107 protein-coding genes, 16 tRNA genes, 4 rRNA genes and 1 other RNA gene (2 of these 128 only partly in view) are annotated in these 115,016 nt (G+C 45.6%); 66 read left to right on the top strand and 62 right to left on the bottom strand.

What is annotated here, in order from left to right:
• The 3 genes in view from kdsC to AC6I7V_RS12080 are tightly spaced (at most 42 nt apart) and all read right to left on the bottom strand, a layout consistent with a single transcriptional unit that may run on beyond the window.
• A protein-coding gene (kdsC, locus tag AC6I7V_RS12090; RefSeq protein WP_255229833.1) for a 3-deoxy-manno-octulosonate-8-phosphatase KdsC crosses the window boundary here: on the bottom strand, positions 1-459 show its 5' portion. 99 nt of this gene lie to the left of the window's left edge; the window shows 459 of its 558 coding nt (coding positions 1-459); the start codon lies at positions 457-459; the stop codon falls past the left edge of the window.
• On the bottom strand, positions 459-1,430 hold the full coding sequence (gene kdsD / locus AC6I7V_RS12085) for an arabinose-5-phosphate isomerase KdsD (RefSeq protein ID WP_255229834.1): 972 nt from the start codon (positions 1,428-1,430) through the stop codon (positions 459-461). Before kdsD ends, kdsC begins: the two co-directional genes overlap by 1 nt.
• 42 nt (positions 1,431-1,472) lie before the next feature.
• Entirely contained in the window at positions 1,473-2,438 is a 966-nt protein-coding gene (locus AC6I7V_RS12080; RefSeq protein ID WP_255229835.1) for a calcium/sodium antiporter, read from the bottom strand.
• Between the two features lie 264 nt (positions 2,439-2,702).
• Between AC6I7V_RS12080 and mlaF the strand changes: the two genes are divergently transcribed.
• The 8 genes from mlaF to AC6I7V_RS12040 all read left to right on the top strand — a co-directional run bounded on the left by mlaF (position 2,703) and on the right by AC6I7V_RS12040 (position 8,140).
• Positions 2,703-3,497: a phospholipid ABC transporter ATP-binding protein MlaF gene (gene mlaF / locus AC6I7V_RS12075; protein ID WP_498010946.1), complete on the top strand. Its 795-nt coding sequence runs from the start codon at positions 2,703-2,705 to the stop codon at positions 3,495-3,497.
• Positions 3,498-4,277: a lipid asymmetry maintenance ABC transporter permease subunit MlaE gene (gene mlaE / locus AC6I7V_RS12070; RefSeq protein ID WP_498010945.1), complete on the top strand. Its 780-nt coding sequence runs from the start codon at positions 3,498-3,500 to the stop codon at positions 4,275-4,277. It abuts the gene before it with no gap.
• Positions 4,278-4,279: 2 nt separating this feature from the next.
• On the top strand, positions 4,280-4,771 hold the full coding sequence (gene mlaD, locus AC6I7V_RS12065) for an outer membrane lipid asymmetry maintenance protein MlaD (protein WP_498010944.1): 492 nt from the start codon (positions 4,280-4,282) through the stop codon (positions 4,769-4,771).
• Positions 4,772-4,793: 22 nt separating this feature from the next.
• Positions 4,794-5,420: an ABC transporter substrate-binding protein gene (locus AC6I7V_RS12060; protein ID WP_420833805.1), complete on the top strand. Its 627-nt coding sequence runs from the start codon at positions 4,794-4,796 to the stop codon at positions 5,418-5,420.
• Positions 5,417-5,725: an STAS domain-containing protein gene (locus AC6I7V_RS12055; protein WP_255229840.1), complete on the top strand. Its 309-nt coding sequence runs from the start codon at positions 5,417-5,419 to the stop codon at positions 5,723-5,725. Before AC6I7V_RS12060 ends, AC6I7V_RS12055 begins: the two co-directional genes overlap by 4 nt.
• Before the next feature lie 13 nt (positions 5,726-5,738).
• Complete coding sequence (ibaG, locus tag AC6I7V_RS12050) at positions 5,739-5,993, top strand: BolA family iron metabolism protein IbaG (protein WP_032553259.1); 255 nt, start codon at positions 5,739-5,741, stop codon at positions 5,991-5,993.
• Positions 5,994-6,001: 8 nt separating this feature from the next.
• Positions 6,002-7,267 (top strand): UDP-N-acetylglucosamine 1-carboxyvinyltransferase, encoded by a 1,266-nt coding sequence (murA, locus tag AC6I7V_RS12045; protein WP_498010943.1) that lies wholly within the window; start codon positions 6,002-6,004, stop codon positions 7,265-7,267.
• Between the two features lie 147 nt (positions 7,268-7,414).
• Positions 7,415-8,140, top strand: a complete 726-nt coding sequence (locus tag AC6I7V_RS12040) for a 1-acylglycerol-3-phosphate O-acyltransferase (protein WP_255229844.1) — start codon at positions 7,415-7,417, stop codon at positions 8,138-8,140.
• A 75-nt stretch (positions 8,141-8,215) separates the two neighbouring features.
• On the opposite strand, the gene AC6I7V_RS12035 is transcribed toward AC6I7V_RS12040, so the two are convergent.
• The 5 genes from AC6I7V_RS12035 to arcA form a co-directional block, all read right to left on the bottom strand.
• A complete protein-coding gene (locus AC6I7V_RS12035; RefSeq protein ID WP_285353316.1) occupies positions 8,216-8,605 on the bottom strand; it encodes a RidA family protein in 390 nt (129 codons plus the stop codon).
• Between the two features lie 136 nt (positions 8,606-8,741).
• Positions 8,742-9,203 (bottom strand): aspartate carbamoyltransferase regulatory subunit, encoded by a 462-nt coding sequence (gene pyrI / locus AC6I7V_RS12030; RefSeq protein WP_032553254.1) that lies wholly within the window; start codon positions 9,201-9,203, stop codon positions 8,742-8,744.
• 13 nt (positions 9,204-9,216) lie between these two features.
• Positions 9,217-10,146, bottom strand: coding sequence for an aspartate carbamoyltransferase (gene pyrB / locus AC6I7V_RS12025; RefSeq protein WP_498010942.1), 930 nt, complete (start codon positions 10,144-10,146; stop codon positions 9,217-9,219).
• A 247-nt stretch (positions 10,147-10,393) separates the two neighbouring features.
• Positions 10,394-11,395 (bottom strand): ornithine carbamoyltransferase, encoded by a 1,002-nt coding sequence (locus AC6I7V_RS12020; protein ID WP_498010941.1) that lies wholly within the window; start codon positions 11,393-11,395, stop codon positions 10,394-10,396.
• Between the two features lie 146 nt (positions 11,396-11,541).
• Positions 11,542-12,762, bottom strand: coding sequence for an arginine deiminase (gene arcA / locus AC6I7V_RS12015; protein WP_032553249.1), 1,221 nt, complete (start codon positions 12,760-12,762; stop codon positions 11,542-11,544).
• A 574-nt stretch (positions 12,763-13,336) separates the two neighbouring features.
• On the opposite strand from arcA, the gene rraB reads away from it, so the two are divergent.
• On the top strand, positions 13,337-13,750 hold the full coding sequence (rraB, locus tag AC6I7V_RS12010) for a ribonuclease E inhibitor RraB (protein WP_032553248.1): 414 nt from the start codon (positions 13,337-13,339) through the stop codon (positions 13,748-13,750).
• 128 nt (positions 13,751-13,878) lie between these two features.
• Entirely contained in the window at positions 13,879-14,673 is a 795-nt protein-coding gene (locus AC6I7V_RS12005) for a glycosyl hydrolase 2 galactose-binding domain-containing protein (protein ID WP_498010940.1), read from the top strand.
• Between the two features lie 33 nt (positions 14,674-14,706).
• Here the strand turns inward: AC6I7V_RS12005 and AC6I7V_RS12000 are convergent, their stop codons facing one another.
• The 5 genes from AC6I7V_RS12000 to pepA form a co-directional block, all read right to left on the bottom strand.
• Positions 14,707-15,612, bottom strand: coding sequence for a bifunctional helix-turn-helix transcriptional regulator/GNAT family N-acetyltransferase (locus tag AC6I7V_RS12000; protein WP_498010939.1), 906 nt, complete (start codon positions 15,610-15,612; stop codon positions 14,707-14,709).
• Between the two features lie 123 nt (positions 15,613-15,735).
• Positions 15,736-16,134 (bottom strand): DUF2061 domain-containing protein, encoded by a 399-nt coding sequence (locus AC6I7V_RS11995; RefSeq protein ID WP_255229848.1) that lies wholly within the window; start codon positions 16,132-16,134, stop codon positions 15,736-15,738.
• Positions 16,135-16,367: 233 nt separating this feature from the next.
• Positions 16,368-19,256 (bottom strand): valine--tRNA ligase, encoded by a 2,889-nt coding sequence (locus tag AC6I7V_RS11990; protein WP_498010938.1) that lies wholly within the window; start codon positions 19,254-19,256, stop codon positions 16,368-16,370.
• 102 nt (positions 19,257-19,358) lie between these two features.
• The gene (locus AC6I7V_RS11985; protein ID WP_152469331.1) at positions 19,359-19,808 is read right to left on the bottom strand and encodes a DNA polymerase III subunit chi; all 450 of its coding nucleotides are present in this window, start codon (positions 19,806-19,808) and stop codon (positions 19,359-19,361) included.
• A 93-nt stretch (positions 19,809-19,901) separates the two neighbouring features.
• Complete coding sequence (gene pepA, locus AC6I7V_RS11980; RefSeq protein ID WP_032553239.1) at positions 19,902-21,410, bottom strand: leucyl aminopeptidase; 1,509 nt, start codon at positions 21,408-21,410, stop codon at positions 19,902-19,904.
• A gap of 191 nt (positions 21,411-21,601) precedes the next feature.
• On the opposite strand from pepA, the gene lptF reads away from it, so the two are divergent.
• Positions 21,602-22,702 carry an LPS export ABC transporter permease LptF gene (lptF, locus tag AC6I7V_RS11975; RefSeq protein ID WP_498010937.1) on the top strand — a complete coding sequence of 367 codons (1,101 nt, stop codon included), beginning with the start codon at positions 21,602-21,604 and terminating at the stop codon, positions 22,700-22,702.
• 3 nt (positions 22,703-22,705) lie between these two features.
• Entirely contained in the window at positions 22,706-23,776 is a 1,071-nt protein-coding gene (gene lptG / locus AC6I7V_RS11970; protein ID WP_261882125.1) for an LPS export ABC transporter permease LptG, read from the top strand.
• 69 nt (positions 23,777-23,845) lie between these two features.
• Here the strand turns inward: lptG and AC6I7V_RS11965 are convergent, their stop codons facing one another.
• Both AC6I7V_RS11965 and AC6I7V_RS11960 read right to left on the bottom strand, forming a co-directional pair.
• A complete protein-coding gene (locus tag AC6I7V_RS11965) occupies positions 23,846-24,322 on the bottom strand; it encodes an RDD family protein (protein ID WP_498010936.1) in 477 nt (158 codons plus the stop codon).
• A gap of 234 nt (positions 24,323-24,556) precedes the next feature.
• Positions 24,557-25,846 carry a methyl-accepting chemotaxis protein gene (locus AC6I7V_RS11960; protein ID WP_498010935.1) on the bottom strand — a complete coding sequence of 430 codons (1,290 nt, stop codon included), beginning with the start codon at positions 25,844-25,846 and terminating at the stop codon, positions 24,557-24,559.
• A 468-nt stretch (positions 25,847-26,314) separates the two neighbouring features.
• Between AC6I7V_RS11960 and AC6I7V_RS11955 the strand changes: the two genes are divergently transcribed.
• From AC6I7V_RS11955 to AC6I7V_RS11895, 13 genes are all read left to right on the top strand, one after another.
• Positions 26,315-26,399, top strand: a tRNA-Leu gene (locus tag AC6I7V_RS11955).
• A gap of 226 nt (positions 26,400-26,625) precedes the next feature.
• Positions 26,626-28,063, top strand: a protein-coding gene (locus AC6I7V_RS11950) for an IS1182 family transposase (protein WP_498010782.1) whose coding sequence is annotated in 2 segments (ribosomal slippage) — positions 26,626-26,844 and positions 26,846-28,063 — 1,437 coding nt in all. Because the reading frame shifts where the segments join, the coding sequence is not laid out codon by codon here.
• Between the two features lie 508 nt (positions 28,064-28,571).
• Positions 28,572-29,549 (top strand): response regulator, encoded by a 978-nt coding sequence (locus AC6I7V_RS11945; protein WP_255229856.1) that lies wholly within the window; start codon positions 28,572-28,574, stop codon positions 29,547-29,549.
• Positions 29,549-30,526, top strand: coding sequence for a GGDEF domain-containing protein (locus AC6I7V_RS11940; RefSeq protein ID WP_261882123.1), 978 nt, complete (start codon positions 29,549-29,551; stop codon positions 30,524-30,526). The genes AC6I7V_RS11945 and AC6I7V_RS11940 overlap by 1 nt, the downstream gene beginning before the upstream one ends.
• Positions 30,527-30,614: 88 nt before the next feature.
• A complete protein-coding gene (locus AC6I7V_RS11935; RefSeq protein WP_498010934.1) occupies positions 30,615-31,022 on the top strand; it encodes a VOC family protein in 408 nt (135 codons plus the stop codon).
• A gap of 82 nt (positions 31,023-31,104) precedes the next feature.
• Complete coding sequence (locus AC6I7V_RS11930) at positions 31,105-32,358, top strand: cyclic di-GMP phosphodiesterase (RefSeq protein WP_255229859.1); 1,254 nt, start codon at positions 31,105-31,107, stop codon at positions 32,356-32,358.
• 591 nt (positions 32,359-32,949) lie between these two features.
• Positions 32,950-34,519 (top strand): 16S ribosomal RNA (locus AC6I7V_RS11925).
• A gap of 68 nt (positions 34,520-34,587) precedes the next feature.
• Positions 34,588-34,663: transfer RNA gene (locus AC6I7V_RS11920), tRNA-Glu, on the top strand.
• Between the two features lie 353 nt (positions 34,664-35,016).
• Positions 35,017-37,908: ribosomal RNA gene (locus AC6I7V_RS11915) — 23S ribosomal RNA — on the top strand.
• 161 nt (positions 37,909-38,069) lie between these two features.
• Positions 38,070-38,185: ribosomal RNA gene (gene rrf, locus AC6I7V_RS11910) — 5S ribosomal RNA — on the top strand.
• A gap of 12 nt (positions 38,186-38,197) precedes the next feature.
• Positions 38,198-38,273: transfer RNA gene (locus AC6I7V_RS11905), tRNA-Thr, on the top strand.
• A gap of 43 nt (positions 38,274-38,316) precedes the next feature.
• Positions 38,317-38,432, top strand: a 5S ribosomal RNA gene (gene rrf, locus AC6I7V_RS11900).
• The 16S, 23S and 5S rRNA genes sit together here with 3 tRNA genes alongside, the layout of an rRNA operon.
• Positions 38,433-38,462: 30 nt before the next feature.
• Positions 38,463-38,539: transfer RNA gene (locus tag AC6I7V_RS11895), tRNA-Asp, on the top strand.
• Positions 38,540-38,659: 120 nt separating this feature from the next.
• Here AC6I7V_RS11895 and AC6I7V_RS11890 read toward each other — a convergent pair.
• The 18 genes from AC6I7V_RS11890 to mutY all read right to left on the bottom strand — a co-directional run bounded on the left by AC6I7V_RS11890 (position 38,660) and on the right by mutY (position 47,827).
• Positions 38,660-39,853, bottom strand: coding sequence for an ISL3 family transposase (locus tag AC6I7V_RS11890; protein WP_498010837.1), 1,194 nt, complete (start codon positions 39,851-39,853; stop codon positions 38,660-38,662).
• Between the two features lie 95 nt (positions 39,854-39,948).
• Positions 39,949-41,199 (bottom strand): DUF1835 domain-containing protein, encoded by a 1,251-nt coding sequence (locus tag AC6I7V_RS11885; protein ID WP_498010933.1) that lies wholly within the window; start codon positions 41,197-41,199, stop codon positions 39,949-39,951.
• A gap of 316 nt (positions 41,200-41,515) precedes the next feature.
• Positions 41,516-41,591, bottom strand: a tRNA-Asn gene (locus AC6I7V_RS11880).
• 36 nt (positions 41,592-41,627) lie between these two features.
• Positions 41,628-41,703: transfer RNA gene (locus tag AC6I7V_RS11875), tRNA-Thr, on the bottom strand.
• Positions 41,704-41,774: 71 nt separating this feature from the next.
• Positions 41,775-41,850, bottom strand: a tRNA-Asn gene (locus tag AC6I7V_RS11870).
• Between the two features lie 24 nt (positions 41,851-41,874).
• Positions 41,875-41,950 (bottom strand) — tRNA-Thr (locus AC6I7V_RS11865).
• A gap of 58 nt (positions 41,951-42,008) precedes the next feature.
• Positions 42,009-42,084, bottom strand: a tRNA-Phe gene (locus AC6I7V_RS11860).
• A gap of 236 nt (positions 42,085-42,320) precedes the next feature.
• Complete coding sequence (locus tag AC6I7V_RS11855) at positions 42,321-43,946, bottom strand: methyl-accepting chemotaxis protein (RefSeq protein WP_498010932.1); 1,626 nt, start codon at positions 43,944-43,946, stop codon at positions 42,321-42,323.
• 410 nt (positions 43,947-44,356) lie between these two features.
• A tRNA-Asn gene (locus AC6I7V_RS11850) sits at positions 44,357-44,432 on the bottom strand.
• Positions 44,433-44,487: 55 nt separating this feature from the next.
• A tRNA-Phe gene (locus AC6I7V_RS11845) sits at positions 44,488-44,563 on the bottom strand.
• 7 nt (positions 44,564-44,570) lie between these two features.
• Positions 44,571-44,646: transfer RNA gene (locus AC6I7V_RS11840), tRNA-Thr, on the bottom strand.
• Between the two features lie 71 nt (positions 44,647-44,717).
• Positions 44,718-44,793 (bottom strand) — tRNA-Asn (locus AC6I7V_RS11835).
• A gap of 55 nt (positions 44,794-44,848) precedes the next feature.
• Positions 44,849-44,924: transfer RNA gene (locus AC6I7V_RS11830), tRNA-Phe, on the bottom strand.
• Positions 44,925-44,931: 7 nt separating this feature from the next.
• Positions 44,932-45,007 (bottom strand) — tRNA-Thr (locus AC6I7V_RS11825).
• Between the two features lie 75 nt (positions 45,008-45,082).
• Positions 45,083-45,158 (bottom strand) — tRNA-Phe (locus AC6I7V_RS11820).
• A 103-nt stretch (positions 45,159-45,261) separates the two neighbouring features.
• The gene (gene mltC, locus AC6I7V_RS11815; RefSeq protein WP_255229862.1) at positions 45,262-46,395 is read right to left on the bottom strand and encodes a membrane-bound lytic murein transglycosylase MltC; all 1,134 of its coding nucleotides are present in this window, start codon (positions 46,393-46,395) and stop codon (positions 45,262-45,264) included.
• Positions 46,396-46,464: 69 nt separating this feature from the next.
• On the bottom strand, positions 46,465-46,737 hold the full coding sequence (locus tag AC6I7V_RS11810; RefSeq protein ID WP_255229863.1) for an oxidative damage protection protein: 273 nt from the start codon (positions 46,735-46,737) through the stop codon (positions 46,465-46,467).
• A gap of 28 nt (positions 46,738-46,765) precedes the next feature.
• The gene (gene mutY, locus AC6I7V_RS11805) at positions 46,766-47,827 is read right to left on the bottom strand and encodes an A/G-specific adenine glycosylase (protein WP_255229864.1); all 1,062 of its coding nucleotides are present in this window, start codon (positions 47,825-47,827) and stop codon (positions 46,766-46,768) included.
• Positions 47,828-47,992: 165 nt separating this feature from the next.
• On the opposite strand from mutY, the gene trmB reads away from it, so the two are divergent.
• Together trmB and glsB are read left to right on the top strand one after the other, a co-directional pair.
• A complete protein-coding gene (gene trmB, locus AC6I7V_RS11800; RefSeq protein ID WP_255229865.1) occupies positions 47,993-48,712 on the top strand; it encodes a tRNA (guanosine(46)-N7)-methyltransferase TrmB in 720 nt (239 codons plus the stop codon).
• Between the two features lie 169 nt (positions 48,713-48,881).
• Positions 48,882-49,802 (top strand): glutaminase B, encoded by a 921-nt coding sequence (gene glsB, locus AC6I7V_RS11795; RefSeq protein ID WP_261882116.1) that lies wholly within the window; start codon positions 48,882-48,884, stop codon positions 49,800-49,802.
• Positions 49,803-49,912: 110 nt separating this feature from the next.
• Here glsB and hemW read toward each other — a convergent pair whose 3' ends face one another.
• The 7 genes from hemW to AC6I7V_RS11760 all read right to left on the bottom strand — a co-directional run bounded on the left by hemW (position 49,913) and on the right by AC6I7V_RS11760 (position 54,841).
• Positions 49,913-51,100 carry a radical SAM family heme chaperone HemW gene (gene hemW, locus AC6I7V_RS11790; protein ID WP_498010931.1) on the bottom strand — a complete coding sequence of 396 codons (1,188 nt, stop codon included), beginning with the start codon at positions 51,098-51,100 and terminating at the stop codon, positions 49,913-49,915.
• On the bottom strand, positions 51,100-51,699 hold the full coding sequence (locus AC6I7V_RS11785; protein WP_239841281.1) for an XTP/dITP diphosphatase: 600 nt from the start codon (positions 51,697-51,699) through the stop codon (positions 51,100-51,102). The genes hemW and AC6I7V_RS11785 overlap by 1 nt, the downstream gene beginning before the upstream one ends.
• Before the next feature lie 199 nt (positions 51,700-51,898).
• A complete protein-coding gene (locus AC6I7V_RS11780; RefSeq protein WP_255229869.1) occupies positions 51,899-52,330 on the bottom strand; it encodes a DUF4426 domain-containing protein in 432 nt (143 codons plus the stop codon).
• Positions 52,331-52,358: 28 nt separating this feature from the next.
• Entirely contained in the window at positions 52,359-52,649 is a 291-nt protein-coding gene (gene yggU, locus AC6I7V_RS11775; protein WP_255229870.1) for a DUF167 family protein YggU, read from the bottom strand.
• Entirely contained in the window at positions 52,649-53,206 is a 558-nt protein-coding gene (locus AC6I7V_RS11770) for a YggT family protein (RefSeq protein WP_498010930.1), read from the bottom strand. Before AC6I7V_RS11770 ends, yggU begins: the two co-directional genes overlap by 1 nt.
• A 54-nt stretch (positions 53,207-53,260) precedes the next feature.
• Positions 53,261-54,079, bottom strand: a complete 819-nt coding sequence (gene proC, locus AC6I7V_RS11765) for a pyrroline-5-carboxylate reductase (RefSeq protein WP_255229872.1) — start codon at positions 54,077-54,079, stop codon at positions 53,261-53,263.
• Between the two features lie 57 nt (positions 54,080-54,136).
• Positions 54,137-54,841, bottom strand: coding sequence for a YggS family pyridoxal phosphate-dependent enzyme (locus AC6I7V_RS11760; RefSeq protein ID WP_255229873.1), 705 nt, complete (start codon positions 54,839-54,841; stop codon positions 54,137-54,139).
• A gap of 26 nt (positions 54,842-54,867) precedes the next feature.
• On the opposite strand from AC6I7V_RS11760, the gene AC6I7V_RS11755 reads away from it, so the two are divergent.
• Together AC6I7V_RS11755 and AC6I7V_RS11750 are read left to right on the top strand one after the other, a co-directional pair.
• Positions 54,868-55,905, top strand: coding sequence for a type IV pilus twitching motility protein PilT (locus AC6I7V_RS11755; RefSeq protein WP_255229874.1), 1,038 nt, complete (start codon positions 54,868-54,870; stop codon positions 55,903-55,905).
• 15 nt (positions 55,906-55,920) lie between these two features.
• The gene (locus tag AC6I7V_RS11750; RefSeq protein WP_498010929.1) at positions 55,921-57,030 is read left to right on the top strand and encodes a PilT/PilU family type 4a pilus ATPase; all 1,110 of its coding nucleotides are present in this window, start codon (positions 55,921-55,923) and stop codon (positions 57,028-57,030) included.
• Between the two features lie 55 nt (positions 57,031-57,085).
• Here AC6I7V_RS11750 and AC6I7V_RS11745 read toward each other — a convergent pair whose 3' ends face one another.
• The 9 genes from AC6I7V_RS11745 to metK form a co-directional block, all read right to left on the bottom strand.
• Positions 57,086-57,244: a hypothetical protein gene (locus AC6I7V_RS11745; protein ID WP_261882111.1), complete on the bottom strand. Its 159-nt coding sequence runs from the start codon at positions 57,242-57,244 to the stop codon at positions 57,086-57,088.
• Positions 57,245-57,339: 95 nt separating this feature from the next.
• Complete coding sequence (gene ruvX, locus AC6I7V_RS11740) at positions 57,340-57,762, bottom strand: Holliday junction resolvase RuvX (protein WP_032549845.1); 423 nt, start codon at positions 57,760-57,762, stop codon at positions 57,340-57,342.
• 31 nt (positions 57,763-57,793) lie between these two features.
• Positions 57,794-58,357 (bottom strand): YqgE/AlgH family protein, encoded by a 564-nt coding sequence (locus AC6I7V_RS11735; RefSeq protein ID WP_032549843.1) that lies wholly within the window; start codon positions 58,355-58,357, stop codon positions 57,794-57,796.
• Between the two features lie 93 nt (positions 58,358-58,450).
• On the bottom strand, positions 58,451-59,401 hold the full coding sequence (gene gshB, locus AC6I7V_RS11730; RefSeq protein ID WP_255229878.1) for a glutathione synthase: 951 nt from the start codon (positions 59,399-59,401) through the stop codon (positions 58,451-58,453).
• A 13-nt stretch (positions 59,402-59,414) separates the two neighbouring features.
• On the bottom strand, positions 59,415-60,146 hold the full coding sequence (gene rsmE / locus AC6I7V_RS11725; RefSeq protein WP_150869304.1) for a 16S rRNA (uracil(1498)-N(3))-methyltransferase: 732 nt from the start codon (positions 60,144-60,146) through the stop codon (positions 59,415-59,417).
• Positions 60,147-60,294: 148 nt separating this feature from the next.
• Positions 60,295-61,026, bottom strand: a complete 732-nt coding sequence (locus AC6I7V_RS11720; protein ID WP_498010928.1) for an endonuclease — start codon at positions 61,024-61,026, stop codon at positions 60,295-60,297.
• Positions 61,027-61,116: 90 nt separating this feature from the next.
• Complete coding sequence (locus AC6I7V_RS11715) at positions 61,117-61,620, bottom strand: SprT family zinc-dependent metalloprotease (RefSeq protein ID WP_255229881.1); 504 nt, start codon at positions 61,618-61,620, stop codon at positions 61,117-61,119.
• Positions 61,621-61,697: 77 nt separating this feature from the next.
• Complete coding sequence (locus tag AC6I7V_RS11710; protein ID WP_498010927.1) at positions 61,698-62,495, bottom strand: DUF2189 domain-containing protein; 798 nt, start codon at positions 62,493-62,495, stop codon at positions 61,698-61,700.
• A 355-nt stretch (positions 62,496-62,850) separates the two neighbouring features.
• The gene (gene metK, locus AC6I7V_RS11705) at positions 62,851-64,005 is read right to left on the bottom strand and encodes a methionine adenosyltransferase (protein WP_239841265.1); all 1,155 of its coding nucleotides are present in this window, start codon (positions 64,003-64,005) and stop codon (positions 62,851-62,853) included.
• Positions 64,006-64,353: 348 nt separating this feature from the next.
• Between metK and tkt the strand changes: the two genes are divergently transcribed.
• The 5 genes from tkt to mscS all read left to right on the top strand — a co-directional run bounded on the left by tkt (position 64,354) and on the right by mscS (position 71,358).
• A complete protein-coding gene (gene tkt, locus AC6I7V_RS11700) occupies positions 64,354-66,348 on the top strand; it encodes a transketolase (RefSeq protein ID WP_150869298.1) in 1,995 nt (664 codons plus the stop codon).
• 181 nt (positions 66,349-66,529) lie between these two features.
• A complete protein-coding gene (gene epd, locus AC6I7V_RS11695) occupies positions 66,530-67,564 on the top strand; it encodes an erythrose-4-phosphate dehydrogenase (protein ID WP_255229883.1) in 1,035 nt (344 codons plus the stop codon).
• A 151-nt stretch (positions 67,565-67,715) separates the two neighbouring features.
• Positions 67,716-68,879, top strand: a complete 1,164-nt coding sequence (locus tag AC6I7V_RS11690; protein WP_255229884.1) for a phosphoglycerate kinase — start codon at positions 67,716-67,718, stop codon at positions 68,877-68,879.
• Between the two features lie 152 nt (positions 68,880-69,031).
• Positions 69,032-70,108, top strand: coding sequence for a class II fructose-bisphosphate aldolase (gene fbaA / locus AC6I7V_RS11685; protein ID WP_255229885.1), 1,077 nt, complete (start codon positions 69,032-69,034; stop codon positions 70,106-70,108).
• A gap of 383 nt (positions 70,109-70,491) precedes the next feature.
• Positions 70,492-71,358: a small-conductance mechanosensitive channel MscS gene (mscS, locus tag AC6I7V_RS11680; RefSeq protein WP_255229886.1), complete on the top strand. Its 867-nt coding sequence runs from the start codon at positions 70,492-70,494 to the stop codon at positions 71,356-71,358.
• Positions 71,359-71,461: 103 nt separating this feature from the next.
• Here mscS and AC6I7V_RS11675 read toward each other — a convergent pair whose 3' ends face one another.
• On the bottom strand, positions 71,462-71,707 hold the full coding sequence (locus AC6I7V_RS11675; RefSeq protein ID WP_498010926.1) for a hypothetical protein: 246 nt from the start codon (positions 71,705-71,707) through the stop codon (positions 71,462-71,464).
• A 115-nt stretch (positions 71,708-71,822) separates the two neighbouring features.
• On the opposite strand from AC6I7V_RS11675, the gene AC6I7V_RS11670 reads away from it, so the two are divergent.
• Positions 71,823-72,344, top strand: coding sequence for a TetR/AcrR family transcriptional regulator (locus AC6I7V_RS11670; protein WP_255229887.1), 522 nt, complete (start codon positions 71,823-71,825; stop codon positions 72,342-72,344).
• 66 nt (positions 72,345-72,410) lie between these two features.
• Here AC6I7V_RS11670 and AC6I7V_RS11665 read toward each other — a convergent pair whose 3' ends face one another.
• Positions 72,411-73,040, bottom strand: coding sequence for a LysE/ArgO family amino acid transporter (locus tag AC6I7V_RS11665; RefSeq protein WP_255229888.1), 630 nt, complete (start codon positions 73,038-73,040; stop codon positions 72,411-72,413).
• 142 nt (positions 73,041-73,182) lie between these two features.
• Between AC6I7V_RS11665 and AC6I7V_RS11660 the strand changes: the two genes are divergently transcribed.
• A complete protein-coding gene (locus AC6I7V_RS11660) occupies positions 73,183-74,079 on the top strand; it encodes a LysR family transcriptional regulator ArgP (protein ID WP_372068070.1) in 897 nt (298 codons plus the stop codon).
• A 110-nt stretch (positions 74,080-74,189) separates the two neighbouring features.
• The gene (locus AC6I7V_RS11655; protein ID WP_255229890.1) at positions 74,190-74,903 is read left to right on the top strand and encodes an oxidative stress defense protein; all 714 of its coding nucleotides are present in this window, start codon (positions 74,190-74,192) and stop codon (positions 74,901-74,903) included.
• A gap of 734 nt (positions 74,904-75,637) precedes the next feature.
• On the opposite strand, the gene serA is transcribed toward AC6I7V_RS11655, so the two are convergent.
• From serA to zapA, 5 genes are all read right to left on the bottom strand, one after another.
• On the bottom strand, positions 75,638-76,867 hold the full coding sequence (gene serA, locus AC6I7V_RS11650; protein ID WP_032549826.1) for a phosphoglycerate dehydrogenase: 1,230 nt from the start codon (positions 76,865-76,867) through the stop codon (positions 75,638-75,640).
• A gap of 263 nt (positions 76,868-77,130) precedes the next feature.
• Positions 77,131-77,787 carry a ribose-5-phosphate isomerase RpiA gene (gene rpiA, locus AC6I7V_RS11645; RefSeq protein WP_032549825.1) on the bottom strand — a complete coding sequence of 219 codons (657 nt, stop codon included), beginning with the start codon at positions 77,785-77,787 and terminating at the stop codon, positions 77,131-77,133.
• A gap of 85 nt (positions 77,788-77,872) precedes the next feature.
• A complete protein-coding gene (locus AC6I7V_RS11640; RefSeq protein ID WP_498010925.1) occupies positions 77,873-78,472 on the bottom strand; it encodes a 5-formyltetrahydrofolate cyclo-ligase in 600 nt (199 codons plus the stop codon).
• Positions 78,473-78,478: 6 nt separating this feature from the next.
• Positions 78,479-78,663, bottom strand: a non-coding RNA gene (gene ssrS, locus AC6I7V_RS11635) — 6S RNA.
• A 10-nt stretch (positions 78,664-78,673) separates the two neighbouring features.
• Positions 78,674-78,982: a cell division protein ZapA gene (zapA, locus tag AC6I7V_RS11630; protein ID WP_032549823.1), complete on the bottom strand. Its 309-nt coding sequence runs from the start codon at positions 78,980-78,982 to the stop codon at positions 78,674-78,676.
• 306 nt (positions 78,983-79,288) lie between these two features.
• Here zapA and AC6I7V_RS11625 point away from each other — a divergent pair, with 306 nt between their 5' ends.
• From AC6I7V_RS11625 to AC6I7V_RS11615, 3 genes are read left to right on the top strand one after another with little or no spacing between them, the layout of a single operon-like run.
• Entirely contained in the window at positions 79,289-79,864 is a 576-nt protein-coding gene (locus tag AC6I7V_RS11625; RefSeq protein WP_032549822.1) for a YecA/YgfB family protein, read from the top strand.
• Positions 79,865-79,887: 23 nt separating this feature from the next.
• Complete coding sequence (gene ubiH, locus AC6I7V_RS11620) at positions 79,888-81,066, top strand: 2-octaprenyl-6-methoxyphenyl hydroxylase (RefSeq protein WP_498010924.1); 1,179 nt, start codon at positions 79,888-79,890, stop codon at positions 81,064-81,066.
• Positions 81,067-81,077: 11 nt separating this feature from the next.
• Complete coding sequence (locus AC6I7V_RS11615; protein WP_498010923.1) at positions 81,078-82,301, top strand: FAD-dependent 2-octaprenylphenol hydroxylase; 1,224 nt, start codon at positions 81,078-81,080, stop codon at positions 82,299-82,301.
• Between the two features lie 75 nt (positions 82,302-82,376).
• On the opposite strand, the gene AC6I7V_RS11610 is transcribed toward AC6I7V_RS11615, so the two are convergent.
• From AC6I7V_RS11610 to ygfZ, 3 genes are all read right to left on the bottom strand, one after another.
• Positions 82,377-82,583 (bottom strand): DUF1107 domain-containing protein, encoded by a 207-nt coding sequence (locus tag AC6I7V_RS11610; protein WP_032549819.1) that lies wholly within the window; start codon positions 82,581-82,583, stop codon positions 82,377-82,379.
• A 584-nt stretch (positions 82,584-83,167) separates the two neighbouring features.
• Complete coding sequence (locus AC6I7V_RS11605; RefSeq protein WP_498010922.1) at positions 83,168-83,629, bottom strand: aminoacyl-tRNA deacylase; 462 nt, start codon at positions 83,627-83,629, stop codon at positions 83,168-83,170.
• 6 nt (positions 83,630-83,635) lie between these two features.
• Positions 83,636-84,607, bottom strand: a complete 972-nt coding sequence (gene ygfZ / locus AC6I7V_RS11600) for a tRNA-modifying protein YgfZ (protein WP_261882094.1) — start codon at positions 84,605-84,607, stop codon at positions 83,636-83,638.
• A gap of 168 nt (positions 84,608-84,775) precedes the next feature.
• Between ygfZ and AC6I7V_RS11595 the strand changes: the two genes are divergently transcribed.
• The gene (locus tag AC6I7V_RS11595; protein WP_032549815.1) at positions 84,776-85,036 is read left to right on the top strand and encodes an FAD assembly factor SdhE; all 261 of its coding nucleotides are present in this window, start codon (positions 84,776-84,778) and stop codon (positions 85,034-85,036) included.
• Positions 85,005-85,421: a protein YgfX gene (locus tag AC6I7V_RS11590; protein ID WP_498010921.1), complete on the top strand. Its 417-nt coding sequence runs from the start codon at positions 85,005-85,007 to the stop codon at positions 85,419-85,421. The genes AC6I7V_RS11595 and AC6I7V_RS11590 overlap by 32 nt, the downstream gene beginning before the upstream one ends.
• A 37-nt stretch (positions 85,422-85,458) precedes the next feature.
• On the opposite strand, the gene nadB is transcribed toward AC6I7V_RS11590, so the two are convergent.
• Complete coding sequence (gene nadB / locus AC6I7V_RS11585) at positions 85,459-87,069, bottom strand: L-aspartate oxidase (protein WP_255229897.1); 1,611 nt, start codon at positions 87,067-87,069, stop codon at positions 85,459-85,461.
• A gap of 389 nt (positions 87,070-87,458) precedes the next feature.
• Here nadB and rpoE point away from each other — a divergent pair, with 389 nt between their 5' ends.
• The 11 genes from rpoE to acpS all read left to right on the top strand — a co-directional run bounded on the left by rpoE (position 87,459) and on the right by acpS (position 96,685).
• A complete protein-coding gene (gene rpoE / locus AC6I7V_RS11580; RefSeq protein WP_032549813.1) occupies positions 87,459-88,037 on the top strand; it encodes an RNA polymerase sigma factor RpoE in 579 nt (192 codons plus the stop codon).
• Between the two features lie 26 nt (positions 88,038-88,063).
• On the top strand, positions 88,064-88,705 hold the full coding sequence (locus tag AC6I7V_RS11575) for an RseA family anti-sigma factor (RefSeq protein ID WP_498010920.1): 642 nt from the start codon (positions 88,064-88,066) through the stop codon (positions 88,703-88,705).
• The gene (gene rseB, locus AC6I7V_RS11570; protein WP_255229898.1) at positions 88,702-89,667 is read left to right on the top strand and encodes a sigma-E factor regulatory protein RseB; all 966 of its coding nucleotides are present in this window, start codon (positions 88,702-88,704) and stop codon (positions 89,665-89,667) included. The genes AC6I7V_RS11575 and rseB overlap by 4 nt, the downstream gene beginning before the upstream one ends.
• Positions 89,664-90,134 carry a SoxR reducing system RseC family protein gene (locus tag AC6I7V_RS11565; RefSeq protein WP_032549809.1) on the top strand — a complete coding sequence of 157 codons (471 nt, stop codon included), beginning with the start codon at positions 89,664-89,666 and terminating at the stop codon, positions 90,132-90,134. The genes rseB and AC6I7V_RS11565 overlap by 4 nt, the downstream gene beginning before the upstream one ends.
• Before the next feature lie 134 nt (positions 90,135-90,268).
• Positions 90,269-92,062 (top strand): translation elongation factor 4, encoded by a 1,794-nt coding sequence (gene lepA, locus AC6I7V_RS11560; protein WP_255231793.1) that lies wholly within the window; start codon positions 90,269-90,271, stop codon positions 92,060-92,062.
• A 97-nt stretch (positions 92,063-92,159) separates the two neighbouring features.
• On the top strand, positions 92,160-93,056 hold the full coding sequence (lepB, locus tag AC6I7V_RS11555) for a signal peptidase I (protein ID WP_032549806.1): 897 nt from the start codon (positions 92,160-92,162) through the stop codon (positions 93,054-93,056).
• A gap of 26 nt (positions 93,057-93,082) precedes the next feature.
• Positions 93,083-93,760 (top strand): ribonuclease III, encoded by a 678-nt coding sequence (gene rnc / locus AC6I7V_RS11550; protein ID WP_032549805.1) that lies wholly within the window; start codon positions 93,083-93,085, stop codon positions 93,758-93,760.
• Entirely contained in the window at positions 93,753-94,724 is a 972-nt protein-coding gene (era, locus tag AC6I7V_RS11545; protein ID WP_498010919.1) for a GTPase Era, read from the top strand. The genes rnc and era overlap by 8 nt, the downstream gene beginning before the upstream one ends.
• Positions 94,725-94,810: 86 nt before the next feature.
• A complete protein-coding gene (gene recO, locus AC6I7V_RS11540) occupies positions 94,811-95,542 on the top strand; it encodes a DNA repair protein RecO (RefSeq protein WP_255229900.1) in 732 nt (243 codons plus the stop codon).
• On the top strand, positions 95,539-96,276 hold the full coding sequence (pdxJ, locus tag AC6I7V_RS11535) for a pyridoxine 5'-phosphate synthase (RefSeq protein WP_239841240.1): 738 nt from the start codon (positions 95,539-95,541) through the stop codon (positions 96,274-96,276). Before recO ends, pdxJ begins: the two co-directional genes overlap by 4 nt.
• 28 nt (positions 96,277-96,304) lie before the next feature.
• Positions 96,305-96,685, top strand: a complete 381-nt coding sequence (gene acpS, locus AC6I7V_RS11530) for a holo-ACP synthase (protein ID WP_255229901.1) — start codon at positions 96,305-96,307, stop codon at positions 96,683-96,685.
• A gap of 85 nt (positions 96,686-96,770) precedes the next feature.
• Here the strand turns inward: acpS and barA are convergent, their stop codons facing one another.
• A complete protein-coding gene (barA, locus tag AC6I7V_RS11525) occupies positions 96,771-99,584 on the bottom strand; it encodes a two-component sensor histidine kinase BarA (protein WP_255229902.1) in 2,814 nt (937 codons plus the stop codon).
• Between the two features lie 165 nt (positions 99,585-99,749).
• Here barA and rlmD point away from each other — a divergent pair, with 165 nt between their 5' ends.
• The 13 genes from rlmD (at position 99,750) to rpoS (ending at position 114,081) form a co-directional block, all read left to right on the top strand.
• On the top strand, positions 99,750-101,075 hold the full coding sequence (gene rlmD / locus AC6I7V_RS11520) for a 23S rRNA (uracil(1939)-C(5))-methyltransferase RlmD (RefSeq protein WP_498010918.1): 1,326 nt from the start codon (positions 99,750-99,752) through the stop codon (positions 101,073-101,075).
• 108 nt (positions 101,076-101,183) lie between these two features.
• A complete protein-coding gene (gene relA / locus AC6I7V_RS11515) occupies positions 101,184-103,406 on the top strand; it encodes a GTP diphosphokinase (RefSeq protein WP_255231794.1) in 2,223 nt (740 codons plus the stop codon).
• A 208-nt stretch (positions 103,407-103,614) separates the two neighbouring features.
• Complete coding sequence (mazG, locus tag AC6I7V_RS11510; RefSeq protein ID WP_255229904.1) at positions 103,615-104,412, top strand: nucleoside triphosphate pyrophosphohydrolase; 798 nt, start codon at positions 103,615-103,617, stop codon at positions 104,410-104,412.
• 151 nt (positions 104,413-104,563) lie between these two features.
• Positions 104,564-106,204 (top strand): CTP synthase, encoded by a 1,641-nt coding sequence (gene pyrG, locus AC6I7V_RS11505; RefSeq protein WP_255229905.1) that lies wholly within the window; start codon positions 104,564-104,566, stop codon positions 106,202-106,204.
• A 76-nt stretch (positions 106,205-106,280) separates the two neighbouring features.
• A complete protein-coding gene (gene eno, locus AC6I7V_RS11500) occupies positions 106,281-107,579 on the top strand; it encodes a phosphopyruvate hydratase (protein ID WP_255229906.1) in 1,299 nt (432 codons plus the stop codon).
• Between the two features lie 498 nt (positions 107,580-108,077).
• Positions 108,078-108,359 (top strand): cell division protein FtsB, encoded by a 282-nt coding sequence (ftsB, locus tag AC6I7V_RS11495; protein WP_255229907.1) that lies wholly within the window; start codon positions 108,078-108,080, stop codon positions 108,357-108,359.
• On the top strand, positions 108,359-109,060 hold the full coding sequence (gene ispD / locus AC6I7V_RS11490) for a 2-C-methyl-D-erythritol 4-phosphate cytidylyltransferase (RefSeq protein WP_498010917.1): 702 nt from the start codon (positions 108,359-108,361) through the stop codon (positions 109,058-109,060). Before ftsB ends, ispD begins: the two co-directional genes overlap by 1 nt.
• 2 nt (positions 109,061-109,062) lie before the next feature.
• Positions 109,063-109,542: a 2-C-methyl-D-erythritol 2,4-cyclodiphosphate synthase gene (gene ispF, locus AC6I7V_RS11485; protein WP_032549792.1), complete on the top strand. Its 480-nt coding sequence runs from the start codon at positions 109,063-109,065 to the stop codon at positions 109,540-109,542.
• Between the two features lie 22 nt (positions 109,543-109,564).
• Positions 109,565-110,614: a tRNA pseudouridine(13) synthase TruD gene (truD, locus tag AC6I7V_RS11480; protein ID WP_498010916.1), complete on the top strand. Its 1,050-nt coding sequence runs from the start codon at positions 109,565-109,567 to the stop codon at positions 110,612-110,614.
• Positions 110,615-110,652: 38 nt separating this feature from the next.
• Complete coding sequence (gene surE, locus AC6I7V_RS11475; protein ID WP_498010915.1) at positions 110,653-111,399, top strand: 5'/3'-nucleotidase SurE; 747 nt, start codon at positions 110,653-110,655, stop codon at positions 111,397-111,399.
• On the top strand, positions 111,396-112,022 hold the full coding sequence (locus AC6I7V_RS11470; RefSeq protein ID WP_255229911.1) for a protein-L-isoaspartate(D-aspartate) O-methyltransferase: 627 nt from the start codon (positions 111,396-111,398) through the stop codon (positions 112,020-112,022). The genes surE and AC6I7V_RS11470 overlap by 4 nt, the downstream gene beginning before the upstream one ends.
• Before the next feature lie 32 nt (positions 112,023-112,054).
• A complete protein-coding gene (locus AC6I7V_RS11465) occupies positions 112,055-113,005 on the top strand; it encodes a peptidoglycan DD-metalloendopeptidase family protein (protein WP_498010914.1) in 951 nt (316 codons plus the stop codon).
• A gap of 95 nt (positions 113,006-113,100) precedes the next feature.
• Positions 113,101-114,081, top strand: coding sequence for an RNA polymerase sigma factor RpoS (rpoS, locus tag AC6I7V_RS11460; RefSeq protein ID WP_255229913.1), 981 nt, complete (start codon positions 113,101-113,103; stop codon positions 114,079-114,081).
• Positions 114,082-114,165: 84 nt separating this feature from the next.
• On the opposite strand, the gene mutS is transcribed toward rpoS, so the two are convergent.
• Positions 114,166-115,016, bottom strand: partial view of a DNA mismatch repair protein MutS gene (mutS, locus tag AC6I7V_RS11455; protein WP_498010912.1) — the 3' portion only. It continues 1,711 nt past the right edge of the window; only the last 851 of its 2,562 coding nucleotides appear in the window; the start codon falls outside the window, past its right edge; it ends in the stop codon at positions 114,166-114,168.

The following is a 115,016-nucleotide window of genomic DNA, read 5'->3' as shown; positions in this document are numbered from 1 at the left end:
TACGTAGTTTGCTCGTTGCACGAGTAGCGGGTGACCATCCGCGACACACACTTTCAATGCCACTTTTTCCATCACTGGCCAGTCAATCAGGTCATCACCAATGTAGCCAGTATGCTCTGGAGCGATATTCAGTTTATCGCAGATATCTTGATAAGCTTTAACCTTGTCGTCTTGACCTTGATAGATCAGCTTAATACCGAGAGCTGTCATGCGGTTTTCGACGATTTGTGATTGACGCCCGGTAATGATGGCGATTTCAATCCCTGCATTCATTAAAGACTTAATGCCGTAGCCATCGCGGGTATGAAAGGTCTTAAGCTCTTCACCTTGGTTACCCATGTAAACAAGACCATCAGAAAACACGCCGTCTACATCACAGATTAGCAGCTTTATCTCTTTCGCGATCTGAAAAACGTCAGCATCGACAGAACCGTAAAGTGTGGCAACAGTTTGAGTCATTACATTACTCCTGCTTTCAGTAGGTCGTGCATGTTAAGCGCGCCAACCAGCATTCCATTTTGGCAAAGCATCAAACCGTTGATGCTCTTCTCTTGCATCAAGTTAAGACCTTCGACTGCCAACATGTTTGGATCGGCCACGGTTGGGTTTTGCGTCATCACATCACCAATTTGAGTCGTATGTATATCGATGCGTTTGTCTAAGATTCTGCGTAAATCCCCATCGGTAAATATACCGAGCATTTTATCTTGTTCATCGACAACTGCGGTCATACCTAAACCTTTCTGGGAGATCTCAAGTAGAGCATCACGAACAAGTGCATTGGGAGCTACTTTAGGCAGTTCATCACCGGTATGCATAATATCTTCCAGCTTCAATAACAGCTGGCGACCGAGTGCTCCACCTGGATGCGACAGCGCAAAGTCTTCCGCTGTAAAGCCACGCGCTTGCAGTAGTGCGACAGCCAGAGCATCACCCATTACTAGTGTAGCGGTTGTACTGCTGGTTGGTGCCAAACCAAGCGGGCATGCCTCTTCAGGTACAGTTATTTGAAGATGGATATCTGACAGGGTCGCCATGTTCGACTTTGGTTTGCCTGTCATACTGATGATTTTGATGTTTAAGCGTTTTAGCACTGGAAATAGGCTAAGAATCTCATCTGATTCGCCAGAGTTGGAGATCGCTATTACGATATCGCCCGATTCGACCATGCCCAAATCACCATGTGCGGCTTCACCTGGATGAACAAAAAACGCGGAGGTGCCAGTGCTCGCCAGTGTCGCAGCAATCTTATTGCCGATGTGTCCTGATTTACCCATTCCCATTACAACCACTTTGCCCTGGTTGTTGAGGATGAGATCACAAGCGCGACAAAAGTCGTCATTAAAGTACTGGTCAAGTTGATTGAGGCCAGCAACTTCAATCTCTAATACTTGTTTAGCAACACTACGGTAATCGAATGATTGAGACATCAGATACTCCAGAGTCTTATAAAAGGAATGCTTGGTTTGTGATTACGCTGACATGTTCATCAGCAGGTAGCCTTGGTATGCCAAGAAGCAAACCACAAGTGCGCCACCTTCAATGCGGTTGACACTGCGTGATTTGCCAAGCGCCATAACAACCAACAGCAGAGAAACACCGAGCATGACCCAGAAGTCACGACCCATTGCTAACTCGCTTAGAATAGAAGGGTTTAGGATGCCAGGGATACCCATAACCGCAAGGATGTTAAATACGTTAGAACCGATAATGTTACCGACAGCCATGTCATCTTCGCCCTTCATTACGCCTGCAAGTGAAGCTGCTAATTCAGGAAGGCTAGTGCCGACAGCGATAATGGTTAGACCGATAACAAGGTCACTCATGCCGAAGTATTTCGCAATAATAACCGCGTTGTTAACCAACATATCTGCAGAAATAGGCAAAACAATCAGACCAACAATCACCCACATAACGGCTTTGATGTTACTAACACCTTGAGGAATTTCAGACTCTTGTTCTTCGATAAAGGCATCGCCGTTGCTTTTTTCGCGGCGGCTGATCTGCAACATTGCAAATAAGAATGCTGCAAACAGTACGAACAGCAGAATACCTTCGTAGAAGCCCAGGTAGCTATCCCACAGAAGCGCACCGGCCAGCAATGTGACACCAATCATCAAAGGCAGTTCACGGCGGATTACTGCAGAGCTAATAGAGAGCGGCTTAATCAGTGCTGTAATGCCCAGAATTAGCGCGATGTTGGCGATGTTTGAACCAAGCACGTTACCTACGGCAGTGTCCGTTTTTCCGTCAAGTGCTGCGGTTGCAGAAACCATCATTTCAGGGGCAGAAGAGCCCATTGCAAGAATCGTCATACCGATAACTAGGGGAGAGATTCCGAAGTTGCGAGCCAATGCCGCAGCACCGTAAACCAGTTTATCTGCACTCCACACCAAAAAACCTAGGCCGATAATAAGAAACGCAATCGCTTCAAGCATGATGATTCCTAAAAATTAATAAAAAATGGACAATTAACCGCTAATTTTGACGTGTTGCTAGATAAAAGGGAAGTCACGGATACAATTAATTCTGACTAAGTTGTAAAGAAAGTGCATTTGTAGGGATATTTCTCAATAGTTTCAATTCTCTGCTTAATGTTTTGATTTACTATAATTAATTGAACAGTGCTTTTAATTCTCATTCAGACTACTTATCATGAGCACAATTATTGGCGTTTTTTAGAGCAAGGACATAACAAAAGCATGCTAAAGAATGAGCTTGTGAAAGTTAAGAACCTCAGCTTTTCTCGAGGGGAGCGAGTGATTTTCGATAATATCGATCTCGAAGTTCCTCAAGGAAAAGTAACGGCCATCATGGGACCATCGGGCATCGGTAAAACGACGTTGTTGCGCTTAATTGGTGGGCAGCTCTCTCCAGATCAAGGTGAAATTTGGTTTGATGGTGACAACATTCCGAGTTTATCGCGACGTAAGCTTTACCAAGCTCGTAAAAAAATGAGCATGTTGTTCCAGTCAGGGGCACTTTTTACTGATCTTAATGTCTTCGATAACGTTGCTTTTCCGCTGCGTGAACACACTGAATTGGATGAGTCTCTGATTCGCACCATTGTGCTGCTTAAACTTGAGGCTGTTGGACTGCGTGGTGCAGCGCAGTTAATGCCGAGTGAGTTGTCTGGCGGTATGGCAAGGCGTGCGGCGCTAGCAAGAGCAATCGCTCTCGATCCCGACCTCATTATGTACGATGAACCCTTTGTTGGTCAGGACCCTATCACTATGGGTGTATTGGTTGAGCTTATTCGTAATCTTAATCAAGCGTTAGGTCTCACCTCAATTGTGGTATCGCACGATGTGCCAGAGGTGATGAGCATTGCTGATTGGGTTTACCTACTCGCCGATGGCAAAATTATTGCGAAAGGGACACCTGAAGAGCTGCGACAAAATGCCGATCCACGAGTACAGCAATTCTTGAATGGTGAAGCGGATGGCCCAGTTCCGTTTCGTTTCCCAGCCCAAAGTTTAGAGAAGGATCTATTCTAGATGTTTGTAAATTATATCGCTGGAGTCGGTCGCCGAGCATTAGCGATGTGCGAAGCATTTGGTCGCGCAAGTTTGATGTTGTCGGGTGCTTTTTTCGGTATTCCGCGCTTAAAAAACTTCCCGCTATTGGTGAAGCAGTTATATAGCGTAGGAGTTCAGTCACTGGCGATCATCGTCGTCTCTGGACTGTTTATCGGTATGGTACTCAGCTTACAAGGCTACGTGGTACTGATTGATTATGGTGCAGAAGGTAACCTCGGCCAGATGGTCGCTTTGTCACTGCTGCGTGAATTGGGTCCGGTAGTGACAGCGCTGCTTTTTGCAGGGCGAGCAGGTTCTGCTTTAACGGCTGAGATTGGCTTAATGAAGGCAACCGAGCAGATCTCTAGCCTCGAAATGATGGCAGTAGACCCACTAAAGCGCGTGATCGCACCGCGGCTTTGGGCTGGCCTTATTTCAATGCCACTGTTGGCTATGATTTTTATGGCGGTTGGTATCTGGGGCGGTCAACTGGTTGGTGTGGATTGGAAAGGCATTGATCACGGTAGCTTCTGGTCAGCGATGCAGTCTTCAGTTGAGCTAGGACGAGATATTGGCAACAGCATGATCAAATGCATGGTGTTCGCAATTACCGTCACTTGGATTGCTCTGTTTAATGGCTATGACGCAATACCAACCTCGGAAGGTATTAGCCGTGCAACCACTCGTACCGTGGTGCACTCTTCTCTAGCAGTATTAGGGCTAGATTTTGTTCTTACAGCATTGATGTTCGGGAATTAATCATGCAACAAACTCGAAAATTAGAATTATGGGTCGGTAGCTTTGTTATCGCGGGAATTTGCGCAATCTTAATCATGATCTTTCAAGTCGCTGACGTGAAAGGGCTAGGTTCCAACCATACTTACACACTAAAAGCGACGTTCGATAATATCGGTAGCTTGAAAGTTCGCTCTCCGGTGAAGGTTGGTGGCGTTGTTGTTGGCCGCGTGAACAGCATTCAGCTAGATACAGAAAGTTATCTACCTGTCGTCGAGCTATCGATTGATGCGAAATATGACCAGTTTTCAGAAACGTCAAGTGCACAGATTTTGACATCAGGTTTGATTGGTGAGCAGTACATCAGCCTAGTGCCCGGCTTTGTCTTTGGAGATGAAGAGATGTTGGTTGACGGTGATGTTATCGAAGACACCAAATCTGCATTAGTATTAGAAGATCTAATTGGCCAAGTGCTTTACAGCGTTGGCGGCTCTGACGAAGCGACAACTGAGGAATAGATTCATGTTAAAAAGAGTGTTTATGATGGTCGTGGCTGTGATCTTTGCGACTAATGTTGTAGCCAAAGAGAATATTGACCAAACACAGCCTTATCAAATGATGACCCAGGTTTCTGAGGTGGCATTTAACCGTCTCAAGGTAGAGCAAGAGAGCATCAAACAAGACCCAGAGTTGTTGAAGGTGATTGTTGAAGAAGAGCTGATGCCTTATGTCAACGCACAGTACGCAGCACTAAAACTATTGGGACCAAATCTGAAAGGTGCCAAGAAAGATGACGTACTCGTCTTCATTGACGCGTTCCGTGAATACCTTGTTTCTTCTTACGCTCAAGTGCTGACACAATACACGGACCAAACTATTCAGTTTGGCCCAGAGCCAAATATCAAACCTGATAGCCGTATTACCAGCATCAAAGTCGACATCATTGATTCGCCAAGACCGAACATCAAACTTGAGTTTAAGCTGCGTAAAGATAAGAAAACCGGTGAGTGGAAAGCCTTTGATATGGTGGCTGAAGGGATCAGTCTACTCTCGAGTAAGCAATCAGAGTGGAACACTAAGATTCGCCAACAAGGGATTCTTTCCGTGGCTAAAGAATTAGAGCAGCTAGCGGCACAACCTATCCGTTTTGAGAGCTCAAAAAAATGAGTCAAACGCAATGGAGCGAGCTTAGCTCGGTCGAATTTCAGCTAAGTGGTGATTTAGACCGCGACAGTGTGCCTGCAATTTGGCGCACATTAAAGGCATGGAAAACGACAGAATCTCGCGTGCAAGTGAACCTCAACACGGTTGAGCGTATCGATTCATCAGGAATGGTGATGCTAATTCACTTAATAGAGCATGCAAAAAATCAAAACTGTCATATAATGCTCAGTTTCGTGCCAGAACAATTACGAACGTTGTTCCAATTGAGCAATATCCAGCCAATGATGGCAGAACACTTAAAAGATTAGGCAGGAGCTATTTGTGGACAGCACAAAAGTACAAGAATTATTAGCAGAGGCACTTAACCTTCAAGAGATTATCGTGAAGGGCGAAGGTAGCCATTACGAAGTTGTTGCAGTGGATGCATGTTTTGACGGCATGAACCGCGTTAAGAAGCAGCAACTGATCTACGGCCCACTAATGGAGTACATTCAACGCAATGACATCCATGCTCTTTCTATCAAGGCATACACGCCAGAAGAGTGGGAACGTGATAAGAAACTGATGTCACTTTAAGGTTTATGATGGAAAAGTTTCGAGTTATTGGATCGGATCAGCCGTTAAACGGTGAAGTGACGATCTCTGGTGCAAAAAATGCTGCACTACCTATTTTGTTTGCTTCAATTTTGGCAGAAGAGCCAGTTGAAGTAAGTAATGTTCCTCACCTACGTGATATCGACACCACGATGGAGCTACTTAAGCGCCTAGGTGCAAAAGTGTCTCGTAACGGGAGCGTACATGTCGATGGTAGCGAAATTAACGAATTTTGCGCACCGTATGATCTAGTAAAAACAATGCGTGCTTCGATTTGGGCTTTAGGGCCACTAGTGGCGCGTTTTGGTCAAGGCCAAGTATCACTGCCTGGTGGTTGTGCGATTGGTGCTCGTCCGGTGGATCTCCATATTCACGGTTTGGAGCAGCTAGGTGCCGAGATCACTCTAGAAGACGGCTATGTAAAAGCGAATGTTGATGGTCGTCTAAAGGGCGCGCACATCGTAATGGATAAGGTGAGCGTTGGTGCGACCATTACCATTATGTGTGCAGCAACATTGGCAGAAGGCACCACTGTACTTGATAACTCAGCGCGTGAGCCTGAGATTGTCGATACTGCGGAATTCCTAAACAAGCTAGGTGCGAAGATTTCTGGCGCAGGTACAGATACCATCACAATCGAAGGTGTTGAACGCCTTGGCGGTGGTAAGCATGCTGTAGTTGCCGACCGTATCGAGACGGGCACTTTCCTAGTAGCAGCGGCTGTGTCGGGCGGTAAAGTGGTTTGTCGCAATACTAGCGCGCATCTACTTGAAGCGGCTCTTGCTAAGCTTGAAGAAGCGGGTGCTAAGATTGAAACCGGCGAAGATTGGATCAGCCTTGATATGACTGACCGTGAGCTGAAAGCAGTTAAGATTGTAACGGCTCCGCACCCGGGCTTCCCAACTGATATGCAGGCTCAGTTTACGCTGCTAAACATGATGGCGAAGGGCAGTGGCGTGATTACTGAAACGATTTTCGAAAACCGTTTCATGCACATCCCTGAACTACAGCGTATGGGCGCAAAAGCTGAGATTGAAGGTAATACTGCGATTTGCTGTGAGACTGAAAAACTGAGCGGTGCTCAAGTGATGGCAACTGACCTGCGTGCATCAGCAAGCTTAGTGATTGCTGGCTGTATCGCGCAAGGGGAAACCATTGTTGACCGTATTTATCACATCGATCGTGGCTACGATAAGATTGAAGATAAGTTATCGGCCCTTGGTGCTAACATCACGCGTTTTCGTGAATCGAGCTAAGCCTCGATATCACGACGTATGACGAGATAATAAAAAAGAAAGTCGAAACTTTGGTTTCGGCTTTTTTATTGTATTTTGCCGCTTACGACTCTGTTACCATCATGCGTAATAAAAACAGACCTAGTTAAGCGGTTGTTGAGGAACAAAATGATAGCAATATTACGTATTTTCGCTGTAGCAATATTTGCGATTTTGATGTTTGTGTTTGGTTGTGGTTACTGCTTGTTAAGCCCACGCAATCCAAAGCACGTATTTACTTTCGGCCGTTACTTTGGCCGTATGTCGAAGATTTTCGGTATCACTCTGGACTTACGTATTCCAGAAGACGCGTACTCTCGTGGTCAACATGTCTATATTGCCAATCACCAAAACAACTGGGATCTATTCACAGTTTCTTCTGCCGTTACACCTAAAGTGGTTACGGTTGGTAAGAAGAGCTTAGCTTGGATGCCACTGTTTGGTCAGCTCTACTGGCTAACGGGTAACATCCTAATTGACCGTGCCAACCGTAGCAAAGCCGTTGGTACTATCGATCAAGTTGTAAATAACCTTAAAGGTAGCGATGTATCGGTGTGGATGTTCCCTGAAGGAACTCGCTCTCGTGGTCGTGGCCTATTACCATTTAAAACCGGTGCGTTCCACGCCGCAATTGGTGCTGGCTTACCAATTATCCCAATCGTATGTAGCTCTACAGGCGGAATCAAACTGAACCGTTGGAATAATGGTCACGTTATCGTAGAGATGCTGCCACCAGTCAGCATCGAAGGTTTTGATAAGTCGAATGTGCGTGAGCTAGCAAATGAGTGCCGCGAGCAGATGAAAGCAAAACTGGCAGAGCTTGATGAAGAAGTGAAAGCTCTCAACAGCAAGTAATACCAATCTCTTTAGCGTTTTTCAGATATTAAAAAAGGTTGCCACGACGGCAACCTTTTTTGTATCTGGTCGAAACTATTTGCGAACGGCGATAGCTTCGATTTCGATACCAACATCTTTAGGAAGACGTGCTACTTCAACACATGAACGTGCAGGGTAGTTTGCAACGCCGTGCTCGTCGAAGAACTTACCGTAAACTTCGTTTACTGTGCCGAAGTCGTTAAGATCTTTAACGAATACCGTTAGCTTAACAATGTCTTTTACTGTTAGGCCAGACGCTTCAACAACGGCTTTAACGTTTTCTAGAGATTGACGAGCTTGTTCTGCGATGTCAGAAGACACTTCACCAGTAGCTGGGTTTACTGGGATTTGACCTGAAGTCAGTACCATGTTGCCTAGGTCAACGCCTTGTACGTATGGGCCGATTGCTGCTGGAGCTGATTCTGTGTGAAGTACTTTAGTCATTATAGGTTCCATCATTTTATTAGATAAAAATCGAAATTCAGTGTGCCTTCAAAGCGGCATGAGGTAAAGAATAAAATACCCCGCTCAGGCGAGGTATTTCATAGTTTTCATATTCTTTACGTGCTACAAGGAGGTGTTATCTCTCTGTAACGATCTCGCGAGAGAAGACCTTTTCACAGTATTTGCACTTTAAGCGAATATCGTCATTTTTTTCAAAGATCTTAAAGCTGCTCTCAACCGGCTCATTATGAGTAATGCAGTTGGTATTTGGGCATTCAAATACATCGTTGATCTGGTCTGGCAGCTCTAGAGCCAGCTTCTTTACTACTTCGTATTCTTCAATCTGGTTCACGGTTGCGTGCGGCGCGTAAAGTGCTAGCTTGTTCGCTTGCTCTTCTGTCACGAACACATTCTCAATTTTCAGTAGGTCTTTGCCACCTAGAGCAGAAGAAGGAAGGTTAAGGCCGATAGTCACGCGCTGGTGAGAGTTATGCAGATCAAACAGCTTTAATACCTTGATACCCACGTTTGCTGGAATATGGTCGATTACCGTGCCGTTTTTGATCGCTTCAACTTTTAACTGAGTTCCTTTAGACATGATATCTCTCCTATTACAGCGTTTCGTTAAGAACAAGGGCGAGCAGTGCTTCACGTGCGTAAACACCATTCTCAGCTTGCTGGAAGTAGTAAGCGTGTGGCGTTTTATCGACGTCGATAGTGATTTCATCGACGCGTGGTAGCGGGTGAAGGACCTTAAGGTTTTCTCTTGCCCCTTCAAGTAGCGCAGCCGTTAGGATGTAAGCCGACTTAATATGTGCGTACTCAGACTCATCGAAACGCTCTTTCTGCACTCGTGTCATGTAGAGAACATCCAGTTCTGGGATCACCGAGTCCATATCAGTCAGAAGTTGGTACTCAATGTCAGCCTCGTCTAACTCTTCACAGATGTAGTCTGGCATGGCTAGAGCTTCAGGAGCGATGAAGTAGAAACGGATGTTATTGAACTTAGCCAAAGCTTGAGTCAGTGAGTGAACGGTACGGCCGTACTTTAGGTCGCCGACGAACGCGACGTTAAGGTTATCAAGACGGCCTTGTGTTTCGGCGATAGAGAATAGGTCTAAAAGCGTTTGCGTTGGATGTTGGTTAGCACCGTCACCTGCGTTAATTACCGGCACGCCGTTAGAGAACTCAGAAGCCAGTCGTGCTGCACCTTCTTGAGGATGGCGCATCACATAAGCGTCTACATATGAAGAGATAACTTGTACAGAGTCAGCTAGGGTTTCACCTTTCTTCGCTAGAGAGGTGTTACCGCCGCTATCAAAACCGATCACGTCGCCCCCGATACGTTGGATCGCCGTTTCGAAAGAGAGACGAGTTCGTGTTGAAGGTTCAAAGAAACAACTCGCGACAACTTTGTTTTTTATCAGCTCAGGATTCGGCTCCGCTTTTAGCTGACCAGCTGTTTGAACAATCAATTCTAGCTCTTCACGAGAAAGCTCTGGAATTGAGATGATGTGCTTTTTATAGAGCGAGTTCGCCATGATCTTCTTCCCCACAATAATGTAATGACCATAAAAAAGCCCCCCATAATGGGAGGCTTTAAAAAGAGGTTTCTGAGCAGAATAGACGACCTTGTAAGCCAGCCAGCTTACGTGCAATATTCAACGATGTCATAATATTGATAGGTGTCATTTTCACTACTCTCAGACAAATTGCCGAGAATTATACGCTTTCAATTTGTGAGCGCAAGCGATTACATCAACCTTTTATTGTTATGATATTAATGGCCTATCCAAGCGTAGCAACCATCACCGCTTTGATGGTGTGCATGCGGTTCTCTGCTTCATCAAAGACAATCGAGTAATCTGACTCAAAGACTTCATCGGTCACTTCCAATCCATTCATACCGTACTTATCAGCGACTTGCTGACCAATTACAGTTTCGTTGTTGTGGAATGCAGGTAAGCAGTGCATAAACTTCACTTGTGGGTTTCCAGTAAGCTTAATCACATCCATATTAACTTGGTAAGGTTTCATCACCGCAACACGCTCATCCCAAGCTTCCGGTGATTCACCCATAGAGACCCATACATCAGTGTATAAGTAGTCACAACCTTTTACACCTTCAGGTACGTCTTCCGTTAAGGTGATTTTCGCGCCTGTTGTTTGTGCGATAGCTTGGCACTCTTCAACCAACTGTTCTTCTGGCCAGAAGGCTTTCGGCGCAACGAGGCGAATGTCCATACCCATCTTTGCTGCGCCAACTAGTAGCGAGTTACCCATGTTGTTACGTGCATCGCCTAGGTAAGCAAAGCTGATTTGGTGCAGTTGTTTTCCGCGACCATGTTCTAGCATAGTCAGGAAGTCCGCCAAGATCTGAGTTGGGTGGAATTCGTCAGTAAGGCCATTCCAAACGGGAACACCCGCGTAGGCACCTAGGTCTTCAACAATACTCTGACCAAAGCCACGATATTCAATGCCGTCGTACATACGACCCAGTACTCGAGCCGTATCTTTCATTGATTCCTTTTGACCGATCTGGGAACCAGATGGCCCGATGTAAGAGACTTGAGCTCCTTGATCAAACGCGGCAACTTCAAAGGCACATCGAGTACGAGTAGAGGCTTTTTCAAAGATCAGTGCGATGTTTTTACCGAGCAGTTTTTTCTGTTCAGTACCTGCATACTTAGCTTTCTTTAGATCTGCTGACAGATCCAGTAAGAATTGAATCTCTTTTGGAGTAAAGTCGAGCAATTTTAGAAAGTTACGATTGCGAAGATTAAAAGCCATATCTCGCTCCTTGAGCAAATAGAATCAATGAAGGCTTTAGTTAAACATAAAAATGCTATATTTGTGAATATTTATTTTGTTAATTTGATAAAAAAGGCCAGCACATATTGGCAGACCTTTTAAGAAGGGAAGGGAGGAGGTTGAAATTAGATGCCGTCGCGCTCGATTGGGCAACTCATACAACGAGCCCCACCACGTCCACGACCTAATTCATTACCAGGAATTGTCAGAACCTCGATACCGGCTTTGTCATACTTCTCATTAGTATAAACGTTGCGTTCGTAACCAATCACTGTGCCTGGTTTTACTGTTAGAACGTTGTTCGCGTCGTTCCACTGCTCACGCTCCGCTTCATAGTTGTCACCACCTGTCGTGATGATCTTCAGTTGATCTAGACCTAGCGCGCCTTCGATTGCTGACAAGTAGTTATCCGCTTTCTCAACACGCATCTCACCATTCTCTTTTGGCGTGAGGCGCCATGTATCAAGATCTTTGCGCACGATCTCTGGGTATACAGAGAAGGTATCAATATCCATGTGTGTCATTACGGTATCTAAGTGCATGCACGAACGGTGTTTAGGCAGATCGATCGCGATAACTTCTTTTGCTTGGCCTGACTTGAATAGGCTCGCAGCAAGGTTTTCTACACCTTGTGGCTTAGTTCGCTCGGAGATACCGATAAGAACCGCGCCTTTACCAATCACTAATACGTCACCGCCTTCAATATTGGCATTGTCGTAGTGAAGGTCTTCGTCGCCAAAGTACTTAATGAAATCTTGGCCCGCGAACACTGGGTGCCAGCGGTAGATAGCACGCAGGTGGTTAGTTTCACGCTGACGCGCTGGTTTCATCATTGGGTTAAGTGACACACCACCATATACCCAGCAAGAGGTGTCACGGGTAAATAGGTGGTTTGGTAACGGCTCAATCACAAAATCTAACGGGCGATGCATCTTTGGCAGCATCGACGATGAAGCAATTGGCAGTTCTGAATAAGCCAAACCGCCAAGCAAGATAGTGGCGAGGTGTTCGTTATCCATTTGTGCTAAGTAGTTTCTTAGGTCGCGCGCAAAGGTTGGGCCGTAGCGGAAATCTGAAATTTGGGTATTGAGTAGCCACTCACGAGCTTCAGAAACATCCAGTGTTTCGACCAATAGGTCGTGCAGCAATAACACCTCGACACCTTGGTTGCGAAGTGTTGATGCGAAGGCATCGTGTTCTTCACCCGCAGCTTCAACCGCTAGTACATCATCAAAAAGAAGTTCGTGACAGTTTGAAGGGGTGAGGTGGGTGAGTGCTCTTTCTGGTCGATTTAATAGAACTCGTCTTAATTGACCGACTTCGGAGCCAACGTACAGCTTACTCATTTTGCATCCTTACTTTTAATCCAGCGTCTATTTATGACAAGCTTGATCGCATTATGCAAGCTCAGTGAAAGATAGAAAAAATAGGTTATTTGGTTATATTTGGATGAAAATTCTGCTATTTATCTGCATTTGTTGTTTTTTGGCTATTTTCCACGCTGAGAGGCAAATCATCGATTTCTGCGTTTCTATGCTGCTATTGAACTAGGGAATAGAAATTAAAATCAGTGTATAGTGACTTTTTATTCATTAATATGCACTTTAATTGAATAGAGCGAAATCTTATGCAAGTCACGGAAATTGTATGTATGCATTCACAGTGATTAATCAGGCATTTCGAATCAAGTACAACTTGAATTGCCGATAAAATGAAATGCTAAAAGCGCTTTTGGTTAATAATATGTTGAATATTTGTTTCTGTGATTGCGATTTTACTTTTGGCTCTGTTTGAGTGTCTTTAATAAGGGATAAAGTTTGCTGTTGCCCGATGATCTAGGTGGCTTTTCTGCGCGATCCATGCCATATTTCGTGGCAATCAAATTTGATCCTTTCATAGTCAACACTCTGGAGCAGAAACATGTCTCACGAAGATGAATATCTATCAGTAGAAGAATTAATTGAGATTCAAAAGGAAGAGACTCGCGATATCATTGCAGCATTGATCGAAGACGGTAGCGATCCTGATGCACTTTACGAAATTGAGCACCACCTATTTGCTGAAGATTTCGATGTACTTGAGAAAGCGGTTGTTGAAGCGTTCAAGATGGGCTTTGAAGTATTAGAGGCAGAAGAGACAGAAGACGAAGATGGCAACAAGCTGCTTTGCTGCGATGCGACTATGCAGTCGGCTCTTAATGCAGAAGCGATTGACGAGCAAGTTGAGAAGCTGGTTAATCTAGCGGAAAAATTTGACATCATTTACGACGGTTGGGGCACTTACTACGAAGGCGAAGATGCTATCTACCCACAAGATGATGAAGACGAAGAGTAATCTCGTTACTGAATTGAAAAATACCAGCATATAATTGCTGGTATTTTTTTGTCCGTATAAAAATCAATGTCTTTATGTGCGTGTATTCATTATAATGCGGTCAAAATTGATCTAGCTCAAGGAATGATATGCGGTTGCTACTTGATGGTCTTTGGCAAATATCGCCACTTACCGATCTCTCTATTCCCCAAGACGACATTACTTTCCCAGCACCGCTGAGCGCAAGACTGCCAGATACGCTGAGTGAAGAAGAGATTGCGGCTCAAGAGTGGCATTTGATGCACGACATCGAAGTCGATGACGCAATGTTGGCGTGTCCTTTGGTTGAGCTAGTGATGGCTGGCGTCGACTACTTTGCCGAGGTTCGCCTTAATGGTGTGGCCGTGTTCGATTGTGACGGCAGTCAGGAAGAATACCGCAAAGATATCCGCCCATATATGCAATCAGGCCGTAATCGCTTTGAGATCTTATTCCTTGAGGAAGAAGAAGGGTTATTGTTGGAAGAGGACATGGAAGAGGCCGCGCTAACAACGCCTGTTGTTAAATCTGATTCACGTATTGGGATTTGGCAGGCTCCTTACTTGCAGTTTGTTCGCCATACCAAACTAGAACAGGTGGTTACAGAGCAGATCTGGCACCATGGTGGTGGCTGTGAGTTCAAGGTCGATGTGATTTATCAGACACTCAAATCTGGGTTAGTGTCAGCATCGATCAAATTCAATGGGATGACATTAGTGATGCCGATTGATGTGCGGGCTGAACACACCGGTGTGGTTTTTCAGGTTGAAGCGCCAGTGATATTTGACATCAATAAGCCCAACCCTAAGCACTTGTATGAGTTAGAGGTTGAGCTTGATGGACAAAAAGAGAGCTCTTTTGTTGCTCTTAACCCAGCTTCTTGTGTGAGCAACTTTCTGCGCTAATCTCGATAGGAGGTAACTTGGTTATCTCCTAAATTAAAGCGCTTTGGCCATAACAATTTCGCATGCGTCATGGCCGGTCTCTCCCCAAGCGCCGTCTAAGTGCTCAAAACCTAAAGACTCATACAGCTTAATAGCTGCTCCCAAACACTCCGTTGTCTCTAGATACATCTGCTTGTACCCTTGTTGCTTCGCTAGCTGAAGACTTAGGGCAACAATACGTTTGGCCAGACCTTGACCACGCGTCTGCTCTAAGAAGTACATCTTTTGTAGTTCACACACTTCAGGCTTGCCTGCTAATGGCGCAAAACCGCCACCGCCAACAATCTTACCTTGGTACTCGATGACCCAATACATTGCATTGTCTTGGGCGTAGACAGAATACATATCATCCAGAGTTGGATCTCCAACACCATATCCTTTGTCAGCAGTTAGGCCATGCTCGGCCGACACCTGTCGAATAACCTTAGCGACTTGCGAGTTATCGGCTTGTGTCATCGGGCGGAGCACAAATTCATCCGCTTGGCAGACTTTTGTTAGGCCTTTGAGGTATGCCTCTAAGCCTTGCTTGAGCTGTTGCTGTTCGTTCTCATCGATCACCTTTAACAGGTCATCAAAGAAGCTATCTTGCTGTTGATCGAGTTGAGATAAGGTAGATGCACCCATATCAGTCAGCGTGATATTTTGGCTTCGCTTGTCGCGCGGATTCTCAATACTTACTACGAGGCCAAGCTTGCTTAACCCAGTCACAGTGCGACTTGCATTCGATTTGTCGACATTCAGTCGTTGTGCCAGTTGATTGATGGTTAATGGTTGCAGCTGGATCTCTCCAAGTGCATGTGCCTGTACCGGAGTGAGGGCTATCTCGCCACACTGTTTATCAAGCATCCCCAGCAAACGTACCGCTTGGCGAGAATAATGTCTTAGTTGACGAGCATTCACTATTATTAACCTCTTAAAATAAAGTTGCGCACCGCAATTAAATTAATTGCGGTGCGCAACTTTGTCAAGGGCAGCCATTGATTCACCAGTAGACTCTCTATTTTTTAGAGATAGCTCTCTAGTTTAAGCGTGTTGGTGGTAACAGAATCGAGGAACATTGGCTTCTGATTTGCGCTGCCAAACTTTCTCGTGAAAGTAGTAAGCAACTGTATTCAATGTTGGCTCTAACATCGCCATTACTCCACCCACAAAGGCATCACCTGTTAATAAGTAAACCACGGTAAATGCGACGCTGAAATGAATGGTTGCGAAACTAGCCGTTTTTAATTTGGTCATCCATTGACGAGCTTTTAGCGCTGGAACCTGAGCCCACGCCTTTTCATGAAAATAGAAAGCGACGGTATTCACTGAAGGTTCGATCATGGCAATTAAACTACCAATTAAGATGTCGCCAGTGAGTACGTAAGCGACACTAAATGCGATAGTAAAATGAAGTGCTGCAAAGGTTAGTGTCTTTTTCATGATAATTACTCATCGTTGTGTTGTTTCGATAAAGCTATTATTGATAATTATTATCATTAAATGAAATGGGTATTGGAGATTAATTCGATAGGCAAAAGCTATCAAAAAGAGTGTGGAGTTTGGAAATGCTGAGGTTAGTCGTGACAGAACCTAGCGGTATAAAAAAAGGTTGACCACAAGGCCAACCTTTCTATTTTCAGCGAGAAGTTCAAAGGCTTCTCATTGAGCGAGGGTTAAAGAGCTGCGATAGTCGCTTTCTGCTCTTCAAGCTTAGCTAGTGTCTCTTGGTAGCCAACTAGTTTCTCACGCTCTTTTGCGATAACCGCTTCAGGTGCTTTAGCAACGAAACCTTCGTTACCTAGCTTGCCTTCGATACGCTTGATTTCGCCGTGCGTTTTCTTCACTTCTTTATCAAGACGAGCAAGCTCTGCATCTTTGTCGATCAGACCTGCCATTGGGATCATCAGCTCAGATTGACCCACTAGCTTAGTCGCACATGCTGGCGTCTCAGTGTCGTCTGCAAGTACTGTTAGGCTATCTAGCTTAGCAAGAGAGTTTAGAACGACCTTATTCGCTTCGATACGTGCCGCATCTTTTTCGTTAGCAACCTTGATCATTACCTCTAGACCTTTGCTAGGTGCAATGTCGTACTCTGCACGTAGGTTACGGATAGCAGTGATGAAAGTTTTAACCCATTCGATGTCTTCTACGATCTCAGCGTTGAAGTTCTCTTCGTTAAACTGAGGAAGCGCTTGAGTCATGATCGTTCTTTCTTCAGAATCAGGGCCTTCAACACCGTCAATCAGCGGTATAACGCTCTGCCAGATAGATTCAGTGATGTAAGGAAGTACTGGGTGCGCAAGACGTAGCGTCTTCTCTAGAACCGTGATCAGCATGTAGCGAGTCGCTTGTTGCTGAGCTTCTGTACCTTTCCAAAGAACAGGTTTAGTTAGCTCTAGGTACCAGTCACAGAATTGGTTCCAGATGAATTCGTAAAGCGTGTTCGCAGCCATGTCTAGACGGAAGTTGTCTAGGTGAGCGTTAAACTCTTTCGCTGCTAGTTCAAACTGAGATTCAATCCACTTATCCGCTAGAGAGAATTCCATGTTTGCACGGTCTTCAGTAGATAGTGACATGCCACAATCGTGCTCTTCTGTATTCATCAGTACGTAACGGCTCGCGTTCCATAGCTTGTTACAGAAGTTACGGTAACCTTCAAGACGCTTCATATCCCAGTTGATGTCACGGCCAGTAGAAGCCATAGCAGCAAGAGTGAAACGCAGTGCATCAGTACCGTATGGTTCGATACCGTTTTCGAAAGTCTTACGCGTGTTCTTCTCGATCTTCTTCGCTAGCTGAGGCTGCATCATGTTGCCACAACGCTTCTCTACTAGAGACTCAAGGTCGATACCATCGATCATGTCGATAGGGTCAAGAACGTTACCTTTAGACTTAGACATCTTGTCGCCGTTTTCGTCACGGATTAGACCCGTTACGTAAACTGTCTTGAATGGTACTTGTGACTTACCATTTTCATCTTTGTTGAAGTGCATGGTCATCATGATCATACGTGCAACCCAGAAGAAGATGATGTCGAAGCCTGTTACTAGAACGTCTGAAGGGTGGAACGTCTTAAGGTCTTCAGTTTGCTCAGGCCAGCCTTGAGTACCGAACGTCCATAGTGCAGAAGAGAACCATGTATCTAGTACGTCGTCGTCTTGGCGCAGTACAACGACTGGAGCAAGGTTGTTGTTTGCACGTACTTCTTCTTCAGTACGGCCTACGTATACGTTGCCGTCGTTGTCGTACCATGCCGGGATACGGTGACCCCACCAAAGCTGACGAGAGATACACCAGTCTTGAATGTCACGCATCCAAGAGAAGTACATGTTTTCGTACTGTTTAGGAACGAATTCGATTTCACCATCTTCAACCGCTTTAACAGCAGGCTCTGCAAGAGGTGCAGCGCGTACGTACCATTGGTCAGTTAGCATTGGTTCGATAACTACGCCACCACGGTCGCCGTAAGGTACCGTTAGATCATGATCTTTGATTTCATCAAGAAGACCAAGCTCTTCAAATTCAGCAACGATCGCTTTACGAGCAGCAAAACGCTCCATACCGTGGTATTTAGCTGGTAGCTCAGTTGAGTAAACATCGCTAACTTCACCGTTAGTAGTGAAGACTTCAGCCGCATCACGAATGTCTGCGTTGAAAGTTAGGATGTTGATCATTGGCAGGTTGTTACGCTTACCAACTTCGTAGTCATTGAAATCGTGCGCAGGCGTGATCTTCACACAACCTGTACCTTTTTCCATATCTGCGTGCTCATCGCCTACGATAGGGATCAGACGGTTAACGATAGGAAGCAGGATCTCTTTGCCGATAAGATCTTTGTAACGTGGATCTTCTGGGTTTACAGCAACACCAGTATCACCAAGCATTGTTTCTGGACGAGTTGTCGCAACAACGATATAGTCTTTGCCTTCAGCTGTTTTCACGCCATTTGCTAGCGGGTAGCGGAAGTGCCACATGTGGCCTTTTTTGTCTTTGTTTTCAACTTCAAGATCAGAAATTGCAGTGTGCAGTTTTGGATCCCAGTTTACTAGACGCTTACCACGGTAGATTAAGTCTTCTTCATATAGACGAACAAACACTTCTTGAACAGCGTTAGATAGGCCGTCATCCATTGTGAAACGCTCGCGGTCCCAGTCTACAGAAGCGCCTAGGCGACGAAGCTGCTTAGTGATTGTGCCACCAGATTCGTTTTTCCATTCCCAGATTTTGTCGATGAAAGCGTCACGACCGTAGTCGTGCTTAGTTTTGCCTTCTTCAGCTGCGATCTTACGCTCAACAACCATTTGAGTTGCGATACCAGCGTGGTCCGTACCCACTTGCCAAAGGGTGTTTTTGCCCTTCATACGCTCAGCACGGATCAGAGTATCCATGATAGTGTCTTGGAACGCGTGACCCATGTGTAGGCTACCAGTGACGTTCGGTGGCGGGATCATGATGCTGTAAGCTTCTTTTGATGTGTCACCGTGTGGCTTGAAGTAGCCTTTCTCTTCCCAAGCCTGATACAGGGCTTGTTCGATTGATGTTGGGTTATATGTCTTTTCCATAGTGCTCTTTTACGGATACTGTGAATGGTTAATCTTGGTCAAACTTCATAAGTGAAGCTTCTTGAACCTTAATTCAAAGATAGCTTTAACTATGAGGTTTGACTATGGATGCTGAATCTCAATCGTTTGTAACTGATACCCAGCTTGACGGTAAATTTTATACCTTTCGCGCGCGAGTTGCTTCGCTTTTTCTTCGCAAGGCACGAAGTCTATCACCTGAGCAAAGGCGTTCGCAAAGGTTGTATGATTATCGGCCACATTTATTACCAATTGACGGTTCCAATTGGGCTTAACGCCCTCGTAACCTATTTCAATATTGGTCGCATACTTTGGACCTTCACCAACCAAGTTGTGTGCCATAAACTGCTCGGGTTCGACTTGCCAGAAAATTTCAGCAAGGCTCTCGGCATGCGCTTTGTCGTTGCAGTTCAGGTAGAGTTTTGCGCCTTGCTTAGCAAAGTGATGAGCGAGAAACAGCACGTACTCGGCAAAGCCTTGTGGCTCTGCTTGAGGGCTGTCTGGCGACACAATGTAAAAAGTGGCTGTCTGCATAACGCTACTCAAACTCGATAAAAGCGAGGGATAAGTTTCCCATCATAAGTTACTAAAAAAGGGCCCGTAGGCCCTTTTTATTATATTTGAAGATTACTCTTCAGTCTCATGGCCGCTGCGGTTCAATAAGAATTGGACTAGCATTGAGACTGGACGACCAGTAGAGCCTTTCGCTGCACCAGACTTCCACGCAGTACCTGCGATGTCGATGTGTGCCCAGTTGTATTTCTTAGTGAACTTAGACAAGAAACAACCTGCAGTGATAGTACCACCAGGACGGCCACCAATGTTTGCCATGTCAGCAAACGGGCTGTTTAGTTGTTCGTGGTACTCGTCTGCCATTGGTAGACGCCATGCACGATCACTTGCTTGCTCAGATGCGTTAACTAGCTCGTGAGATAGCGGGTTGTGGTTCGATAGAACGCCACTGATGTGGTGACCTAGAGCAATGACACATGCGCCTGTTAGCGTCGCAACGTCAACCACACAATCTGGTTCGAAACGCTCAACGTAAGTCAGTGCATCACACAGAACTAAACGGCCTTCCGCGTCAGTGTTTAGTACTTCAACAGTTTGACCAGACATCGTTGTTAGGATGTCACCTGGACGGTAAGCGTTGCTGCCTGGCATGTTTTCACAACCAGCAAGAATACCCACAACGTTGATCGGTAGGTTCAGTTTAGCTAGCGCTTTCATCGTACCGAATACAGACGCCGCACCACACATGTCGTACTTCATCTCATCCATGCCTTCGCCCGGCTTCAGTGAGATACCGCCTGAATCGAACGTTAGGCCTTTACCAACCAGTACAATTGGTTTTGCATCAGAGTCTGGTGCGCCCTTGTACTCCATGATAGACATCATAGATTCGTTCTTAGAGCCACGACCTACCGCTAGGTAAGAAGTCATGCCCAGTTTTTCCATCTCTTCTTCACCAATGATCTTAGTCGTCACTGTGTCGAAGTCGTCAGCAAGGCGACGAGCTTGAGATGCAAGGTATGCTGGGTTCGCGATGTTTGGTGGCATGTTGCCAAGATCTTTCGACGCTTTTACACCAGAAGCAATAGCTAGACCGTGAGAGATCGCTTTTTCACCTAGGCTTAGTTCACGACGCGTTGGTACGTTAAATACCAGCTTACGTAGTGGGCGACGAGTCTCAGGCTTGTTGCTCTTGAACTGATCAAATGTGTATAGGCCATCTTTAGTCGCTTCAACCGCTTGGCGAACTTTCCAGTAAGTATCGCGGCCTTTAACGTGCAGTTCAGTTAGGAAACATACTGCTTCCATAGAACCTGTTTCGTTAAGCGTGCTGATGGTTTTTTGGATAATTTCTTTGTATTGGCGCTCACCTAGTTCACGCTCTTTGCCACAGCCTACTAATAGAACTCGTTCTGAAAGTACACCTGGTACTTGATGCAGTAGTAGCATCTGGCCAGGTTTACCTTCTAGGTCACCACGTCGAAGTAGTGAACTGATATAGCCATCACTGATCTTATCTAGCTGTTCGGCTACTGGAGAAAGGCGGCGTGGTTCGAATACACCGACAACGATACATGCGCTGCGTTGTTTTTCTGGACTGCCACTTTTTACACTGAACTCCATGCGTACTCCTACATCCTGAAGACAAATAGAACTAAATGTTAGATAATGCGATCTTACTTGTTGGATCCTACAATGGAACTAACCTTATAGAAGAGCGCTAACACTTAGCTAAAAATTTAAAAAATAAAAGGTTCAACGGGAAATTATAGTGATTCAATCAAAAAAACAAGTTTTGTATAGGTAATTTGAGCGTGATTATTGTTAGATATTTGATCCGCGAGACAATCAAGAGCCAATTTGCGATCTTTTTTGTCCTTTTTCTTGTATTTCTTAGCCAAAAATTTATCAGTGTTTTGGCTGACGCCTCGGACGGTGATATTCCCGCAAGTCTCATTTTGTCGATTGTTGGCCTGAACATGCCAGCGATGGGACTATTGATGTTACCGCTGAGTATTTATATCGGTATTTTGCTGACGTTTGGCCGTTTGTATGCTGAAAGTGAAATCGTGGTGATGAATGCCACCGGTATTGGTAATAAATTTTTGATTCAGGCGGCTCTTTATTTAGCTTTGATTACCGCCAGTGTTGCAGCCTTTAACTCGCTTTGGTTATCACCATGGTCGCAAGACAAGGTTGAACAGTTGTATGAGCAAGTGGCCGCTGAAAATAGTGTCGACTTATTACCTAAAGGTAAATTTGAAAGTACACCTGATGGCTCTTCGGTTGTCTTTATCGATGACATAAAAGGCAATAAACTTGAAAATGTCTTCGTTGCACAGCTCACGCCTCGCGATTCAATCTTACCAAGTGTTATGTTCTCATCATCAGGGGATGTAAAAGAGCTGAGTGACGGACGACAAGTGATCGCGATGTATGACGGTACTCGCTATGAGGGCGTTCCAACTCGTGTTGATTATATGATGACGCACTTCGACGAGTACGAAGGACTAATTGGTCAGCGAGACGTTAAAAAGAAAGGGCGTGACTGGGAAGCAATCCCGACTCTGGATCTAATTAACCACCCAGACAATAATGCCAAGGCAGAGCTGCAATGGCGTATCTCTTTGGTCATCTGTATTCCGCTTCTAACCATGTTGGTTGTTCCATTGTCAGCGGTAAACCCAAGGCAAGGTCGCTTTGCCAAAATGGGACCTGCGATTTTGATCTACCTAACATACTTCTTAGCGATCAGTGCAACGAAGTCGTCAATAGAAGAGGGCAGCATCCCAGCCGCTATTGGTATGTGGCCAATCAATGCCGTGTTGTTGATTGTGGCTGTCTCTGCAAACTTTATGGATAGCGTGCCAGTAAGGCGCATGAAAGAAAAATTCAAGAAGAAAAGGTTGGCCTAAGCCGTGTTTAAGATTCTCGATTTATATATTGGCAGAACCATTATCTCTACCACTGCTTTGGTGCTTGTGACGTTTGTTGGCCTGTCTGGGATCATCAAATATGTTGAGCAGTTAAGAAAGGTTGGTCGCGGTACTTATGATCTGCTTCAGGCTTTATATTTTGTTCTTCTGAGTATTCCTCGTGATATCGAAATGTTCTTCCCGATGGCAGCGCTATTAGGGGCATTGATCGGTTTAGGTATGTTAGCTGCAAGTTCTGAGCTGGTGGTTATGCAAGCGGCAGGGTTCTCTAAGTTAGATATCGGTCTATCGGTACTTAAAACAGCAGTCCCTCTGATGATCATCGTAACCTTGCTTGGTCAATGGGGTGCACCGCAAGCACAGAAGATGGCTCGTGACCTAAGAGCTATCTCTATCTCAGGCGGCAGTATTGTTTCGACCCGAAGTGGTGTTTGGGCTCGTGACGCCAATGACTTTATTTTTATTGCCAAGGTCGATGATGAAAGGCTGTATGGCATAAATATGTGGCGTTTTGACCAAGATAAAAAGCTCCAGTCGACCATCTTCGCTGAGCAGGTTGATTACGATGGTAACAACACTTGGACAATGTCGGACGTGCAGATCACATCATTTGAGGATGATGTTCAAATTACCAAAGAGAGCTTACCGGCTTATTCTTGGGAAACATCTCTGGCTCCCGACAAACTGGCCATCGTAACCGTGAAACCTGAGGAGCTCTCGTTAAGCGGTTTATATGATTATGTCTCTTACCTGCAAGCTTCTGAACAAGATGCGTCTCGTTATGAGCTCGCTTTCTGGCGTAAGGTAACCCAGCCTCTGTCGATTGCTGTGATGATGCTGATGGCACTCTCGTTTATCTTTGGGCCACTAAGAAGTGTGACTATGGGCGCGCGGATCTTGTCGGGGGTGATTGCGGGCTTTACCTTCTATATATCGAGTGAATTCTTTGGGCCAGTCAGCTTGGTGTACCAGATACCTCCCGTATTTGGGGCAGTCGCGCCAAGTATTGTGTTCTTTGGTATCGCTTTGATGCTGCTAAGACGAAAGCTATAAAAGCTATTGATGAGAAAAGGGAAGGCGAGTGCCTTCCCTTTTTTATATTTGAAACCATTTCTTTAGCGACTATTGTGCTTTCGGCAGTACCACCACTTGGGTTTTAGCCCAGATATCATGGAAGCCACGTTTTTTAGGATCAAACGGAACACACAAATTGGCAAATCCAAATCCAGATGTACCTAAACGAATTAGAGCCTGAGTGACGCTAATTGCAGAGCCATCACTGTTTTGTACACGAAGTTTCCAAGCTCGCATACCTAGAGTTTGTCCTGCGCGAGTCCAGAAAAACACAAAGAAGTAACACCAAACTACCACAAGGTAGAAAGTGTAAGCTGGGCTCCAGATAGGGTGATTCGTCAGGAAGTCGCTCACATCTGCGTAACCTGCATGGGTAAACAGTCCCATTGCCATAAGGGCGTGGAGCAGAGCAACAACTACGCCCGCAGCCATCATTTCGATAGCAAGGACAATTAGCGCATCATAGAACAGAGCACCTAAACGGCGAAACATACCAGCGGGTGGTAGTGTATTAGTAGAGGTCATGACAGTACTTCTTTTAAAAATTTGGCGTCAGAATATAGGCTAAGCCCAAAAGTGGAAAGAGACATTGCGCACAGCTTATAACTTAGTGGCAAAATTTTGGATAAACATACCCATCGTCAGGTTTTTGATTTGCTCAATATGTTTATTTACCTTTTTGCCAAGCCATTCGCTCTCACCAAAAACGAAAAACTAACCACAACATGTAATGAGGTTAGTTTATAGCGATAATTATGGTTAGCTCTCAGACAGCCTCATTACTGTACTTGAAACATTTTCAGCCCCTTTGTGGATTTCATCCATCACCGTAGAAACTTCGGTAATTTTGGCATTTCCTTCTTCTGAAATTAATGACATTTCGGTCATTCTAGTCGTGACTTCATTGATTAATCCCTGATTCTCTTCAACAACTTTTACAATCTCGTCAGTGGAATCTGAAGTGCGTGAAGCGAGTTGGCGTACTTCGTCTGCTACAACAGCAAAACCTCTACCATGTTCACCGGCTCTAGCTGCTTCGATGGCTGCGTTCAGTGCCAAAAGGTTAGTTTGATCAGCTATTCCCTGTATGGTTGCTACGATGTTTTGAATGTTTTGCGAACTATCTTTCAGTTGTTGTACTTTTTGCGCCGTTTCTACTGCTTTCTGAGATACATTCAATGACGATTTCACAGAATCTGCCAAAAGCCTCAACCCCTCTTCAGCGATTTGCGCTGTTTCTATTGATGTTGAGTAAGCTATCTCAGACGCTTCGGTGATAGCTCGATTGCGTTCAATACGCTCGGTAATATCACTTGAAAATTTTACTATTTTTACAACATTCCCAGACTCGTCAATGACTGGATTGTATGTCGCTTCGATCCAGACTCTTGAGCCATGAGAGCTACGACGTTGGAAAAGCCCTGATTTAATCTGCCCACTTTGTAACTCTTGCCAGAAGCGCGGGTTTTCATTGTAGAAATCATCAAAACAGAACATGCGATGATGTTGGCCTTCTACTTGATGGGCACTATAGCCCAGTGTATTTAAGAAATTAGAATTTGCCTTAAGAACGGTTCCTTGTGGGTCAAATTCAATAATGGCTTGAGATTTATCTAAAGCTGAAAAAAGCGCTTCGTTTCTCTGTTTTTCATAGTAAAAATCAGTGATATCGGAAGCAATTTTTCCTATACCAGTAACACGGCCTTGGGAGTTCTTAATCGGAAAATATGTTGCTTCAAGAATGACAATTTCACCTTTCTTATTAATCCTTTCAAAGGTTCCCTTTTTAGTCGTTCCATTAGCAAGATCTCTCCAAAAGCTCTTATAAACAGATGAGTTAACATGGATATCTGAACAGAAAATTTTGTGGTGTTTGCCAATAACTTCGTGTAACGAGTATCCAACCACACTCAAAAACAACGGGCTTGCGTCTTGAATGATTCCTTCTAGGTTGAACTCGATCCATGCAATATGATTTTTTAAGGAATCGTATACATTATCCGAATGACTGGACTCTATCACTAGCTCTTTCTTCTTAGAAAAAAACATGAATTGACCTTACTTAATAAGAGGGGGAATGGTTACTGACATTTGTATAATTATGGCGATCAGACAGTTATGACCTTTTAATTTGACTAATCTTTTATTTGCGAAGCATATCACATTGCATTCGATTATCTTCAGGAGTTTCATGAGCTGTAGACCATTGATACCTCTCATGCCGTTGACAGCACTACCTGCCTTGTAGTGAAAGAGAGTGCCCATTTTCTTACATCTAAAATCTATCTCTGAGAGCGTATCACCGTCGTTTCTTCATCATGAATAGATCAGACTTCGTTAAAAATCTCGCGTAAGACGCTGGGTTAACACCAACAGTTGGAAGCGACATTGGGCACAGCTTATGGCCTGCTGGCGAAATTATCGGCAAACACACGTAATTTCAAGTTTTTATACTTGCGACATTCATACGCATACGTATAATGCCAAACATCGAGAGGGCAATAGCCCCCAGATAATGCCGGTATGGTGAAATTGGTATACACGACGGATTCAAAATCCGTTGCCTTCGGGCGTGGCGGTTCAAGTCCGCCTACCGGTACCATATTTTAAGACAGAGCCTCAACGAAAGTTGGGGCTTTGTTGTATCTGGAGCTTGGAAAGCGTTGCCTTCGCGGTGGCGGCAGGAATGCCTGTCCAATCAGTCCGCATAACCTGTACCATATATAGAAAGGTCGCTTTTATAGCGACCTTTCAGACTGCTGACAAAGGTCTAGCTTTCAAGCTAGACCTTTGATCTAATAGGGGTATCGAAATATGGATATCTCACTATGCTTCAAGAGCCTTCACCTCAACAATATGAACTCGAAATGGTCACCATGGAACAGCTCGTTCCTCAGAACCATTTAGTTCGTAAGATAGATAAAGCCATCGACTTCGAGTTTATCCGTAATGAAGTCGCTCACCTCTACTGTAAAGACAACGGTCGCCCACCTGTTGACCCTGTACGCCTGTTTAAAATCATCCTGCTTGGTTACCTCTTCGGAATAAAAAAGCGAGCGACAACTCGTGAAAGAGATTGAAGTCAATGTCGCTTATCGATGGTTCCTGCGTATGTCACTGACAGAGAAAGTTATCCATGCATCGACACTCAGCCAAAACCGTATTCGCCGCTTTAATGGTACCGATGTGTTTGAGCGTATCTTTATCAATATCGTAGAGCAGGCAATGGCGAAAGGTTTGGTCGCAGGCCAAGAACTATTTACTGACAGCACGCACCTAAAAGCCAATGCCAACAAAAATAAGCACACGAACAAAGTGACTAAGGTTCGCGCCAGTGCTTATCTTGATATGCTCGATGAAGATGTCGCGCTAGACCGAGAGAAAGAGGGTAAGAAACCTCTAAAGTCACGTACCGCTGAGCCTAAAACTAAGAGCACCAAAACGAGTACTACCGACCCGGAAAGTGGCTTCATGACTCGAGATAATAAGCCCCAAGGCTTCTTCTATCTCGACCACCGTACAGTGGATGGACAGCATGGCATTATCTTAGATACCCATGTCACAGCAGGTAATATCAATGACTCTCAACCTTATGTGAAGCGTCTGGACTATACCCTAGAGCAATTTAACCTTAATCCAATCGCCGTTGGACTCGACGCGGGCTACTTCACTGCGCCAGTCGCTGAGTCATTAGAGCGTCGAAATATCTTAGGCGTGTTCGGTTATCGCAGACCATCGAGAACAAAGAATGCGTTCAAGAAAAAGCACTTCATCTACAATGGAGAGCGAGACAGTTACCGCTGCCCTAACGGTCAAGAGCTCATCTATAAAACAACGTCTAGAGATGCGTATCGTGAGTATCACTCCGACCCGAAAGAGTGTGCGTTCTGTCCAATGAGAGATGACTGTACGCAAAGTAAAAATATAAAGAAAGTCATTACAAGACATATCTATACGGACGCGATGGATAGAGCCAACCAAATGCGGCTCTCACCTTATGGAAAAAAGACGTATAGGCGAAGAAGTGAGACGGTAGAGCGGAGCTTCGCCGACGCTAAGCAGCACCATGGTCACCGTTATGCCCGCTTCCGCGGGCTCTCGAAAGTGCAAATGCAATGTTGGTTGGCAGCTGCCGCTCAAAACATCAAGAAGATAGCCTTGGTGGTGAGCTATTTACAAAAAATAGGGCTAAATATGTCCCAAATACGTCAAATTATGGCGTCTAGATGCCAATTTAAGTGTTGGGCTCTTCCAAACTTCGCATAATAAAAAAATATCGCGATCGCGGCCTACGGCCGCTCGAAAAAAGAGAACCCCACTTCAAAAAGTGGGGTTCGTCAGCAATCTGAAAGGTCGCTTTTATAGCGACCTTTCGTCGTTTTTGGAGTGTGGGGTACGGTTTTTCAGCGCTAGTAAAAGGTAGCAAGCCTAAGAATTGCTTGCTTAGGTTTTTCATGTGAAGTCGCTTCATCGTCCCTCTATTTTGTTTAATAAATGGAAGTAAGATCTTATTAATTATTGATTGTTTTGTAATTAATAAGGCGAAAAACTAAGAGGTTCGCTTTAGAAGGGGACATCAGAAACTGGTATCATTTCTGCTTTGTATCATAATGATGCTGTCATAACTTCTTTAAATGATGAGCGAAAATCTAGCGTTTGTATAAAGCATAGGTTTTGAAGTCGCATTAGCATTGTCTTGAATAACAGATAGATCCAATCGTGAGTCTTGTTCAGCTGCAAGCTCTCAATTTTACGCGTAAATACGAGTATTGGCATGAACATAGTCATTTGTGACGACTCCTCACTAGCAAGAAAGTCTCTTCAGCGTTGTATCTCTCCAGCAGCTTTCGGCATCGTTACCTTCATGTGTTCAAATGGACGTGAAGCGATCGCAACAGTCATTGAAAATAGTATCGATCTGATGTTTCTTGACCTAACTATGCCAGAGATGGATGGTTATGAGGTGCTTCAGTATTTGCAAGAATACGGGATAAGTACCGATGTAGTAGTGATTTCAGGGGATGTTCAGCAAGCAGCTAAAAGACGGTGCATGGAGCTGGGTGCCTCTTCATTTATCGCCAAGCCATTTAATCAAGACGAAATAACTCGCCTTATTCAAAGTTACGTTTTTAAAAATCCTACCACTGATCAATTGCAACATTCGGTTCAAGAAGAACCTGATATCGATCCGCTCAGTAAGTTCCGAGAGATCACCAACATTGCGCTTGGTCGAGGTGCTGCAGTGATTTCTGATCGTATTGGTAAGTTTATCGATCTACCAGTACCGAATGTCGGGATTGTTGAAGCGAGTGAGCTGAATATGATCATTGCAGATGCTTTACATAGAGACTCGATACATGCGGTGACTCAACGGTTTGTAGGGAATGGTATTCATGGTGAGTCCTTAGTATGTATGCGAGGACTGGACATTGGTGGGTTAGGCCATGCGTTAGGCTTTCCAACGAGTGAATCAAACCATAATGAGATGATTCTCAACATTGCTAACTTATTGGTTTCGACCTATTTGAACTCTTTAGCAAGCCAGCTGGTGGTCGATTTTTCTCTGCGTCAGCCAGTTACTGTCTCTAAGAACGAACGAGATGAGTTCTTGTCGGTCCATCATGTAGAACAGAGTGCATTTACGGTCGAGTTCACCTACCTTGCTGAGAATTTGGATTTTGAATGTGAAGTGCTACTGCTTTTAGATGGTGAGTCGGTTGAGACTTTATACCGTTTAATGGAGGTGTTGTAATGAGTCAGATCACCTTCGAAATGGACGAATTGCATTGGGCTTTACAAGTCATGGATACTATTGACGTTGGGCTGGTGGTTCTAGACCTCGAGCATAATGTGTGTCTATGGAATAGCTTCATGCAGAGCTATAGTGGCATTAATGGTGATAGAATCCTTCATCAAAACTTGTTTGATGTTGTACCTAATCTTCCTCAAGAGTGGCTTAAAGCTCAAATATCTGCCTGTAGTGAACTAAAAAGTCGAATCTTTTCAAATTGGGAAGACAGACCTCACATCTTTGATTTCAAAAATTACTCACCGCTGTCACATCAACGTATTAATATGTATCAAAACATAGTAATGACGCCATTAACGTCATTAAATGGGCGAGTATCTCATGTCTGCTTGATGGTACAAGACGTGTCGGATGTGGCTAGCAGCAAATTGTATTTACGTGACTCAAATGAACGCTTATCAACAATGAGCCGTACGGATGGATTAACCGGGTTGTTTAATCGAGCGTTTTGGGAGTCTTGCCTCGCTCGAGAGTTCGAAAGTGCAAAGTTGCAATCCCAAGCATCTGCGTTAGTGATATTTGATATTGACCATTTTAAGAATGTTAATGATACCTATGGTCATAGTGCAGGAGATGAAGTTATCCGACAAACCGCTCGGTTATTGAAAAAAACCGCAAGAAACTCGGATCTATGCGGTCGTTATGGCGGAGAAGAGTTCACGGTTATCCTCCCAGGAACAACCGCCGATCAGGCACATTACTTTGCTGAACGGCTGCGTAAAAGAGTCGAAAAGTACGCGGTTGATACCTCATCTGGCTCAATTAACTTCACCATTAGTATTGGCGTATGTGAACTTTCCTCTTGTACCGCAAGTCATCTGGAGTGGCTTGAATCTGCAGACAAAGCTCTTTATCAGTCCAAGCAATCTGGGCGTAATCAAACAACCTTGTTCCCATTTAATGAGCTTCTCCTTAAGTAAATACAGATTTATCCTAAATAAATCATAAGATTACCTTTCAATTTGTCTCCTGTTGTCTATGTTTTAAGTAGACAACAAGGAGATATCTATGCTGAAACTGACCCCTTACCTATTTTTTGATGGACGCTGCGACGAAGCTTTAGAGTTTTATAGAAAATGTTTTGGTGGCGTCATCTTATCTAAGCAATATTTTAAAGATGCACCACAAGTGGTAGAAGGGGCTGAACCCGATGGGATTATGCACTCAGAATTTGAAGCCTTTGGCATGAAGTTAATGATGTCGGATGGTGTTCATGCCAAGGAGTTACAAGGCAATAACCTCGCGCTCTCATTAGTTACAGAAGATGTTGCCACCCAGGAGCAGATCTTTGAGAAGCTTGAGCAAGGGGGTAGAGTGATGATGCCATTAGCAGACACCTTTTGGGGAGCGCGGTTTGGCAAAGTCGAAGACAAGTTTGGTATTCGTTGGATGATACATTGCGACTTAATGAAATAGATGCGTAAAGTTGCATAGTGAAATTGCTGCCCTATTTGATTAGAATTATAAATTGAGTTGTATAATCAAAGTTATATATAAAATGGGCAGCATAAAGATTACAGTGGACCGTATTCAGCCGGGTCTGCATATACGATTACCGGTTAAGTGGAATGAACACCCATTTTTATTCAATAGCTTCAAAATCAAAGATGAAGAACAAGTCCGAGTTATCCGTCACCTTGGCATTAAGCACGTCTACATAAACCCCAGTCAGAGTGATACGACCCCACTCCCTGTGGAACAAGTGAGTTTAGGTTCTTCAGATGAAATGTCAGATGCCTCATTAGAAGTTGAGGCTATGTGGAAACACAAACGCGAGAGAATAGAAACTTTGAGTTCTTATCGCCGTAAAGTAAGCCATTGTGAAAAAGAGTTTGAACGCTCTCTCGCTCGCATGCGTGCAATCATGACTAAGATTAGAAATCGCCCTTTAGATGCTGCCGAAGAGGTAAAGTCTTTAGTTGATGATATCGTCGATAAATTTTTGAGTGATGATAATGTGTCACTACACTTAATGACGGGTAATGGTGAATTTGAAGACCTCTATTTTCATTCACTTAATGTCTCGGTTATTGCTTTGATGATTGGCAAAGCCAAAGGGTACAGTAGTGAGCAATTAAAAGAGCTGGCGTTGGGTTCACTTTTCCATGATATCGGAAAGGTAAAAATCCCAGTGGCTATTCTTCGAAAGCAAACCGCTCTAACTGTACCAGAAGCAAACTACTTAAAGCTGCATACCAAATACGGTGTAGATATAGTAGGTGCTATAGAAGGTATGCCTGAAAGCGTTCATAAAGTGATTGCTCAGCATCACGAAATGAATGATGGTTCTGGATACCCTGAAGGGCTCAAAGAAAATGAGATCGATGAGTTTGCCAAAGTCGTAGCTGTGGCGAATGCTTTTGATTCTCTGTGTCATAATAGGATCCCTGCGGAACAAAAAATTCCATACTTAGCGTTGTCTCATCTGTATAAGAGTTGTAAGCATCTATATAGCCACGAAAACTTGAATCACTTGGTTAAGTTAATGGGGGTTTACCCTCCAGGAACGATAGTCCAGTTATCCAATGACTCTATCGGTATTGTTATCTCAGTAAATGCAGACCATATCCTTTACCCTAATGTTTTGATTTATGATCCGAGTGTGCCTAGTACTCAAGCGCCGATCATCGACCTAGCAAGTAAAGATATAAAGATCTCTAGTGCTGTTCATCCGAGTAAATTACCGCAACAAGTACAAGACTACTTAAACCCAAGAGCTAGGATTAGGTACTTTTTTGATAATAACGCCTAACTTATCCACAGAGTGTTGTGGGTATTTTGTATAAAAATGCGTATATTTTTGTACAAATGAGCCTTTGGATGCTATTTGGTCGCTTAGTCTCTATTTTTCTATTTTTCTTCAATAAAAGCTTGCCAATGTAAGGAACATCTCTATAATGCCGCCTCACTGACACGGCAGACGCCACAAGGCTTCAGCGAAGAATGTTAGTTCGGCAACTAGCTTAAAGTGATATTTCGCTTCTACTTTTAGAAAGTAGAAATTAATTTTCAAAAAGTGTTTGACACTGAGAATTAAGTCGCTAGAATGGCCGCCTCTTCCGAAGTGATGCAAGTCACAACGAAGAAAAGCTCTTTAACAATTTAAACCTATCAATCTGTGTGGGCACTCGTTGATGAATATCACTAAGTTTGTTTTCGCTTTTAAAAGCAAAGGCAAACACGAAACTTCGGTTTCAACTTGATTTCAATGAACTGAGTGACCAATTCGAATTGGTACAGCCTTGAGCTGTTTGATTTCACTTTTTAAAGTGAAAGCCAATAAGAGCACAGTCAATTCACTATCGTTAGATAGAATCAGTATTCATTGAGTCGACAAAATCTTAAATTGAAGAGTTTGATCATGGCTCAGATTGAACGCTGGCGGCAGGCCTAACACATGCAAGTCGAGCGGAAACGAGTTATCTGAACCTTCGGGGAACGATAACGGCGTCGAGCGGCGGACGGGTGAGTAATGCCTAGGAAATTGCCTTGATGTGGGGGATAACCATTGGAAACGATGGCTAATACCGCATGATGCCTACGGGCCAAAGAGGGGGACCTTCGGGCCTCTCGCGTCAAGATATGCCTAGGTGGGATTAGCTAGTTGGTGAGGTAATGGCTCACCAAGGCGACGATCCCTAGCTGGTCTGAGAGGATGATCAGCCACACTGGAACTGAGACACGGTCCAGACTCCTACGGGAGGCAGCAGTGGGGAATATTGCACAATGGGCGCAAGCCTGATGCAGCCATGCCGCGTGTATGAAGAAGGCCTTCGGGTTGTAAAGTACTTTCAGCAGTGAGGAAGGTGGTGTCGTTAATAGCGGCATTTCTTGACGTTAGCTGCAGAAGAAGCACCGGCTAACTCCGTGCCAGCAGCCGCGGTAATACGGAGGGTGCGAGCGTTAATCGGAATTACTGGGCGTAAAGCGCATGCAGGTGGTTTGTTAAGTCAGATGTGAAAGCCCGGGGCTCAACCTCGGAACTGCATTTGAAACTGGCAAACTAGAGTACTGTAGAGGGGGGGTAGAATTTCAGGTGTAGCGGTGAAATGCGTAGAGATCTGAAGGAATACCAGTGGCGAAGGCGGCCCCCTGGACAGATACTGACACTCAGATGCGAAAGCGTGGGGAGCAAACAGGATTAGATACCCTGGTAGTCCACGCCGTAAACGATGTCTACTTGGAGGTTGTGGCCTTGAGCCGTGGCTTTCGGAGCTAACGCGTTAAGTAGACCGCCTGGGGAGTACGGTCGCAAGATTAAAACTCAAATGAATTGACGGGGGCCCGCACAAGCGGTGGAGCATGTGGTTTAATTCGATGCAACGCGAAGAACCTTACCTACTCTTGACATCCAGAGAAGCCAGCGGAGACGCAGGTGTGCCTTCGGGAACTCTGAGACAGGTGCTGCATGGCTGTCGTCAGCTCGTGTTGTGAAATGTTGGGTTAAGTCCCGCAACGAGCGCAACCCTTATCCTTGTTTGCCAGCGAGTCATGTCGGGAACTCCAGGGAGACTGCCGGTGATAAACCGGAGGAAGGTGGGGACGACGTCAAGTCATCATGGCCCTTACGAGTAGGGCTACACACGTGCTACAATGGCGCATACAGAGGGCGGCCAACTCGCGAGAGTGAGCGAATCCCAAAAAGTGCGTCGTAGTCCGGATTGGAGTCTGCAACTCGACTCCATGAAGTCGGAATCGCTAGTAATCGTAGATCAGAATGCTACGGTGAATACGTTCCCGGGCCTTGTACACACCGCCCGTCACACCATGGGAGTGGGCTGCACCAGAAGTGGTTAGTTTAACCCCTTTTCTTTCGAGATTAGGGGAGGACGATCACCACGGTGTGGTTCATGACTGGGGTGAAGTCGTAACAAGGTAGCCCTAGGGGAACCTGGGGCTGGATCACCTCCTTATACGAAGATGTTCACGATAAGTGTCCACACAGATTGATACGGTTTAGAAAGTTAAGAGATATCTTAGTGTCCCGTTCGTCTAGAGGCCTAGGACACCGCCCTTTCACGGCGGTAACAGGGGTTCGACTCCCCTACGGGATACCATCTTTAAGTGCATTTTTAATAGTGCTTTTAAAAATGGTTACTTCATTAAGAAGTGATTAGCTCTTTAACAATTTGGAAAGCTGACTGATTTAAATAACAGAGTTATTTAAATCAAATTAAAAGTTCTCAATGTTTATCTGCTCTTATTTATTAAGAACAGTAAACACAACACAAACACATTCAAGTGTCTTGTATTCGATTCAAATCTAATTTGAATCACCATTGAGTCCGGCAAACACGTAATAAGAACTAACCCTTCTTATTACAACCAAAAACCTTGGTTGCTATTTTGTCTTCACTTTTGAAAAGTGAAAGCAAATAAGTCATCAACTCGAAACTTCTTCGGGTTGTATGGTTAAGTGACTAAGCGTACACGGTGGATGCCTTGGCAGTCAGAGGCGATGAAGGACGTATTAACTTGCGATAAGCCCAGATTAGGTAGTAAAAACCTTTTGAGTCTGGGATTTCCGAATGGGGAAACCCACTTACATAAGTAAGTATCTTGTTGTGAATACATAGCAACAAGAGGCAAACCGGGGGAACTGAAACATCTAAGTACCCCGAGGAAGAGAAATCAACCGAGATTCCGAAAGTAGCGGCGAGCGAAATTGGATTAGCCCTTAAGCTTTTAATGATGCAGGTGAAGAGTCTGGAAAGTCTCGCAATAAAGGGTGATAGCCCCGTAACCGACACATCATAATCAGTGAAATCGAGTAGGGCGGGACACGTGATATCCTGTCTGAATATGGGGGGGACCATCCTCCAAGGCTAAATACTACTGACTGACCGATAGTGAACCAGTACCGTGAGGGAAAGGCGAAAAGAACCCCTGTGAGGGGAGTGAAATAGAACCTGAAACCGTGTACGTACAAGCAGTAGGAGCACCTTCGTGGTGTGACTGCGTACCTTTTGTATAATGGGTCAGCGACTTATATTCAGTGGCAAGGTTAACCGTTTAGGGGAGCCGTAGGGAAACCGAGTCTTAACTGGGCGTTCAGTCTCTGGATATAGACCCGAAACCAGGTGATCTAGCCATGGGCAGGTTGAAGGTTGAGTAACATCAACTGGAGGACCGAACCGACTAATGTTGAAAAATTAGCGGATGACTTGTGGCTAGGGGTGAAAGGCCAATCAAACCTGGAGATAGCTGGTTCTCCCCGAAAGCTATTTAGGTAGCGCCTCGGACGAATACTACTGGGGGTAGAGCACTGTTAAGGCTAGGGGGTCATCCCGACTTACCAACCCTTTGCAAACTCCGAATACCAGTAAGTACTATCCGGGAGACACACGGCGGGTGCTAACGTCCGTCGTGGAGAGGGAAACAACCCAGACCGCCAGCTAAGGTCCCAAAGTATAGCTAAGTGGGAAACGATGTGGGAAGGCTCAGACAGCCAGGATGTTGGCTTAGAAGCAGCCATCATTTAAAGAAAGCGTAATAGCTCACTGGTCGAGTCGGCCTGCGCGGAAGATGTAACGGGGCTAAGCTATACACCGAAGCTGCGGCTGCATACTTTAGTATGCGGGGTAGGGGAGCGTTCTGTAAGCCGTTGAAGGTGGTCTGTAAGGGCTGCTGGAGGTATCAGAAGTGCGAATGCTGACATGAGTAACGATAAAGGGAGTGAAAAACTCCCTCGCCGGAAGACCAAGGGTTCCTGTCCAACGTTAATCGGGGCAGGGTAAGTCGACCCCTAAGGCGAGGCCGAAAGGCGTAGTCGATGGGAAACGGGTTAATATTCCCGTACTTCTTACAATTGCGATGGGGGGACGGAGAAGGCTAGGTGGGCCTGGCGACGGTTGTCCAGGTTCAAGTACGTAGGCGGAAAGTTTAGGTAAATCCGGACTTTCTTAACGCTGAGATACGATGTCGAGCCACTACGGTGGTGAAGTCATTGATGCCATGCTTCCAGGAAAAGCCTCTAAGCTTCAGATTGTAAGGAATCGTACCCCAAACCGACACAGGTGGTCGGGTAGAGAATACCAAGGCGCTTGAGAGAACTCGGGTGAAGGAACTAGGCAAAATGGTACCGTAACTTCGGGAGAAGGTACGCTCTTATCGGTGAAGTCCCTTGCGGATGGAGCTGACGAGAGTCGCAGATACCAGGTGGCTGCAACTGTTTATTAAAAACACAGCACTGTGCAAAATCGTAAGATGACGTATACGGTGTGACGCCTGCCCGGTGCCGGAAGGTTAATTGATGGGGTTAGACTTCGGTCGAAGCTCTTGATCGAAGCCCCGGTAAACGGCGGCCGTAACTATAACGGTCCTAAGGTAGCGAAATTCCTTGTCGGGTAAGTTCCGACCTGCACGAATGGCGTAATGATGGCCACGCTGTCTCCACCCGAGACTCAGTGAAATTGAAATCGCTGTGAAGATGCAGTGTACCCGCGGCTAGACGGAAAGACCCCGTGAACCTTTACTACAGCTTGGCACTGAACATTGACCCTACATGTGTAGGATAGGTGGGAGACTTTGAAACCGCGTCGCTAGATGTGGTGGAGTCGTCCTTGAAATACCACCCTTGTAGTGTTGATGTTCTAACGTTGGTCCCTGAATCGGGATTACGGACAGTGCCTGGTGGGTAGTTTGACTGGGGCGGTCTCCTCCCAAAGAGTAACGGAGGAGCACGAAGGTGGGCTAATCACGGTTGGACATCGTGAGGTTAGTGCAATGGCATAAGCCCGCTTGACTGCGAGAATGACAATTCGAGCAGGTGCGAAAGCAGGTCATAGTGATCCGGTGGTTCTGAATGGAAGGGCCATCGCTCAACGGATAAAAGGTACTCCGGGGATAACAGGCTGATACCGCCCAAGAGTTCATATCGACGGCGGTGTTTGGCACCTCGATGTCGGCTCATCACATCCTGGGGCTGAAGTCGGTCCCAAGGGTATGGCTGTTCGCCATTTAAAGTGGTACGCGAGCTGGGTTTAGAACGTCGTGAGACAGTTCGGTCCCTATCTGCCGTGGGCGTTGGAAGATTGAAGGGGGCTGCTCCTAGTACGAGAGGACCGGAGTGGACGAACCTCTGGTGTTCGGGTTGTCATGCCAATGGCATTGCCCGGTAGCTAAGTTCGGAATCGATAACCGCTGAAAGCATCTAAGCGGGAAGCGAGCCCTGAGATGAGTCTTCCCTGGCGCTTTAAGCGTCCTAAAGGGTTGTTCAAGACTAGAACGTTGATAGGCAGGGTGTGTAAGCGCTGTGAGGCGTTGAGCTAACCTGTACTAATTGCCCGTGAGGCTTAACCATACAACACCCAAGGGGTTTTGATGGACTCAAAACTGTTGTTTCCGCTTTAAAAAGCAGAGGCAAACAAGAACACTTGAATGAGTTTACATAAGAACTTTTAATAGCTTTCCGAATTATTTTACCTTTAGCTTTTTAAAAGCTGAAAGTAATAAAAGAATTTGCTTGGCGACCATAGCATTGTGGACCCACCTGATTCCATGCCGAACTCAGAAGTGAAACGCAATAGCGCCGATGGTAGTGTGGGGCTTCCCCATGTGAGAGTAGGACATCGCCAGGCTCCAAATTTTGTGCTGGTATGGCTCAGTTGGTAGAGCGCACCCTTGGTAAGGGTGAGGTCCCCAGTTCAAATCTGGGTACTAGCACCATTTATTTTGTTGATTTGATACTTCAAATTAACCACAGAATTTGTTTGACGACCATAGCATTGTGGACCCACCTGATTCCATGCCGAACTCAGAAGTGAAACGCAATAGCGCCGATGGTAGTGTGGGGTTTCCCCATGTGAGAGTAGGACATCGTCAGGCTCAAATTGCTTTAAGCTGAATAGACACTGCGGAGTGGTAGTTCAGTTGGTTAGAATACCGGCCTGTCACGCCGGGGGTCGCGGGTTCGAGTCCCGTCCACTCCGCCACTTATTAGAAAGCCTAGTCTCATGACTAGGCTTTCGTCGTTTCAGGGGTAGGTATTTTGGTCTTCGACCAACGAGTCCCGGTCGTCTGAGACCCCAGCTATTCTGGCGCTTATTTAAGGTTCATCGCGGCTTTCCGGGGAAAGCCGCTTTTATCTTCAAGAAGAAGTAGTCAGTATCTCGATAACCATATCCCATTCGCTTGATTAGCTTTATCTTGTTGTTTATCCCTTCAAGCGTGCAGGTATTTAACGGATAACTTGCCGATGCGATAACCCCGTGAAGATATGGTCTGAGTTTTCGTGCAAACTCTTTTAATGGCTTAATCCCACTCTCTTGCACTTGTTCCCACCACGCGTCCCAGAGCCCCTTAGCGTGCCCTTCTGATTCACAATACCAAAGTTCTTTGAGTTGTGCTCCGAGTATATAAGTGGTCATTAAGTCCTTATTGATATTCAATATTTCAGTAAGATAGCTTTCTTGGCGTGTATTTAAGTTGCCTCTATTTTTCAGCAGTACCCAGCGTGAGCGCTTCACCCATTGCCTCGCTTTTTTGTCTTGCTTAAGTTTGTTAGCTTGGTCGACTCTAACTCTATCCATCACCTCGCGACCGAACTTAGCGATAACATGGAATAAGTCGTAAACGATTTTTGCGTTCGGACAGTGCGCTTGAACTTCAAGATCGAAAGCCGTATTCATGTCCATCGCGACGGCTTCGATATTTATCCCATGCTCGCCTAATTGCTCGAAGAACGGTCGTATGTCTTTGCGGCTACGACCTAATCCTATCCAAATGACTTGGTGAGTCTTAGCATCAGCGATGACCGTGGCATATCGATGTCCTTTAAAGATGGCGAACTCGTCCATGACGAGTTGCCTTAGGTCTTCCCATTTTATTGACGGTACAACTTGTCTAAGCCGGTGTTTATCTATCTCTTTAATTGTGTGCCAATGAACGCTCGTTAACTGGGAGATATGCTTAATAGGGAGAAGAGGTAATAGTTGTTCTATATAGCTTTTTAGGCGCTTCGTTATGCGAGCATAAGGCTCTAACCAAGATAGAGACTCTGTTTTTATGCCGCAGTCGCGACACTTAATCCTTCGAGTTTGAACGGAAAGTTCAACTGGAACACCGAGTAACATGGCATCCTTTACATGACGCCATTGATACTCATGGATAGCTTCGGCTTCAAGACCACAGAGGCATTTAGCTTCAGAGTTAGGTTTAAGAGTAAGGGTAATAAGTGTTGCTGTCTGGTGAGACTTTACTATTTGAAAGCCTTCCCAGAATGAAGATAGGAAAGTATGATTCGGCATGGAAACGGTAGTTTGTGTATGATTTTTGTTTGGCGACTAAACCATATCACTTACTACCGTTTTTGTTTTAAGTTCCCGCTAATCCGCGATGAACCTTATTTAATCCGATGCGAGAGCGTCGCTAAGTCATGATGATCCCAACTCCAAAAGTTGTTAGGGGTAAGGTGAATGCCGCCAACCCACTTGTCTGCAATCTCACTACGTCTATTGTAGGCAGGGCTAGAGAGGGATATGTGGTTGTTATACCAATCTCTGCTCTCTGACTTTTGGGCTTGCAAGATGGGCTCAGGGCCCTCAGTTAACGGTTTAATGAGAGCCCAAAACATGAGGTCCCCTAAATATACTAAAGGCTCTAGCTTCATATAGCGTTTAAACAGTTCATTGAATTCTAGGCCCTCTTCTTCATTTTTTAAGATATCTATAGTCAGGCGTTCCACTAACCCATGCTTTGAGTCTATGTGGGGGAGTTCCTGTAAGTGCCTAAATATCACATCTCTGATATTAGGGAAAAGAGCTTGGTCTACTTTAAGGTAGTTATCGACTAGCTTTAAAGGGGTCCCTGAACAGAAAGCTTGCCACAGTTCTGTTGCCACCCTTATATGCTCTGCAGAGACTTCTTTTCTACTATCCCAGAGAGTGCGTAGTGCTTCAGGAGGCAGTTGACCTAAACCGATGAACCTTTCTCTACCTGGGAAGGTACTCACCTCGATAATCTCTACCTTGGTAATATTTTGGTATGAAAGTAGATATAAAGATCTAATCAACATTAATTGATCGTAGTTGTCGTGTTCAACCCATAAAACAATACGTTGATAGTCATTATCTAAGAGCTTACTCGTCGCTTGTTTCGCTTCTGACTTTATTTGCTCAAGCGACTTTCCGACCTCTTTCATCTCAGACAGGAGTCGATCAGAGACATATTCTGCTCTGATCGCTGAAAGCATCTTTTCATCCAAAGATAAAGGGCCGATACATAGCGGTTCTATGTATGGGAGAAACTCTCCATTGAATCCTGCTTGTTCTAATGTTGGCTGTATATCATGACCGCAACGTACATGTAGGGTTCTTAAGTCATTGTCTAAAGCAGGTAGAGGAGCGCCATCTGAACTTTTATTCCGGTCCAGGCTATCAATATGAGATAACAACTTACTCCAGCTACTTACCCCTAGCTCTCGTGCTAATGCTAAATGTACGTCTGCCAACTTAACGCTATCAGCAGATAGGAGAGGCTTAGGATGTAGAGCGATTAACCAACGTAAGTCTTCGACAGAGCCCGACCTGATTCGTTTTAGCCTAGATTTTGCGTGTTTTTTTAGGTATGTCAGGTTGAGAGAAAAAGCATTCATATATTCACCGTCTCGTAACTTCTGCACTCGCTGATCAGAAGAGAAGGTAAATCAAATTGTAGTTCCCCAAGAGGGAGAAGTTTGATGGCCTTGAGTTTAACTCTTTCCGCGAGTAGGAAGCGCAGGTAACGCTTAGACCAATATATACGAAGGCAGTAGATAACGAAAGCAACAGGCTGAGTTTGTGAGATATTTAATACTATGGAGAGTGTGACAGGTTAGGCTATTCGGTAACTGAACGGTGGAATTGCTTTGGCACAAAGCAAGAGCATTAGATACGAAAAAGCCTCATCGTGTGATGAGGCTTTCTCTAAAGTGGCTCCCCCTGCGGGACTCGAACCTGCGACATACGGATTAACAGTCCGCCGTTCTACCAACTGAACTAAGGGGGAATTATTTAAGAAGACAAATCTTCTCAATAATATAAATGGTGCCGACTACCGGAATCGAACTGGTGACCTACTGATTACAAGTCAGTTGCTCTACCTACTGAGCTAAGTCGGCACACTATATCTTTTACTGAAGACGTTACTCTTCATTTTATATGAAATGATATCAATCACTTCAATTGTATATGGCTCCCCCTGCGGGACTCGAACCTGCGACATACGGATTAACAGTCCGCCGTTCTACCAACTGAACTAAGGGGGAATTATTCTTAAAGCTTGAAAGAAATGGTGCCGACTACCGGAATCGAACTGGTGACCTACTGATTACAAGTCAGTTGCTCTACCTACTGAGCTAAGTCGGCACTGATAATTTCTTCGTGCTTTACTGCTGTTGTCTTATAGACACCAACAAATAAATTGTGGTGCCCGGAGGCGGAATCGAACCACCGACACGAGGATTTTCAATCCTCTGCTCTACCGACTGAGCTATCCGGGCGACGAGGTGTATTAAACGTGTTTTCCGGTTCTGGGTCAACACTAAATTGCAAAAAAAGTATTGTTTGATGTTTTTCTATACTTAGTGGGGTGTTTTTATCCATTTTGTACGAAAAACCTAGGCCTAGCATGCGCTAAACCAGATGCAGTATGAGTCTAAACTCTCGTAAAAAGTGGTTAAATAAAAAAAAGCACGTATGAAAACGTGCTTTTTTAGTCAGTCAAATGAATGGTGAGTTAGTGTTTTACTTCAAAACGATTAACCCAGGCTTCAAGTTCATTAGAAAGTGAGGCTAGAGTTTGAGTGCTGTTATGACTTTCAGTCACCACGCCACTCAATTGATTGCCACTCTCTTCGATCATATTGATGCGTTTAGATATATCGTCGCTCACTTGAGTCTGCTCGGCTGCAGCTGTCGCAATTTGATGACTCATTGAAGAGATAGACTCAAGTGCAATCACAATCTGTTGTAAGGCTTCTGATGCGTTCTGAGACTCTGTTACTGTGCTTTGACTTGTTTCAGCACAGACTTCCATTGTCTGGATAGCATTGCGAGAGCCTTCTTGAAGATTGTTAATCATCAACTGGATCTCTTTGGTGCTGTCTTGCGTTCGGCCAGCTAGGTTACGAACTTCGTCTGCGACTACGGCAAATCCTCGGCCTTGTTCGCCAGCACGTGCGGCTTCAATCGCAGCATTGAGAGCGAGTAGGTTAGTTTGCTCTGCGATGTCACCAATTACGTCCAGTACTTTAACGATGTTGTTTACATCGTTGTCCAGATTAGCAACCGCTTCGCTAGCTGTATTGAGCTGGCCAGCAAGCCCCTGGATGTTGTCTACCGTGTTATGGATGAGACGTTGGGTATGTTGACTCTGTTTGTCCGCTTCGTCGGTGTTACGCGCTGTATCACCTGCTGAATCAGCGACGTTGTTTGCAGACGACGCCATTTCAGTCATTGCTGTTGCGATCATTTCTGTTGATTGCTGCTGAGTTTCAGTCAGCTGAGCTATCGAGCCTGCACGCTCTTCTACGCGCTGAAGCTCACCACGGAGCGCTAGCATAGAGGCATTCAAGTTTGAAACCAACTCAGCCAGTGACTGACTCATCTGCTGTACCGCGTGATAGATGCTACCGTCTTCAGGCTTGGTATCGAATGATGTTTGGATCTTACCTTGCGCTACGGCTTGTACAGCGGCTCTTACATCTTTAGGTTCACCGCCTAGCAGGGCAAGCATACGTTTGATTGAGAAGACTAAACTGGACAGGATTGCCCCTGCGATAGCCAAGCAGAGCAATAGTTGCCATTGAGCTGTTGACCAGAAACGAGCATTAACCTCGTTGAAACCGATGCCTGTGCCGACAATCCACCCCCAGTGTGGTGTCTTTTCTGCGATAGACAGCTTCTCTTCAATGGTTCCATCGGGCTGTTTTTGAGTCCAAGTGTATTCAACAATCTGTCCGGTGCGATTGCCAATAACTCTTTGGATAAGTTGACCAACGCTATTGCCATCACCATCTTTAAAATCATTAAAGCTGGTTCCATGTAGCTGGGGATCAAGTGGCGTTGCCAAAAAGGTCATGTTCTCGTCTGCAACATACACATATTCGTTGTTTTTATATATGTTGTTGCGTAACAGGCGTGTTGCTAGTTGTTTAGCTTGCTCTTCTTCTAGGGTGCCATCAATCGCCATTTTCTCCACTTCTGTGAGAATGCTGTAGGCACTCTTAAATAGCTCTGTAACACGAGCTTTGTTGTCAATATTACTGGCGACTCTTAGTGTCCAAAGGCCAGTGGCTGTTAGTGCTAACAGGGCAACCAAAATGATTGCAGATAAGATGTAAGCTTGCGTTTTTAATTTCATGTTTCCTCACACAGCATAAAAATAATCGAGCTGTTTCACCGGATAGTAATCTAAGTGGTGTAGGGCAGATATCGGAAAAATATGAAAGTATGATAGAGATTAAATTTACGACGCAAAAAAAGTAATGATGTGTCGTTTTGTATCGTAAATGTAAGCGGCTGATTGTTTTGTGAGCAAGGGTGAAGATTGTCAGTAGTGCTAAAGAACGGTTGTATTGATGTGTTGTATAGGTTTTCGTTTGAAAGGGTGAATCTCTGAGTGGCAAAAAAGATGTGCTTGATAGCTTGTATCAAAAAGAGGGCTATTAAAAAAGCTCAAACTAGGACGATTCGACTGAGACATTGCTTTGGCACAAAGCAGGAGCGTTAGATACGAAAAAGCCTCATCATGTGATGAGGCTTTCTCTAAAATGGCTCCCCCTGCGGGACTCGAACCTGCGACATACGGATTAACAGTCCGCCGTTCTACCAACTGAACTAAGGGGGAATTATTTGTGTCAACATCAGGTCTTAAAGACCACTGTTTGTTAAGCACCAAATAATGGTGCCTCGAGGCGGAATCGAACCACCGACACGAGGATTTTCAATCCTCTGCTCTACCGACTGAGCTATCGAGGCAAAAGAATGGTGCCGACTACCGGAATCGAACTGGTGACCTACTGATTACAAGTCAGTTGCTCTACCTACTGAGCTAAGTCGGCACACTATATCTTTTACTGAAGACGTTACTCTTCATTTTATATGAAATGATATCAATCACTTCAATTGTATATGGCTCCCCCTGCGGGACTCGAACCTGCGACATACGGATTAACAGTCCGCCGTTCTACCAACTGAACTAAGGGGGAATTATTTGTGTCAACATCAGGTCTTAAAGACCATTATTTGTTAAGCACCAAATAATGGTGCCTCGAGGCGGAATCGAACCACCGACACGAGGATTTTCAATCCTCTGCTCTACCGACTGAGCTATCGAGGCAAAAGAATGGTGCCGACTACCGGAATCGAACTGGTGACCTACTGATTACAAGTCAGTTGCTCTACCTACTGAGCTAAGTCGGCACACTAATATTCTTTGTGCTTTTGTCCGTGCTAATGCTTCCTGTTAAAAAGCGTTGACACCAACAAATCAAATTGTGGTGCCCGGAGGCGGAATCGAACCACCGACACGAGGATTTTCAATCCTCTGCTCTACCGACTGAGCTATCCGGGCAACGGAGCGCTATTAAACGGATTTTCTGCATAACCGTCAACACCTTTTTTCAAAATAATTAAAAAAAACGTTCGTTAGTTGTTTTTTTATTCAAAAGTGAGGGTTAGGTTTTGCCTTGGTTAAACTCTTTTTTGAATTTTGTTACTTTTTCTAAGTATCTACGCGACTCTTTGTTGGGATGCTTTTTGGTTAATGCCCAATAAACTTGATTAGGTTGCAGGGAGTTAAGGTCATTCATGGCGCGTTTTCTATCACGACTAAAGGTATTTAACACTCCTCCCGTGCCTCCGTTGTATGCAGAGATCATGCTGTACTCCAAAGTGGTTGGGTGTCGGATGTCTTTTAAGTAGCGATTTTTAAGAATGTAGAAATACGCAGTACCTGCATCAATGTTGTTTTCTGGATTAAATAAATATTCAGGGCTAGGCTCACCCGATTTATTTTTCACCAGTTGAAAGACATCGCGGCCAGCCGTCTTAGGCACGACCTGCATCAAACCATAGGCGTTAGCCCAACTGACGGCGTAGGGATTAAAGCTACTCTCAGTTTTGATGATGGCGTAGATAAGATCTTCTGGGATGTCATAGCGCTTTGATGCGCGTTGAACGATGTCTGCGTATTTATAGCTTCGCATACTCGCGTGATCAGCCACCATCGGGATCTCAACGTAGTAGGCTTTTTTGAAGTCAACGTTCTTGGTTTTTAGGTTGTTTGCTATTAAGTAATCAGCAAATCGATTGGCGCGCCAAGTCCACTGAATAGGCTTTTTGTCTTGATCGACAACTTGGTTATAGAGGAACGGTTGGCCTTCTAGCTTGATGCTTTTGGAGGAGAAGAGATCGACACTTGCTGGATCATCGGGTGTCAGCAAGGTTGTCATGATGGCATCTTTTAGGTGTTTTTTGGGCTCCGTCGATGCAACTGTCTCGACGGTAATTAGACCTTTAGAGAAGTTTACTTCTGAACGGCTCAAGTAATTGTCTATGTATTTCACATAGTTACTTTTACCTGCAATCTTTACTTCACTGCTACCCCAACGTTTTTGAATGTTACCCGAGAAGCTGTTGATGAGGGCATCGAGTGCGCCTGTATCTTTCTCAAATTGACCTGGTAGCTCGGCAAGGTTGCCTGCAAAACGGTTGGTCGGTTCATAGTTGACGTCATAAATGCTCTCAATGAACTCTCGGCTACAACCGGTAAGTAGCATTACCGCTAGGAAGTAACTCAGCTTTTTCATAGACCCTCATACAAAAATGACATCACAGCGCGAGCTATGATGTCATTAAACTTGGTGTAAATAAATGCCTTATTCGCTTGGTGGTGTGTAGCCATCAATCACGACATCTTTACCTTCGAAAAGGAAGTTAACCATTTCTGTCTCAAGCAGTTTTCTATGCTCAGGGTCCATCATGTTTAGCTTCTTCTCATTGATAAGCATGGTCTGTTTGCTTTGCCATTGTGCCCATGCTTCTTTAGAAATATTGTCGAAAATACGCTTACCTAAGTCACCTGGGTAAAGTTGAAAATCTAAGCCTTCAGCATCTTTCTGTAGGCGAGCACAAAATACAGTGCGGCTCATAATGGTTCCTCTTGTCGTATTCGTCTGTTTAAACGTCATCGTTTAATTCAAAGGTTAGGCTTTCCAATAGCTGTTTAACAGGAGCAGCTAAGCCTATCTCTTCAGGTTTTGATAAGTTATACCAGAGACCCTTTGTCCCTTCCATTATCAAATCTGGTTGTTTGTCTAATTTTACTAAGACAGGGGTGATATCTAAGTGGTAATGGCTAAAGGTATGCCTAAACGCAATCAGAGTCTCTTGGTTTTCTATGGAAGCTGAACCAATCGAGCGGATGTCGAGTTGGTGTTCAATCTCCTGATTTTCATGTTGAGGGAAGCAGAATAGCCCTCCCCAGATGCCGGATTGAGGTCGCTGCTCCAGCCAAACTTGATTGTCGTGATAAAGAATCACAAACCAAGTCTCTTTTACAGGTTTCTCTTTCTTGGGCTTCTTACCCGGAAAGTCGAGTTGGCGGTCAAGCTTATTTGCCTCACACATCGACTCGATTGGACATAACGTGCATTTCGGCTTGCTTCGAGTGCATACCATTGCGCCCATATCCATCATGGCTTGATTGTACTTATCGACATCTTGTTTGGGAGTATTTGACTCAGCGTGTTCCCAAAGCTGATTTTCGACCTTTTTCTGTCCTGGCCAACCTTCGACGGCAAAGCTTCTAGCTAGGGTTCGCTTTACGTTGCCGTCTAAAATCGCATGAGGCTGCTTATAGACAGATGACAACACGGCTGCAGCGGTTGAGCGTCCAATGCCGGGTAGGGCGTTCATCTCTTCAATGTCGGTTGGAAACTCTCCACCATACTCAGTGGCAACAATCTTTGCGGCTTTGTGTAGGTTACGCGCTCTTGCGTAGTAACCAAGGCCTGTCCAAAGGTGTAACACTTCATCTTGCTCTGCATTGGCAAGATCGATAACGGTTGGAAAACGCTCCAGAAACCGTTGGTAATATGGGATCACAGTAGCGACTTGCGTCTGCTGGAGCATGATCTCAGAGAGCCAAACGGAGTAGGCAGTTTTGTTTTGTTGCCACGGGAGTTCTTTACGCCCATAGGCGTCATACCACTTTAATATGGCGGATGCGAAAGGAGTCACGACTTGCTCATTGCTTTGCTATTATTAGAAACGAAATTGCACCACACTTGTGGTTGGATGTAAAACAGACAAATTGTGTGGGAATTTATCAGCAGAAAGACTTGCACAGACGGCAATTCTTTGGATAATCCCCGCTTTGATTAATCAATGTGCAGGCAAAAATCAATGAGTGAAGTGACCACTAACGAATATACTGAAGACGGCAAACTGGTTCGTAAGATCCGCAGCTTTGTTCGCCGCGAAGGCCGCTTAACCAAAGGCCAAGAGAACGCGATGAACGAGTGTTGGCCAACTATGGGTATCGACTACAACCCAGAACTTCTAGATTGGAAAGAAGTTTTCGGTAACGATAACCCTGTAGTACTAGAGATCGGCTTTGGTATGGGTGCATCACTGGTTGAAATGGCAAAGAATGCGCCAGAGAAAAACTTTTTAGGTATCGAAGTTCACAGCCCAGGTGTTGGTGCGTGTCTTGGTACTGCACGCGATGCTGGCGTAACTAACCTACGCGTGATGTGTCACGATGCGGTTGAAGTGTTCGAGCACATGATCCCAGATAGCAGCCTTCATACGCTACAGCTATTCTTCCCAGACCCGTGGCACAAAGCTCGTCACCACAAGCGTCGTATTGTTAAAGCTGAGTTTGCTGAGATGGTTCGCTCGAAGCTACACCTTGAAACAGGTATCTTCCACATGGCGACTGACTGGGAAAACTACGCAGAGCACATGATCGAAGTGATGAACGCGGCTCCTGGCTTCGAGAATATCGCAGAAGAGGGTGATTTCATTCCTCGCCCAGATGAGCGCCCACTAACTAAGTTTGAAGCTCGTGGTCACCGTTTAGGTCACGGCGTATGGGATATTAAGTACAAGCGTACTAAGTAATTCAAAGCAAAGTGAGTCGGCTCAGGTACTGAGCGATTGCCCCTACACTTTGTAGTATTGATAAAAGCCAACATTGTTGTAATGTTGGCTTTTTTGTCCTTAGCTGATGAATAAATCAATGGTGTGACACGCCAGCCCTACAAGAATAACAATACAGAAGTACACAAGCATGAAACCGACACAAGCTATTTTGGCGGAGATTCTAGAAGAAGTTCGCCCTTTAATTGGCCAAGGAAAAGTGGCTGATTACATTCCGGCTCTGGCCAAAGTTTCGAATCAAAAGCTTGCTATTGCCGTTTACACCAATGAAGGTGAGGTGATCCAAGCAGGTGACGCAGAAGAAGCGTTCTCTATTCAGTCAATCTCTAAGGCGCTTAGTTTGACACTGGCTATGGTGCTCTATAAGCCAGAAGAGATTTGGCAACGTGTGGGCAAAGAGCCTTCCGGCCAAGCGTTTAACTCGATGATTCAGTTAGAGATGGAACACGGTATTCCACGTAATCCGTTTATCAATGCGGGTGCGATCGTGGTTTCAGATTTATTGCACAGCCGTCTATCTGCACCAAGACAGCGTTTGTTGGAATTTGTTCGTCAGCTCTCTGGTGATACGCATATTGTTTACGACAAGATAGTGGCCGCCTCTGAGATGATGCACAGTGATCGCAATGCGGCGATTGCTTATTTGATGCGCTCATTTGGTAACTTCGACAATGAAGTGATTCCGGTATTGAATAATTACTTCCATGCTTGTGCGCTTAAAATGACTTGTGTCGATTTAGCGAAGACCTTTAGTTACCTAGCGAATAAAGGCACTTCAGTACAGACTAAGAAGCAGGTGATTACTCCAACTCAAACGAAACAGTTAAATGCCTTGCTTGCGACTTGTGGTTTGTATGATGGTGCTGGTGAATTTGCATATCGCGTTGGTATGCCGGGTAAATCTGGTGTCGGCGGTGGCATCATTGCTATCGTACCGGGAGAGATGACGATTGCTGTGTGGTCTCCAGAGCTTGATCCTTCTGGCAACTCATTGGCTGGTACTAAGGCTCTCGAGCTGCTTTCAGAACGCATTGGTCGCTCGATTTTTTAGAAGAAAGATGCGAGCACGGACTTCGTTCAATAGAGCGCTTCGCTTCGAGAAAGGTTCTTACAATAAAAAGGGTTGACCCTAAAGCCAACCCTTTCATCATTTTTCTCGAACTACTCGTCCTCTTCCGCCATAAAGGCTTCTAACAGGTCATTGAGGAACAGCTTTCCTTTTTCGGTGATTTGCCAGTGAGTATCGGTTTCGCTCAAGTAACCTAGCTCTTTTGCCCATTCAATTGTTGGCTGAACCGCTTCAAAGCCCAGCCCTGTCGTATCCAAGAAATCTTGTTTTGGACATGCTTCCATTAAGCGGAAGCGGTTCATAAAGAATTCAAAGGGCCTATCTTCATTGCCCACTTCAAACTCATCCGAAAGATAAGGTTTAGCAAGGTTTTGATACGCAGCGAGATAGCCTCTAGGGTGTTTAACCTTAGTGGTGCGTACGATTCTACCATCGCTAAAGCTCAGCTTACCGTGAGAGCCACAACCGATGCCGAGGTAGTCACCAAAGCGCCAGTAGTTGAGGTTGTGCTGACATTGATAGCCCGGCTTACTGTAGCCTGAGATCTCGTATTGCACATAACCTGCATCGGCCAGTTTTTTATGCCCTAGTTCAAAAATATCCCATAGGTCATCATCGTCCGGCAGCGTAGGTGGCTTGTAGTAGAACATGGTATTAGGCTCAATAGTGAGCTGATACCAAGACAGATGTGGCGGATCGAGTTCGATCGCCTTATCAAGATCCGCCAGAGCTTGTTCAATACTCTGATCCGGCAAACCATGCATAAGATCGAGATTAAAGCTGTTTAGACCGATCTTATGTGCAAGATGAGCCGCGTTGACCGCTTCATCTTGGCCGTGAATGCGTCCTAGCCGTTCTAATTTTTCTTGCTCAAAGCTTTGCACGCCAACCGAGATACGTGTGACTCCTGCCCCCCGATAACCCGCAAAGCGTTCCGCCTCGATGGTGCCAGGGTTTGCCTCCATGGTGATCTCGATATCAGCCTTAAACGGGATACGTTGCTCAATCCCTTTAAGCATTCGCTCGATACCTTGAGGGGAGAATAAGCTCGGTGTTCCACCGCCAATAAAGATCGAGTGTAGAGGTCTCGGTGACTGGTTGAGGTGATATCTTTCAATATCAGTATCAAGATCCTCAAGCAGGGCATCAATATACTCGTTCTCTGGTATGTCGGCTTTTAGAGCATGGGAGTTAAAGTCGCAGTATGGGCATTTCTGGACACACCACGGGATGTGAACATACAGGCTCAGAGCTGGTGGAATCAGTATCGCTTGACTCATTACTGAGCTTGCTCTTTTAGCGTTTTGAACAGCGTAGCCAGTGCTTTACCACGGTGAGATAGCTGCTTTTTACGTGTTGGTTCAAGCTCCGCTGAGGCGCAGTTATCTTCAGGTACGAAGAAGATAGGGTCGTAACCGAAGCCGTTGTCGCCATGCGCTTCAGTTAGGATTCGGCCTTCCCATTTACCATGACAGACGATAGGTGTTGGATCGTTCTCGTGACGCATTAATACTAAAACACAGTGGAAGCGGGCGGTACGCTCGGCTTCTGGCACACCTTCCATCGCCTTTAGAAGCTTTTCTAAGTTCTCTTGATCTGATGCATCTTCGCCAGCGTAGCGTGCTGAGTAGATGCCTGGTGCGCCTTTTAGGTAGTCAACTTCTAGACCAGAGTCATCCGCAATGGCTGCAAGCCCTGTTTCTTTGGCTGCATGACGCGCTTTAATGATCGCATTTTCGATGAAAGTAGTTCCGGTTTCTGCAACCTCAGACACGTTGAATTCACTTTGTGCTAAAACTTCAAAGCCAAAGTCAGACAGAAGATCTGCCATTTCGCGAACTTTGCCTTGATTGCCGGTAGCTAGAACGATCTTATTCATGGGTAACTCTACATTTAAATAGTGGAAGTGAAGAGATTATACCAATCACAGTAAATAGGTGATCAAAAATAGCGCAGGAAAAAGGCTTGAGAACAAGGCAGAATTTTTTGATAAGTAGTTATTCTACAATCAAAAATTCTAACGCAGTTATCGAGCATTTTAACAAGCTAGGGTGAGCAATTATTTACTACGATTGGTATTATTCTTCAACATAAAATTTTTGGGTAAAACGAAGCGGGCCTGCACCTTTTAAGCCAGAGTTAACATCGATATCAAATGTGATGTTCTCTTCGTGTGTGATTGGGAACTCGGCGAGGTAATAGATCGCATCGCCTTCTTTGATCTCACGAAACTCCAGAGTTCGAGTATTGCCGACTAAGTTTCTTGCAGTTCCAGAGATTTTAGCAGTCGTAGCGGGTTTGCCTAGTGCAGAAGTATCTAGAATGCTGATGTTTAAGATGGCTGAGTAGTTGTTTCTTTTTAACTGGTACTGCTTAGCCACCTGAGCGGTGAGGAATGTTGAGTTGAATGCAGAGTAGTGCACCTCAACGTCTTTGATGTTTTTAAATTGCCCCGCCCAAGTTGGCAGCGCAATCAAGCTTGTAAGTAGTGCTGTAATCCATAAACGCATAGTGACTCCAATAAATAGCAAAAAGCCATCACAAGATGGCTTTAATTTCGTTCGGTATTTGGCTAGGGGAACATATTCGAACTTGTTTATGTCGACCTAGCTCGCCCTTTTCGATCATAACCAGTCCTTTCGCGACTTTAAATTGCTTCGATAGATACTTGGTTAAATGGGCATTTGCTTTGCCATCAACAGGAGGTGCTGTGATGGCGATTTTTAACTCTTCACCATGCAAGCCGATGATTTTATCTCGGCTTGCTTTAGGTTGGATGTAAAGCCGTAGAAGAATGTCATCTTCCTCTCTCCAAACGGCCACAGACATTATAGTTGGAACCAGATCGGGCCAACCAGATCACCCATCAAGAAGTTAGCAAATTGCAGAACAATAAACAGTACTAACACACTAAGGTCGAAACCACCCATATCAGGAAGAATTCGGCGGATTGGGATTAGCATTGGTTCTGTAAGTTGATGGAATACATACTCAATTGGGCTACGACCTTGGCTAACCCAGCTTAGGATTGCGCGGATCAATAGTACCCAGAACAGTAGGCCACCTGCCGCTTTCAGTAGTGAAAGAGCCCCAAATATTAGGAAGCTGATATCAAATACGGCAGCGCCACCTGAGATGATCAGGTTAAGAGCAACAAACTTCAGTACGCACAATGCATAGGCAAACAATACTGTCGCCATATCAATGCTACCGATTGATGGAATGACACGACGCAGTGGGGCTACAACCGGTTGAGTGGCTTTTACGATGAATTGTGAGAACGGGTTGTAGAAGTCAGCACGTGACGCCTGCAACCAAATACGTAAGATCACCACCATGATATAGAGATCAAAAATGGTCGAGGTCAAAAAGCTCATCGAGTTCATATGGGTTCCTTCTTCGGAGTGATTTATAGCGGTTCAGTGACCACTATGCTGTTCTTAAAATAGTTTTTCCATCTCTTCAGCTCTTGCAACCGCAGCTTGCATCGCTTTGGCGACAATCTCTGATAGGTGATTCTCATTAAAGGTGCGCAGAGCTTCAGCGGTTGTGCCGCCCTTAGATGTCACTTGTTCACGCAATGTAGAAAGCTCTGTGTCAGGGTTTGCGACAACCATCTCTGCGGCACCGAGTGCAGATTGCTGCACTAATTGGCGTGCCGTTTCAGGCGTGAAACCTTGTTTGATGGCTTCCGCTTGCATCGCTTCCATAAATAGGAAGAAGTAAGCTGGAGCACTACCTGCGGCAGCAATGATGTTGTTAATCCCAGATTCTTGTTCAACCCAAGTGACTTTGCCTACGGCTTGCATCAGCTGTGCCGCGAAGGTTTTATCACCTTCAGTTGCTTTGGCATTGGCAAACAAACCGCTCATGCCTTTGCCAACCAGCGATGGTGTATTTGGCATCACTCGAACAAGGCTCAGTGAAGAGTCTAGCATCTCATCAAATCGAGATGCGTTGATGCCTGCTGCAATTGAGATCACGAGTTTGTTGCTAAAATCGACCTGTTGGAGTGGCTTGCACACCTCTTCCATCATTTGTGGTTTTACAGAGAGTACCACTACGTCAGCCTGTGTAGCGGCGTCGATATTGTTACTGCTTGTATTGATACCGTACTCTTTTTCAAGCGGTATTCTGCGTGTTTCTGATGGTGCTGTCGCGGTAATTTTGTCAGCAGGGTAACCACTCGCAACTAAACCCGCCACGATAGAGCGTACCATGTTGCCTGCACCGATAAAGGCGATGTTCTTATGTTCCATATATACAATCCTGAGCTTCATCACCAGTTAAAAGCTGATGAGATAATACGATTAAAACTATTTTGCGTAATTACGTGCACCAAATATCGCTGTACCGATACGTACCATAGTACTTCCTGCTTCAACTGCAGCTTCCATGTCTCCGCTCATACCCATAGATAGTGTATCTATGTTGTCGTATTTTGAGCTGAGCTTTTGCTGCAAGCTTGAGAGTTGATTGAATGCAGCGAGCTGCGATTCATAATCCGACACGTTAGCAGGAATTGACATCAATCCTCTTAAAGTGAGGTTGGGAAGTGACGAAATCAACTCCGCCAGTGCAAAAACTGATTCTTCATCAGTCCCTGATTTTGAATCTTCACCACTGGTATTAACCTGAATGAGAACTTGAAGTGGTTCTAACCCTGCAGGACGCTGATCATTTAAGCGTTGAGCTATTTTATCGCGCTCAATGGAGTGCACCCACTGGAAGTTTTCTGCAATCGGTCGCGTTTTATTAGATTGGATTGGCCCAATAAAATGCCATTCCAAATTAAGGTTAGAATGTTGTTCTGAAAAGTGTTTTACTTTATCAACACCTTCTTGAACGTAGTTTTCACCAAAGGCAACCTGTCCTCCGAGTGCCGCTTCAAGAATCGCGTCATTCGGTTTTGTTTTACTAACGGCTAAAAGTTGCACCGACTCTGGAGTTCGGCCACATTTTTTCTCTGCAGTTCGAATCTGCGAGGTGATTTGCTCGATATTTTGTTGAATACTACTCATAGCTGACTTTACTTAAAGGAAAATAAATGGATATCACTGAGTTACTGGATTTTAGTGTAAAGCATAACGCGTCAGATCTACATCTTTCTGCGGGTGTATCTCCAATGGTACGTATAGATGGTGAAGTTAGGAAGCTTGGAATACCGGCTTTGAGCCATGCTGATGTCCATCGTTTGGTTTTTGAGATCATGAACGATTCACAGCGCAGTGAGTTTGAAGAGAAGCTGGAAGTCGACTTTTCATTTGAGTTGCCGAATGTTGGCCGTTTTCGTGTGAATGCATTTAACCAGTCGCGTGGTTGTTCTGCGGTGTTTCGAACCATCCCGGTTGAGATCCCAACACTCGAGCAGTTAGGTGCTCCTGATATCTTTGAAAAGATTGCTAACTTTGAGAAGGGCTTGGTTTTAGTCACTGGCCCAACGGGTTCAGGTAAATCGACGACACTGGCGGCGATGGTTGATTATGTAAACCGTAACCACAATAAACACATCCTTACTATTGAAGACCCGATCGAATTTGTGCACACCAATAATAAGTGTCTTGTGAACCAGCGTGAGGTTCATCGTGATACTCACAGCTTTAAAGCGGCGTTGCGCAGTGCACTGCGTGAAGACCCAGACGTGATTTTAGTGGGAGAGTTACGTGACCAAGAGACGATCAGCTTAGCTTTAACTGCAGCTGAAACCGGCCACCTGGTGTTTGGTACGCTACATACTAGCTCTGCGGCTAAAACCATTGACCGTATTATTGATGTGTTTCCAGGTAGTGATAAGGACATGGTGCGCTCAATGCTGTCTGAGTCATTGCGCTCGGTGATTGCTCAGAAGCTACTGAAGCGAGTAGGCGGAGGTCGTGTCGCTTGTCATGAGATTATGATGGCAACACCAGCTATTCGTAACTTGATTCGTGAGGATAAAGTCGCTCAGATGTATTCCATCATTCAAACGGGGGCTGCACATGGCATGCAAACAATGGAGCAAAATGCCAAACAGTTGATTGCTCAAGGCGTGGTGGACTCAGATGAAGTCCAAAACAAAATTGAAATCGAAACAGCACTGTTTTAATCAAAGGTATTGATAATGGAATTGAACCAGATCCTCGAGGGAATGCTGTCGCAAAAGGCGTCCGATCTTTATATCACGGTTGACGCGCCAGTGTTGTTTCGCGTAGATGGGGAACTGCGTCCGCAAGGTGAAGTTCTCAATGCTGCTCAAGTGTCACAGCTTCTAGACGCGATGATGGATCAAGAGCGACGTGACGAGTACCGTCAAACACGCGAGGCGAACTTTGCGATTGTTCGAGATAGTGGTCGCTTTCGTGTCAGTGCCTTCTTCCAGAGGGAACTGCCAGGTGCTGTTATTCGTCGTATTGAAACTAATATCCCAACCTTTGAGCAGTTAAAGCTCCCGGATGTTTTACAAGACCTCTCAATCGCTAAGCGCGGCCTTGTGCTGGTGGTTGGTGCGACGGGTTCTGGTAAGTCGACGTCGATGGCAGCGATGACGGGTTATCGCAACCACAATCGCTCAGGTCATATTCTTACGGTGGAAGACCCGATTGAGTTTGTGCATGAGCACAAGAAGTGCATTGTCACCCAGCGCGAGGTGGGTTTAGATACAGAGAGCTACGAAATTGCGCTTAAGAATTCGTTACGCCAAGCACCCGATATGATCTTGATTGGTGAGATTCGAAGCCGTGAAACCATGGAATACGCAATGACCTTTGCTGAAACGGGGCATCTGTGTATGGCAACGCTGCACGCAAATAATGCCAACCAAGCGTTAGAACGTATTCTTCATTTGGTGCCGAAAGAGCAAAAAGAGCAGTTCTTGTTTGATTTGTCGATGAACCTACGTGGCGTTGTGGCGCAGCAGCTCATACGAGACAAAAATGGCAATGGTCGTCATGGTGTGTTTGAGATCTTACTCAACAGCCCACGTGTGTCAGATCTTATTCGTCGTGGTGATTTACATGAGCTCAAAGCAACGATGGCAAAGTCGAAAGAGATTGGAATGCAGACTTTCGATCAAGCATTGTATGACTTGGTTGTTGCAGGGAAAATTAGTGAAGAGGATGCATTCCACAGTGCTGACTCGGCGAACGATCTTAGGTTAATGTTAAAAACGCAGCGCGGTGACGGTGATTACGGCAGTGGATCTCTGGCTGGCGTGAAAATTGATATGGGTTAAATAACAAAAGCCCTGAACGTGTTCAGGGCTTTGAAATCTTTGAGTTTAATGAAGCTTAATTGTGTGAAAAACCGCGATTGTCAGAGTAGTAACCTCTCTCTTTTTCAAGCTTTATTTTCTCAGGGTACTGATTACCACTGTAGCCTGAAGAGCTGTTTAATGAGCTACAAGCGGATATGGCGAGAACGGCAAACACAACTAGAATAATTTTCATAAGAACGTCCATTTTGATTATGGGTGCATCAGTGGTACGTCATAAATGAAGAGCGAGATCACAAAAAAGTCGAACTATTGACCACTTAATTTTTTCTATGAATATTGTGCTTCAAACCAGCTTTCTAGGATCACCACAGCAGATTGGTTATCAACATTACCTTTACTCAAGGCTTTATAGCCGCCCATGTCAAACAGCTCAGCGCGCGCTTCAGCCGTAGAGAGTCTCTCATCATGAAGTTCAACATCAACACCAAAACGTCCCTTCAGGCGGTTAGCAAACTTCTTTGCTCGTGGGGTAATAGTCTCTAGCTCTTTTCCGTGAAGATCGGTTGGATATCCAACAACAATGAGATCGGGTTGCCACTCTTTGATCTGCTTTTCAATATCGTCCCAGTTTGGGATGCCATCTTTTGCTTTAAATGCTTTCAGTGGGCTAGCTGTGCCTGTGATTTCTTGACCAATAGCGCTACCGATACTTTTTGTACCGTAATCGAATGCCATAATTGTACGTGACATAGTGTTTCCAAATTGATGAGATGGATAAAGGTTATGCGTGACCAGATTCTGCCGACAGCTGCGCCGCGTTGATTCCGAGCATCTGAACGGCGACTTTCCAACGCTCTGCGATAGGGGTGTCAAAGATGACTTTAGGGTCGGCCTCAACAGTGAGCCAAGAGTTCTCAGTCAGTTCTGTTTCTAGCTGTCCGGGTTCCCAACCTGCGTAGCCTAAAGCGACAAGGTAGTGCTGAGGCTCATCCTCGGTGCCTAGAACCGTAAGAATGTCACGCGATGTCGTGACAGAGAGCTGATCCGTCATGCTGATACTGGATTGGTAATTGCCGTTAGGCTTATGCAGAATAAAACCTCTGTCTTCAGCAACAGGGCCGCCACTTAAGACGGGTTTGTCTAAACTGGCTTGATTCAACTTAGGCTGGGTGGCATCGATTTCAACCTGTTTGAGCATATTGCCTACAGTGACGTTAATGGGAGCGTTAATCATCAGCCCCATTGCTCCCTCGTCGTTGTGTTCACAAAGGTAGATCACTGAGTTTTGGAAGTAAGGATCTTTCATTCCAGGCATTGCGACCAGAAAATGGTTAGTGAGATTCATAGTACCTCCTGCTCTAAAGGAAAAGGAGCGGCTGGGTCGCCGCTCTCATGCTAACTCAGTCAGCTAATATTATTGTCTAATGATAAGCTTAGGTTATTTTGCGCTGATACGGCGTTCAATCGCATCCATTAGTTTACCGGTGATCGAGATATCGAAGGCGCCTTCAATTTCACGAATACAAGTTGGGCTAGTTACGTTGATCTCTGTTAGCTTATCACCAATCACATCAAGACCAACAAAAATCAGTCCTTTCTCTTTTAGAGTTGGAGCAACTGCTTTGGCGATTGCCCAGTCAGTTTCGCTAAGAGGACGTGCTTCCCCTGTTCCGCCCGCTGCTAGGTTGCCACGCGTTTCGCCTTTTGCTGGGATACGCGCTAGGCAGTAAGGCATTGGCTCCCCATCCACCACAAGAATACGCTTGTCACCATTGCTGATGTCTGGAACGAAAGTTTGAGCCATTGCGTAGTTCTGGCCGTGATTAGTTAGTGTCTCAATGATCACAGATACGTTTGGGTCACCTTCTTTTACTCGGAAGATAGAAGCGCCACCCATGCCATCAAGAGGTTTAAGAATCACATCACCATGCTTCTCACGGAACTCTTTAATCTTTTCCGCTTTACGCGTAACGATAGTGGTTGGCGTTAGCTCTGGGAACCACGCAGTGAACAGCTTTTCGTTACAATCACGAAGGCTTTGTGGTTTGTTTACGATGAGCGCACCGTTCTCTTCTGCACGCTCTAGGATGTAAGTCGCATAGATGTACTCAGTATCAAACGGAGGATCTTTACGCATTAGAACAGCATCGAGGTCAGACAGTGCGATAGTTTGCTCTGACTTGAATTCATACCAGCCGTTTGGATCTTCTTTAAGTTCAACAACCTTAGTATCCGCAATCGCAACACCTTGATCTAGGTGAAGATCGTTCATCTCCATGTAATGGATTTCGTAGCCGCGACGTTGCGCTTCAAGCATCATGGCAAAGCTAGAGTCTTTTTTGATGTTGATGGACGAAATAGGGTCCATCACAATACCGAGTTTGATCATTATTTTTCTCCGTTTAACCAAGATCGCCGAAACGAACTTGTAAAGCTGTAATTGCAGTTAGAGCCGCAGTCTCCGTGCGTAGAACACGTGGACCAAGTAGCGTCTCTTCAAATTTATATTGTTCTGTCATGCTGATCTCTTCAGCTGACAAACCACCTTCTGGACCAATCAGCAGTCGAACCTTGCTAATAGGCTCTGGCAGAGTGTTGATTGAGTACTTAGCTCTAGGGTGTAGGTTTAACTTAAGCGCTTCGCTTGGCTCACTGCACCACTCTTCGAGCTGCATGATAGGGCGAATTACAGGTACGGTGTTACGACCACACTGCTCACAGGCGGCAATCGCAATCTTCTGCCATTGAGCTAGCTTTTTCTCGAAGCGTTTTGCATCAAGCTTCACGCCGCAGCGTTCAGAGATGAGTGGGGTAATGGTGTTGACGCCAAGCTCTACCGATTTTTGGATGGTGAATTCCATCTTATCGCCGCGAGAGATAACCTGACCAAGATGCAGGTCGAGCGGTGACTCACTGCTGCGCTCGATACGCTCTGTCACGTTAACCGTCACATTTTTCTTCGATACTTCGGTGATCTCAGCCGGAAACTCAGCTCCGCTACCATCAAAAAGCAGAACCTCTTGGCCCTCTTTCATGCGCAATACGCGTCCAACATGCCCTGCAGCATCCTCGCCAAGTGCAAGAGAACCTAATTGTTGAATGGGTTCAGGGTGGTGAATTCGAGGGATTCTCATGTTGGTTGACCTGTAAATTGTTAATCTGGGGTTTAATATCTCAGCCTAACATGGATGCGCGATGAAGAAAAAACAAGGGCAGCGCCAGAGTTTCAAAGTAATTTGAAACTCTGGTATCCAAAACAGAGATTTAAGGAGGCAAGGTGGGTTACTTACAATTCTCGTAAACAAACGGGTTATGGTTGCCTTGAATGCGGAAAATACGTTCATCACGAGTACATTCCCACTCATCGACAGGGAACTGCTTATTCCATGCCATCATCAAGTTAGTTTGTTGTTTCGATAGCTTGAAGCCGTATTCTTTGCTCATGTACAGATAGGTACGCGCAATCGAACCTTTGGCGCGATCGGGTGGCATTACCTTGCGCTGTTTGAAGTTGACCTGCATCTCACATTGGCCATAGCTAACGCCATCAACACCATTCCATTGGCTGAAGTTGTAGTTAGAGCGATCACCATTCACTTCTCCGATTGCAGGAGTTAGGTTATGGAGGTCGGCTTCCATTGATTTAAAAACCTTATCATTGTGGGTGCAGTTCTTACGACCGCCATTCTGCCAACACTGGCGCTGGTGGCCGAATTGCCATGCCGGAACCACATGTTCCCACTCGATGCGAGAAGCTCGCTTCTGCTGCTTTCTGACTTCATAGCCGCATCCTTCAAGGTCAGGGACCCCTTTCTTTTTATCCTTCCAAGTAATGTCACAACCACAATAGAAAGAAGTGGGGTGGTCAAGGTAGATCTTTACGGCTTCCCGTTTTGCTTTGGAAAAAGAGCTTGGCGGCGCGGCGAAAACGCTTTGGGTTACCAGTAGGCCAAATAGTATTGAAAAGCAAAAAGACACCAGTAGGCCAAATGCTTTTGAAGGTGATTTTTTCATGCGAAAAGACTGATAAAAGTATGATAATTATCAGTCTAGCACTCAAATGACACTTTACTCTATTACATTTTATTGCTGGCTTTATTGTGCCTAGCTGAGCTGTTTACCGGTGAAAGTGAGAAGCTGGTTGCACTGCTGACAGCGGTAGCTTGCTTGATTGCGCTGCACTTTATTATGACGGCGGATGGTCAGTGGGTAGAGGGTACAGCCGCAGTTGTATTCGAATGTCTTTCCTTGTACTGAGTCCACCGAAAAGCTATGCGTGGTCTTTGCTGGCACCTTGAATACCTGCTCCATCACATACCGCCACTCTTTACCATGAGGCTTAACACGGCCAAAGACTTGGTGGGTAATAAGGTGAGCTATTTCATGAGGGATCACCTCTTCAATAAAGGCGTCTTGATTTTCATTGAACAGCACCGAATTTAGACGTATCTCATTGAGTTGAAGATAAGCTTTGCCTGCTGCTTTTCCTCGTACTTGGTAAGTTAGCTTTGGTATTGGAAATTGGCGAGAGAAGTGCGAGTTTGCAATATAAATACATTCCGCCAACTTCTTATTGGCTCGATGATGCAATGGGTTGTAAGACGACAAAGATGAGACTCCAAACAAAAGGCCTTAGCTAGATGCTAAGGCCTTATCCTATCATTGGTTCTGATCGAGATCAGGTACTACATATGGTGATTTTTCTTGATCGTCTCACGGTAGGCGTGCCATGTACCGTAGCCGAGTAGTGGCATGGTTACGATCATACCGACACCATAAGTGGCAAACCCGATTAAGATACCGCCGCAAATGATAGCAGCCCAGACCACCATCGCCGGCAGGTTCGATTTCACTGCGTTGAAACTAGTGAATATCGCACTCATCACGTCAACTCGGCGCTCCATCATAAGTGGAATAGAGAAGGCTGAGATACTGAAAATCAGACTAGCGATAACGAAGCCGACGACAGAGCCCGTGATTAAGAAAGGAGCAAATTCAGCCAGCGGTGCTCCTTGCACTGACGGGTATAGAGCATGCAGTAGAGCAGCGATTCTCATCCAGAAAATCATCGCGACCATCAATACAATCGCAAATGCCCATTGGTGGGTTGAGTTGCGAGTGATGGCCTTCATTGAATGGAATAAACTGGCGTTGTGGCCTTTCTCTCTCTCCCAACTAGCGTCATATAAGCCGAGAGCCAAAAATGGTCCAATCAGCATGTACACAATTAGGCTAGGCATAACCACTAAATGTGTGCCTTGCCACTGAACAAGCTGAACAATCGCTACGGCAGCGGCCATAAAACATAAGCCATAGAATGCGCTGATCATCGGCATTCGCACTAGATCGTGAAGCGCGAGTGAGAGCCAATGAAAGGGCGCAGAAATACTGACTTGGTTGCATGGAATAGTGCGAGCGTATTCACTGTCACTCACCCTATTTTTGTCTTTTTTAAAATCGGATGGATTTGCGGTACGAGGCATAACTTCCCCTTAGTTAACATAACGTCCTGGATTCAACCTCATTTGTCCTCACAGCGGCTGGCAGCGAGTCATCTTGGTTGAGCTGTTATTGAAATATCATGTCCTAGAGAGCCGTCTCGCGTTTCCTAACGGGGTGTAACCTAACCAGTTGTTGCACCAAATGTGAGCTTGATCGCCTAGGAGTACTTTAACTATTGTCACTACTGCTAAAAAACACAAATTATCCGAGATGTTTTTGAGTGGAATTTTATTAGAGAAATTGACGAAATATGGCAGGGAGTCAGAGGTAACTGCATAAAAATAAAGCCCTTACTGGCGGGTAAGGGCTTTTGGAAATTTTTTGCTTGGCGCGAAATTATTTTAGGCCAGCAAAGTCAGCTAGGATTGCTGCTTTGTCGGTTGCTTCCCAAGGGAACTCTTCGCGACCGAAGTGGCCGTAAGCTGCTGTCTGCTTATAGATCGGTTGAAGAAGGTTCAGCATCTCTTGCAGGCCGTATGGACGTAGGTCGAAGTTTTGACGAACGGCTTCAATGATGATGTCGTGAGATACTTTTTCAGTACCGAAAGTCTCAACCATGATAGATGTTGGATCAGCAACACCGATAGCGTAAGAAAGTTGGATTTCACAACGGTCTGCCATGCCAGCCGCAACGATGTTTTTAGCAACGTAACGAGCCGCGTAAGCTGCGCTGCGGTCAACCTTTGATGGATCTTTACCAGAGAATGCGCCACCACCGTGACGAGCTGCACCGCCGTAGGTATCAACAATGATCTTACGACCCGTTAGACCACAGTCACCCATTGGGCCACCGATTACGAAACGGCCAGTTGGGTTGATGAAGAAGTTAGTGTCTTTGTTGATCCACTCAGAAGGTAGTACTGGCTTGATGATCTCTTCCATCACTGCTTCACGCAGATCAGGTGTCGTTACTGAATCACAGTGCTGAGTTGAAAGAACAACAGCGTCGATACCAACAATCTTGCCTTGGTCGTATTGGAAAGTAACTTGTGATTTCGCATCTGGACGAAGGAAATCTAGCTTGCCGCTCTTACGCACTTCAGCTTGTTTTTTAACAAGTAGGTGAGAGTAAGTAATTGGTGCTGGCATTAGGATTTCAGTTTCGTTTGTTGCGTAACCGAACATGATGCCTTGGTCACCTGCACCTTGCTCTTTAGGGTCAGCTTTATCAACACCTTGGTTGATGTCTGGAGACTGCTTACCAATTGTGTTTAGTACAGCACAAGAGTCAGCATCAAAGCCCATGTCAGAGTGAACGTAACCAATTTCACGAACGGTTTCACGAGTGATCTCTTCGATATCAACCCATGCAGACGTTGTTACTTCACCGCCAACCATAACCATGCCCGTTTTCACGTATGTCTCACAAGCAACACGTGCTTTAGGATCCTGTTCTAAGATGGCATCAAGAACAGCATCAGAGATTTGGTCTGCAATTTTATCTGGATGGCCTTCTGAAACAGATTCAGAAGTGAAAAGGTGCTTAGCCATGAGAGCTCCACTTTTAGTATTAGGTGCAAAGTTTCTATCTGCGTCGCAGAGGGTTGCGCCGAGATCAAATTCAATAATTTCTGTAGGTGTTTCTACATCTAGACGTCTATTCTAAATTCCAACGGTCGAATTACAAGCTCTTTTTTATGATATGTCATAACCAAACGATTGCTTTCTCACTTATGCTAGTCCGTTAAAAACTAGGGAAATGTTGTAAAAGTGCGAAAACTGACCTTGAAAACCTCAGCAAAACGTTTGCAGTCACCATAGGCGTTTGAGAGAATAACCGCGCTAACAACTAGCAATTATTTCTCATTTTTCAAATCGCTTATGCACTCAGGAGCAGACATGCCTTCTCGTAAAGATCTCGCAAATGCAATCCGCGCACTTAGTATGGACGGTGTTCAACAAGCTAATTCAGGCCACCCAGGCGCACCTATGGGTATGGCTGATATCGCTGAAGTTCTTTGGCGTGGTCACTTGAACCACAACCCAGCAAATCCAGAGTGGGCAGACCGCGACCGTTTTGTACTGTCAAACGGCCACGGCTCAATGCTAATTTACTCTCTGCTTCACCTAAGCGGTTATGAGCTATCTATTGAAGATCTTAAGAACTTCCGTCAACTTCACTCTAAGACGCCAGGTCACCCAGAGTATGGCTACGCACCGGGTATCGAAACGACAACAGGTCCTCTAGGCCAAGGCATCACTAACGCAGTTGGTATGGCGATGGCTGAGAAAGCATTGGCTGCTCAGTTCAACAAAGAAGGCCACGACATCGTTGACCACTTCACTTATGCATTCATGGGTGATGGCTGTTTGATGGAAGGTATCTCTCACGAAGCATGTTCTCTAGCTGGTACGCTAGGTCTTGGTAAGCTTATCGCTTTCTGGGATGACAACGGCATCTCTATCGATGGTGAAGTTGAAGGTTGGTTCTCTGACGACACGCCTAAGCGTTTTGAAGCATACGGCTGGCACGTAATCCCTGCAGTAGACGGTCACGATATCGAAGCAATCAACGCTGCAATCGAGGCGGCTAAAGCAGACCCTCGTCCAACGCTTATCTGTACTAAAACTATCATCGGTTTTGGTTCTCCAAACAAATCCGGCTCTCACGACTGTCACGGCGCACCACTAGGTCACGACGAAATCGCAGCAACGAAAGAAGCACTAGGCTGGGCTCACGGTCCATTTGAAGTTCCAGCAGACATCTACGCTGAGTGGGATGCAAAAGAAGCAGGTGCAGAGAAAGAAGCGGCTTGGAACGCGAAATTTGACGCGTACGCGGCGGCTTACCCAGCAGAAGCAGCAGAGCTTAAGCGTCGTCTGAATGGCGAACTACCAGCAGAGTGGGAAGAGAAGGCAAACCAAATCATTGCTGATCTTCAAGCAAACCCTGCTGATATCGCATCACGTAAAGCATCTCAAAACGCACTAGAAGCGTTTGGTCAAATGCTTCCAGAATTTATGGGCGGCTCTGCTGACCTAGCACCTTCGAACCTAACTATGTGGTCTGGTTCTAAGTCTCTAGAAGCAAATGACTTCTCTGGTAACTACATCCACTACGGTGTACGTGAATTCGGTATGACGGCGATCATGAACGGTATCGCACTACATGGTGGTTTCGTTCCTTACGGCGCAACATTCCTAATGTTCATGGAATACGCACGTAACGCAATGCGCATGGCTGCTCTGATGAAAGTTCAGAACATCCAAGTTTACACGCACGATTCTATCGGTCTTGGCGAAGATGGCCCAACTCACCAACCTGTTGAGCAAATGGCATCACTTCGTCTAACACCGAACATGAGCACATGGCGTCCATGTGACCAGGTTGAGTCTGCAGTGGCTTGGAAACTGGCTATCGAGCGTAAAGACGCACCAACGTCTCTAATCTTCTCTCGTCAAAACCTTGCACAACAACCTCGTGATGCAGAGCAAGTAGCGAACATCGCAAAAGGTGCTTACATCCTGAAAGATTGTGAAGGTAAGCCAGAGCTTATCCTTATCGCAACGGGTTCTGAGGTTGAGCTAGCAGTAGAAGCGGCGGCGCAACTAACGGCTGAAGGCAAAAAAGTACGCGTTGTTTCAATGCCATCTACTGATGCATTCGACAAGCAAGATGCGGCTTACCGCGAAGAAGTTCTACCGTCAGACGTAACAGCACGTATCGCTATTGAAGCAGGTATTGCTGACTTCTGGTACAAGTACGTTGGCTTCGACGGTCGCATCATCGGTATGACAACATTCGGTGAATCTGCACCAGCTGGCGAACTATTCAAGATGTTTGGCTTTACTACTGAGAACGTAGTAAGCACAGCTCAAGAGCTTCTAGCTTAATGTGAGTTATCCACGAAGGCCTGAGTGCTGAAGTGAAAATAGAGAACCGAGCTCTGAGTAGCTCGGTTTTTTATTGGTTGTCATGAATTATTTTTAGCGAGTTAGATCACTCAACTAATGCCTTTTAGGTAGGATTCGGTTATCATCTGTTGCACGAAATTTTGGTTAGATGTATGGAACTATGCTAAAAGTCGCAATCAACGGATTTGGAAGAATAGGGCGCAATGTTCTAAGAGCGCTTTATGAAAGTGGCAAAAGCCAACAAATCAAAGTTGTCGCAGTTAATGAGTTAGCGCAACCTGACGCTATGGCTCATCTGCTTCAATACGACACCAGTCACGGCCGTTTCGGCAAGAAAATCTCGAACGATCAAGAGCATATTTATATTCATCATGAAAGTGGTGAAATCGATACTGTTCGTATTCTCCATTTAGCTGAAATTGACCTACTCCCTTGGCGCGATCTTGAAGTGGATATCGTGCTGGATTGTACCGGCGTGTATGGTTGCCGAGCCGATGGCCTCGCTCATATCGAAGCTGGCGCTAAAAAGGTGCTGTTCTCACACCCAGGTGCGAACGACCTCGACAACACCATTATCTACGGTGTTAACCACGATTCTATTAAAGCCAGCGACCGCATTGTTTCCAATGGTTCTTGTACCACCAACTGTATCGTACCTATCATCAAGGTTCTTGATGAGGCGTTTGGTATTGATTCTGGCACTATCACTACGATTCACTCGTCGATGAATGACCAGCAGGTGATTGACGCTTACCACTCGGACTTGCGTCGTACCCGTGCTGCGAGCCAATCTATTATTCCAGTTGATACCAAACTTCATAAAGGTATTGAACGAATCTTTCCGAAATTTTCTAACAAGTTTGAAGCGATTTCTGTGCGAGTACCGACGGTTAACGTTACAGCAATGGATCTAAGTGTCACAATTAATACGAATGTGAAAGTTAATGACGTAAATCAAACCATTGTTAAGGCATCTCAGTGTACATTACACAACATCGTTGACTATACTGAAGCACCGCTTGTATCCATCGACTTTAATCACGATCCTCATAGCGCGATTGTGGATGGTACTCAAACCAGAGTGAGCAACGGCCACTTAGTAAAAATGCTAGTGTGGTGTGATAATGAATGGGGCTTTGCAAACCGAATGCTGGATACGGTACTTGCAATGCAGGCTTCCGAAGGCGAGAAGTAGAGCCCGGACGCAAATATGCGGATTATTTATTTTTAAGCTTGAAATAAATACCAAGTATCCACATATTATGACCAGTTGAAGAATTTATAGGCTTAGCAGGGTTGCTGAGTTTCCAAAACTTTATATTTATTTAAATTTGAGAGGACAAATCATGTCTGTGATCAAGATGACTGACCTGGAACTAGCAGGTAAACGCGTATTTATCCGTGCTGACCTAAACGTACCAGTAAAAGACGGTAAAGTAACTTCAGATGCTCGTATCCTTGCATCTCTACCAACTATCAAGCTTTGTCTAGAAGCTGGTGCAAAAGTAATGGTTACTTCACACCTTGGTCGCCCAACGGAAGGCGAGTACAACGAAGAGTTCTCTCTACAACCTGTAGTTAACTACCTAAACGACGCACTAGACTGCGAAGTTAAACTGGCTAAAGACTACCTAAACGGCCTAGAGCTAAACGCTGGTGAACTCGTTGTTCTAGAAAACGTTCGCTTCAACAAAGGCGAGAAGAAGAACGAAGAAGAGCTATCTAAAGCATACGCATCTCTATGTGACATCTTCGTAATGGATGCATTCGGTACGGCTCACCGTGCACAAGCATCGACTCACGGCGTTGGTACTTACGCTCCTGTAGCGTGTGCTGGTCCTCTTCTTGCTGCTGAGCTAGAAGCACTAGGTAAAGCAATGGACAACCCAGAGCGTCCACTTGTGGCTATCGTTGGTGGTTCTAAAGTTTCAACTAAACTGACGGTTCTTGAGTCTCTATCAAAAGTTGCTGACCAACTTGTTGTTGGTGGTGGTATCGCGAACACCTTCATCGCTGCGGAAGGTCACAACGTAGGTAAGTCTCTATACGAAGCAGACCTAGTTGAAACAGCTCAAAAGCTAATGAAAGAGTGTGCTATCCCAGTTGCAACTGACGTAGCATGTGCAAAAGCATTCGATGAGAACGCAGAAGCTGAAATCAAGCACGTTTCTGAAGTTGCAGACGACGACATGATCTTTGACCTAGGTCCAGAATCAACAGCGGCTCTAGCTGAAATCATCGGCAACGCTAAAACTATCCTTTGGAACGGTCCTGTCGGCGTATTCGAGTTCAAGAACTTCGAAGCGGGTACAGCAGGTATCTCTAAAGCAATCGCTGAGTCTGCAGGTTTCTCTGTAGCAGGTGGTGGTGACACGCTAGCAGCTATCGACAAGTTTGGTATCAAAGCTGACGTTTCTTACATCTCTACTGGCGGCGGTGCTTTCCTTGAGTTCGTTGAAGGTAAAGTACTTCCAGCAGTTGCTATGCTAGAAGAGCGCGCTAAGGCGTAATGAATATGAAGGCGGGTGACTATACCCGCCTTTAACGTTTGCTGCATGTCACACTTTTTTGCTAGAATGGCACAAGTTGTGAGCAAACGTTTGCAAGTTTTTAAACTTAAGTTTTTTAATCTTAAAACGATAGAATAAATAGGACTATTTCCATGTCTAAGATCTTCGATTTTGTAAAACCTGGTGTGATTTCTGGCGATGACGTACAGAAAGTATTTGAAGTAGCAAAAGAGAACAAGTTTGCTCTTCCAGCAGTAAACGTTGTAGGTACAGACTCTGTAAACGCAGTACTAGAAGCAGCTGCAAAAGTTAAGTCTCCAGTTGTTGTTCAATTCTCTAACGGCGGTGCTGCTTTCTTCGCAGGTAAAGGCGTGAAACTTGAAGGTCAAGGCGCTCAAATCCTTGGTGCTGTAGCTGGTGCTAAATACGTACACGCTGTAGCTGAAGCTTACGGTGTTCCAGTTATTCTTCACACTGACCACGCTGCTAAGAAACTTCTTCCTTGGATCGACGGTCTACTAGACGCTGGTGAAGAGTTCTTCGCTCAAACTGGTAAGCCTCTATTCTCTTCTCACATGCTAGACCTTTCTGAAGAGTCTCTAGAAGAGAACATCGAAACATGTGCTAAGTACCTAGAGCGCATGGCTAAAATGAACATGACAATCGAGATCGAACTTGGTTGTACTGGTGGTGAAGAAGACGGCGTTGATAACTCTGATATGGACGCATCTGAGCTTTACACTTCTCCAGAAGACGTTGCTTACGCATACGAGAAACTAAGCGCTGTTTCACACCGTTTCACTATCGCTGCATCTTTCGGTAACGTACACGGTGTATACAAGCCAGGTAACGTTGTTCTAACTCCAACTATCCTACGTGACTCTCAAGCATACTGTGCAGAGAAGTTCGGTATCGCACCTAACGCTCTAAACTTCGTATTCCACGGTGGTTCTGGTTCTACTGAAGCAGAAATCCAAGAGTCTATCGGCTACGGTGTTATCAAAATGAACATCGATACTGATACTCAGTGGGCTACATGGGATGGTATCCGTCAGTACGAAGCTGACAACCGTGACTACCTACAAGGTCAAATCGGTAACCCAACTGGCGAAGACGCGCCAAACAAGAAGTACTACGATCCACGCGTATGGCTACGTGCTGGTCAAACTTCTATGGTTGCTCGTCTTGAGAAAGCATTCGCTGACCTTAACGCTGTAGACGTACTATAATTCTTTCGAATTAGGTCACTCTAAAGTTTTGTAAACCCGCTCTATGAGCGGGTTTTTTTATATCTGATAAAAACTTGTAGGAAATATGTGAAATTCCTAGCGTGCGGTGAATAAATTTCGTAGTCTTTTAACTATCGGTATTTGTCTTTATGCGTAAGTTTCCTTTATTCAAGAACTTACATAAATATGACTTTGCAATCTGTCAAAGATAGGATATCGTGCCGAAAAACAGGAGGGAGCCCCCCTGTTTAGTAAGAAGGACTTAGCCAATATTTTTTTAAGATAATGATTTCTTTATATAAAATGAAATTGTTCGCGCTTTAATTGCAGTGGTTGGTTTAAGACAGTTTAGCTCGTAGCATATTACATAGAGGATGCATATTATGGCTGAAAGCTCTAGCGAATTTGAGACCCCAATTGTGGATGGCCTCTCAAATGCAGAACAGTGGTTAACGAATAACTCAGATCTCTTTATTCAATACGGTGTAAATATCATTTCAGCACTGGTTATCCTATTTATCGGTAACATTATCGTTAAAGCGGTAGCGAACAGTGTCTCTAAAGTGCTTCAGAAGAAAAATATGGACCGTGCAGTCGTAGAGTTTATCCACGGCTTAGTACGTTATCTGTTGTTCGTTATTGTTCTGATTGCTGCTCTTGGTCGCTTAGGGGTTCAAACAGCCTCGGTCGTTGCTGTCATAGGTGCGGCAGGTTTAGCAGTAGGTCTTGCTCTACAAGGTTCATTATCTAACTTTGCTGCAGGTGTACTGATTGTTGCATTCCGTCCATTTAAGTCTGGTGACTATGTTGAGATTGGTGGTGTAGCGGGTTCTGTTGATTCTATTCAGATTTTTCAAACGGTTCTGACAACGCCAGATAACAAAATGATTGTCGTACCAAACGGCAGCGTTATCGGTAGCCCAATCACGAACTACTCACGTCATGCAACTCGTCGTATCGATCTGATGATTGGTGTTTCCTATGGATCTGATCTGCAAAAGACGAAAGAACTATTAACGCGAATCTGTGAGTCAGATGAGCGCATATTAAAAGAACCAGGTATTAAAGTTGGTGTTCATACTTTGGCGGATTCTTCGGTTAACTTCGTGGTTCGCCCGTGGGTGAACACTGCAGACTACTGGAACGTTTATTTCGATCTAATGCAAGCAATTAAAGAAGGCTTGGATAAAGAAGGTATCGAAATCCCATTCCCACAAATGGATGTTCACGTAAACAAAGTTGAAGCATAAGCTTTAAATTGACTTTGGTAGCGATAAGCTTTTGATAGAGGCGGGTAACTTTGGTTATCCGCCTTTTTTTTCAATTTAGACTCACCCTTCTGCTTGTTGGTGGTTATTGCTGTTTCACTTCTTCTCTTTGTATATTTTGATTTTTCTCTCTATCGAACCTAGGCCACAACGAGGTTTTTAGCATCGCATACAAAGGCTTTCTTACCTCTTGTCCTCCCAAAATAGCCAATAGACATAAACCACCAGGAATCAGAACCATCATGAGCAAAGGTCGAAGTAGGTAAGAGAAGCAAAAGATCGTGGGTAGAAAAATCAGTACTTGTCCAAGTCTGTTTAATATATTCATCATATCCGAAACTCCAAGAATAATTGAGCGTGCTCATTTTTATAATTGAGCGCGCTCAATTTGTCAAATGTGAGCGCTAAGAGTATGATCAAGATTGATTTAACAAGGGTGCATTTTTGTGAGTAAGAGAGAGGCAACGAAACAGAAGATCTTAGTGTCTGCTTGGGAACTGTTTGGAGAGAATGGTTACGACAACACAACAACTCGACAGATTGCTCGTCACGCGGGCGTGGCAGATGGCACAGTATTTAGTCATTTTGAAACCAAGCTGACGATTCTTCGAGAAGGGATGCTAGCGCAGTTGGAGAAAGTTGGTCGGGAAGTCTTAACGTTTGACCAAGATAAGAGTGCGTTGAGCATTGGTACTTCGCTGATTGAACACTACTATCGCTATTATTTTGATAATGTTGAATTAAGTCGAGTGTTGCTCAAAGAGGTCATTTGGGATTTGGACTACTACCGTACGTTTGATCAAGCACTGATTCAGGCGGTTAATGTCAGTCCGTCAATGTCTGAAAAAATGCCGTTGATTATGGATAGCTATTTCATGACTTTGATTAGACACTTGAGCCAACCAGAACCAAGCCTTGAAGCTGCGTTGAATGAACTGAACAAAAAAATTCGAATCATTCTAGCGTAACGCATTGTGTCATCAGGTTACTTACGGCTGTTCAGGCTTGGTCTATAGTACTTGCTCTTCTCGTCGTTACCAGTATTGCTCGATTAATCCATTGGCAAGCACTGCTGCAATAGTGAACATCATGGTCGCGACTGCGATATCAATGCCTTTTTTCACTTTTGGCTTTGATAATGTTGGGCCTAGCTTTGCAGCACCTAGCGAGAGTGAATAGAACCAAACAAAAGAAGCAAGGATAGTCCCTAAAGCGAAAGCAAGACGATCATTGCCTTCAAATTGACCGCCAATCGAGCCTAATATAACCACAGTGTCCAGATACAAATGAGGGTTTAGTACGGTCACTGCTAATGCCCCTAGGATCACAGTACGCTTGCCACGTGCTAACACTTCCCCCTTTGATTCATGTTCTGCTTCTGTTTTAAAAGCACTTTTCAGAGATAGCAAACCATATACGCTTAAGAAGGCAATACCACCCAGTGTCACTGAGGTCAGTAGAATCTCGTTTTGAGATAGGATAGCACCGCCCCCAAAAATGCCGAGTGAAATAAACAGTGTATCCAAAAGGCTACAGATGGTTGCAGTGGTGAGGTGGTGATTGCGCTTAATACCCTGATTTAAGACATAGGCGTTCTGTGCACCAATAGGAATAATCATGCTCGCACCCAATCCAAACCCTTGTAATAAAACCCAAAAACTCATTTTTACCTCCGCATAATCTGTTGAAACCTTAATGTTAGAGAGAAGATACGCTTAGATTTTTAATAAGTATAATTAATGATTTTAATGTAATATTAGAGATGCTTATGCTGTGAGTGGCTGTTTAGTTGAGAGGAAGAGAAGTGTGCGTGGATTAGACTACAAATGGTTAGAGGCTCTTGATTCTGTGGTGAATCAGCGAAGTTTTGAGCGAGCTGCAGAGCATCTCTATATCTCTCAATCTGCAGTGTCACAACGGATTAAACAGCTCGAGAAGTGGCTTGCGCAGCCAGTATTGATTCGTGAAACACCGCCTCGGCCAACGCCTGCCGGTAAAAAACTGTTGGGGTTATATCGAAGAGTGCGCCTGCTTGAACATGAGCTCGTCCCCGAGTTGATGAACGAAGAGAGTAGCCAAGCGCTGTCAGTTTCAATTGCGACCAATGCAGATAGTCTCGCGACTTGGTTATTGCCAGCACTGTCGGATGTAATGAAAACGAGACAAGTTGAGTTAAATATGGCCATTCATGGTGAGGCGAGGACCATCGCTAAACTGAAAAATGGGGAAGTTGCTGGCGCGATCAGTTTAGAGTCTCAAGCTATTCCAGGATGTCGCGCAGATTATTTAGGTCGAATGGATTATGTGTGCGTCGCAAGCCCTGAATTTTATCAGCGCTACTTCTCAGAAGGCGTTAACTACGCAACCCTCAAGCGTGCCCCGGCTGTCTCTTACGATCAGTATGATGATTTACATAAGAAGTTTCTTCATGATCACTTTAATGTGCCAAGAGATGCCGTGATTAATCATACGGTGGGTAGCTCAGAGGCATTTGTTCGTATTGCAATGTCCGGTGTTGCGTATTGTTTGATTCCGCGCTTACAGATCGTTGAGGAGCTAGAATCAGGCTCGCTGATTGATATCACACCGGGTTTCTTGCTCTCCTATCGAATCTATTGGCATCACTGGCAGCTGGAGAGTGGGGTTCTCAAAGAGATTTCACAGGCCATTCTCAACTATGCGCATCAACACCTTCCTCAGTAAGCTGACGGTTTTTACAGCGTAAAAGTTATGTAAGAAGTTCAATATCACGTTGGTATCGCGATAAATTACTCATATGATGAAAGGACATTTGCTTAGCATGGGTTTTCCTAATGAAGTTAGTTCCAAATATGTTAGCGACATCTCTTACTCTGACTGCAGCTCTGAGTGTTATCAGTTTTCCATCATGGGCTGAAGTGACCAGCTTTCCTCATCTTTCAACGACCGGTTACGGTGAAGTCGTTGCCAAGCCAGATATGGCGACTTTCTCTGTCAAGGTAGTTGAATCAACCATGACAGCTGAGCAAGCAAAAGGCACGGTGGACAGAGTGGTTAGCGGGTTTCTGAATAAGCTAGAAGAAGCGGGCATCGATAAAACCAGTATTCAAAGCTCTAACCTATATCTTGCGCCTCAGTATCACTATCCGAAAGAGGGCAAGCCAGAACTCGTGGGTTATCGAGCATCGCGTAATATCACGGTGCAGGTTGAAGATTTAGCAAACTTAAATCGCTATTTGGACATTGCGTTAAGCGAAGGAATCAATCAGGTAGACAACATTCAGCTACAGGTGCGAGACCAAGCCAAGTATCAAGAAATGGCTCGCCTCAAAGCGATTAAAGATGCGCAGAGTAAGGCTAAGTCTTTAGCTGATGGTTTTGATAAAGAACTCGGTAATGTGTGGCGTATTGATTACAACGCACAGTACGCACAACCGGTTTTGATGCGCTCTATGGCTATGGATTCAAGAACAGAATCTAACTCATATCAAGATTCTACAATCACGATTCGCGATCGTGTTGATGTGATCTATCAGCTTGAAGAGTAATTGGATCATCATGATCTAATTGCCTACAGTAGGCCAAATACTCAAAAGGCTCTCGAAATGAGAGCCTTTTTTGTTGTGCGCCGAGCATGGTGTCAACCTAGGAGGTGAAAGTCCTCTACGCGCCTTGTCGAGCAGGAAGCGTTAGCCTATGCAAGGGTGTCCATCGTGAGGTGGAATCTGAAGGAAGCAAATGGCAAAACATAGCTTTGACGAACAGAAATCTGATAGTAGGCATAATCAACTTGGGTAACCTAGCAACAGATAGAATAGCCCAAAGTCTCGAACAGAAGTGTGATTATGTAAATCAGGCAGAGCTATGGGAAAGGGTGACATCTTACCTCGGGAGGTCTTATCAATTGTCCGCGAGACTAGGCTAGCAGTGATGCTAGACGAAGATTGATAAGAAGTCAGCAGAGGGCATAGTACCTACAATGTGGGGAAGGCCTGAACCAAGGTTTTAAGGCTACAGTTAACAGATTCTCAGTGTGTATGGAGTCTCAGTCAAAAGTAGAACCCCTACAACTCCGCTAATAATGATGGTGAAGTCGGAAACGGATCTGTTGCTAGCGAAGAGAGACAAGCCACATTGGCGTTAAAGTTAAATAGTGGACTTAAGCTAACGTAAGTTAGTCTACCTTGGAACCGCCGTATGCGATACACGCTTGTACGGTGGTGTGAGAGGACGGAGGCCGTGAGGCCTCCTCCTACTCGATTTTCAGTATCGAACTTAATGCTTAGTGAAGCAGACGAGCGCGAATCGTACCTTCAATCTCTTTCAGCTTCAGCAGTGCTTCTTCAGAGCGATCCGCTTCGACATCAATCACTACGTAACCCATGTCGGCTGCCGTTTGTAGGTACTGACCTGCAATGTTAATGCCTTCTTCAGCGAAGATGGTGTTGATTTGAGTCAGGATACCTGGGCGGTTCTCGTGGATGTGCAGTAGGCGTGATGTACCTGTATGCAGCGGTAGGGATACCTCTGGGAAGTTAACACTTGATAGTGTTGAACCGTTATCTGAGTACTTCGCCAGTTTACCCGCTACTTCTACACCGATGTTCTCTTGCGCTTCCTGTGTAGAACCACCTACGTGCGGTGTTAGGATAACATTGTCGAACTGCATTAATGGTGACTCAAATGGGTCAGCATTGGTTTTCGGTTCTGTTGGGAATACATCAATCGCTGCACCACCTAAGTGACCAGAATCAAGCGCACCGCATAGTGCTGGGATATCTACAACCGTGCCACGCGCCGCGTTGATAAAGATAGCGCCCGGCTTCATGCGGTCAAACTCTTCTTTACCCATCATGTTCTTGGTTTCGTTGGTTTCAGGAACATGCAGAGAAATTACATCACACTTATTTAAAAGCTCAGTCATGGTATGAACTTGCGTTGCGTTACCTAGCGACAGCTTGTTCTCGATGTCGTAGAAGTAAACGCGCATACCTAAGTTTTCAGCAATGATACCCAACTGAGTACCGATGTGACCGTAACCTATGATGCCTAAGCGTTTACCACGCGCTTCGTAAGAGTTGTCTGCACTCTTTTTCCAAATACCACGGTGTGCAAGTGCGTTCTTCTCTGGAATGCCACGAAGAAGTAGAAGTACCTGACCTAATACCAGCTCAGCAACACTACGCGTGTTTGAGAAAGGTGCGTTAAACACAGGGACACCGCGCTTAGCTGCAGCGTCTAGGTCAACTTGGTTAGTACCGATACAGAAACAGCCGATTGCAACCAGCTTTTCTGCAGCGTCGATCACTTCTTGGGATAGATTAGTACGAGAACGGATACCGATAAAGTGCGCATCTTTAACTGCTTCTAGTAGCTCTTCTTCAGGTAGGGAGCCTTTATGGTATTCAATATTGGTATAACCGGCGGCTTGTAGTACTTCAACTGAAGAAGGGTGAAGCCCCTCTAACAGCAGAATTTTAATCTTATCTTTTTCCAGTGAAACTTTGGCCATTGTTCTCGTCCTTTAAAATGGAAAGGTTGGGCAAATGCGGCGCACGTGCTACAAAATGGCTTAAGGGGATAAAACTAACCATTTTGTTAGGAGACAAACGTTTTCCCTGTGCGTCTTCTGAACAATAAAGTAACAAAAAAAAAATGATTTGGGTAAGAAAATTACGGAATAAGCCATAATTTTACAGACGCTAAGCAAAAAAAACGGTGCCCTTAGGCACCGTATGTAATGAAGTAACAGAAAGTAGCACTATTACTGGTTTGTTATTCTTCGATTTTTGCGCCTTCAGGGGTACCTGTAATGACAACATCAGCACCACGGTGAGCAAATAGACCAACAGTTACAACACCAGCAATACCGTTAATGATGTCTTCCATCTGTTTTGGATTTTCAATCGCCATGCCGTGCACGTCTAAGATCACGTTGCCGTTATCTGTGATACAGCCTTCACGGTAAACCGGGTCACCACCTAGTTTTACAAGCTCGCGCGCTACATAAGAGCGAGCCATTGGGATAACTTCTACTGGCAGTGGGAATTTGCCAAGTACGTCAACGGCTTTAGTACCATCAACAATACAAACAAATTTTTCAGAGATTGCAGCAACAATCTTTTCACGAGTAAGAGCCGCGCCGCCGCCTTTAATCATGTCACGAGTTGGGTTGATTTCGTCCGCGCCATCAACGTAGATGTCGAGTTTCGCAACGTCGTTACACTCATACACTTTGATTTCTAGTTCTTCTAGACGTTGTGTAGATGCTACAGAGCTAGAAACGGCACCTTTAATCTTGTCTTTCATTGTGCCTAGTGCGTCGATGAAGTGATTTACTGTAGAGCCAGTACCAACACCCACAATGCTGCCTTCTTCAACATACTGAAGTGCTGCCCAACCAGCCGCTTTTTTCATTTCATCTTGAGTCATGCCAATCTCCTGAATAGGTCGTGCTTTTTTTTGGATAAATAGAGCGTACGTGTAAGTTAACGTTTGCGGGGCGGATTATAGCGCTTTAGTCACCAATTTCCCATTGCCAAGTTTTACTCGGAGTCACGATTTTAGGTAACGGGATGTCCCAGTTTTCGGTAGGTAGCTGCTCAACGTTCTGACAATCATGAGCAAGCCCGATGGGTGTTGCTCCAACGCCAGTTTTGAACCAAGGTGCTAACGTGCGGTCGTAGTAGCCACCGCCCATGCCTAAGCGGTGGCCATAGGAATCAAAGCCAACCAGTGGTGTAAAGATAATATCGAGCTCACGCACGGGTTTAACCTGAGTTTGGTCGAGCTTGGGTTCCACAATGCCATATTTATTGTGCACCGTTGGTGTATCCGCCGCGTAGCGCAAGAATAGGAGATGTCCTTCCGAAAAAGGGTGTAGCACTGGGAGGTAGACTTCTTTGCCTTGTGACCATAGCCATTCGATCAGCGGCTGTGTATCAAGCTCACCGTCGGTAGATATATAGAGGGCGATATGTTGTGCTTTATGGATATCGTTTAAGGTTGAACAACGTTCAACGAGATCTAACCCAGCTTGCTGCTGTTCAAGAGTAGAGAGTGCTTTACGTTTCTGTCGGATGAGAGTGCGAAACTCGTTACGAGTGAGCGTCTTCATAAGAAGGGATACCCCAAAGTGCCGTTGAGAATAGATGGCCCTTGAACCAGCGAGTTCAAGGCGGATCAGCAATGATTACCGTAGGCTTCTCGGTACGGGCCGAGCATGCTCAATAGTACTCAAGTACTAACCCTTAGGGATTGCTTATCGGCTCGGGGACGTGAATCCTCTGACAAACACTCCAGGGTAAATTTGTGTACGCTATTGCTGTCCGTGCTTAACCTTACTGAGTACATCTGAAAGCGATGCAGTGAGCTTTTCCATGCGCTCGGTCAGTGCGTTTTGTTCGTCGTTAGCTTCGAACTTTTTCGTCTGTAGCTCATAACAGATGTTAAGAGCTGCGATCGTTAGTAGCTTAACTTCATTGGTTACCTTAGTACGTTCAGCCATCTCTTTCAATCGATTATCAAGATCGGCCGCCGCTGCAATTAATGACTCTTCTTGCCCTGCAGGACAATTAACTCGAGTCAATTTACCTAATATTTCAACGTCTACCGCTTGATTACTCATGATGGATGAACTCTTTAACGCGCTATTCTAAGGCCGTTGCCCTTTGTCATTATGAGAAAGAAAAAGTGCCAGCACCGATGAGGAAGCTAACTCCTCTGAGGAGGAAACTATAGGTAAACCGCTATTAAGATTCAAGCTTTTCAGGGTGACTGTTTGTAAATGAGAGCTTGAGCACACAGTAATTCAGCAAATTGAACATTTGGTAGTCACTCTTGCTGCAATTGCTAAGGATCTTCGCTTACTAGAATTGGGGTGAAGTGGTACGATTAATAGATTGATATAAAGAACAACTGAGCGAGTTATCTGATGAGCGAAACTACTTTACCTGACTACCTAACGGTTGCAACTGAATTGCAATCAGCAAGCCTTGCTGTAACGCCTGCAGAAATGCATGGCCTACTAACAGGGATGCTGAGCGGTGGGTTAAGCCTTGCAGATAAAAGCTGGCAGCCATTGATTTTTGATTACACCAACGACGGAATGGGTTGGCCGGATCGTGCACTAACATTGGCAGAAGCAACGCTGAAAGTGACCACCAGCGAAATTACGGGTTCAGGTATGGAGCTTTCTATGCTGCTTCCGGACGAAGACGCGAGTGCTAGCCTGTTTGATCTGGCGGATGGTGTATCAGATTGGATTAATCACTTTATCTCAGGTTTAGGCTTGGTCGGTGCACAACTGAACAAAGCGTCAGATGAGACCAAAGAAGCATTGGCTGATCTAGAAGAGATGGCAAAGTTAGGCATCGATGAAGACGACGACCTAGACGAGCAAGCACAGCTACTTGAGCAGGTTATTGAACATGTTAAGGCATGTGCATTAACCATTCATGCGGAGTTCGGTGCTCGCCCATCAGAAGATAGCGCACCAACCATTCATTAATTGTTTCGAGTTTAGAGGTCACCATGGCTCAATTTGATGTGGTAATTGCTGGTGGAGCAATGGCAGGCGCAACACTTGCTTTAGCCCTAAACCAGTTAAGTCAACGCTCTTTATCGATAGCTGTGGTTGAACCGTATCAGGTTGACCATAGTGCTCACCCTGGGTTTGATTCTCGCTCTATCGCACTCTCTTACGGAACGGTGCAGATTTTAGAGTCTCTCCAACTGTGGTCATCGATCTTACCGGTAGCGACGGCGATCAAAGATATTCATGTCTCAGACCGCGGTCATGCAGGGATGACGGATATCTTCAGCGAACAGCTCGCAGTGGATGCCCTAGGCTACGTGGTGGAACTTGCTGATGTTGGGCGTATCTACCAAGAGAAACTTGAGGCTGAAAGCAATATCACTCTGTTTTGTCCATCCTCGGCGAGTGAGATTACTCGCCATCTTGAGCATACGGATATTGAACTGAGTTGCGGCGAGACGATTTCCACTAAGTTGTTGGTGGCAGCTGATGGTGCCATCTCGACTTGCTGTGAGCGTTTAGGTATTACTCTGAACGAACACGACTTTGGTCAGGTTGCCGTTATCGCAAATATTGTCGCGAACGCACCGCATGCTGGACGTGCATTTGAGCGCTTTACTGAGCATGGCCCAGTCGCGTTATTACCGATGACTAATAACCGTTTGTCTTTAGTTTGGTGCCTGTCACCAGAACAAGCTGAGAAAGTCATGGCGTTAGATGACACCGCTTTCCTTGAGCAACTGCAAGACGCCTTTGGTTGGCGCCTAGGCAAGTTGGAAAAAGTGGGGCAGAGAGCGAGTTACCCACTGATTTTACGTCATCGACAACAGAACATCTCCCATCGATTTGCGATTGTTGGCAACGCCGCACAAACCTTACACCCGATTGCGGGGCAAGGATTTAACCTTGGCATTCGCGATGTTGCGTCGCTCGCGGAAGAGGTGTGTGAGCAGCTGGATGACGCAGGTCACTACGCAGGATTAACACGCTTTAGAAAACGTCGAGAGTCGGATCGTGAAACCACGATTACACTTACTTCAGGTCTGGTTCACCTGTTTTCAAATGACTGGTCAGCTACACGCTTAGGTCGTAATCTCGGATTGGCAGCAATGGATAACATCTCACCCCTTAAAGGCCCTTTATTGCGTCATACGTTAGGTTTGGTTGAGAGATAAGGTAGAAAATAATGATGCAAAGTGTTGATATCGCTATTGTTGGCGGTGGCATGGTTGGATTGGCATTAGCCGCAGCCCTTAAAGACAGTGATCTAAGAATTGCTGTGATTGAAGGCAAAGCGCCGAGCGAAGGATTGAATGAACTGCCGGATGTTCGTGTGTCGGCATTGAGCCGTTCAAGTGAAGTGATATTGCGTAATCTAGGCGCATGGCGCGGTATTGAACAGCGACGTGCTGCACCTTATCAAGCAATGGAAGTGTGGGAGCAAGACAGCTTCGCACGCATCGAGTTTGATTCTACTCGTCTGGCGCAGCCAAACCTTGGCCATATTGTAGAGAACCGAGTGATACAACTGGCACTGCTTGAACAAGTGAAGAAGCAGGACAATGTGAGCTTGTATATGCCCGCCACATGTCAATCTTTGGCTATTGGTGAAAGCGAAGCTTGGCTGACTTTAGACAATGGTCAGGCATTGACGGCTAAATTGGTTGTTGGCGCTGACGGTGCAAACTCATGGGTTCGCAGACAGCAAGATATCCCACTCACACATTGGGACTATGGGCACAGTGCGATAGTCGCTAACATTCGCACGGAATTTGCGCATGACAGTGTTGCGCGTCAGATCTTTACACCGCAAGGCCCCTTGGCATTTTTGCCAATGCAGTCACCGAATATGAGCTCAATCGTATGGTCAACCGAGCCAAATCGTGCCGAGAAGTTGGTATCGATGTCTGAACAAGAGTTCAACAAGCACCTGACAACAGAGTTTGATGCCAAGCTTGGTCTATGCAGCGTAGTCGGTGAGCGCTTTGCCTTCCCATTACGTATGCGTTATGCGCGTGATTTTGCCGTTGAGCGTGTGGCTTTGGTTGGTGATGCCGCCCACACGATTCATCCATTAGCAGGCCAAGGCGTGAATCTTGGTTTGCTTGACGCTGCGAGTCTAGCGCAAGAGTTGATCAAGCTGTGGCAAGCGGGTGAAGACATCGGAACCAAGCGTAATCTGCGCAGTTACGAACGCTGGCGTAAAGCTGAAGCGGCCAAAATGATTGCTTCTATGCAGGGCTTTAAAGACCTGTTTGAAGGAGACAACCCAGCTAAGAAACTAATTCGTGGTTTAGGGATGAAACTCGCTGGACAGCTGCCAGGTGCGAAAGATGAAATCATGAAACGTGCGCTAGGTTTAACCGGCAATCTACCGGAGCTTGCTAAACGACCAGTCAGCACTAATTAATAATTTAGGCTTTGAGAAACGCAAAAGGGTTGGCAGTGCCAACCCTTTTCTGTATTCAGTCGATAACTATAGTGATCAAGCGTAAGCGCACCTTAGCTTCATAATTTCATTGTTTATCTCTTTGACGGTATCAAAATGGCGCTTTTCCGCCCTCTCTGGCAAAACCAGTTTACCGTTATCAAACTCAAATTTCCCGACGCCGTAAATGTAGATTCGTCCTTTAAAAAGTCGACTTACATGTTTAGCAATCATACCGGGTGTATAGCGCTTAAACAGTCTCATTTTTTCTTATCCTTATCTTTACCTAGCCTGCATATTATAGAAAATCTCCGAGGGAATAATTGTGATAAGCATGGAGTAATATGCAGTAGAGTTGTCTCTTAATAGATATTTGTGCTGCACTAATCAGATTTACTAGCAAATATCGTTTTTATCGTGAGCTTCTCCTCAAAATTGGTGAGTTTAGTGAACGGCCTGCCGACTTTTCTGTCTGGGCTTTAGGCTGCTCACCGTAAGCAAGGTTAAGAATAGGCGTAAATTTTTTATTTGTGTAATAAAAGTGTAAATTTTTCTGAATAAAAAAAAGCCCGTTCATAAACGGGCGAATAGTCACAGATGCATTACACAAAAGTGGATGACTGACATTACTCAGTGGATTCACTTTGACTGGTTAGTTATCGCTTTGATTAAAACCCAACCAGTGAATGTAGACTACCCTAGAAAAGCTCCTGTGACTAGTTATGCTTTAATTTTGACTAAATATATTTTCTGGTCGGTCTGGTAAATATGATAAAAGCCGCAATTATTATGAAAACTCTTACATCAAACCTAGTAAAATTGTGAGGAAGATCGAATTGATATAGAGGTTACTTGCAGATCTCTGCTTCAATCGGCGCACATAGACTCATAAGATCGTTGAGATCAAGGGCGATCCCAGCCATTCGCTCACCAGAGCTGATTGTCACAATTTTATTCTGTTGAAGAGATCGATCAAAAATGATCGGTATATAGCGCTTGAGTGCTAATGGGCCAACACAGCCGACTTTAAAGCCTGTAACCGATTCAACATCTTGTTGAGATACACAAGTCATTCGGCGGCAGTTAAGCACGGCTCGAACTTTTTTTGGGTCAATCGATTTATCACCCGGTGCACATGCCAACGCGTATTGGTTGCCCATGTCTCGTAGCAGAATACATTTGACCATTTGTGAAGGCTCAATACCTCGAGCCTGCGCTGTCTCTTCAATGGAAGTGGTTTCTTTGTCTTGCAATAGCAGGCGGTACGCCACCTGCTGTTGATCTAACCAATCTGTAATTACCGTTTTCAAAGGGAATTACTCTTCTTCCAAGCTATAAGGTAGCGGTTGGATGGTCCATTTGTGATCTGGTTGTTCGGCAAGGCGCAGTTCAACATCATCATCTAAGTTATTTGGCAGAACAATTAGACCAATGGCTGTGTTGTCAGAGAATTGGTAGACGTTCAGAAGACGGCCGGCACCACGCCAGTTTTCACCCACACTGCGCTCGAGTTCAATCGCTGAATCTAACGTAAGTGGTTGTTCGGTTGTACCAGAAACAATGCGCATCTCTCGCTTGTTCATGCCACGGTATTTCGCGCGTGCCACGGTCTCTTGGCCTGTGTAACAGCCTTTGCTAAAGCTGATACCGCCAATCGCTTGTAGGTTCAATGCCTGCGGGATGTGTTCATTCTGCTCTGCTGCTGACAGCTTTGGTTGAGCATCCATGATCTCAAAGTATTGCCATAGCGTTTCGGACACTTTTTCAATAGAGCTACCTTCAACTAAAGCTTGTGCCGCATCTGGAGTCACAAGTAGCGCCCAGCGAGAATCCGCTACTTTTACTGCGCTGCCGCCCTCGATCGCACGTACATTGCCACGATCTTCAGAAAGAGTATCGATAAAGCTATCGGCTTGCGCACCCATGATGCCAAGGACAACATCCTCCGTCTGCTCAATAGTTACTTTTGAGAATACCGCGTATTTCTTGATTTCCTGTAGCTCAACCTCAATCGCTGATTGAGGTTGGAGTAGGGCGTAGCCATCATTGTGGTGGAATAGGCGGAAAATACTCCACACTTTACCCTTCGCATCACAGTGTGCGCCTAGCGTTGACTCGTCACTCGCTAGCTGTACGACATCGCACGTTACTTGGCCTTGCAGGTACGACTTTTTGTCATCGCCCACCATAGTAATCGCACCCCAGTCAGAGATGTGTGTCATCATCACTCCTGGAAGTGTGTCGTTGTGCGTGTGATTAAGTGGTTGAAACGTGTTTTTCCAATCCATTTTGCCTTTCCTGAGAAATTTGATTTGTGTCTATGTTAATCCGGTTCGTTTTTTTTGTCAGCTTAGGTTTTTTTGTGAGCTGAGATAGGGACTGAGACGACTGTGCTAGTTGCAGCGCTTATGAGTTGTTACACTCGAAGAGAGAAAAATAATAGGTGAGGATAACCAATGTACACTGCAGAGCAGAAAGCACGAATTAAATGGGGCTGCCGTCGCGGTATGTTAGAGCTTGATGTAGTCATCATGCCCTTTTTTGAGGAATGTTTTGACTCATTGCAAGAGCAGGAGCAACGTGATTTTGTTTCACTACTAGAGTGTGATGATCCCGATCTGTTTACATGGGTGATGGGGCACGGTCGCAGTGAAAACCTAGGTCACGCGTCAATGGTCGACAAAATTGTTGCACACAACCTCAGCAAGGTTCGTTAAGCTCAAGCTTAGCCCTTCGTATTACGCATTATTCGCAAAAGGCGCCACTCTGTGGTGCCTTTTGGTTTTTATTATCACATCAAATATCCCTCTTGTAGCCACTCTTTACGTTTTTGTTCTTCTGTACTTGTTGATACGCGATAATAAAATTGGCTGGCCAATAGCGACAGGTGAGATCGAGCTTAGACCTAACCACGAAATCATAGTTAATGGGGAGAAGCGCGTTTTTCAATCGAGCGATACTATTTTCCGTTCTCTGTTCGTGATGCTGAAGTTCAGTGAAGGTGAGCCTGTCATCCTATGGCGCGACAGCTGTCTTGAAGCGGATTATCGTTACTTATTGGTGTGGCTCAAAAGTAAAAAGGGAGCATCATGCTCCCTCTAAGTCGTATTGCTTGTATAAATTGTATTGCTTTTACGCTTTAGTTTTTGTTCGGTGTCAGAATCGTTGGACCGCTGTCTTCAGCCAGTTCTGGGTAGTCCAGTGTATAGTGCAGGCCGCGACTCTCTTTACGTTGCATCGCACAGCGCACCATTAGCTCAGCAACTTGCAACAAGTTACGCAGCTCTAGTAGGTTATTTGATACCTTAAAGTGGCTGTAGTACTCGTGAGTCTCTTGTTGCAACATCTGAATACGGCGCATAGCACGTTCAAGACGCTTATCAGTGCGCACGATACCCATGTAGTCCCACATGAACAGACGCAGTTCATGCCAGTTGTGTTGGATAATTACCTCTTCGTCACTGTTGGTCACTTGGCTCTCATCCCAAGCAGGCAGTGCTGCACACAATTGAGATTGGTCGAGGTTCTCTACAATATGTTTCGCTGCGGACCAAGCGTAAACGACACACTCTAGCAGTGAGTTTGATGCCATGCGGTTCGCTCCGTGAAGGCCGGTGTAGCTTACTTCACCAATCGCGTAGAGGTTTTGCAGGTCGGTTTGACCATTCTTGTTCACCATCACTCCACCGCAGGTGTAATGCGCGGCAGGAACAATTGGAATCGGCTCTTTGGTCATGTCGATACCCAGATCCATCAAGCGCGTGTGAATCATTGGGAAGTGCGCAGTAATGAACTCTTCAGGCTTGTGGCTGATGTCGACGTACATGCAGTCAGCACCAAGACGCTTCATCTCAAAGTCGATAGCGCGAGCCACCACATCACGAGGGGCTAATTCACCACGTTCGTCGAAGTCTTTCATAAAGCGAGTGCCGTCAGGGCGGCGTAGGTATGCCCCCTCACCACGAAGAGCTTCAGTTAACAAGAAGTTACGAGCTTCAGGGTGGAATAGACAAGTCGGGTGGAACTGGTTGAACTCAAGGTTCGCAACGCGACAACCGGCACGCCAAGCGATCGCAATACCGTCACCAGAAGAGACGTCTGGGTTGGATGTGTATTGGTAAACTTTAGAGGCACCACCAGTAGCAAGTACCACGAATTTCGCGCGAACGGTTTCCACTTGCTCTTGGTTACGGTTCCATATGTAGGCTCCGATAACTTTATCTTTCGAGCCACCGATTTTATCTTCAGTGATCAAGTCGAGAGCATTATGGCGCTCGAAGATCTCAATATTCGGGTGGTTGTTAACATTGTCCTGCAGAGAAGTTTGCATTGCCATGCCGGTTGCATCTGCCGCGTGAAGGATACGTCGGTGGCTGTGGCCGCCTTCACGAGTCAGGTGATATTTAGGCTGACCTTCAGTGCTGTTTTCGTCTTTGTCGAAAGGCACACCGCCATCAATTAGCCACTGCACGCACTCTTTAGCATTCTCAGCAATGAATTGAACAGTGTCTTCTTCACATAACCCAGCGCCAGCAATTTGCGTATCTTCAACGTGCGACTCAATGCTGTCCGATTCGTCAAATACTGCCGCGATACCACCTTGTGCGTAGTACGTCGATCCTTCACTACGTGGTCCTTTGCTTAATACGATTACTTTTGCATGTTCAGCGACGCGTAAGGCTAATGACAAGCCAGCAGCACCACTCCCCACCACTAATACATCACACTGATGTTCACGGTTTGCGTTCATAAAACTTTTTAAATCCCGGGCTATAGTCGAGTTGTCCACTCTAAATTGACGTTGTCTTGTTTTAGGAGGGCTTTAACGACTGTTATACTCAGTCTCAATGAGTCCTGAAAGACAATGCAGAATCAAGATATAGACAGCTATCTAGAAATATTTAATTGCTCAATACCATTGCTTTTGCTTAAGTTTCCCCAAATTGATAGGGGTAGCTATTTTTATTACATCACATTGTGAAACAATAATGGCAAATAATTTTAAGAAAGTTGGAACTTTCCTTTTTTGACCTAGTCACAATAGTGCTCATGTAGACAGTGGTGTCAATACTACATTTCGCATAATTAGTACCCATATCTGAGAAGGTAAGGGGGATAACAATAGGAGTACCCGCTCGAATGAACGAGCAGCTAACCGATCAAGTGTTGATTGAGCGAGTTCAGAGTGGAGATAAGCAAGCATTTAACCTGTTAGTGGTTAAGTATCAAAACAAAGTTTGCAACCTTATCTCTCGCTACGTGAATAATTCCGGTGATGTGGCTGATGTGGCACAGGAAGCGTTTATAAAGGCTTACCGCGCGATACCAAATTTTAGAGGCGAGAGTGCCTTCTACACATGGTTGTACCGAATTGCCGTGAACACAGCAAAAAATCACATAGTTGCACAGAGCCGTAGGCCACCCGCAACCGATGTCGATGCAGATGATGCAGAATATTTTGAAACTGGCAGCGCACTGAAAGAAATTTCGAACCCTGAGAACTTAACGCTGTCGAAAGAATTGAAAGAAGTGGTTTTCGGAGCGATTGAAGCGCTACCGGAAGACTTGAAAACTGCAATGACCTTACGCGAACTTGAAGGCTTAAGTTACGAAGAGATTGCAGAAGTAATGGATTGCCCTGTAGGAACCGTACGTTCGCGTATTTTCCGTGCTCGTGAAGCGGTGGAAAAGAAAATTAAACCTCTTTTGCAGCGCTAAAACTTGTAATAATTATGGTGAAAATAATGGCTGATAAAGAAAAGCTTTCGGCACTCATGGATGGTGAAACGATCGATAAAGCTCTGATTGCAGAGTTGGAGTCCGATCAAGAAAGCAAGGATACCTGGCAGAGTTACCATTTAATCGGTGATGTCATGCGAGGCGATGCGCCAGAAACGCTAGAGTGGAACATTGCGGATAGTGTTGCTGCGGCGCTTGAGAATGAGCCTGCGCACAACAAACTCAACAATGTGCATTCATTGCGCCCAGAGCAGACACAAACTGTTGCTCCACAAGTGCAAGAAGAACAACCTAAACCTCAACAAGCAAAACGCCAGATGCCAGCTTGGCTGCAGCAGTTTGGTCAAGTTGCCGTTGCGGCTTGTGTGTCGTTGGCGGTTATTTTGGGTGTTCAACAGTATGGTGGTAGCGATCCAGCCGCACCTGAAGCAGAACAACTGCCTGTACTGCAAACTATTCCGTTTGCCGGTTCGGTAGAGCCAGTAAGCCTAACTCGTGAATCTGTTGAGAAACCTGTAACAGATGCTAACTTGCAAGAGCAGCGCAAGCGCGTACACGCTATGTTGCAAGATTACGAGTTGCAATTGAGATTAAACAACGACGCGTCGACTGAAAATGAGTCGCGTCTAGAATCGGATATTGAATGAAGAAATTCCTGGTCAGTGCTCTGACACTGTTCAGCTTGATCTCTCCAAGCGCCTTTGCAGAAGAGCCCTCTGCAAAGGCCTTATTGCATCAAATGAACGAGGCCAGTCAGCATTTAAATTACGAACTTTCCTACATACTGATCAAAAAGAGCAGTATTGAGCCGCTCTTGTATCGTCATGCCGTAAGTGACGAGCAACAACTCGCTCACCTTGTCTACCTAAGTGGCCCCGTACGCGAAGTTATTCGACGCGGCAATGAAGTCAGCTACATCGAACCAGGTACTGAACCTTTTACGATTGAGTCTGGCAACATGGTTGCGCCAGTGATTCCGATGTTGAATAACGACATTGATATCCTGAACGAGTATTACGACTTTGTGAAGGTAGGGCGTGCGCGTGAAGCCGGTACAACAACGCAAGTGTTGCGTGTCGTGCCAAAAGATGGCCTGCGTTACTCCTATGTTCTTTGGGTCGATGAGAACACTAATCTGCCTCTACGAGCGGATTTGCTCGACCGAGATGGTGAAATCCTAGAGCAGTACCGTACGATTTCTTATGTGGTTAACGACAAAATTGCAGAAGCGATGGCAGGGTTGAACAACGCCCAGCTGCCGAAAGTGCTCTCATTGCCTGATGGCGCGGTTGGAGAAAGCGATTGGCGCGTCTCTTGGATTCCTGATGGTTTTGAAGCGAAAGAGCTCAACCGCTATTCAATGGCGACAACCAATAAGATGGTTGAAAGCCAGATGTTTAGTGATGGGCTATTTAGTTTCTCGGTTTATATCTCAGACAGAGATGAACACTCTCTGAAAGGTCAGCTTGTGCGTCAAGGCCGTCGTACTTTGCATAGCTTAGTGAATGGTGATAACGAAATATCTGTAGTCGGAGATATTCCTCCTGCAACCGCGCAGCGTATCGCACAGTCTGTGAAGTTTGCTGCCAATCAAGGTACAGGCCAATGATGACTGCATTGGCTACCGTGAGCGCTGTAGAGAAACAGGGCGCTCACTATCACGTGCAATTAAGCTGCGAGCAACAGACCAGTTGCAGCAGCTGTTCGTCACAAAAGAGTTGCGGCACTGGTATTGTGACCAAGGCCGTTGGCAACAAATCCCTTTTCTGGCAACTAACCACTAAAAACCTTGTGAAAGCTGGGCAAATTGTCGAGATAGGTTTTCCTGAGAGAAGTCTGCTGGAATCGGCGGCTTTGGTTTATCTAGTTCCACTGTTTATGATGATGCTAGGTGCTGCTTTTGGTCAGCTGTTATTAGCGCCTTTACTTGGCGTCGGAGAGGGCGCAGTTATTCTGTCTGCTGCTATATTTACAGCTGGTGGTATTGCCCTTGCAAAACGTTTAGCTAAACCAATGGAAGATAAATCGAAGCAGCAAGTGGTGTTGATTCGAATCCTTGGTGAGCCGCTTGTCTAATTTATGATGCGTATTGCGGTTAAATTGGGTAGAATCTGCCAACTTGATTGAAATGCCGCCACCGCAGTCTATGAAACGCGGTCGATGCGCGGCTTTCTTACCGTCCTAATTTAAAGAGTTTGTCACACCAAATTATGAAGCACATTCGTAACTTTTCGATTATCGCCCACATCGACCATGGTAAGTCGACCCTATCTGACCGTCTAATCCAAGTTTGTGGAGGATTAAGCGATCGTGAAATGGCTGCGCAAGTCCTTGATTCGATGGATCTGGAGCGTGAACGTGGCATCACTATCAAATCTCAGAGTGTGACTCTTAACTACACTGCTAAAGATGGTGAAACTTATCAATTAAACTTCATCGATACTCCAGGACACGTTGACTTCGCATACGAAGTATCTCGTTCTCTAGCCGCTTGTGAAGGTGCGCTACTGGTTGTCGATGCGGGTCAGGGTGTAGAAGCTCAGACACTAGCAAACTGTTACACAGCGATCGAAATGGATCTGGAAGTTGTGCCAATCTTAAACAAGATTGATCTTCCTGCGGCAGATCCAGAGCGCGTATCTGAAGAGATCGAAGAGATCGTTGGTATCGACGCGATGGAAGCGACTCGCTGTTCTGCGAAAACCGGTATCGGTGTTGACGATGTACTAGAAAACATTGTTTCAGCGATCCCTGCGCCAGAAGGCGATCCAGATGCGCCGCTACAAGCACTTATTATTGACTCTTGGTTCGATAACTACCTTGGCGTTGTATCGCTGGTACGTATCAAGAACGGTTCTCTAAGAAAGAACGACAAGATCAAAGTAATGAGTACTGGTCAAGTTTGGGGTGTAGACCGTCTAGGTATTTTCACACCAAAACAGGTTGATACTGAAGTTCTGCAAACTGGCGAAGTAGGCTGGGTTGTATGTGGTATTAAAGACATCCTTGGTGCACCAGTTGGTGATACGCTGACACTGGCTAAGAACGGCTGTGAAAAAGCGCTACCGGGCTTTAAGAAAGTAAAACCACAGGTATACGCAGGTCTATTCCCAGTATCATCTGACGACTACGAAAACTTCCGTGATGCACTAGGTAAGCTAAGCCTGAACGATGCGTCACTGTTTTACGAGCCAGAAAACTCTGCAGCTCTAGGTTTCGGTTTCCGTTGTGGCTTCCTTGGTATGCTTCACATGGAGATCATCCAAGAGCGTCTAGAGCGTGAATACGACCTAGACCTGATTACAACCGCACCAACGGTAGTTTACGAAGTTGAGAAAACTGACGGCACGCTACTTTACGTAGATAGCCCAGCGAAGCTTCCAGCTATTAACGATATCGATGAGATTCGTGAGCCAATTGCACGTTGTAATATCCTAGTACCATCGGATTACCTAGGTAACGTAATTACACTGTGTGTTGAGAAGCGTGGTGTGCAGGTTGATATGATCTATCACGGTAACCAAGTAGCGGTTGTTTACGATATTCCTATGGCTGAAGTGGTACTGGACTTCTTTGACCGTCTGAAATCAACATCTCGTGGCTACGCGTCACTGGATTACAACTTCCAACGCTTTGAAGCGTCTAGCATGGTTCGCGTAGACGTTCTTCTAAACGGTGACACTGTTGATGCACTAGCAATGATTACTCACAAAGATCAGTCTCAGACTCGTGGTCGTCAGCTAGTTGAGAAGATGAAAGAGTTCATCCCTCGTCAGATGTTTGATATCGCAATTCAAGCGGCTATCGGTAACCACATCATCGCTCGTTCAACCGTTAAGCAACTGCGTAAGAACGTTATCGCGAAGTGCTACGGTGGTGACGTGAGTCGTAAGAAGAAGCTTCTGAAGAAACAGAAAGAAGGTAAGAAGCGTATGAAGCAGATCGGTAACGTAGAGCTGCCTCAAGAAGCGTTCTTAGCAATTCTTCACGTTGGCAAAGACTAGGCTTATCCAACGATAAACGAATAATTGAAAGTGAAAGGGTAGCTCGCTATTCTTTCACTTTCGTTATTTTTAAAGAAATGAAATTTAAGGGATATAAATGGCTAATACATTTTCGCTTATTTTAGTGATCGTAACCTTAGTGACTGGCGTTGTATGGGCGTTAGAGAAGTTTGTTTGGGCTAAGAAGCGCCAACTGAAACTGGCTAGCGTTACCGCTCAAACTAACGGTTTAGATGCTGAAACCAGTGCAAAAGTGACGGCTCAGCCTTGGTGGGTTGAAAATAGCGTATCCATTTTCCCTGTAATTGCATTTGTTTTGGTGCTGCGTTCATTTATCTATGAACCGTTCCAAATCCCATCAGGCTCAATGATGCCAACCCTACTTGTAGGTGACTTTATCCTAGTTGAGAAATACGCTTACGGTCTAAAAGACCCAGTATGGCGCACTCAATTGGTAGAAACAGGCAAGCCTGAGCGTGGTGACTCAATCGTATTCAAATACCCGCCACAGCCAAACATTGACTACATTAAACGTGTGGTTGGCCTGCCGGGAGATATGATTCGTTACAACAGTAATAAAGAGCTATGTATTCAAACCAAAGGCACACAAGGATGTAAACCTGTGAAGCTGAGTAACGTTGAAGAGAGCCAATTTATTCAAGATGGTGTGCCTCTGATCCAACTCAATGAGAAGTTGGGTGACGTTGAGCACCAAGTTTTAGTTAACCCACTGCGTCGTGACCGTGTGCAATCGTACCAGCCTCGTCCAGGTGTTAACGAGTGGGTCGTTCCAGAAGGCCAGTACTTTGTAATGGGTGATAACCGTGACAATAGTGCAGACAGCCGTTACTGGGGCTTTGTCCCTGAAGAAAACCTAGTAGGTAAAGCGGTTGCGATTTGGATCAGCTTTGAATTTGAGCGCAGCTCAGACAGTGTTTTACCTTCTTGGATCCCAACTGGTGTGCGTTTCAACCGCATCGGTGGTATTAATTAATCGATCACTAAATACATCGAGAGAGCATGAATTCTCCAATTGATAAACTAGAGAGAAAGATCGGCTATCAATTCAAAGATACCGATCTCATTCACCTGGCGCTGACTCACCGCAGCGCTGCAGGTAAGCACAACGAACGTCTTGAGTTTCTGGGCGATTCAATTTTAAGTTTTGTCATCGCTGATGATCTCTACCACCGTTTCCCGAAAGTAAACGAGGGTGATATGAGCCGTATGCGTGCTACTTTGGTACGTGGACATACATTGGCTGAACTAGGTCGTGAATTCGCCCTAGGAGATTACTTAAAATTAGGTCCAGGTGAGTTAAAGAGTGGCGGATTCCGTCGTGACTCTATTCTGGCAGATGCTGTCGAAGCAATCATTGGTGCTATCTACCTAGATAGCGACACTGAAACCATTCGCGGCATCATTTTAAGCTGGTACAAAACTCGCCTAGAAGCGATTCAGCCTGGTGTTTCTCAAAAAGACCCGAAAACGCGTTTGCAAGAGTTCCTACAGGGCCGAAGAAATCCGCTACCTGTCTACACAGTGACTAATATTAAAGGTGAAGCACACAACCAAGAGTTTACGGTTGAGTGTAAAGTGGCAGGTGTGGATAAACCTGTTATCGGTAAAGGCACTAGCCGCCGCAAGGCAGAACAAGCGGCAGCTGAAACAGCATTAGAGCAACTGAGCAATGTCTGATAACAACCAAGAATTCGATATCGATGCATTCTTTGCATCTGATAACAAAGAACCTAGCCTACCGGAAAACCAGTACTGTGGTTTCATCGCTATCGTCGGTCGTCCGAACGTAGGTAAGTCGACACTTCTGAACCATATTTTGGGTCAAAAGATTTCGATCACATCGCGTAAACCTCAAACGACTCGTCACCGTATTATGGGTGTCGAGACTGAAGGGGATTACCAAGCGATTTACGTTGATACTCCAGGACTTCACATCGAAGAGAAGCGTGCTATCAACCGTCTGATGAACCGTGCAGCAAACAGCTCTTTGAGTGATGTGAACTTGGTACTTTTCCTTGTTGACGGTACGCACTGGACTGAAGACGATGAGATGGTACTGACCAAGCTTAAGAAAGCGAACTTCCCAGTCGTTCTTTGTGTGAACAAAGTAGACAACGTGCAAGACCGCAATGACGTGATGCTGCACATGATGGAAGTGTCTAAGAAGATGGACTTCATCGATGTTGTGCCAATTTCGGCAAAACACGGTAAGAACACTGATGTACTGCGTAAGCACGTTCGTGAGCATCTTCCGAAAGCGACACACCACTTCCCTGAAGAGTATGTAACAGACCGTTCTCAGCGCTTCATGGCGTCAGAGATCATTCGCGAAAAGCTGATGCGTTTTACGGGTGATGAGTTGCCTTACTCAGTGACGGTTGAGATCGAGCGCTTTGACTACAACCCAGACAACGATGGCTTCCACATTAACGCACTTATCTTAGTTGAGCGTAGTGGCCAGAAGAAGATGGTGATTGGTAAAGGCGGGGAGAAGATTAAGACCATCGGTCGCGAAGCTCGTCTCGATATGGAAGAGCTATTCGGTCGTAAAGTATTCCTAGAAACTTGGGTTAAAGTGAAGTCGGGTTGGGCTGACGATGAGCGTGCACTGCGTTCATTGGGCTACATCGACGACTTATAACCCGCAAGAGGCGCAAGCGCTTCGCTCCGGGTCGAAACCATTTTAAAAGGAGCCAGTAGGCTCCTTTTTTCTATTTAGAAGGTGATATGTCTTCAGAAGGGTTACAGCGCTGCTTTGTATTACATCGCAGACCGTACAGTGAATCGAGCCTGATTTTAGATGTGTTCAGTGAAGAGTTCGGACGAATGACACTGATGTCTAAAGGGGCTCGCAGTAAACGTTCTAATCTCAAGGGCGCGTTGCAGCCGTTTACACCACTGCTGCTGAAATGGTCTGGTAATAGTTCAATGAAAACATTGCGCCAAGCGGAACCGATCAGTCTTGGACTACCGCTAACTGGGATTAACCTCTACTCTGCCATGTATGTGAATGAATTAATTGGGCGAGTTTTGATGGCAGAAGTGCCGATGCCCGCACTTTTTCATGATTATCTTAATGCTTTAACGGAACTGGCGCATAATGAGAACCCAGAGCCTGCATTGCGACGCTTTGAACTCGCTCTGTTATCGGCAATGGGCTACGGCGTTGATTTTCTGCACTGTGCAGGTACCGGAGAACCTATTGATCCGACAATGACTTATCGCTATCGCGAGCAGAAGGGTTTTATCGCCTCAGTGCGCCGTGACAACTTGACCTTTATGGGTGATGAACTGATAGCGATCAGTGAACGTAGATTTATAACGAAAGAGCAGTTAAAAGCGGCAAAACGCTTTACACGCATAGCCTTAAAGCCGTATCTTGGCGGCAAACCATTAAAAAGTAGAGAGCTGTTTATGCCACAAATAGGTCTCTCTAGAGCACGGAGTATTGGAAAATGAGCTCAATCCTTTTAGGCATTAATATCGACCACGTTGCAACCCTACGTAATGCGCGTGGAACTCAATACCCAGATCCAGTTCACGCAGCAGAGATTGCTGAACGTGCCGGCGCGGACGGTATCACTATTCACCTGCGTGAAGACCGTCGTCATATCCTTGACCGCGACGTTCGCATTTTGGCTGAAACTATCCAGACTCGCATGAACCTAGAGATGGCGGTAACGGACGAGATGGTACAGATTGCATTAGATACTAAGCCTGAGTTTGTTTGCCTAGTTCCTGAAAAACGTGAAGAGCTAACGACGGAAGGTGGCTTGGACGTAGTTGGCCAGCTTGAAAAAGTAAAAGCAGCAACGCAAAAGCTCACCGAAGCGGGTATCAAAGTATCTCTGTTCATTGATGCGGACCGCGAGCAAATTGATGCAGCGAAAGCGTGTGGTGCACCATTTATCGAGCTACACACAGGTCACTACGCAGAAGCGAAAACCGAAGAAGACCAACAAGATGAGCTGAAGAAGATCGCTGCAGGCGCAAGCTACGCAGACGACCTAGGTATCACAGTGAATGCCGGTCACGGTCTGACTTACCACAACGTTGCGCCAATCGCCGCTTTACCAGAGATCTATGAGTTGAACATCGGTCACTCTGTGATTGGTCGTGCTGTATTTGATGGCCTAGCGAAAGCGGTATCAGATATGAAAGCGGTAATGGAAAACGCGCGTAACAACGCTTAATTGATAAGAATTGAAAGGTTAAAGAGTCATGGCAGTGGTTGGCCTTGGTACAGACATCGCAGAGATTGAGCGAGTTGAAAAGGCATTAGCACGCAGTGGCTCAGCCTTTGCGGAGCGTATCTTGAGTGAGGTGGAGCTTGAACAGTTCCACTCTTTGAAGCAGAAAGGGCGCTTTTTAGCCAAGCGATTTGCCGCTAAAGAGGCCGCTTCTAAAGCTCTCGGTACGGGCATCGCAATGGGCGTCACCTTTCATGACTTTCAGGTTGCGAACGATGAACATGGGAAACCAGTTCTTACTTTGCACAATAAAGCGAAAGAGTTAGCCGCAAGCCTTGGCGTTAACTCTGTCCACATTACGATCTCAGATGAACGTCACTACGCAGTAGCAACGGTGCTGTTCGAGTCTTAATGTTTCGGTGATAATCAAATAAAAAGCAGAGCGTTTGGCTCTGCTTTTTGTTTCTATGGTCCCCATTACTTACCTGTGCCGAGAGCTAACTCGGCTGAATAGGGGTTAGATAGTGAATTGCTGTGGCTTGTACCTTATCTAGCTCATCCTGAAGTTCGAACAGTTCTGGTTCGATATCCTCTATCTGAGTGCCAGAGCGCAGCTCTTTCTCAATAGTGGCACATACCGCTTTGAGCCTCGGCACACCACTGTATGAGCTACTGCCGTGCATTTTATGGATAATGTGTATTAGCTCATCAACTGGATAATCTGGCTCTTCAATCGCTTTCTCTGTAGCGTCGTACACCTCAGGAATAAAGTCGACCAACATCTGTAGCATATCTCGTGCAAGATCTTCTTTGTTGGCGGCTTGCTTGAGTGCGGCCTGCCAATCAATGATGATGTTTTTGTGCTGGTTGCTCTCTGTTTCGATGGTGTGGCTCTCAATCTCTCCACCCACCGCTGGGTGTTCAGGATCGATCTTTTCAAAATTATCTACTGCTGATTCTGGACTCCAGTGGATCAGCACTTGTTGCAGTACGTGTTCTTCAATTGGCTTGGTCAGGTAGTCGTCCATTCCGGCTGCGAGTAGACGATCGCGCTCGCCACTCATTGCATGAGCTGTTACCGCTATTACAGGTGTATTGGCGTTATTTTCTAACTCTTTGATGTGTTTACACGCGGTCACGCCATCCATCTGCGGCATTTGGATGTCCATGAAGATGATATCGAACGTCTGCTCTGTCGCTCGATCAATCGCTTGTTGGCCACTTGTACAGCTCAGCACCGTTTCGACGCGCTCTTGCAGTAAGGCGGTGATCAGTTTCAAGTTGGCTGGGTTATCATCAACAGCCAAAACTGTCAGAGGTAACTTTTCGTCACTGTGCGTCGCAATCACCGGCGCGTTGAGAAGTGGTGCTTGGTTCGAAACTAGGGTTTGCAGCAATTTCTTGCGAGACAGGGGTTTGGTAATGCACTGTACATCAACATTTTTCATTAGCTGCTCACCCAAAGCCAATTCTGTACTTGGGGTGCCAATGATGACGTTTTGCGAGATCTCTCTAGCACGTTTTGCCCACTGTTGAACGACTTCTAGTTCGTAGGCTTGGTTAGCCGCAAGGTTGAGAAGAACATAATCGTAGTTGGTCGACTCTTTTGGCATTACTGAGCGATAGGTTACTATCAACCCTTCTTGAGTCAGAACTTGCTGAGTAATCGATGCCGCTTGCATGTTTGGTTCAATCAATAACAACTGCTTTTGTTGTAGGCATTGGGTGTCGATTAGATCAGTCATCGGCATGTCGGTGGTCGATAGCCTTAGCGTAAACCAGAAAGTTGAGCCTTGGTGCAAGCGACTGGTTAGGCTTATCTCACCACCCATTTGGCTGACCAGTTTTTGGGTAATAACCAGACCTAAACCCGTACCACCATAGCGACGTGAAATACTCGCATCAGCTTGGCTGAAGGCTTGGAACAGCTGAGCTTGCTGACGTTCAGATATACCGATACCCGTGTCGCGCACCATGAACTGTAGCTCGATGTTATCTTCTGATTGAGAGCGCAGCTCAACACTAATATCGATGTTGCCGCGCTCGGTAAATTTGATCGAGTTACCCACTAGGTTAGTAAGAATCTGTTGAATACGCAGTGGGTCACCAACAATACCAGCAGGTACTTTCGGATCGACTTTCAGTGTTAGCTCAAGCCCTTTCTCGTGCGCATTGGTGGCTTGCAGGTTGACTACCTCTTCAAGGCTGGCTTGGAACTCAAAAGGAATATTTTCCAGAGCCAGTTTACCCGCTTCTAGCTTCGAGAAATCGAGGATGTCATTGATGATGCTTAGTAAGTTATTGGCCGAACGTTCAATGGTTTGTAGATAATCAGTTTGGCTGGTGGAGAGTTGAGTTTTTAGCATCTGACGAGTAAAGCCTATCACACCATTCAGGGGTGTTCTGAGTTCGTGTGACATGTTGGCTAAGAACTCTGATTTGACGCGCGCCGCTTCTTGAGCACGCTTCTTCGCGATATCCAATTCAACGTTCTGAATTTCTAACTGCTCGAGTGTTTCACGTAGATCGGACGTCGCTTGGTCGATACTGTGCTGCATCTCAACGTGATACTCCGACAAGGAGACCGCCATCGCGTTGATACCATTTTTCAGTGAGTCTAACTCGCCATGCATCTTGCCTTCGATACGCACATCAAGATGACCGCGACGTATGCGGTCAACCATGTTCTTCATGTGTGTGATCGGTTGAGTGACGTCGTGCATTAAGCGGAATGCAAACACACCAGACAGGCCGAGTCCTAAGATAAGAACCAAGAACGCAGAGAAGATCTCTTGGTATTGTTGTAACCGCAGAGAAGAGAGATCCAATTCGATAGCAATATAACCCACGGCTTGATTCGCTTGAGATTGGCCGTTAGCGGAATTGATGAACTGACCTTCAGCAATAATCGGAGTCCTTAAAATCAGCGTATTATCGAGCAACTTGGACGAACTCAGATGTGGAATCGGTTTGTCTTTCGGGTAAGTGAGACTCTCGAAGTCGGGATGGAAGTTCGAGGTTACAAACAGTTCATGACGCTCATCAAACACCGCAATACTGCGCACCAATTTTGAGTTTTTACGGTGTGCGTAGCTGATCAATTGACGAACCGACTCTCGACTCTCTAATTGCATGCCAGACTCACTCGCAATCGCAAGGGGTTCTATAATGCTAGTACCTGTATTGACAACTTGTCCTTCGAGGTCTTGATAGCGGTTAAATGAGAAGAATGCACTCAATAACAACCCTATAATCAGGGTCGGAGCAAGAGTTAGGGTAATTACACGGGCTCTCAAGCCATATCTGGTCATGTTCTTTAATTACATCGAGGTCTGGATATGGGAAAATAACGCACACAATGGTGGCTAAGTGAACGGTAAGCTTAATCAAAGCCGCCACGTTCGACAATGATTCCAAGACATAATAGTGAGTCCTGGATACAAATAAATGATTAAAAGATAGTTTAGGCACAAGCAATGGCACGTTTTTTTCAACCAAAAAAGAAAACTCAATTCGAGACCAAGCATCAATCGGTTTTGGTTGAACGAATGGATCACAATGGCGCAGGCATCGCTTATCAGAAAAATAAACCAGTGTTTATTGATGGTGCGTTGCCGGGCGAGCAAGTGGTGATTCAATTAACGGAAAGCAAAAGTAAGTTTGCGCGTGCGAAACTGATTAAACTATTAAAGCCAAGCGAACAGCGACTAAAGCCTTTCTGCAAACACTTTAATCAGTGTGGTGGTTGTCATCTACAACATATGGATTACATATCGCAAGTTGAGCATAAGGGGCTGTCACTGAGCCACTTAATGAGTCAATACCAAACTCCCAGCACTGAAATTGCCGATCCAATTACTGGTCCGCAGGTTGGCTATCGTCGTCGTGCTCGCGTGAGCTTGTTTATGGACAGAAAGAATCAACAGCTGCAGTTTGGCTTTCGCAAGAAACAGAGCAAGCACATCGAGAATGTGACGGACTGCGCAGTGTTGGAGCCAAGCTTAAATGCGTTGCTGCCAAAGATGAAAGCGCTACTGGAGACTTTTAGCCAACCGATGAACCTTGGTCACGTAGAACTGGTTCTTTCTGATAAAGGGCCAGTGATTGTCCTTCGTCACCTTAAACCGTTGGCAGACAAAGATCAGCAAGCGCTTATCGATTTAGCGACGGAGCAGGGGGCAATCTTGTATTCAATGCCAGAAACGGATCAACTGGTTCGTTTGGTTGGTGATGCACCGACATACAGTGAAACAGGCGTTACTCTGCCGTTTGAGCCGAATCACTTTATTCAAGTTAATCAACAAGTGAACCAAAAAATGGTGGCACAAGCAATTGAGTGGTTGAATCCACAAGCGGATGAGCGAGTTCTCGACCTGTTTTGTGGCTTAGGTAATTTCAGTTTACCTATCGCAAAACAGTCCGCATTGGTGGTTGGCGTTGAAGGTGTGGATGAAATGGTGAAACAGGCAACGAGCAATGCTGAAGTAAACCAGCTCGACAACGCGACTTTCTACCAAGCGAACCTCGAAGAAGAGCTCGCTTCTCAGCCGTGGGCAAAAGAGAAGTTCGACAAGGTGCTTCTTGATCCTGCACGCGCTGGGGCAAGTGGGATTGTCGACCAACTTTCAGCGCTGGGCGCGAAGAGCGTGGTTTATGTTTCATGTAATCCTGCTACTCTAGCTAGAGATACGGCAAGCTTGCAAAATCAAGGTTATCAAATGGTCAAAATGGGTATGTTAGACATGTTTCCGCATACCAGTCACTTGGAATCTATGGCACTATTCGTTAAAGAGAAATCATAGAACGAAAAGGCGTATAAGAAACGTCTTGTTACCAGTATGAGTCGAACTAACTTGGACCCGGTTAGTCATATTGAGTTGGGTATAAAACATAATAACTAGGAAGGCATGATGGTTGCGGTACGAAGCGCACATTTAAACCCAAGCGAACAGTTTGAGCTAGAGAGCTGGATTGCATCTTTAAATCAGGATGCCAAAACGTCGAATAAGCTGATCAAGGTTTATCGTCATTGTGAAGAGCTGCTAAAAGAGCATGAGCAAGCCTCACTGCTATTGTGGCGTGGCCGAGAGATGATTGAAATCTTGGTGACGTTATCAATGGATCGCGCGACACTCGTTGCGGCTCAGCTTTTCCCAGTTGTCTCCAGTGGCGTGTTTGAACGAGAAGCTTTTGAAGAGAGCTACGGCAAAGAGATCGTTAAGCTGATTGATGGCGTGGAAGAGATGGCGGCACTAGGCCAACTTAACGTTACCCTTGAGGGTAGCGCAGCGTCAGGTCAGGTCGATAACGTGCGCCGCATGTTATTGGCCATGGTTGATGATTTCCGTTGCGTGGTCATCAAGCTTGCTGAGCGTATCTGTAACCTTATCGAGGTGAAGAAAGCCCCTGACGAGGTGCGTAGAGCGGCAGCGAAAGAGTGTGCCAACATCTATGCGCCACTGGCGAACCGCCTCGGTATTGGTCAGCTTAAATGGGAAATCGAAGACTACGCTTTCCGTTACCAACAACCCGATACCTATAAACAGATTGCTAAGCAGTTGTCTGAGCGTCGTATTGTTCGCGAACAGTACATTACTGATTTCGTTGATGATCTTACGTCTGAAATGGAACGCTCTAGTATCAACGCTGAAGTCAGTGGCCGCCCGAAACACATCTACAGCATCTGGCGCAAAATGCAGAAGAAAGGCTTGGCCTTCGATGAACTGTTTGACGTGCGCGCAGTACGTATCATCGCAGACCAATTGCAAGACTGTTACGCAGCGCTCGGGGTTGTTCATACCAAATACAAACATCTACCAAGCGAATTCGATGACTATGTAGCAAACCCGAAACCGAATGGGTATCAATCTATCCATACTGTGGTACTTGGGCCTGAAGGCAAAACCATCGAAATCCAGATCCGTACTAAACAGATGCACGAAGACTCAGAACTGGGTGTTGCCGCGCACTGGAAGTACAAAGAGGGTTCATCGGGTGGTCGCAGCGGTTACGATGAGAAGATCACATGGCTGCGTAAACTGATCGATTGGCAAGAAGAGATGTCGGATTCTGGCGAGATGCTGGATGAAGTTCGTAGCCAAGTTTTTGATGACCGTGTCTACGCATTTACACCACGCGGTGATGTGGTCGACTTACCAATGGGAGCAACTCCGTTGGACTTCGCTTATCACATTCACTCGATGGTAGGCCACCGCTGTATCGGAGCCAAAGTAGGTGGACGTATCGTTCCATTTACTCACAAACTCTCTATGGGTGATCAGGTTGAAATCATTACTCAGAAAGAGCCAAACCCTTCACGTGACTGGTTAAACCCAGCCACAGGTTTTGTTCACTCTGGGCGCGCTCGCGCTAAAATTAATGCTTGGTTCCGTGCGCAAAGTCGTGAGAAAAACCTTGAAGCAGGTCGTGACATCCTAGAGGCTGAGCTGCATAAAATTGGCGCGACACTCAAAGATGCAGATCAATATGCCCTGAAGCGTTTCAACGTGAATACGCCAGACGAGCTGTATGCGGGTATCGGTAGCGGTGATTTGCGTATCAACCAAGTGATCAACCACATCAACGCATTGGTGAATAAGCCAACGGCAGAAGAGGAAGATCAGAAGGCGCTAGAGAAGCTACTAGAGTCAGAACATAAGCCAGCTCAGCAGAGCCGCCCAAAGAAAGATGCCGTTGTCGTGGAAGGTGTCGATAATCTAATGACTCATCTTGCACGCTGTTGCCAACCAATTCCAGGTGACAGCATCAAAGGTTACATCACACAAGGTCGTGGTATCTCGGTTCACCGTAGCGACTGTGAACAGCTGAGCGAACTAAAAATCCACGCACCAGAGCGTATTATAGATACGGTTTGGGGTAATGGTTTTGTTGGTTCTTACATCCTAACTCTGCGTGTTGAAGCGTTAGAGCGTAGTGGATTATTGAAAGACATCACCTCGTTGTTTGCCAATGAGAAGATCAGTGTGACGACCATGAAAAGCCGCACCGATTATAAGCGTCAGCTATCAGTGATGGACTTTGACCTAGAGGTGACCAACATTGAAATCCTAAGCCGCGTGACCAGTCGCGTCGAGCAGATTAAAGATGTTATGTCAGTCAAAAGGTTGGGTTGATACTTGGTATCATCCTCGTCATTCCCTACAGTGAGGAGCGAACGTGATAGGGAATCTCGCCAAGCGGTTTGAGATCCCCAACTCGTTCATTCTTCACTTTTGGGGATGGTGGAGAAATAGAAAGGTGAGTGGTTTTGACTGCTCACCTTTTTTAGTTTTAAGAAAAGAATTAGATTAAAACAATCAAACAGAATAATAGGAAAGCACCATGAGCCACCCGATTGAACAATTAGAACAAATTATGGCGAAGCTGCGCGACCCAGAAGGTGGCTGCCCTTGGGATCTAAAACAAAATTTTGAAACAATTGTCCCGCATACTATCGAAGAAACATATGAAGTGGTGGACGCAATCCACAATAAAGACTGGTCGAATTTGCAAGAAGAGTTGGGCGATCTACTGTTTCAGGTGATTTTTTACAGCCAGCTCGCGAAAGAGCAAGGGTTGTTCGAGTTTGCCGATGTGGTTGACGGTGTGAATGAAAAGCTCACTCGTCGTCATCCACATGTGTTTTCTGATGTTGAGTTTGATGATGAAGAGGCCATCAATGCCAACTGGGAGGCAGAAAAAGCCAAAGAAAAAGTTCAAGCAGGCAAAACTCAGGAAAGTATTCTAGACTCAATACCAAACTCTCTACCTGCACTTTTGCGTGCCACAAAGGTGCAAAAGCAGGTAGCAAAATACGGTTTTGATTGGGAATCCATTGGCCCTGTTGTCGATAAGGTACGAGAAGAGGTCGACGAGGTGCTTGAAGAGGCACTGCAAGTCACGCCAAACGAGGATTTAGTTGAAGAAGAATTGGGTGACTTACTGTTTGCGACCGTGAATCTAGTCAGGCATCTAGGGAAAAACCCAGAATCGGCATTGAGCAAAGCGAATGTAAAGTTTGAGCGTCGCTTTAAAGGTGTAGAAGGAAAAGTTCGTCAAAAAGGCAAAACTTTGAACGATTTCTCCCTCTCAGAGCTCGATTCTATGTGGGATGAGGTTAAGTTGGCGGAGAAAAGTTAAACAAAGCTTTGGTGCTGATTTGATTTGAAGCAAAAAATAAAAAATAGCAGTGTGATAGATTTCACGTTGTGGCGATAAGGGGCTTCTGGTATATTTTCATCCCGTCCAGAAGAAATCCATTTTCCCTCATTCAACCAATTTCAGGTTAAACATGACGACAAATTACATTTTTGTTACTGGCGGGGTTGTATCCTCTCTAGGTAAAGGTATTGCAGCGGCATCGCTTGCAGCTATTTTAGAAGCTCGTGGTCTTAAAGTGACTATGATGAAGCTTGACCCTTACATCAACGTTGATCCGGGCACTATGAGCCCAACCCAACACGGTGAGGTGTTCGTTACGGAAGATGGCGCTGAAACTGACCTTGACCTTGGTCACTACGAGCGATTCATTCGCACCAAGATGACTAAGCGTAACAACTTCACAGCGGGTCGTGTTTACTCAGACGTTCTAGCGAAAGAGCGTCGCGGTGATTACCTAGGTGCAACTATCCAAGTAATCCCTCACATCACTAACTCTATCAAAGACCGTGTAATCGCTGGTGCAGAAGGCCACGACGTTGCGATCGTTGAAGTTGGTGGTACGGTTGGTGATATCGAGTCTCTACCATTCATGGAAGCGATTCGTCAGCTAGCAGTAGAACTAGGCCGTGAGCGTGCAATGTTCATGCACCTAACATTAGTTCCTTACCTAGCGGCTGCTGGTGAAGTGAAAACTAAACCGACTCAGCACTCTGTAAAAGAGCTACTGTCTATCGGTATCCAGCCAGATATCCTAGTTTGTCGTTCTGATCGCATGATCCCTGCGAACGAACGTAAGAAGATTGCACTTTTCTGTAACGTACAAGAGAAAGCAGTAATCTCAATGAAGGATGTAGACTCAATCTACAAGATCCCTCAACTCATTAAATCACAAGGTCTTGATGACCTAGTGTGTACTCGTTTTGGTATCAACGCTCCAGAAGCAGACCTATCAGAATGGGAACAGGTAATCTATGAAGAAGCGAACCCAACTGGTGAAGTAACCATCGGTATGGTTGGTAAATACATTGAATTACCAGACGCATACAAGTCAGTGAACGAAGCACTTAAGCACGCGGGTCTGAAGAACCGTCTAAGCGTTAAGATCAAGTACGTTGATTCTCAAGACGTAGAGAGCAAAGGTGAAGAAGCACTTCACGGCCTAGACGCAATCCTAGTGCCTGGTGGCTTTGGTGACCGCGGTGTTGAAGGTAAGATTTTCGCAGCGAAATACGCTCGTGAGAACAAAGTACCTTACCTCGGTATCTGTCTTGGTATGCAAGTGGCACTTATCGAATACGCACGCAACGTTGCGGGCATGGAAGGTGCGCACTCTTCAGAATTTAGCAAAGACACGAAGTACCCAGTAGTGGGTCTAATCACTGAGTGGGTAGATGGTGAAGGTAATGTTGAAGAACGTACTGAAAAATCTGACCTAGGTGGTACTATGCGTCTAGGTTCACAGTTGTGTCACCTTGAGAAAGGTACGAAAGCTCGTGAACTATACGGTAGCGCGACGATCCATGAACGCCACCGTCATCGTTACGAAGTGAACAACAACCTTCGTCCACAAATTGAAAAAGCGGGCCTAAAAGTATCGGGTCTGTCTGCGGACAAGAAGCTGGTTGAAGTTATCGAGATTCCAAACCACCCGTGGTTTGTGGCAGCTCAGTTCCACCCAGAGTTCACTTCTACGCCTCGCGATGGTCACCCACTATTCGAAGGCTTCGTTAAAGCAGCTGGTCAACACCAGCGTGACGAATTAGAGAAGTAAAGGATACCGGCAGTAGCGTTTGCAGTGCTGCTGCCTTTAATTTGACATTATATATTCAACGAGAAGGAAACATTCAATGTCTAAGATCGTTAAAGTTCTAGGTCGTGAAATCATCGATTCACGTGGTAACCCAACTGTAGAAGCTGAAGTACACCTAGAAGGCGGTTTCGTAGGTATGGCTGCTGCTCCATCTGGCGCATCAACGGGTTCTCGCGAAGCTCTTGAGCTACGTGACGGCGACAAAGCACGTTTCCTAGGTAAAGGTGTTCTTAAAGCTGTTGAAGCTGTAAACGGTGAAATCGCTACAGCTCTAACTGGTAAAGATGCTAAAGACCAAGCTGCAATCGACGCAGTAATGATCGAGCTAGACGGTACTGAAAACAAATCTAAGTTCGGTGCTAACGCAATCCTAGCTGTTTCTCTAGCGAACGCTAAAGCTGCTGCAGCGGCTAAAGGCATGCCTCTATACGAGCACATCGCTGAGCTAAACGGTACTGCTGGTCAGTTCTCTATGCCTCTACCAATGATGAACATCATCAACGGTGGTGAGCACGCAGATAACAACGTTGACATCCAAGAGTTCATGATCCAACCAGTTGGCGCTAAGACTCTTAAAGAAGGTCTACGTATCGGTGCTGAAGTATTCCACAACCTAGCTAAAGTTCTTAAGTCTAAAGGCTACAGCACTGCAGTTGGTGACGAAGGTGGTTTCGCTCCTAACCTTAAGTCTAACGCTGAAGCTCTAGAGGTAATCGCAGAAGCTGTTGCAGCTGCTGGTTACGAACTAGGTAAAGACGTGACTCTAGCTATGGACTGTGCTGCATCTGAGTTCTTCGACAAAGAAGCTGGCATCTACAACATGAAAGGCGAAGGTAAGACTTTCTCTTCTGAAGAGTTCAACCACTACCTAGCTGAGCTAGCTAACCAATTCCCAATCGTTTCTATCGAAGACGGTCTAGACGAGTCTGACTGGGATGGCTTCAAGCACCAAACTGAACTACTAGGTGACAAGCTTCAACTAGTAGGTGACGATCTATTCGTTACTAACACTAAGATCCTTGCTGAAGGTATCGAGAAAGGCGTAGCTAACTCTATCCTTATCAAGTTCAACCAAATCGGTTCTCTAACTGAGACTCTAGCTGCAATCAAGATGGCTAAAGACGCAGGTTACACAGCAGTAATCTCTCACCGTTCTGGCGAAACTGAAGACGCAACTATCGCTGACCTAGCGGTAGGTACTGCTGCAGGTCAAATCAAGACTGGTTCTATGAGCCGTTCTGACCGTGTTGCTAAGTACAACCAACTAATCCGTATCGAAGAAGCTCTAGGTTCTAAAGCTCCTTTCAACGGTCTTAAAGAAGTTAAGGGTCAATAATCTCTCTGGTTTTATAAACCAAAGGAATTGTTAATCTAAGCTTTAAATGCCTCGCAATAGCGGGGCATTTTTTTGCCTGTAGAAAATGACGGGAAGAAGCTCTAGGTTCTAAAGCTCCCTCTTTTACAACGAAAGCGGTCTTAAAGAAGTTAAAGGTCAATAACTCCTAGCGAATTGTTAGCTTAAAGCTTTTGAAACGCTCTACTTCGGTAGGGCGTTTTTTGTCTAAAATTCGTCACTCCCTAGACTGACGAAGGAAAGAGTAGGGAATCTCTCCCAATGTGAACTTCGATAGATTCCCAACGCAGTCGTCCCTTCTTTCCGGAAATGACGAGAGTGGGGGCGAGGAGGGAGTCTCTTTGGTAAGCATCAACGATTCTGTCCGATAAATCTTCTACTTATAGATTCCCTTACACCACATATCTCGCACCAATAAGCGCATTATGGTATATATGTGCCTTATTCTAGTTCCTTCTTTTCTAACCAGCGAAAGGTGTTATGCGAATCTTTGCTCTTGTCCTGCTGATCTTACTTGGCTGGCTGCAACACACATTGTGGCTCGGTAAAAATGGTATTTCGGACTACTACACAGTGAACAATGAAATCGACGTTCAAAGGCAAGTGAACGAGAAGCTTCACATTCGCAATGCAGAAATGTTTGCGGAAATCGACGACCTTCGTCAAGGGTTAGATGCCATCGAAGAGCGTGCTCGACATGAACTCGGTATGGTGAAGGAAGGGGAAACGTTTTATCGCATGATTGGTGAGGAGTCGCACTAATGCCGACGAATAAACAGAGTATTGTCGCGGTTGTACCTGCGGCGGGTGTCGGCAGTAGAATGAAGGCCGATCGCCCGAAACAGTATCTGACGATTCACGCGATCACCATCCTGGAACACACCGTTAACAAGCTGCTCTCTCACCCTCAAGTGAGTAAGGTCGTGGTAGCCGTCAGTGAAAGTGACCCATATTTCCCTGAATTGAGCTTGAGCCAACACCCAGATGTTGTGCGTGTTAAAGGTGGTAATGAGCGAGCCGACTCGGTTCTGTCTGCTCTGAACTATATTCAAGAGAGCGATTTGTGTGAGTGGGTTATGGTTCACGATGCTGCTCGGCCATGCATTCAGCAGGATGACATCGATAAGCTGATTGAAGTGTCACTGTCTCATCCGGTAGGTGGCATTCTAGCTGCTCCTGTTCGAGATACCATGAAACGAGGTGTTGATGGGCAGATTGATCACACCGTAGAGCGTGCTAATTTATGGCACGCATTGACGCCGCAAATGTTTCGAACTTTACCGCTGCAGCAGGCTCTAACAGAGGCTCTTGAACAAGGCGTATCGATTACCGACGAAGCGTCTGCGTTTGAGTGGAAAGGTGCATCGCCAGCTCTGGTTGCTGGGCGCTCAGATAATTTTAAGGTTACTCAGCCAGAAGATTTAGCATTGGCTGAGTTCTATTTAAGTCAGAATAAGGAATAATGATGATTCGTATTGGCCACGGTTTTGATGTTCATAAGTTTGGTGGTGAAGGCCCAGTAATTATTGGTGGCGTGAGCGTACCTTATGAGCAAGGACTGGTTGCGCACTCAGATGGTGATGTGGCTCTGCACGCATTATGCGACGCGCTATTAGGCTCGATTGCCGCGGGCGATATTGGTCGTCACTTCCCTGACACTGATGATGAGTGGAAGGGTGCAGATAGCCGCGAGCTGCTCAAAGATGTTTACCGCCGCGTTAAAGAACAAGGCTACCAAATCGGTAATGTGGATGTGACTATTATGGCACAAGCGCCAAAAATGGCTCCGCATATTGATGCGATGTGCCAAGCGATTGCTGAGGATCTTGAAACCGATATTGGTAACGTAAACGTAAAAGCGACAACGACTGAGCGCCTTGGTTTTACCGGACGCAAAGAGGGCATTGCAAGCGAAGCAGTCGTCCTAATTACTAAAAGTGCATAAGCACCACAACGAAAAGAACAGCATGTCAGATATTTTATCTTCATTTGCCTATTTAAATGGCAAGCCGACGGCACAAGCGAAACTAAAAGCGAAAGCCGAGCATTTTGTGGTTATCGAAGACTTAGGTTTCGAATTCACTGGAGAGGGGGAACACCTAATGGTGCGTATCCGCAAAACCGGTGAGAACACCAGCTTTGTTGCTAACGAGCTGGCAAAAGCCTGTGGTGTTAAATCAAAAGACGTGAGCTGGGCGGGACTGAAAGACCGTCATGCAGTAACTGAGCAATGGTTGAGTGTTCACCTACCAAAGGGTGATACCCCAGACTTTACCGCTTTCTTGACTCAATACCCAAGTATTGAGATTTTGGCAACGGCGCGTCACAACAAAAAGCTACGCCCAGGCGACCTAGTTGGTAACCAATTTGAACTGACACTGTCTGAAGTGACTGACACGGCTGATGTGGTAAACCGTCTCGAACAAGTGGCGAAGCTAGGTGTACCGAACTATTTTGGTGCTCAGCGTTTTGGTAATGAAGGTAATAATTTATCTGAAGCTCGTCGCTGGGGTCGTGATAACGTGCGAACACGTAACCAGAACAAGCGCAGTTTATATCTATCTGCAGCTCGCTCTTGGATCTTCAATCGCATTTTGTCAGAGCGTATTGAACAGAACGTGTTTAACTCAGCAATTCTTGGTGATGTCGTTTTCAGTGCTGGTGAGCAACTGTTGGCCACAACTGATAATCTTGAAGCGTTGAACCTAGCGGTTGAGAAAGGCGAAGCGCAGGTTTCAGTAGCGATGGCTGGAGACAATGCACTACCGACACAAGACAACGCACTCGCTCTTGAGCAGAAGCACCTTGATGATGAGCCTGATTTAATGGCGCTCATTCGCGGCAACCGTATGCGTCATGACCGTCGCGAAGCTTCTCTTAAGCCACAACAGCTTTCATGGGAAGTGGAAGGCGACAATATCACACTTAAGTTTTCATTGGATGCAGGTTGCTTTGCGACCGCGATTGTTCGTGAACTAGTGGAAGAAGTTGCGGTTGAGCGACAATACGCGCAGTAAAGACGTAAACTGAAACGGATATTAAGAAAGGATACAGAATGAAGATTCTACTCAGCAATGATGATGGTGTTCATGCTCAGGGTATTCATGCCCTAGCTGATGAGCTACGCGATCTTGCTGACGTTATTATCGTTGCACCTGATCGTAATCGCTCAGGTGCGTCGAATTCATTAACGCTTGAACAGCCTCTGCGTGTTCAAGAAATTGCAGCTAACACCTACTCTGTACAAGGTACACCAACCGATTGTGTGCACTTTGCATTGAATGAACTGCTCAAGGATGACATGCCGGATTTAGTGCTGACCGGCATTAATCATGGAGCAAATCTGGGTGATGATGTGCTCTATTCAGGTACTGTTGCCGCAGCGATGGAAGGGCACTTTTTAGGTGTACAGTCAGTTGCGTTCTCTTTGGTAGGCAAACAACACTTTAAAACCGCCGCTCTTATTGCACGCCAAATCGTTGAACAACACTTAGCTCGACCGATTCCAACTAATCGTTTATTGAACGTCAATGTTCCAGATGTTGCTTTTGGTAATCTTAAGGGTACGCAGGTGACGCGTCTTGGGGCTCGTCACCACTCTGAAGACATGATTAAGCAGAAAGATCCAAGAGGTCATGATATCTACTGGTTAGGTCCTCCAGGTAAGGAGCAAGATGCAGGGCAGGGAACAGATTTCTATGCGATAGAGCATGGCTTCGTTTCAGTGACGCCACTGCAGGTTGATCTAACTGCTCATGAATCTTTGGGCGCAATGTCGGAGTGGTTAGGAGAGCGCAAATGAGCAATCCTCACGCACACCGTTTAATTAGCTTCCTGATTGAGAGTGGTATTCGAGACCAAAAGGTTCTCGATGCAATTTTCCGTTTGCCAAGAGAGCGTTTTCTATCACAGGCGATGCATCACCAAGCTTATGACAACAATGCTCTGCCTATTGGTCAAGGCCAGACAATTTCTCAGCCTTACATTGTGGCAAAAATGACGGAGTTACTGGAACTTCAGCAAAGTAGTCGCGTCTTAGAAATTGGAACAGGCTCGGGATACCAAACGGCGGTATTGGCTCAGCTAGTTGATCATGTTTATTCTGTTGAGCGTATCAAGTCATTACAGTGGGATGCCAAAAGACGGCTCAAGCAGCTTGATTTTTATAACATTTCCACTAAACATGGTGACGGTTGGCAAGGTTGGTCTGCGAAAGGCCCATTTGATGCCATCATTGTAACGGCAGCAGCAGAATCCATCCCTCAAGCGCTCTTAGAGCAGCTGAGTGATGGTGGTCGTTTACTGATCCCTGTTGGCGACAACGAACAACAACTGTTAAAAATTACCCGTCAAGGTGATGAGTACCTATCAGAAACGATTGAGATGGTACGGTTTGTCCCTTTGGTGCCGGGTGAGCTGGCGTAATAAAACTATTGGTGTAGATGGATAACAACTGAATGCGTTCACAGTTTTCAAACGGGATAACCATATTGTTGTGTTGCGTACTGGCAGGGTGCGCAGCTCACTCCCCTGCACCGGTATCAAGTCTGAATAAAGATTACTCCGCCATTGAGCGTGGCAGCTATCGTGGTAGTTATTATGAGGTTCAAAAGGGCGATACCCTCTACTTTATCGCTTATTTGACCAATAAAGATGTCAATGACCTGATTCACTACAATGACCTTTCTGCGCCTTATACCATTCACCCAGGGCAGAAGCTTAAGTTATGGCGTCCGTCATACAAGGCGCCCGCTTATGGTAAGTCGACAGCCATTGCAAGTGTTACCCCTGATCCTAAACCTGCACCGGTTGTTCCTGTTGTGAGCGCACCGAGCTCCTCCAGCTCGAAATCCTCTAAGCCTGTAACTGCCAAGGCTGAGCCAGTAAAGAGTAAAAACTCTAAACCGGCACCTGTGCAGTCAACAACGAAAACGGTTAAAAAAGATCCACCAAAGAAGGTTGAACAATCGAAGCCAAAGGAGTATGTTGGTTCTAAAGGTAAACAGAATGTTACAACCGCCAGCAAGCCAACTAACGATAAAGTATCGAAATGGTTATGGCCAACCAAAGGGAGAGTGATCAAGAATTTCTCTGTAGGTGAACAAGGAAATAAAGGCATAGACATAGCAGGACAGCGTGGTCAGCCTATCGTATCTACTGCAGGGGGAACGGTTGTTTATTCGGGTAATGCACTCAGAGGCTACGGCAATCTCGTGATTGTAAAGCATAACGACAACTACTTAAGTGCATACGCGCATAACGATCGACTATTAGTATCTGAAGGGCAAAGTGTTAAACCAGGACAGAAAATTGCCACAATGGGCAGTTCTGGAGCCAAAAGCGTTAGGCTGCACTTTGAGATTCGTTACCAAGGTAAATCCGTTAATCCTAAACGTTATTTACCTTAATATGAGTGCCGCAACGGTACTTGTATGAAGTGACATAGTCATTTAGCGACATTTTAAGTTGTAATGTCTTGCTAATATCGCCAGGGGGAGGCGTTATGAGTATCAGCAATGCAGTTATTAAAGAAGAGTTCGAACTTGACCAAGAGACCACGGAGTTGGCAAACGTTGATCAAGGCGAGCAAACCGTCACTAAAAAAACAGAAGCGAAAGAAGAAGTCGAAGTGACTTCGAAAAGCCTAGATGCAACTCAGTTGTATTTGGGTGAAATTGGCTTCTCTCCACTCTTAACCGCAGAAGAAGAAGTACTTTATGCTCGTCGCGCACTACGTGGAGACGAAGCAGCCCGCAAGCGCATGATCGAAAGTAACCTACGTCTTGTGGTTAAAATCTCACGTCGTTACAGCAACCGTGGTTTAGCTCTGCTCGATCTTATCGAAGAGGGTAACCTAGGTTTGATCCGCGCTGTTGAGAAGTTCGATCCAGAACGAGGTTTCCGCTTTTCTACTTACGCGACATGGTGGATCCGTCAAACGATCGAACGCGCGTTGATGAACCAAACGCGTACTATTCGTCTGCCAATACATGTTGTGAAAGAGCTAAACATCTACCTGCGTACTGCTCGCGAGTTATCACAAAAGCTGGATCATGAGCCAACCGCAGAAGAGATTGCGACTAAGCTAGATAAGCCGGTAAGCGACGTAAGCAAAATGCTACGTCTTAACGAGCGCGTGAGCTCAGTAGACACGCCTATCGGTGGTGACGGTGAGAAAGCACTACTCGACATCATTCCTGATGTAAACAATTCCGACCCTGAGGTTTCAACCCAAGACAGCGATATAAAAACATCACTGATCGACTGGTTAGATGAACTGAATCCTAAGCAGAAAGAAGTGCTTGCACGTCGCTTTGGTCTTCTTGGTTATGAGCCATCGACTCTTGAAGAAGTTGGTCGTGAGATCAGCCTAACTCGTGAGCGTGTACGCCAGATTCAAGTAGAAGGTCTACGTCGTTTAAGAGAAATCCTTATCAAGCAAGGCTTGAATATGGAGAACCTATTCAACGTTGAAAACGATTAGTCCAGATTTCGAAATGGCCAAGAAAAAACGCTGACTCAATGTCAGCGTTTCTGTTTTTATCGAGGTTAATGAATCTGTCTTTGACTAGAGCAGTTTCTTTAGGCGATACAGCTCTTCTAGCGCTTGGCGCGGCGTTAGATCATCTGGATCGACGTTTGCTAGTGCTTGCTCCACTTCACTCGGTTCTGGGATCAAACTCAACTGGTTTGCAATATCGACACCACTTGGTTTCGCTGTTGGTGTCTCTGCGCTTATCGCCTCCAATTGGGTGAGCTTAGCTCGTGCATTCTTAATCACGGCTTTTGGCACTCCCGCCAGCCCAGCGACTGCAAGACCGTAAGATTTACTTGCTGCTCCTTCTTGAACGGCGTGCATGAAGGCAATGCTGTCGCCATGCTCAACGGCGTCCAAATGAACATTCGCCAAGGTTGGGATCTGATTAGGTAGCTCAGTTAGTTCGAAGTAGTGAGTGGCAAACAGTGTCATCGCATTAATTTGATTTGCCAGCCACTCCGCACTTGCCCAAGCCAGTGATAGGCCATCGTAGGTACTGGTACCACGACCGATCTCATCCATCAGAACCAAACTGCTTGGCGTTGCGTTATGGAGAATGTTGGCTGTTTCTGTCATCTCTACCATGAAGGTTGAACGGCCAGACGCAAGATCATCTGATGCACCGATTCGAGTGAAGATACGGTCGATTGAGCCAATGGTTGCACTCTCTGCAGGAACGTAACAACCAATATGAGCCATTAGTGCGATGAGCGCAGTTTGACGCATATAGGTCGATTTACCGCCCATATTTGGACCTGTGATGATCAGCATCTTACGTTGATCATTCAAGTCAATCGGGTTGGCAATGAAAGGCTCGTCCATTACCTGTTCAACCACAGGGTGACGACCCGCTTGAATGTGTACCCCAGGCTCTTTAGTTA

The organism is Vibrio sp. KUL70, from assembly GCF_059725515.1.
This window is presented reverse-complemented; position numbering and strand designations above follow the sequence as displayed.

Excerpts from the sequence above, each read along its gene's own strand:
- AC6I7V_RS11720 (WP_498010928.1), bottom strand. The coding sequence starts at position 61,026 with ATGAAAAAATCACCTTCAAAAGCATTTGGCCTACTGGTGTCTTTTTGC.
- surE (WP_498010915.1), top strand. The coding sequence starts at position 110,653 with ATGAAGATTCTACTCAGCAATGATGATGGTGTTCATGCTCAGGGTATT.
- AC6I7V_RS11595 (WP_032549815.1), top strand. The coding sequence starts at position 84,776 with ATGTACACTGCAGAGCAGAAAGCACGAATTAAATGGGGCTGCCGTCGC.
- AC6I7V_RS11965 (WP_498010936.1), bottom strand. The coding sequence starts at position 24,322 with ATGACCTCTACTAATACACTACCACCCGCTGGTATGTTTCGCCGTTTA.
- mlaE (WP_498010945.1), top strand. The coding sequence starts at position 3,498 with ATGTTTGTAAATTATATCGCTGGAGTCGGTCGCCGAGCATTAGCGATG.
- metK (WP_239841265.1), bottom strand. The coding sequence starts at position 64,005 with ATGGCTAAGCACCTTTTCACTTCTGAATCTGTTTCAGAAGGCCATCCA.
- AC6I7V_RS11625 (WP_032549822.1), top strand. The coding sequence starts at position 79,289 with ATGAGCGAAACTACTTTACCTGACTACCTAACGGTTGCAACTGAATTG.
- AC6I7V_RS12040 (WP_255229844.1), top strand. The coding sequence starts at position 7,415 with ATGATAGCAATATTACGTATTTTCGCTGTAGCAATATTTGCGATTTTG.
- AC6I7V_RS11780 (WP_255229869.1), bottom strand. The coding sequence starts at position 52,330 with ATGCGTTTATGGATTACAGCACTACTTACAAGCTTGATTGCGCTGCCA.
- ispF (WP_032549792.1), top strand. The coding sequence starts at position 109,063 with ATGATTCGTATTGGCCACGGTTTTGATGTTCATAAGTTTGGTGGTGAA.
- ygfZ (WP_261882094.1), bottom strand. The coding sequence starts at position 84,607 with ATGGATTGGAAAAACACGTTTCAACCACTTAATCACACGCACAACGAC.
- AC6I7V_RS11465 (WP_498010914.1), top strand. The coding sequence starts at position 112,055 with ATGCGTTCACAGTTTTCAAACGGGATAACCATATTGTTGTGTTGCGTA.
- ubiH (WP_498010924.1), top strand. The coding sequence starts at position 79,888 with ATGGCTCAATTTGATGTGGTAATTGCTGGTGGAGCAATGGCAGGCGCA.
- AC6I7V_RS11985 (WP_152469331.1), bottom strand. The coding sequence starts at position 19,808 with ATGCAGACAGCCACTTTTTACATTGTGTCGCCAGACAGCCCTCAAGCA.
- AC6I7V_RS11885 (WP_498010933.1), bottom strand. The coding sequence starts at position 41,199 with ATGAATGCTTTTTCTCTCAACCTGACATACCTAAAAAAACACGCAAAA.
- ftsB (WP_255229907.1), top strand. The coding sequence starts at position 108,078 with ATGCGAATCTTTGCTCTTGTCCTGCTGATCTTACTTGGCTGGCTGCAA.
- AC6I7V_RS12060 (WP_420833805.1), top strand. The coding sequence starts at position 4,794 with ATGATGGTCGTGGCTGTGATCTTTGCGACTAATGTTGTAGCCAAAGAG.
- AC6I7V_RS11745 (WP_261882111.1), bottom strand. The coding sequence starts at position 57,244 with ATGAAAATTATTCTAGTTGTGTTTGCCGTTCTCGCCATATCCGCTTGT.
- AC6I7V_RS12005 (WP_498010940.1), top strand. The coding sequence starts at position 13,879 with ATGCGGTTGCTACTTGATGGTCTTTGGCAAATATCGCCACTTACCGAT.
- mazG (WP_255229904.1), top strand. The coding sequence starts at position 103,615 with ATGAGCCACCCGATTGAACAATTAGAACAAATTATGGCGAAGCTGCGC.
- AC6I7V_RS12020 (WP_498010941.1), bottom strand. The coding sequence starts at position 11,395 with ATGGCTTTTAATCTTCGCAATCGTAACTTTCTAAAATTGCTCGACTTT.
- AC6I7V_RS11655 (WP_255229890.1), top strand. The coding sequence starts at position 74,190 with ATGAAGTTAGTTCCAAATATGTTAGCGACATCTCTTACTCTGACTGCA.
- AC6I7V_RS11640 (WP_498010925.1), bottom strand. The coding sequence starts at position 78,472 with ATGAAGACGCTCACTCGTAACGAGTTTCGCACTCTCATCCGACAGAAA.
- mscS (WP_255229886.1), top strand. The coding sequence starts at position 70,492 with ATGGCTGAAAGCTCTAGCGAATTTGAGACCCCAATTGTGGATGGCCTC.
- hemW (WP_498010931.1), bottom strand. The coding sequence starts at position 51,100 with ATGAGTCAAGCGATACTGATTCCACCAGCTCTGAGCCTGTATGTTCAC.
- mlaD (WP_498010944.1), top strand. The coding sequence starts at position 4,280 with ATGCAACAAACTCGAAAATTAGAATTATGGGTCGGTAGCTTTGTTATC.
- AC6I7V_RS11940 (WP_261882123.1), top strand. The coding sequence starts at position 29,549 with ATGAGTCAGATCACCTTCGAAATGGACGAATTGCATTGGGCTTTACAA.
- AC6I7V_RS11945 (WP_255229856.1), top strand. The coding sequence starts at position 28,572 with ATGAACATAGTCATTTGTGACGACTCCTCACTAGCAAGAAAGTCTCTT.
- AC6I7V_RS12055 (WP_255229840.1), top strand. The coding sequence starts at position 5,417 with ATGAGTCAAACGCAATGGAGCGAGCTTAGCTCGGTCGAATTTCAGCTA.
- AC6I7V_RS11565 (WP_032549809.1), top strand. The coding sequence starts at position 89,664 with ATGATGACTGCATTGGCTACCGTGAGCGCTGTAGAGAAACAGGGCGCT.
- AC6I7V_RS11615 (WP_498010923.1), top strand. The coding sequence starts at position 81,078 with ATGATGCAAAGTGTTGATATCGCTATTGTTGGCGGTGGCATGGTTGGA.
- yggU (WP_255229870.1), bottom strand. The coding sequence starts at position 52,649 with ATGTCTGTGGCCGTTTGGAGAGAGGAAGATGACATTCTTCTACGGCTT.
- kdsD (WP_255229834.1), bottom strand. The coding sequence starts at position 1,430 with ATGTCTCAATCATTCGATTACCGTAGTGTTGCTAAACAAGTATTAGAG.
- AC6I7V_RS11755 (WP_255229874.1), top strand. The coding sequence starts at position 54,868 with ATGGATATCACTGAGTTACTGGATTTTAGTGTAAAGCATAACGCGTCA.
- murA (WP_498010943.1), top strand. The coding sequence starts at position 6,002 with ATGGAAAAGTTTCGAGTTATTGGATCGGATCAGCCGTTAAACGGTGAA.
- AC6I7V_RS11760 (WP_255229873.1), bottom strand. The coding sequence starts at position 54,841 with ATGAGTAGTATTCAACAAAATATCGAGCAAATCACCTCGCAGATTCGA.
- AC6I7V_RS11675 (WP_498010926.1), bottom strand. The coding sequence starts at position 71,707 with ATGATGAATATATTAAACAGACTTGGACAAGTACTGATTTTTCTACCC.
- proC (WP_255229872.1), bottom strand. The coding sequence starts at position 54,079 with ATGGAACATAAGAACATCGCCTTTATCGGTGCAGGCAACATGGTACGC.
- pyrB (WP_498010942.1), bottom strand. The coding sequence starts at position 10,146 with ATGGCGAACTCGCTCTATAAAAAGCACATCATCTCAATTCCAGAGCTT.
- mlaF (WP_498010946.1), top strand. The coding sequence starts at position 2,703 with ATGCTAAAGAATGAGCTTGTGAAAGTTAAGAACCTCAGCTTTTCTCGA.
- mltC (WP_255229862.1), bottom strand. The coding sequence starts at position 46,395 with ATGAAAAAGCTGAGTTACTTCCTAGCGGTAATGCTACTTACCGGTTGT.
- ruvX (WP_032549845.1), bottom strand. The coding sequence starts at position 57,762 with ATGTCACGTACAATTATGGCATTCGATTACGGTACAAAAAGTATCGGT.
- lepB (WP_032549806.1), top strand. The coding sequence starts at position 92,160 with ATGGCTAATACATTTTCGCTTATTTTAGTGATCGTAACCTTAGTGACT.
- gshB (WP_255229878.1), bottom strand. The coding sequence starts at position 59,401 with ATGATCAAACTCGGTATTGTGATGGACCCTATTTCGTCCATCAACATC.
- AC6I7V_RS11990 (WP_498010938.1), bottom strand. The coding sequence starts at position 19,256 with ATGGAAAAGACATATAACCCAACATCAATCGAACAAGCCCTGTATCAG.
- AC6I7V_RS11690 (WP_255229884.1), top strand. The coding sequence starts at position 67,716 with ATGTCTGTGATCAAGATGACTGACCTGGAACTAGCAGGTAAACGCGTA.
- AC6I7V_RS11995 (WP_255229848.1), bottom strand. The coding sequence starts at position 16,134 with ATGAAAAAGACACTAACCTTTGCAGCACTTCATTTTACTATCGCATTT.
- rseB (WP_255229898.1), top strand. The coding sequence starts at position 88,702 with ATGAAGAAATTCCTGGTCAGTGCTCTGACACTGTTCAGCTTGATCTCT.
- barA (WP_255229902.1), bottom strand. The coding sequence starts at position 99,584 with ATGACCAGATATGGCTTGAGAGCCCGTGTAATTACCCTAACTCTTGCT.
- AC6I7V_RS11785 (WP_239841281.1), bottom strand. The coding sequence starts at position 51,699 with ATGAATAAGATCGTTCTAGCTACCGGCAATCAAGGCAAAGTTCGCGAA.
- relA (WP_255231794.1), top strand. The coding sequence starts at position 101,184 with ATGGTTGCGGTACGAAGCGCACATTTAAACCCAAGCGAACAGTTTGAG.
- AC6I7V_RS11470 (WP_255229911.1), top strand. The coding sequence starts at position 111,396 with ATGAGCAATCCTCACGCACACCGTTTAATTAGCTTCCTGATTGAGAGT.
- rsmE (WP_150869304.1), bottom strand. The coding sequence starts at position 60,146 with ATGAGAATCCCTCGAATTCACCACCCTGAACCCATTCAACAATTAGGT.
- pyrI (WP_032553254.1), bottom strand. The coding sequence starts at position 9,203 with ATGTCTAAAGGAACTCAGTTAAAAGTTGAAGCGATCAAAAACGGCACG.
- AC6I7V_RS11930 (WP_255229859.1), top strand. The coding sequence starts at position 31,105 with ATGGGCAGCATAAAGATTACAGTGGACCGTATTCAGCCGGGTCTGCAT.
- epd (WP_255229883.1), top strand. The coding sequence starts at position 66,530 with ATGCTAAAAGTCGCAATCAACGGATTTGGAAGAATAGGGCGCAATGTT.
- ispD (WP_498010917.1), top strand. The coding sequence starts at position 108,359 with ATGCCGACGAATAAACAGAGTATTGTCGCGGTTGTACCTGCGGCGGGT.
- AC6I7V_RS11610 (WP_032549819.1), bottom strand. The coding sequence starts at position 82,583 with ATGAGACTGTTTAAGCGCTATACACCCGGTATGATTGCTAAACATGTA.
- serA (WP_032549826.1), bottom strand. The coding sequence starts at position 76,867 with ATGGCCAAAGTTTCACTGGAAAAAGATAAGATTAAAATTCTGCTGTTA.
- arcA (WP_032553249.1), bottom strand. The coding sequence starts at position 12,762 with ATGAGTAAGCTGTACGTTGGCTCCGAAGTCGGTCAATTAAGACGAGTT.
- rlmD (WP_498010918.1), top strand. The coding sequence starts at position 99,750 with ATGGCACGTTTTTTTCAACCAAAAAAGAAAACTCAATTCGAGACCAAG.
- AC6I7V_RS11855 (WP_498010932.1), bottom strand. The coding sequence starts at position 43,946 with ATGAAATTAAAAACGCAAGCTTACATCTTATCTGCAATCATTTTGGTT.
- rraB (WP_032553248.1), top strand. The coding sequence starts at position 13,337 with ATGTCTCACGAAGATGAATATCTATCAGTAGAAGAATTAATTGAGATT.
- AC6I7V_RS11750 (WP_498010929.1), top strand. The coding sequence starts at position 55,921 with ATGGAATTGAACCAGATCCTCGAGGGAATGCTGTCGCAAAAGGCGTCC.
- AC6I7V_RS11665 (WP_255229888.1), bottom strand. The coding sequence starts at position 73,040 with ATGAGTTTTTGGGTTTTATTACAAGGGTTTGGATTGGGTGCGAGCATG.
- AC6I7V_RS11960 (WP_498010935.1), bottom strand. The coding sequence starts at position 25,846 with ATGTTTTTTTCTAAGAAGAAAGAGCTAGTGATAGAGTCCAGTCATTCG.
- tkt (WP_150869298.1), top strand. The coding sequence starts at position 64,354 with ATGCCTTCTCGTAAAGATCTCGCAAATGCAATCCGCGCACTTAGTATG.
- trmB (WP_255229865.1), top strand. The coding sequence starts at position 47,993 with ATGAGTGAAGTGACCACTAACGAATATACTGAAGACGGCAAACTGGTT.
- rnc (WP_032549805.1), top strand. The coding sequence starts at position 93,083 with ATGAATTCTCCAATTGATAAACTAGAGAGAAAGATCGGCTATCAATTC.
- glsB (WP_261882116.1), top strand. The coding sequence starts at position 48,882 with ATGAAACCGACACAAGCTATTTTGGCGGAGATTCTAGAAGAAGTTCGC.
- recO (WP_255229900.1), top strand. The coding sequence starts at position 94,811 with ATGTCTTCAGAAGGGTTACAGCGCTGCTTTGTATTACATCGCAGACCG.
- truD (WP_498010916.1), top strand. The coding sequence starts at position 109,565 with ATGTCAGATATTTTATCTTCATTTGCCTATTTAAATGGCAAGCCGACG.
- pepA (WP_032553239.1), bottom strand. The coding sequence starts at position 21,410 with ATGGAGTTCAGTGTAAAAAGTGGCAGTCCAGAAAAACAACGCAGCGCA.
- AC6I7V_RS11735 (WP_032549843.1), bottom strand. The coding sequence starts at position 58,357 with ATGAATCTCACTAACCATTTTCTGGTCGCAATGCCTGGAATGAAAGAT.
- eno (WP_255229906.1), top strand. The coding sequence starts at position 106,281 with ATGTCTAAGATCGTTAAAGTTCTAGGTCGTGAAATCATCGATTCACGT.
- AC6I7V_RS11770 (WP_498010930.1), bottom strand. The coding sequence starts at position 53,206 with ATGAACTCGATGAGCTTTTTGACCTCGACCATTTTTGATCTCTATATC.
- rpiA (WP_032549825.1), bottom strand. The coding sequence starts at position 77,787 with ATGACTCAAGATGAAATGAAAAAAGCGGCTGGTTGGGCAGCACTTCAG.
- zapA (WP_032549823.1), bottom strand. The coding sequence starts at position 78,982 with ATGAGTAATCAAGCGGTAGACGTTGAAATATTAGGTAAATTGACTCGA.
- AC6I7V_RS12035 (WP_285353316.1), bottom strand. The coding sequence starts at position 8,605 with ATGACTAAAGTACTTCACACAGAATCAGCTCCAGCAGCAATCGGCCCA.
- AC6I7V_RS11890 (WP_498010837.1), bottom strand. The coding sequence starts at position 39,853 with ATGCCGAATCATACTTTCCTATCTTCATTCTGGGAAGGCTTTCAAATA.
- fbaA (WP_255229885.1), top strand. The coding sequence starts at position 69,032 with ATGTCTAAGATCTTCGATTTTGTAAAACCTGGTGTGATTTCTGGCGAT.
- AC6I7V_RS11710 (WP_498010927.1), bottom strand. The coding sequence starts at position 62,495 with ATGCCTCGTACCGCAAATCCATCCGATTTTAAAAAAGACAAAAATAGG.
- pdxJ (WP_239841240.1), top strand. The coding sequence starts at position 95,539 with ATGAGCTCAATCCTTTTAGGCATTAATATCGACCACGTTGCAACCCTA.
- AC6I7V_RS11935 (WP_498010934.1), top strand. The coding sequence starts at position 30,615 with ATGCTGAAACTGACCCCTTACCTATTTTTTGATGGACGCTGCGACGAA.
- era (WP_498010919.1), top strand. The coding sequence starts at position 93,753 with ATGTCTGATAACAACCAAGAATTCGATATCGATGCATTCTTTGCATCT.
- AC6I7V_RS12080 (WP_255229835.1), bottom strand. The coding sequence starts at position 2,438 with ATGCTTGAAGCGATTGCGTTTCTTATTATCGGCCTAGGTTTTTTGGTG.
- lepA (WP_255231793.1), top strand. The coding sequence starts at position 90,269 with ATGAAGCACATTCGTAACTTTTCGATTATCGCCCACATCGACCATGGT.
- acpS (WP_255229901.1), top strand. The coding sequence starts at position 96,305 with ATGGCAGTGGTTGGCCTTGGTACAGACATCGCAGAGATTGAGCGAGTT.
- rpoS (WP_255229913.1), top strand. The coding sequence starts at position 113,101 with ATGAGTATCAGCAATGCAGTTATTAAAGAAGAGTTCGAACTTGACCAA.
- AC6I7V_RS11810 (WP_255229863.1), bottom strand. The coding sequence starts at position 46,737 with ATGAGCCGCACTGTATTTTGTGCTCGCCTACAGAAAGATGCTGAAGGC.
- pyrG (WP_255229905.1), top strand. The coding sequence starts at position 104,564 with ATGACGACAAATTACATTTTTGTTACTGGCGGGGTTGTATCCTCTCTA.
- rpoE (WP_032549813.1), top strand. The coding sequence starts at position 87,459 with ATGAACGAGCAGCTAACCGATCAAGTGTTGATTGAGCGAGTTCAGAGT.
- AC6I7V_RS11575 (WP_498010920.1), top strand. The coding sequence starts at position 88,064 with ATGGCTGATAAAGAAAAGCTTTCGGCACTCATGGATGGTGAAACGATC.
- nadB (WP_255229897.1), bottom strand. The coding sequence starts at position 87,069 with ATGAACGCAAACCGTGAACATCAGTGTGATGTATTAGTGGTGGGGAGT.